Source organism: Streptomyces olivaceoviridis (assembly GCF_014650115.1).
In the GTDB taxonomy this organism is placed as follows: domain Bacteria; phylum Actinomycetota; class Actinomycetes; order Streptomycetales; family Streptomycetaceae; genus Streptomyces; species Streptomyces olivaceoviridis.
Window position 1 is genome coordinate 171,427 of the sequence record NZ_BMUI01000011.1, and the last position, 107,227, is coordinate 278,653.

At 71.7% G+C, this 107,227-nt stretch carries 96 protein-coding genes, 1 tRNA gene and 3 pseudogenes (1 of these 100 cut by a window edge); 34 read left to right on the forward strand and 66 right to left on the reverse strand.

Annotation, left to right across the window (positions count from 1 at the left end; translation table 11 throughout):
* On the forward strand, nucleotides 1-1,337 hold the 3' portion of the coding sequence (locus tag IE273_RS22025) for an ATP-binding protein (RefSeq protein WP_189816892.1). 1,900 nt of this gene lie to the left of the window's left edge; only the last 1,337 of its 3,237 coding nucleotides appear in the window; its start codon lies beyond the left edge, outside the window; its stop codon occupies nucleotides 1,335-1,337.
* 37 nt (nucleotides 1,338-1,374) lie between these two features.
* Here the strand turns inward: IE273_RS22025 and IE273_RS22030 are convergent, their stop codons facing one another.
* A complete protein-coding gene (locus tag IE273_RS22030) occupies nucleotides 1,375-2,169 on the reverse strand; it encodes an ABC transporter permease (protein WP_189816893.1) in 795 nt (264 codons plus the stop codon).
* A complete protein-coding gene (locus IE273_RS22035; protein WP_189816894.1) occupies nucleotides 2,166-3,140 on the reverse strand; it encodes an ATP-binding cassette domain-containing protein in 975 nt (324 codons plus the stop codon). The genes IE273_RS22030 and IE273_RS22035 overlap by 4 nt, the downstream gene beginning before the upstream one ends.
* Nucleotides 3,141-3,626: 486 nt before the next feature.
* Between IE273_RS22035 and IE273_RS22040 the strand changes: the two genes are divergently transcribed.
* Nucleotides 3,627-5,693, forward strand: a complete 2,067-nt coding sequence (locus IE273_RS22040; RefSeq protein ID WP_189816895.1) for an NAD(+) synthase — start codon at nucleotides 3,627-3,629, stop codon at nucleotides 5,691-5,693.
* Between the two features lie 30 nt (nucleotides 5,694-5,723).
* Here IE273_RS22040 and IE273_RS22045 read toward each other — a convergent pair.
* A pseudogene (locus IE273_RS22045) lies at nucleotides 5,724-6,013 on the reverse strand (TIGR03943 family putative permease subunit); the annotation flags it as partial.
* A 116-nt stretch (nucleotides 6,014-6,129) separates the two neighbouring features.
* Here IE273_RS22045 and IE273_RS22050 point away from each other — a divergent pair.
* Complete coding sequence (locus tag IE273_RS22050) at nucleotides 6,130-7,965, forward strand: NAD(P)-binding protein (protein WP_189816896.1); 1,836 nt, start codon at nucleotides 6,130-6,132, stop codon at nucleotides 7,963-7,965.
* 18 nt (nucleotides 7,966-7,983) lie between these two features.
* Here the strand turns inward: IE273_RS22050 and IE273_RS22055 are convergent, their stop codons facing one another.
* Nucleotides 7,984-9,798, reverse strand: coding sequence for a S9 family peptidase (locus IE273_RS22055; protein WP_229887343.1), 1,815 nt, complete (start codon nucleotides 9,796-9,798; stop codon nucleotides 7,984-7,986).
* A 194-nt stretch (nucleotides 9,799-9,992) separates the two neighbouring features.
* Here IE273_RS22055 and IE273_RS22060 point away from each other — a divergent pair, with 194 nt between their 5' ends.
* Nucleotides 9,993-10,772, forward strand: coding sequence for a class I SAM-dependent methyltransferase (locus tag IE273_RS22060; protein WP_189816975.1), 780 nt, complete (start codon nucleotides 9,993-9,995; stop codon nucleotides 10,770-10,772).
* 43 nt (nucleotides 10,773-10,815) lie between these two features.
* On the forward strand, nucleotides 10,816-11,607 hold the full coding sequence (locus IE273_RS22065; protein ID WP_189816897.1) for an SURF1 family protein: 792 nt from the start codon (nucleotides 10,816-10,818) through the stop codon (nucleotides 11,605-11,607).
* A gap of 135 nt (nucleotides 11,608-11,742) precedes the next feature.
* Here the strand turns inward: IE273_RS22065 and IE273_RS22070 are convergent, their stop codons facing one another.
* The 9 genes from IE273_RS22070 to IE273_RS22110 all read right to left on the reverse strand — a co-directional run bounded on the left by IE273_RS22070 (nucleotide 11,743) and on the right by IE273_RS22110 (nucleotide 21,049).
* A complete protein-coding gene (locus tag IE273_RS22070; RefSeq protein WP_189816976.1) occupies nucleotides 11,743-12,816 on the reverse strand; it encodes a hypothetical protein in 1,074 nt (357 codons plus the stop codon).
* A gap of 128 nt (nucleotides 12,817-12,944) precedes the next feature.
* Nucleotides 12,945-13,625, reverse strand: a complete 681-nt coding sequence (locus tag IE273_RS22075; protein WP_078629588.1) for a SigE family RNA polymerase sigma factor — start codon at nucleotides 13,623-13,625, stop codon at nucleotides 12,945-12,947.
* 327 nt (nucleotides 13,626-13,952) lie between these two features.
* Nucleotides 13,953-15,014 (reverse strand): aspartate-semialdehyde dehydrogenase, encoded by a 1,062-nt coding sequence (locus tag IE273_RS22080; RefSeq protein ID WP_189816898.1) that lies wholly within the window; start codon nucleotides 15,012-15,014, stop codon nucleotides 13,953-13,955.
* Between the two features lie 16 nt (nucleotides 15,015-15,030).
* Nucleotides 15,031-16,302 carry an aspartate kinase gene (locus IE273_RS22085; RefSeq protein WP_014673991.1) on the reverse strand — a complete coding sequence of 424 codons (1,272 nt, stop codon included), beginning with the start codon at nucleotides 16,300-16,302 and terminating at the stop codon, nucleotides 15,031-15,033.
* A gap of 211 nt (nucleotides 16,303-16,513) precedes the next feature.
* Nucleotides 16,514-16,939: a hypothetical protein gene (locus IE273_RS22090; protein ID WP_189816899.1), complete on the reverse strand. Its 426-nt coding sequence runs from the start codon at nucleotides 16,937-16,939 to the stop codon at nucleotides 16,514-16,516.
* 59 nt (nucleotides 16,940-16,998) lie between these two features.
* Nucleotides 16,999-19,275: a tetratricopeptide repeat protein gene (locus IE273_RS22095; protein ID WP_189816900.1), complete on the reverse strand. Its 2,277-nt coding sequence runs from the start codon at nucleotides 19,273-19,275 to the stop codon at nucleotides 16,999-17,001.
* Nucleotides 19,276-19,376: 101 nt separating this feature from the next.
* Nucleotides 19,377-20,039, reverse strand: a complete 663-nt coding sequence (locus IE273_RS22100) for a DUF5063 domain-containing protein (RefSeq protein WP_189816901.1) — start codon at nucleotides 20,037-20,039, stop codon at nucleotides 19,377-19,379.
* On the reverse strand, nucleotides 20,032-20,631 hold the full coding sequence (recR, locus tag IE273_RS22105; protein ID WP_103814721.1) for a recombination mediator RecR: 600 nt from the start codon (nucleotides 20,629-20,631) through the stop codon (nucleotides 20,032-20,034). Before recR ends, IE273_RS22100 begins: the two co-directional genes overlap by 8 nt.
* A 73-nt stretch (nucleotides 20,632-20,704) precedes the next feature.
* Nucleotides 20,705-21,049, reverse strand: coding sequence for a YbaB/EbfC family nucleoid-associated protein (locus IE273_RS22110; RefSeq protein ID WP_014673986.1), 345 nt, complete (start codon nucleotides 21,047-21,049; stop codon nucleotides 20,705-20,707).
* Nucleotides 21,050-21,297: 248 nt separating this feature from the next.
* On the opposite strand from IE273_RS22110, the gene IE273_RS22115 reads away from it, so the two are divergent.
* Complete coding sequence (locus tag IE273_RS22115; RefSeq protein WP_189816902.1) at nucleotides 21,298-22,047, forward strand: SLATT domain-containing protein; 750 nt, start codon at nucleotides 21,298-21,300, stop codon at nucleotides 22,045-22,047.
* 54 nt (nucleotides 22,048-22,101) lie between these two features.
* On the opposite strand, the gene IE273_RS22120 is transcribed toward IE273_RS22115, so the two are convergent.
* Both IE273_RS22120 and IE273_RS22125 read right to left on the reverse strand, forming a co-directional pair.
* Complete coding sequence (locus IE273_RS22120) at nucleotides 22,102-23,631, reverse strand: substrate-binding domain-containing protein (protein ID WP_189816903.1); 1,530 nt, start codon at nucleotides 23,629-23,631, stop codon at nucleotides 22,102-22,104.
* A gap of 142 nt (nucleotides 23,632-23,773) precedes the next feature.
* Nucleotides 23,774-25,615, reverse strand: coding sequence for a serine/threonine-protein kinase (locus tag IE273_RS22125; protein ID WP_189816904.1), 1,842 nt, complete (start codon nucleotides 25,613-25,615; stop codon nucleotides 23,774-23,776).
* A gap of 202 nt (nucleotides 25,616-25,817) precedes the next feature.
* On the opposite strand from IE273_RS22125, the gene IE273_RS22130 reads away from it, so the two are divergent.
* The 6 genes from IE273_RS22130 to IE273_RS22155 all read left to right on the forward strand — a co-directional run bounded on the left by IE273_RS22130 (nucleotide 25,818) and on the right by IE273_RS22155 (nucleotide 30,724).
* Complete coding sequence (locus IE273_RS22130; RefSeq protein WP_189816905.1) at nucleotides 25,818-27,173, forward strand: aspartate aminotransferase family protein; 1,356 nt, start codon at nucleotides 25,818-25,820, stop codon at nucleotides 27,171-27,173.
* A 126-nt stretch (nucleotides 27,174-27,299) separates the two neighbouring features.
* Entirely contained in the window at nucleotides 27,300-27,995 is a 696-nt protein-coding gene (locus tag IE273_RS22135; RefSeq protein WP_189816906.1) for a GntR family transcriptional regulator, read from the forward strand.
* Between the two features lie 121 nt (nucleotides 27,996-28,116).
* Nucleotides 28,117-28,767, forward strand: a complete 651-nt coding sequence (locus IE273_RS22140; protein ID WP_189816907.1) for a putative DNA-mimic protein — start codon at nucleotides 28,117-28,119, stop codon at nucleotides 28,765-28,767.
* A gap of 120 nt (nucleotides 28,768-28,887) precedes the next feature.
* Entirely contained in the window at nucleotides 28,888-29,229 is a 342-nt protein-coding gene (locus IE273_RS22145; RefSeq protein WP_189816908.1) for a WXG100 family type VII secretion target, read from the forward strand.
* Nucleotides 29,226-30,491, forward strand: a complete 1,266-nt coding sequence (locus IE273_RS22150) for a WXG100-like domain-containing protein (RefSeq protein ID WP_189816909.1) — start codon at nucleotides 29,226-29,228, stop codon at nucleotides 30,489-30,491. The genes IE273_RS22145 and IE273_RS22150 overlap by 4 nt, the downstream gene beginning before the upstream one ends.
* Nucleotides 30,491-30,724, forward strand: coding sequence for a hypothetical protein (locus tag IE273_RS22155; protein ID WP_189816910.1), 234 nt, complete (start codon nucleotides 30,491-30,493; stop codon nucleotides 30,722-30,724). Before IE273_RS22150 ends, IE273_RS22155 begins: the two co-directional genes overlap by 1 nt.
* Here the strand turns inward: IE273_RS22155 and IE273_RS43630 are convergent.
* Both IE273_RS43630 and IE273_RS22165 read right to left on the reverse strand, forming a co-directional pair.
* The gene (locus tag IE273_RS43630; protein ID WP_308437054.1) at nucleotides 30,666-31,340 is read right to left on the reverse strand and encodes a YgjP-like metallopeptidase domain-containing protein; all 675 of its coding nucleotides are present in this window, start codon (nucleotides 31,338-31,340) and stop codon (nucleotides 30,666-30,668) included. The genes IE273_RS22155 and IE273_RS43630 overlap by 59 nt on opposite strands.
* Nucleotides 31,341-31,369: 29 nt before the next feature.
* Complete coding sequence (locus tag IE273_RS22165) at nucleotides 31,370-32,653, reverse strand: adenylosuccinate synthase (RefSeq protein WP_189816911.1); 1,284 nt, start codon at nucleotides 32,651-32,653, stop codon at nucleotides 31,370-31,372.
* 197 nt (nucleotides 32,654-32,850) lie between these two features.
* On the opposite strand from IE273_RS22165, the gene IE273_RS22170 reads away from it, so the two are divergent.
* Complete coding sequence (locus tag IE273_RS22170) at nucleotides 32,851-33,735, forward strand: diacylglycerol kinase family protein (protein WP_189816912.1); 885 nt, start codon at nucleotides 32,851-32,853, stop codon at nucleotides 33,733-33,735.
* On the opposite strand, the gene IE273_RS22175 is transcribed toward IE273_RS22170, so the two are convergent.
* Nucleotides 33,662-34,156 carry a GbsR/MarR family transcriptional regulator gene (locus IE273_RS22175; protein WP_189816913.1) on the reverse strand — a complete coding sequence of 165 codons (495 nt, stop codon included), beginning with the start codon at nucleotides 34,154-34,156 and terminating at the stop codon, nucleotides 33,662-33,664. The two genes, IE273_RS22170 and IE273_RS22175, sit on opposite strands and share 74 nt — an antisense overlap.
* 74 nt (nucleotides 34,157-34,230) lie before the next feature.
* Between IE273_RS22175 and IE273_RS22180 the strand changes: the two genes are divergently transcribed.
* Complete coding sequence (locus IE273_RS22180; RefSeq protein WP_189816914.1) at nucleotides 34,231-35,136, forward strand: ABC transporter ATP-binding protein; 906 nt, start codon at nucleotides 34,231-34,233, stop codon at nucleotides 35,134-35,136.
* Nucleotides 35,133-36,701 carry an ABC transporter permease gene (locus IE273_RS22185; RefSeq protein WP_189816915.1) on the forward strand — a complete coding sequence of 523 codons (1,569 nt, stop codon included), beginning with the start codon at nucleotides 35,133-35,135 and terminating at the stop codon, nucleotides 36,699-36,701. The genes IE273_RS22180 and IE273_RS22185 overlap by 4 nt, the downstream gene beginning before the upstream one ends.
* 18 nt (nucleotides 36,702-36,719) lie before the next feature.
* Here the strand turns inward: IE273_RS22185 and IE273_RS22190 are convergent, their stop codons facing one another.
* The 16 genes from IE273_RS22190 to IE273_RS22265 form a co-directional block, all read right to left on the reverse strand.
* Nucleotides 36,720-37,940, reverse strand: coding sequence for a cytochrome P450 (locus IE273_RS22190; RefSeq protein WP_189816916.1), 1,221 nt, complete (start codon nucleotides 37,938-37,940; stop codon nucleotides 36,720-36,722).
* 127 nt (nucleotides 37,941-38,067) lie between these two features.
* Nucleotides 38,068-38,733: a response regulator gene (locus tag IE273_RS22195; RefSeq protein WP_014673975.1), complete on the reverse strand. Its 666-nt coding sequence runs from the start codon at nucleotides 38,731-38,733 to the stop codon at nucleotides 38,068-38,070.
* Nucleotides 38,730-40,079, reverse strand: coding sequence for a sensor histidine kinase (locus IE273_RS22200; RefSeq protein WP_189816917.1), 1,350 nt, complete (start codon nucleotides 40,077-40,079; stop codon nucleotides 38,730-38,732). Before IE273_RS22200 ends, IE273_RS22195 begins: the two co-directional genes overlap by 4 nt.
* A 103-nt stretch (nucleotides 40,080-40,182) precedes the next feature.
* A complete protein-coding gene (locus tag IE273_RS22205) occupies nucleotides 40,183-41,082 on the reverse strand; it encodes an alpha/beta hydrolase (RefSeq protein WP_189816918.1) in 900 nt (299 codons plus the stop codon).
* A 556-nt stretch (nucleotides 41,083-41,638) separates the two neighbouring features.
* Entirely contained in the window at nucleotides 41,639-42,838 is a 1,200-nt protein-coding gene (gene kynU / locus IE273_RS22210; protein ID WP_189816919.1) for a kynureninase, read from the reverse strand.
* Complete coding sequence (locus IE273_RS22215) at nucleotides 42,831-43,679, reverse strand: tryptophan 2,3-dioxygenase family protein (protein ID WP_189816920.1); 849 nt, start codon at nucleotides 43,677-43,679, stop codon at nucleotides 42,831-42,833. Before IE273_RS22215 ends, kynU begins: the two co-directional genes overlap by 8 nt.
* A 112-nt stretch (nucleotides 43,680-43,791) precedes the next feature.
* On the reverse strand, nucleotides 43,792-45,006 hold the full coding sequence (locus tag IE273_RS22220) for an MFS transporter (protein ID WP_189816921.1): 1,215 nt from the start codon (nucleotides 45,004-45,006) through the stop codon (nucleotides 43,792-43,794).
* Between the two features lie 73 nt (nucleotides 45,007-45,079).
* Complete coding sequence (locus IE273_RS22225; protein ID WP_189816922.1) at nucleotides 45,080-45,493, reverse strand: DUF3151 domain-containing protein; 414 nt, start codon at nucleotides 45,491-45,493, stop codon at nucleotides 45,080-45,082.
* Nucleotides 45,494-45,864: 371 nt separating this feature from the next.
* Nucleotides 45,865-47,319 carry an MFS transporter gene (locus IE273_RS22230; RefSeq protein WP_189816923.1) on the reverse strand — a complete coding sequence of 485 codons (1,455 nt, stop codon included), beginning with the start codon at nucleotides 47,317-47,319 and terminating at the stop codon, nucleotides 45,865-45,867.
* Nucleotides 47,320-47,384: 65 nt separating this feature from the next.
* Nucleotides 47,385-48,416 (reverse strand): class II fructose-bisphosphate aldolase, encoded by a 1,032-nt coding sequence (gene fbaA / locus IE273_RS22235; RefSeq protein ID WP_189816924.1) that lies wholly within the window; start codon nucleotides 48,414-48,416, stop codon nucleotides 47,385-47,387.
* A 144-nt stretch (nucleotides 48,417-48,560) separates the two neighbouring features.
* Nucleotides 48,561-49,109, reverse strand: coding sequence for an orotate phosphoribosyltransferase (gene pyrE / locus IE273_RS22240; protein WP_189816925.1), 549 nt, complete (start codon nucleotides 49,107-49,109; stop codon nucleotides 48,561-48,563).
* Between the two features lie 10 nt (nucleotides 49,110-49,119).
* Nucleotides 49,120-49,908, reverse strand: coding sequence for an aldose epimerase family protein (locus IE273_RS22245; RefSeq protein ID WP_189816926.1), 789 nt, complete (start codon nucleotides 49,906-49,908; stop codon nucleotides 49,120-49,122).
* A 58-nt stretch (nucleotides 49,909-49,966) separates the two neighbouring features.
* Nucleotides 49,967-50,830, reverse strand: coding sequence for an SRPBCC family protein (locus IE273_RS22250; protein WP_189816927.1), 864 nt, complete (start codon nucleotides 50,828-50,830; stop codon nucleotides 49,967-49,969).
* Nucleotides 50,831-50,882: 52 nt separating this feature from the next.
* On the reverse strand, nucleotides 50,883-52,517 hold the full coding sequence (locus IE273_RS22255) for a polyamine aminopropyltransferase (protein WP_189816928.1): 1,635 nt from the start codon (nucleotides 52,515-52,517) through the stop codon (nucleotides 50,883-50,885).
* Nucleotides 52,518-52,596: 79 nt separating this feature from the next.
* Nucleotides 52,597-53,133, reverse strand: a complete 537-nt coding sequence (locus IE273_RS22260; RefSeq protein WP_189816929.1) for a DUF2617 family protein — start codon at nucleotides 53,131-53,133, stop codon at nucleotides 52,597-52,599.
* A 333-nt stretch (nucleotides 53,134-53,466) separates the two neighbouring features.
* Nucleotides 53,467-53,829: a hypothetical protein gene (locus IE273_RS22265; protein WP_189816930.1), complete on the reverse strand. Its 363-nt coding sequence runs from the start codon at nucleotides 53,827-53,829 to the stop codon at nucleotides 53,467-53,469.
* Between the two features lie 141 nt (nucleotides 53,830-53,970).
* On the opposite strand from IE273_RS22265, the gene IE273_RS22270 reads away from it, so the two are divergent.
* Complete coding sequence (locus tag IE273_RS22270; RefSeq protein WP_189816931.1) at nucleotides 53,971-55,155, forward strand: pyridoxal phosphate-dependent aminotransferase; 1,185 nt, start codon at nucleotides 53,971-53,973, stop codon at nucleotides 55,153-55,155.
* A 55-nt stretch (nucleotides 55,156-55,210) separates the two neighbouring features.
* On the opposite strand, the gene IE273_RS22275 is transcribed toward IE273_RS22270, so the two are convergent.
* The gene (locus tag IE273_RS22275) at nucleotides 55,211-55,741 is read right to left on the reverse strand and encodes a type III secretion system chaperone family protein (protein ID WP_015493304.1); all 531 of its coding nucleotides are present in this window, start codon (nucleotides 55,739-55,741) and stop codon (nucleotides 55,211-55,213) included.
* 306 nt (nucleotides 55,742-56,047) lie between these two features.
* On the reverse strand, nucleotides 56,048-58,645 hold the full coding sequence (gene clpB, locus IE273_RS22280) for an ATP-dependent chaperone ClpB (RefSeq protein ID WP_189816932.1): 2,598 nt from the start codon (nucleotides 58,643-58,645) through the stop codon (nucleotides 56,048-56,050).
* A 117-nt stretch (nucleotides 58,646-58,762) separates the two neighbouring features.
* On the opposite strand from clpB, the gene IE273_RS22285 reads away from it, so the two are divergent.
* Nucleotides 58,763-59,176, forward strand: coding sequence for a pyridoxamine 5'-phosphate oxidase family protein (locus IE273_RS22285; protein ID WP_189816933.1), 414 nt, complete (start codon nucleotides 58,763-58,765; stop codon nucleotides 59,174-59,176).
* 154 nt (nucleotides 59,177-59,330) lie between these two features.
* Here IE273_RS22285 and IE273_RS22290 read toward each other — a convergent pair whose 3' ends face one another.
* Together IE273_RS22290 and IE273_RS22295 are read right to left on the reverse strand one after the other, a co-directional pair.
* Complete coding sequence (locus IE273_RS22290; protein ID WP_030648261.1) at nucleotides 59,331-59,666, reverse strand: Rieske (2Fe-2S) protein; 336 nt, start codon at nucleotides 59,664-59,666, stop codon at nucleotides 59,331-59,333.
* A 3-nt stretch (nucleotides 59,667-59,669) separates the two neighbouring features.
* A complete protein-coding gene (locus IE273_RS22295; protein WP_041665386.1) occupies nucleotides 59,670-59,873 on the reverse strand; it encodes a hypothetical protein in 204 nt (67 codons plus the stop codon).
* Between the two features lie 170 nt (nucleotides 59,874-60,043).
* Here IE273_RS22295 and IE273_RS22300 point away from each other — a divergent pair, with 170 nt between their 5' ends.
* Entirely contained in the window at nucleotides 60,044-60,988 is a 945-nt protein-coding gene (locus tag IE273_RS22300; protein WP_373309382.1) for a helix-turn-helix domain-containing protein, read from the forward strand.
* A gap of 19 nt (nucleotides 60,989-61,007) precedes the next feature.
* Here IE273_RS22300 and IE273_RS22305 read toward each other — a convergent pair whose 3' ends face one another.
* From IE273_RS22305 to IE273_RS22335, 7 genes are all read right to left on the reverse strand, one after another.
* On the reverse strand, nucleotides 61,008-62,051 hold the full coding sequence (locus IE273_RS22305) for a helix-turn-helix transcriptional regulator (RefSeq protein ID WP_189816935.1): 1,044 nt from the start codon (nucleotides 62,049-62,051) through the stop codon (nucleotides 61,008-61,010).
* 174 nt (nucleotides 62,052-62,225) lie between these two features.
* A complete protein-coding gene (locus IE273_RS22310; protein ID WP_189816936.1) occupies nucleotides 62,226-63,332 on the reverse strand; it encodes a sugar ABC transporter substrate-binding protein in 1,107 nt (368 codons plus the stop codon).
* A 307-nt stretch (nucleotides 63,333-63,639) separates the two neighbouring features.
* Nucleotides 63,640-64,104 carry a heat shock protein transcriptional repressor HspR gene (locus tag IE273_RS22315; RefSeq protein WP_189816937.1) on the reverse strand — a complete coding sequence of 155 codons (465 nt, stop codon included), beginning with the start codon at nucleotides 64,102-64,104 and terminating at the stop codon, nucleotides 63,640-63,642.
* A gap of 5 nt (nucleotides 64,105-64,109) precedes the next feature.
* A complete protein-coding gene (gene dnaJ / locus IE273_RS22320; protein ID WP_189816938.1) occupies nucleotides 64,110-65,276 on the reverse strand; it encodes a molecular chaperone DnaJ in 1,167 nt (388 codons plus the stop codon).
* Nucleotides 65,277-65,309: 33 nt separating this feature from the next.
* The gene (gene grpE / locus IE273_RS22325; RefSeq protein WP_189816939.1) at nucleotides 65,310-65,966 is read right to left on the reverse strand and encodes a nucleotide exchange factor GrpE; all 657 of its coding nucleotides are present in this window, start codon (nucleotides 65,964-65,966) and stop codon (nucleotides 65,310-65,312) included.
* The gene (gene dnaK / locus IE273_RS22330; protein WP_189816940.1) at nucleotides 65,966-67,816 is read right to left on the reverse strand and encodes a molecular chaperone DnaK; all 1,851 of its coding nucleotides are present in this window, start codon (nucleotides 67,814-67,816) and stop codon (nucleotides 65,966-65,968) included. Before dnaK ends, grpE begins: the two co-directional genes overlap by 1 nt.
* 94 nt (nucleotides 67,817-67,910) lie before the next feature.
* Nucleotides 67,911-68,930: an MraY family glycosyltransferase gene (locus tag IE273_RS22335; RefSeq protein WP_189816941.1), complete on the reverse strand. Its 1,020-nt coding sequence runs from the start codon at nucleotides 68,928-68,930 to the stop codon at nucleotides 67,911-67,913.
* A 200-nt stretch (nucleotides 68,931-69,130) separates the two neighbouring features.
* On the opposite strand from IE273_RS22335, the gene IE273_RS22340 reads away from it, so the two are divergent.
* On the forward strand, nucleotides 69,131-71,437 hold the full coding sequence (locus IE273_RS22340; RefSeq protein WP_189816942.1) for a (Fe-S)-binding protein: 2,307 nt from the start codon (nucleotides 69,131-69,133) through the stop codon (nucleotides 71,435-71,437).
* 59 nt (nucleotides 71,438-71,496) lie between these two features.
* On the opposite strand, the gene IE273_RS22345 is transcribed toward IE273_RS22340, so the two are convergent.
* Nucleotides 71,497-71,823 carry an antibiotic biosynthesis monooxygenase family protein gene (locus IE273_RS22345; protein WP_014673947.1) on the reverse strand — a complete coding sequence of 109 codons (327 nt, stop codon included), beginning with the start codon at nucleotides 71,821-71,823 and terminating at the stop codon, nucleotides 71,497-71,499.
* 452 nt (nucleotides 71,824-72,275) lie between these two features.
* On the opposite strand from IE273_RS22345, the gene IE273_RS22350 reads away from it, so the two are divergent.
* From IE273_RS22350 to IE273_RS22365, 4 genes are all read left to right on the forward strand, one after another.
* Nucleotides 72,276-73,757: an FG-GAP and VCBS repeat-containing protein gene (locus IE273_RS22350; RefSeq protein ID WP_189816943.1), complete on the forward strand. Its 1,482-nt coding sequence runs from the start codon at nucleotides 72,276-72,278 to the stop codon at nucleotides 73,755-73,757.
* A gap of 75 nt (nucleotides 73,758-73,832) precedes the next feature.
* The gene (locus tag IE273_RS22355) at nucleotides 73,833-75,245 is read left to right on the forward strand and encodes an FG-GAP-like repeat-containing protein (RefSeq protein WP_189816944.1); all 1,413 of its coding nucleotides are present in this window, start codon (nucleotides 73,833-73,835) and stop codon (nucleotides 75,243-75,245) included.
* The gene (locus tag IE273_RS22360) at nucleotides 75,227-76,720 is read left to right on the forward strand and encodes an FG-GAP-like repeat-containing protein (RefSeq protein ID WP_229887323.1); all 1,494 of its coding nucleotides are present in this window, start codon (nucleotides 75,227-75,229) and stop codon (nucleotides 76,718-76,720) included. The genes IE273_RS22355 and IE273_RS22360 overlap by 19 nt, the downstream gene beginning before the upstream one ends.
* Before the next feature lie 80 nt (nucleotides 76,721-76,800).
* The gene (locus tag IE273_RS22365) at nucleotides 76,801-77,856 is read left to right on the forward strand and encodes a Yip1 family protein (protein ID WP_189816945.1); all 1,056 of its coding nucleotides are present in this window, start codon (nucleotides 76,801-76,803) and stop codon (nucleotides 77,854-77,856) included.
* A gap of 67 nt (nucleotides 77,857-77,923) precedes the next feature.
* Here the strand turns inward: IE273_RS22365 and IE273_RS22370 are convergent, their stop codons facing one another.
* Together IE273_RS22370 and dcd are read right to left on the reverse strand one after the other, a co-directional pair.
* Nucleotides 77,924-78,427 (reverse strand): phosphoribosyltransferase, encoded by a 504-nt coding sequence (locus tag IE273_RS22370; protein ID WP_189816946.1) that lies wholly within the window; start codon nucleotides 78,425-78,427, stop codon nucleotides 77,924-77,926.
* 13 nt (nucleotides 78,428-78,440) lie between these two features.
* Entirely contained in the window at nucleotides 78,441-79,016 is a 576-nt protein-coding gene (gene dcd / locus IE273_RS22375; protein WP_014673940.1) for a dCTP deaminase, read from the reverse strand.
* Between the two features lie 529 nt (nucleotides 79,017-79,545).
* Here dcd and IE273_RS22380 point away from each other — a divergent pair.
* Nucleotides 79,546-79,619: transfer RNA gene (locus tag IE273_RS22380), tRNA-Gly, on the forward strand.
* Nucleotides 79,620-79,720: 101 nt separating this feature from the next.
* On the opposite strand, the gene IE273_RS22385 is transcribed toward IE273_RS22380, so the two are convergent.
* From IE273_RS22385 to IE273_RS43635, 3 genes are all read right to left on the reverse strand, one after another.
* Nucleotides 79,721-80,017 (reverse strand): hypothetical protein, encoded by a 297-nt coding sequence (locus IE273_RS22385; RefSeq protein ID WP_189816947.1) that lies wholly within the window; start codon nucleotides 80,015-80,017, stop codon nucleotides 79,721-79,723.
* A complete protein-coding gene (locus IE273_RS22390; protein WP_189816948.1) occupies nucleotides 80,014-82,353 on the reverse strand; it encodes an N-6 DNA methylase in 2,340 nt (779 codons plus the stop codon). Before IE273_RS22390 ends, IE273_RS22385 begins: the two co-directional genes overlap by 4 nt.
* Before the next feature lie 161 nt (nucleotides 82,354-82,514).
* Entirely contained in the window at nucleotides 82,515-82,793 is a 279-nt protein-coding gene (locus IE273_RS43635; protein WP_229887324.1) for a hypothetical protein, read from the reverse strand.
* 44 nt (nucleotides 82,794-82,837) lie between these two features.
* On the opposite strand from IE273_RS43635, the gene IE273_RS43640 reads away from it, so the two are divergent.
* Nucleotides 82,838-83,260 (forward strand): SDR family NAD(P)-dependent oxidoreductase, encoded by a 423-nt coding sequence (locus IE273_RS43640; RefSeq protein ID WP_229887325.1) that lies wholly within the window; start codon nucleotides 82,838-82,840, stop codon nucleotides 83,258-83,260.
* A gap of 115 nt (nucleotides 83,261-83,375) precedes the next feature.
* A complete protein-coding gene (locus IE273_RS22400; protein ID WP_268257512.1) occupies nucleotides 83,376-83,756 on the forward strand; it encodes a nuclear transport factor 2 family protein in 381 nt (126 codons plus the stop codon).
* Between the two features lie 59 nt (nucleotides 83,757-83,815).
* Here the strand turns inward: IE273_RS22400 and IE273_RS22405 are convergent, their stop codons facing one another.
* The 10 genes and pseudogenes from IE273_RS22405 to IE273_RS22450 all read right to left on the reverse strand — a co-directional run bounded on the left by IE273_RS22405 (nucleotide 83,816) and on the right by IE273_RS22450 (nucleotide 93,768).
* The gene (locus IE273_RS22405; RefSeq protein WP_189816949.1) at nucleotides 83,816-84,226 is read right to left on the reverse strand and encodes a PIN domain-containing protein; all 411 of its coding nucleotides are present in this window, start codon (nucleotides 84,224-84,226) and stop codon (nucleotides 83,816-83,818) included.
* Complete coding sequence (locus IE273_RS22410; protein ID WP_180989643.1) at nucleotides 84,223-84,444, reverse strand: type II toxin-antitoxin system VapB family antitoxin; 222 nt, start codon at nucleotides 84,442-84,444, stop codon at nucleotides 84,223-84,225. The genes IE273_RS22405 and IE273_RS22410 overlap by 4 nt, the downstream gene beginning before the upstream one ends.
* Nucleotides 84,445-84,844: 400 nt before the next feature.
* Nucleotides 84,845-85,224 (reverse strand): annotated as a pseudogene (locus tag IE273_RS22415) (tyrosine-type recombinase/integrase); the annotation flags it as partial.
* 208 nt (nucleotides 85,225-85,432) lie between these two features.
* Complete coding sequence (locus IE273_RS22420) at nucleotides 85,433-86,719, reverse strand: hypothetical protein (protein WP_229887327.1); 1,287 nt, start codon at nucleotides 86,717-86,719, stop codon at nucleotides 85,433-85,435.
* A 506-nt stretch (nucleotides 86,720-87,225) separates the two neighbouring features.
* Nucleotides 87,226-87,951 carry a hypothetical protein gene (locus IE273_RS22425; RefSeq protein ID WP_229887328.1) on the reverse strand — a complete coding sequence of 242 codons (726 nt, stop codon included), beginning with the start codon at nucleotides 87,949-87,951 and terminating at the stop codon, nucleotides 87,226-87,228.
* Nucleotides 87,952-88,036: 85 nt separating this feature from the next.
* A complete protein-coding gene (locus IE273_RS22430) occupies nucleotides 88,037-88,507 on the reverse strand; it encodes a hypothetical protein (RefSeq protein WP_189816951.1) in 471 nt (156 codons plus the stop codon).
* 122 nt (nucleotides 88,508-88,629) lie between these two features.
* On the reverse strand, nucleotides 88,630-89,322 hold the full coding sequence (locus IE273_RS22435) for a hypothetical protein (protein ID WP_189816952.1): 693 nt from the start codon (nucleotides 89,320-89,322) through the stop codon (nucleotides 88,630-88,632).
* Entirely contained in the window at nucleotides 89,319-90,971 is a 1,653-nt protein-coding gene (locus IE273_RS22440; RefSeq protein WP_229887330.1) for a polyprenyl synthetase family protein, read from the reverse strand. The genes IE273_RS22435 and IE273_RS22440 overlap by 4 nt, the downstream gene beginning before the upstream one ends.
* Nucleotides 90,964-92,043 (reverse strand): hypothetical protein, encoded by a 1,080-nt coding sequence (locus IE273_RS22445; RefSeq protein WP_229887331.1) that lies wholly within the window; start codon nucleotides 92,041-92,043, stop codon nucleotides 90,964-90,966. Before IE273_RS22445 ends, IE273_RS22440 begins: the two co-directional genes overlap by 8 nt.
* Before the next feature lie 174 nt (nucleotides 92,044-92,217).
* Nucleotides 92,218-93,768, reverse strand: a complete 1,551-nt coding sequence (locus IE273_RS22450) for an NHL domain-containing protein (protein ID WP_229887333.1) — start codon at nucleotides 93,766-93,768, stop codon at nucleotides 92,218-92,220.
* A gap of 695 nt (nucleotides 93,769-94,463) precedes the next feature.
* Here IE273_RS22450 and IE273_RS22455 point away from each other — a divergent pair.
* Together IE273_RS22455 and IE273_RS22460 are read left to right on the forward strand one after the other, a co-directional pair.
* Entirely contained in the window at nucleotides 94,464-95,075 is a 612-nt protein-coding gene (locus IE273_RS22455) for a hypothetical protein (RefSeq protein ID WP_189816955.1), read from the forward strand.
* Between the two features lie 19 nt (nucleotides 95,076-95,094).
* Nucleotides 95,095-95,961 carry a lamin tail domain-containing protein gene (locus IE273_RS22460; protein WP_189816956.1) on the forward strand — a complete coding sequence of 289 codons (867 nt, stop codon included), beginning with the start codon at nucleotides 95,095-95,097 and terminating at the stop codon, nucleotides 95,959-95,961.
* A gap of 96 nt (nucleotides 95,962-96,057) precedes the next feature.
* Here IE273_RS22460 and IE273_RS22465 read toward each other — a convergent pair whose 3' ends face one another.
* Together IE273_RS22465 and IE273_RS22470 are read right to left on the reverse strand one after the other, a co-directional pair.
* A complete protein-coding gene (locus tag IE273_RS22465) occupies nucleotides 96,058-96,420 on the reverse strand; it encodes a DUF1304 domain-containing protein (protein ID WP_189816957.1) in 363 nt (120 codons plus the stop codon).
* Between the two features lie 68 nt (nucleotides 96,421-96,488).
* Entirely contained in the window at nucleotides 96,489-97,775 is a 1,287-nt protein-coding gene (locus tag IE273_RS22470) for a serine/threonine-protein kinase (RefSeq protein WP_229887335.1), read from the reverse strand.
* A 381-nt stretch (nucleotides 97,776-98,156) separates the two neighbouring features.
* Between IE273_RS22470 and IE273_RS22475 the strand changes: the two genes are divergently transcribed.
* From IE273_RS22475 to IE273_RS22485, 3 genes are all read left to right on the forward strand, one after another.
* Nucleotides 98,157-99,014, forward strand: coding sequence for an SCO2400 family protein (locus IE273_RS22475; protein ID WP_189816959.1), 858 nt, complete (start codon nucleotides 98,157-98,159; stop codon nucleotides 99,012-99,014).
* 564 nt (nucleotides 99,015-99,578) lie between these two features.
* Nucleotides 99,579-101,162 (forward strand): metallophosphoesterase family protein, encoded by a 1,584-nt coding sequence (locus IE273_RS22480; protein WP_229887336.1) that lies wholly within the window; start codon nucleotides 99,579-99,581, stop codon nucleotides 101,160-101,162.
* Between the two features lie 270 nt (nucleotides 101,163-101,432).
* Nucleotides 101,433-102,059, forward strand: coding sequence for an SUKH-4 family immunity protein (locus tag IE273_RS22485; RefSeq protein ID WP_189816960.1), 627 nt, complete (start codon nucleotides 101,433-101,435; stop codon nucleotides 102,057-102,059).
* A gap of 22 nt (nucleotides 102,060-102,081) precedes the next feature.
* Here IE273_RS22485 and IE273_RS22490 read toward each other — a convergent pair whose 3' ends face one another.
* On the reverse strand, nucleotides 102,082-103,077 hold the full coding sequence (locus tag IE273_RS22490; protein ID WP_189816982.1) for a helix-turn-helix domain-containing protein: 996 nt from the start codon (nucleotides 103,075-103,077) through the stop codon (nucleotides 102,082-102,084).
* 158 nt (nucleotides 103,078-103,235) lie between these two features.
* On the opposite strand from IE273_RS22490, the gene IE273_RS22495 reads away from it, so the two are divergent.
* The 3 genes from IE273_RS22495 to IE273_RS22505 all read left to right on the forward strand — a co-directional run bounded on the left by IE273_RS22495 (nucleotide 103,236) and on the right by IE273_RS22505 (nucleotide 105,213).
* On the forward strand, nucleotides 103,236-103,544 hold the full coding sequence (locus IE273_RS22495) for a hypothetical protein (protein WP_189816961.1): 309 nt from the start codon (nucleotides 103,236-103,238) through the stop codon (nucleotides 103,542-103,544).
* Between the two features lie 181 nt (nucleotides 103,545-103,725).
* A complete protein-coding gene (locus IE273_RS22500) occupies nucleotides 103,726-103,923 on the forward strand; it encodes a hypothetical protein (protein WP_189816962.1) in 198 nt (65 codons plus the stop codon).
* Between the two features lie 102 nt (nucleotides 103,924-104,025).
* Nucleotides 104,026-105,213, forward strand: coding sequence for an aggregation-promoting factor C-terminal-like domain-containing protein (locus tag IE273_RS22505; protein WP_189816963.1), 1,188 nt, complete (start codon nucleotides 104,026-104,028; stop codon nucleotides 105,211-105,213).
* Nucleotides 105,214-105,278: 65 nt separating this feature from the next.
* On the opposite strand, the gene IE273_RS22510 is transcribed toward IE273_RS22505, so the two are convergent.
* Both IE273_RS22510 and IE273_RS22515 read right to left on the reverse strand, forming a co-directional pair.
* On the reverse strand, nucleotides 105,279-106,568 hold the full coding sequence (locus IE273_RS22510; protein ID WP_189816964.1) for a tachylectin-related carbohydrate-binding protein: 1,290 nt from the start codon (nucleotides 106,566-106,568) through the stop codon (nucleotides 105,279-105,281).
* A gap of 311 nt (nucleotides 106,569-106,879) precedes the next feature.
* Nucleotides 106,880-107,092, reverse strand: a pseudogene (locus IE273_RS22515) (calcium-binding protein); the annotation flags it as partial.
* Between the last annotated feature and the right edge of the window lie 135 nt (nucleotides 107,093-107,227).

Below are 107,227 nucleotides of genomic sequence, written 5' to 3' on the forward strand. Positions count from 1 at the left end.
CCGTACTGGCCTCGCTGTGGGCCACCGACTCCCACTTCACCCGGCTCGCCGCCCTCATCGCCGACACCGGCGGGCCGCTGTCCCACTTCCGCCCCGGCCCCGAGGACGTGGAGCCGGCCCGCACCGCGGCGGCCGTGTGCACGGCCAGCCTCTTCATGGCCCACGGCCCGCACGCCGTACGGCAGTTGGTGACGCTGCGCCGGCTGCCGCCCGCTCCGCCGGACACGCTGCTGCGGGCGCTGGCCGTCGTGCTGTGCGCCGTACCGGACATCCACCCGCCGGAGTACGCGCTGCTGCGGGAGCTGTGCGACGCGGACGAACCCCTGCTGGCGGGTGTGGCGGCGTGCTTCGCCAGCTACGTGTGGGACGCGGCGCACGAGACGGAGCGCGCGCTGGAGTACGCCCGCCGGATGCTCGACGCGCTGGAGCCGCTCGCCAATCCCGCCATGCAGCTGCTCTGTCACGGACGGATCAGCGAGCTGTGCCTCCAGTCCGAGCGGGGCGCGGAGGCGTACGACCATCTGCGCGCCGCGCTCGCCGCTCTCGACCGGTTCGGCGACTGGTCGGACTCGGTCGGCGTGCGCTGGGGGCTGGTGCTGGCCTGTCTTCAGCGTGGGGAGGTCGACGAGGCGGAGTACTGGCTGGGGCTCGCGGCCCTGGAGCAGCCGCCGGACTCACCGCAGATCTACACCCCCGATCTCCTGGCCCGGGCGGAGATCGCGCTGGCCCGGGGGCTGACGGAGGTCGGGCTCGGGCTGTGGCGCCGGGCGGTGGAGCGGGTGCGGGAGGACAGCCTGCTGTATGCCGGTGATCCGTTCGTGCATCCCTGGTCGCTCCAGGTGCAGTCGGCCGCGCTGGCGGCGCACGCGCAGCACGGCCGGCTGGAGCCGGTGGCGGGGCTGGCCGGGCAACTGCGGGAGCGGCTCCTCGGGATGCTGTCCGGCTCGGCCGGTGCCGGGGGTTCGTCCGGCACCGCGGGTTCGTCCACCTCCGACTCGTCCGGCTCCCCCAGCACCCCGAAGTCCCCTGACTCCCCCGGCACCTCCGACTCCCCCGGCTCCCCCGGCTCCCCCGTGGAACTGCCGGTCTACGGGACGGTGTTGCTGGCGCTCGGTCTCGCCGGGCTGGCCCGGGGCGATACGGCGGCCGTACGGCTGGTGGCGCTGGCGGAGCGGATGCCGGTGGTGCGGGACTTCCCGACCCTGTCCTCGGCCCGGTCCCGGCAGGCGGCCGAGAACGCCGACAGGGCGGCGTACGCCGACGCGAGGTCGAGGTACGCCGCCCTGGGGCGGGAGGAACTGCGGGCGGTGGCACTGCGGGAGCTGAGCGCCGGGTGATCCGCGAGAGGCCGGCCGCCGGCTGAGCCCGCCGGGGTCAACGCCGGGGCTCCCGGTTGAACTGCGCCTTGGACCACAGGTAACCCAGCACGGTCAGCACCAGGCACCAGGCGACGGCGAGCACCGCGTTCTTCGTGCCGATCCCGCTGCCGAGCAGCAGCCCGCGCAGGGTCTCGATGGCGGGCGAGAACGGCTGGTACTCGGCGAACCAGCGGAACCAGCCCGGCATGGCGTCCACCGGCACGAAGGCGCTGGACAGGAACGGCAGCATCACCAGGGGCGTCCCGGTGTTGCTGGCCCCCTCGGGGTTGGGGCTCACCAGGCCGATGCCGACCGCGAGCCAGGTCAGCGCCAGGCTGACCAGCGCCATCAGCCCGGCCGCCGCGATCCACTCCAGCGGCGTCGCGTCGGGCCGGAAGCCGATGGCCAGGCCGATGCCCAGCAGCAGCACCAGGGCCATCAGCGTCTGGATGACGCTGCCGAACACGTGGCCGATCAGCACGGAGGCGCGGGAGATGGCCATGGTCCGGAACCGGGCCATGATGCCCTCGGTCATGTCGGTGGCCACCGACACGGCGGTGCCGAGCGAGGTCATGCTCACGGTCAGCAGCAGGATGCCGGGGACCAGGTAGGCGACGTAGTCGGCGCGGTCCGCGTGTCCGCCGTTGATGCCGGCGCTCATCACGTCGCCGAAGACGTAGACGAAGAGCAGCAGCAGGATGACCGGGGTGAGCAGGAGGTTCAGGGTGAGGGAGGGGTAGCGGCGGGCGTGCAGCAGGTTGCGCCGCAGCATGGTGAGGTTGTCGCGGAAGGGCTGGCCGGCGGCGCTCATCGGGCGGTCTCCTTGTCGGTGGACTGGGAAGGTACGGGGCTCGCGGTGAGGGCGAAGAACACGTCGTCCAGGTCGGGGGTGTGGACGGACAGCTCGTCGGCCTCGATGCCGGCGGCGTCGAGCCAGTCGAGGACGGCGCGCAGTTCGCGCTGGCTTCCGTCGCTGGGGATCTGGAGGGTGAGCGCCTCGTCGTTCCGGGTGGCCTCGCGCAGCGCGATGGCCGCCCCTTCGTACGCCACCGGGTCGGCGAAGCGCAGCCGCACGTGCCCGCCGGGGACGAGCCGCTTGAGCTGCTCGGCGCTGCCGTCGGCGACGATCTTTCCTCCGTTGAGCACCGCGATGCGGTCGGCCAGCTGGTCGGCCTCCTCCAGGTACTGGGTGGTGAGGAAGACGGTCGTACCGCCGGAGACCAGTTCGCGGATGATCTGCCACATGGTGTGGCGGGAGCGCGGGTCGAGGCCGGTGGTCGGCTCGTCCAGGAAGATGATCCGCGGGCTGCCGACCAGGGTCATGGCGATGTCCAGGCGGCGCTTCATGCCGCCGGAGTAGGTGGAGGCGGGCTTCTTCGCGGCCTCGGTGAGGTCGAACCGTGCCAGCAGCTCGGCGGTGACGCGCCGTCCCTCGTGCTTGGAGAGGTGGTGCAGGTCCGCCATCAGGAGCATGTTCTCCTCGCCGGTGATCAGCCCGTCCACGGCGGAGAACTGACCGGTGACCCCGATGGCGGCCCGCACCGCCTGCGCCTCGGCGGCGAGATCGTGCCCGGCGATCCGCGCCTGCCCGCCGTCGGGGGAGATCAGCGTGGACAGGATGCTGACCGCGGTGGTCTTGCCGGCACCGTTGGGTCCGAGGAGGGAGAAGACGGTGCCGGCGGGCACGTGGATGTCGATGCCGTCGAGGACGGTCTTGTCCCCGTAGGACTTGCGCAGCCCGGTGGCCGCGATGGCGAGTTCGTCTGCGTCCGTTGTCGTCATGCCGCAGAGCGTGCGGCCCGGGCGGTTCAGCGTGACTTCAACGCGGTTTCAGCCGGCCGGGGACGGCACCGGGGCGGTGAAACCCGCAGGTCGTTCGGCGGTCCGGGGCCATCGGACGGGCCCATCAGACCGGGGCCATCACACCCGGCCCATCGGACCGGAGCCATCAGACCGAGGCCACCGGACCGGGCCCTTCGGTCCAGGGCCATCACGCCGAGGCCACCGGACCGGGCCCTTCGGTCCAGGGCCATCACGCCGAGGCCATCGGCCGGGGGGCGTCCGGAGCCGCCGCCGCCGTCAGCTCTTCGCCATCGGCTCCGCGCAACCCGAGTACCCCGCGGGCCGTTCTCCGTTCCCCGAGTACCCCGCGGACCGTGCCCCGGGCACCCCGACGGACCGGTGGACCAGTGGACCGGTGGGCCGGTGCGGCCGGTGCGGCCGGTGCGGCCGAGTAGCCCGGCGCGGCCGGGATCTAGGCTTCCAGACATGAAGGAAGCCCCGTTGAACTTCTGGTCGCTCTACAGCCACGGCTTCGCGCGGATCGCCGCGTGCACCGGCCACACCGTCATCGCCGACCCGCAGGCCAACGCCGAGTCGGTCCTGCGCCTGGCGCGCCGATGCGCGGACGAGGGCGTCGCCGTCGCCGTCTTCCCCGAGCTGGGCCTGACCGGCTACTCGATCGAGGACCTGCTGCTCCAGGACGCGCTGCTCGACCAGGTCGAGGCGGCGCTGCGGACCATCGTGGCCGGGTCGGCGGAGCTGCTGCCGGTGCTGGTCGTCGGCGCCCCGCTGCGCCACCGCCACCGGATCTACAACTGCGCGGTGCTCGTGCACCGCGGCCGGATCCTCGGTGTCGTACCGAAGTCGTACCCGCCGAACTACCGCGAGTTCTACGAGCGCCGGCAGATCGCCGACGGGCACGACGAGCGGGGCGGGACCATCCGGGTCGCGGGTGCCGAGGCGCCGTTCGGGGTGGACCTGCTGTTCGCGGCCGAGGACGTGCCGGGGCTCGTGCTGCACACCGAGATCTGCGAGGACATGTGGGTGCCGGTGCCGCCGAGCGCGGAGGCCGCCCTCGCCGGGGCGACCGTGCTGGTGAACCTCTCGGGCAGCCCGATCACGGTCGGCCGGGCCGAGGACCGCAAGCTGCTGTGCCGCTCGGCGTCCTCCCGCTGCCTCGCCGCGTACGTCTACGCGGCGGCGGGCCTCGGCGAGTCGACCACCGACCTGTCCTGGGACGGGCAGACCATGATCTACGAGAACGGGGTGCTGCTCGCCGAGACCGACCGCTTCCCGCTCGGCGACCAGTACGCGGTCGCCGACGTGGACCTCGACCTGCTGCGGCAGGAGCGGCACCGGATGGGCACCTTCGACGACAACCGCCGGGCCCACGCCGCCCGGACCGGTGACTTCCGGACCGTCTCCTTCGACCTGGACCCGCCGCTCACCGACCTCGGGCTGCGCCGGCGCGTGGAGCGGTTCCCGTTCGTGCCCGCCGACCCCGAACGGCTCGCCCTGGACTGCTACGAGGCCTACAACATCCAGGTCGCCGGGCTCCAGCAGCGGCTCGCGGCGATCGGCGGCCCGAAGGTCGTCATCGGCGTGTCCGGCGGTCTGGACTCCACGCACGCGCTGATCGTCGCCGCCCGGGCGATGGACCGCGCGGGCCGGCCGCGCGGCGACATCCTGGCCTTCACCCTGCCGGGCTTCGCCACCAGCGACCACACCAAGGACAACGCGCACAAGCTGATGCGGGCGCTCGGCGTCACCGCGGCCGAGCTGGACATCACGCCGACCGCGCGGCTGATGCTGAAGGAGATCGGCCACCCGTTCGCCTCCGGGGAGCCGGTGTACGACGTCACCTTCGAGAACGTGCAGGCCGGCCTGCGCACCGACTACCTGTTCCGGCTGGCCAACCAGCGCGGCGGCATCGTCCTCGGCACCGGGGACCTCTCCGAGCTGGCGCTCGGCTGGTCCACGTACGGCGTCGGCGACCAGATGAGCCACTACAACGTCAACTCGGGGGTGCCGAAGACCTTCATCCAGCACCTGATCCGCTGGGTGATCAACAGCGGCCAGTTCGACGAGGAGACCGGCGGGATCCTGGCCGCGATCCTGGACACCGAGATCAGCCCGGAGCTGGTGCCGGGCGAGGAGATGCAGTCCACCGAGTCGAAGATCGGCCCGTACGCGCTGCACGACTTCACCCTCTTCCAGGTGCTGCGCTACGGCTTCCGGCCCTCCAAGATCGCCTTCCTGGCCTGGCACGCCTGGCACGACGCGAAGTCCGGCGCCTGGCCGCCGAACTTCCCCGAGGCCAAGCGGGTGGCGTACGACCTGCCGGAGATCCGGCACTGGCTGGAGGTGTTCTGCCGCCGCTTCTTCGCGTTCTCGCAGTTCAAGCGCTCGGCCATGCCGAACGGCCCGAAGGTGTCGGCGGGCGGCTCCCTCTCCCCGCGCGGCGACTGGCGGGCCCCCTCGGACGGCAACGCGGAGGTGTGGCTCAGGGACCTCGCCCGCTTCGACTTCGACACCGCGGCGGCCGACCGGTAGCCGGGGCCGGTGCCGGTGGCCGGTACCGGCTCAGGTGTTCCAGGTCTCGTCGTAGGGGTCGCGCGGTGCCGGGACCGGACGGCTGGAGGTGACCCTCAGGTAGGGGATGGGGCCGTCGTTGACCGGGTCGTGGGTGAGCCCGGGGGCGTACGCGCCGTCACCTCCAGCCAGGCGTCCGGGCGGAGGACCGGCGGCAGCGCGCCGGTCAGCGCGATCTTCACCGGCTGGGCGTCCGCGGCACAGCAGTTGAGGGCCATGCGGACCAGGTAGGGCCGGCCCGCGTGGTCCAGGGCCAGGAAGCCGGTGACCCGGACGGCACGGCGGTTCCGGCGCGGGCGTTCAGACCGTTGCTGGAACCACTCGACTCCTTGGTGCACTCTTTTCCCTCGTGGCGAGCGTTCCGTATCAAGGGGGGCCGGCGTCTCCGCCGGCGCACATGGTGGTGTGCGGTGACGACGGGCTCGCGCACCGGCTGGCCGCCGAGTTGCGCGGGGTCTACGGCGAACAGGTCACCCTCGTCGTGCCACCGAACGAGCGCACCGTCCGGCCCCCGGTGGTCGGCCGTGCCCGGTCCGCGTCGGCGGCGCTGTTCGACCGCGTGGTCAGCGCCGCCGTGGGCACCGTCGGCCGCTCCGGCACGGGCGGGCAGCCCGCCGGCGCCACGGCCGGCCAACACCCGGACGGGGAAGGGGTGCTGGAGGCCGCCGAGCTGACCGAGGCGGTGCTCGCCGAGGCCGGGGTGGCCCGGGCCGCCGCGCTGGCCCTGGTGTACGACGACGACGAGACCAACATCCGGGCCGCCCTGACCGCCCGCCGGCTCAACCCCCGGCTGCGGCTCGTCCTGCGGCTCTACAACCGGCGGCTGGGCCAGCACATCGAGGAACTCCTCGACCAGGCCGCCTCGTTGGCCGCGGGGGACGACGACGGTCCCGGCACCGCCGCCGAGGCCTCCACCACCGTGCTGTCCGACGCCGACACCGCCGCACCCGCGCTGGCCGCCACCGCCGTCGCCGGCACGAGCAGGGTCGTCCAGACCGAGGGCCTGCTGCTGCGGGCCGTGGAACGGCCGCTGCCCGGGGACGGCCCCGGCACCGGGCTGTACACGCTCGCCCTGCTCTCGGGCGGCGACCCGGCCGGCACCGACGGCCCCTACGGCGCCGGGGAACAGCAGCCCCGGCTGCTCCCCGACGACGAGGAGGTCCGGCAGGCCGCCGGGCGGCAGGCCGTGGTGCTGGAACACGTCTCCGCCCCGGCCGGTGGCGAGTCCGCCGCGCCCGCCCGTCGCGCGATGACCGGCGTACCACCGCTCGGCTCCCTGTTCTCCCGGCGGCTGCGCTGGTCCCTGGCCGTGCTCGCCGGCTGCGTGGTGGGCCTCGCGGTCGCCCTGTGGCTGGTCACCGGCATCCATCCGCTGCGCGCCTTCTACATCACCCTCCTCGACCTGTTCGCGATCGACGATCCGGCCCTCAGGGAACCCCTGGGCCGCCAGCTCCTCCAACTCCTCTCCGCGCTCGTCGGGTTGCTGCTGCTGCCGTTGCTGCTGGCCGCCGCGCTGGAGGCGTTCGGCACCTTCCGCACCGCCTCCGCCCTGCGCAAGCCGCCGCGCGGCCTGAGCGGCCATGTCGTCCTGCTCGGGCTCGGCAAGATCGGTACGCGGGTGCTGACCCGGCTGCGGGAACTGAACATCCCGGTGGTGTGCGTCGAGTCCGACCCGGAGGCGCGCGGGCTCGCCACCGCCCGCCGGCTGCGGGTGCCGGTGGTGCTCGGGGACGTCACCCAGGAAGGCGTCCTGGAGGCCGCCCAGATCCAACGGGCCCAGGCCCTGCTCGCGGTGACCAGCTCCGACACCACCAACCTGGAGGCCGTGCTCTACGCGCGGACCGTACGGCCCGATCTGCGGGTGGTGCTACGGCTGTACGACGACGACTTCGCCACCGCCGTCTACCGCACCCTCCGCACCGCCTACCCGCAGGCGCTGACCCGGAGCCGGAGCGTCACCCACCTGGCCGCCCCGGCGTTCGCCGGGGCCATGCTGGGGCGACAGGTGCTCGGGGCCGTCGCCGTGGAGCGGAGGGTGCTGCTGTTCGCCGCGGTGGACGTGGACGGGCATCCCCAGCTGGAGGGCCGCACCGTGCGGGAGGCCTTCCGGGCCGGGTCCTGGCGGGTACTGGCGCTGCTGGGCCGCGCCGACACCTCTTCCTCCCATGTGCTGGCGAAGGGCGACCGGGTGGTCGTCGCCGCCACCCGGAGAGGCCTCGCGGAGCTGCGCTGACGCTGGGGCCTGCCTGTCCTAGGCCGGCAGGTGCCGTGCCGCGAATTCCAGTTCCAGTCTCACCTGCTTGATCCGCTCGTCCACCACCAGTGAGCCGTGGCCCGCGTCGTACCGGTACACCTCGTGGACCGCGCCCCGGGTCTCCAGTCTCTTGACGTAGTTGTCGATCTGGCGGATCGGGCAGCGCGGGTCGTTGACGCCCGCCGAGATGTGGACGGGAGCCTTGACCTGGTCGACGTACGTCAGCGGGGAGGACGCCTCGAAGCGCTCCGGGACCTCCTCCGGGGTGCCGCCCAGCAGGGTGCGGTCCATGGCCTTCAGGGACTCCATCTCGTCGTGGTACGCGGTGACGTAGTCCGCGACGGGCACCACCGCGATGCCCAGCGCCCAGGCCTCCGGCTGGGTGCCGACGCCGAGCAGGGTCAGATAGCCGCCCCAGGAGGCGCCGGTCAGGATCAGGCGGGCGGGGTCGGCGAGACCGGAGGAGACCGCCCAGTCGCGCACCGCCGCCACGTCCTCCAGCTCGATCAGGCCGACCCGGTGCTTGAGGGCGTCCGTCCAGGCGCGGCCGTAGCCGGTGGAGCCGCGGTAGTTGATGCGGACGACCGCGTAGCCGTGGTCCACCCAGGCGGCCGGGCCGGCGGCGAAGGAGTCGCTGTCGTGCCAGGTCGGGCCGCCGTGCAGGTCGAAGACGGTGGGGAGGGGACCGGTGGCGCCCGCCGGCTTCTGGATCAGGGCGTGGATCCGGCCGCCGGGGCCCTCCACCCACACGTCCTCCACCGGCACCGACGCCGGGCACGCCATGCCCGGCGGGTCCAGCACCACACCGCCGGCCGTGGAGCGGACCGCCGGGGGCTCGGCGGCCGACGACCACAGGTACTCCACGCTGCCGTCGGGGCGGGCGGTCGCGCCGGAGACCGTGCCGGGCGGGGTGGGGATGCGGGTCAGCTCGCGGGCCGCCACGTCGTAGCGGAACAGCTCGCTGCGGGCCTCGAAGCCGTGGACGATGAGCAGGGCCGAACCGTCCGGGTACCACTCGGCGCTGACGTCACCGGGCAGGTCAAGGGCCAGGTCGGTCTCCGCCCCCGTGGCCACGTCCCACACCAGCGGCTCCCAGCGGCCCCGGCGCTGGTGGCCGATGAGCAGCCGGGTGTCGCCGTCGACCGGGGCGAAGCCCAGCACCTCCAGGCCCAGCTCCTCGGTGCCGCCCTTGGTGTCGTCCAGCTCGGCGACCGTCGTGCCGTCCGGGCGGAGCACCCGCAGGGCCGCGTGCATGGCGTCGCCGTGCTCGGTGTGCTCCACGGCGATCAGGGAGCCGTCGTGCGAGAGGTCGCCGACGCCCGCCGACTCGCGGTGGCGGTAGATCTCCGCCGGGTCCGCGCCCTCGCGGGCCAGGTGGATCGTCGTGCCCTCCTCGTCCGTGGAGCGGCCGACGACCGCCGTGCGGCCGTCGCGGGACAGGGCGAGGCCGGCCGGGTAGGACGGGTCGAGACCGGGCACGGCCGGCTCGTCCGGGCCGCCCGTGAAGGGCTGGCGGCGCCAGATGCCGAACTCGTCGCCGTCCTTGTCGTCGAACCACCAGATCCACGCGCCGTCCGGGGAGAGCACGCCGTCCGTCGTGCCGTTCGGCCGGGCCGTCGCCTGCCGCTGCTCGCCCGTCGCCCGGTCCCAGGCGTACAGCTCGTACGTCCCCGTCGCGTTCGACACGAACAGGGAGTGGTCCGGCGCGTCCTCCGCCCAGTCGGGCAGCGACACCCGCGGCGCCCGGAAGCGCTTCTCCCAGTCCGGCATGTCCGGTGTGTGCTGCGTGCTCGGCGTACTGCTCTCGTTCATGGCCCCAGTCATGCGCCCATAGTGCCTGGCCGCGCCGACAATTGGGTGGCGGGTGCGCACAGCCTGTGGATAACTTCCGCGGCATGAGCGTCTCCGCCACTTCTCCGTCCACACCCGAGGGACCGTCGTTCCCGTCGGCGCCCGAGCACTCGTCCCCGTCCGTCCCCGAAGGCTGGCGCGAGGACAACAAGGCCATGTGGGACGAGAGGGTGCCCCTCCACGTCGCCGGACCCTTCTACGACCTCGAAGGCTTCCGCACCCGCCGGGACGACCTGCGGGACTTCGAGCGGGCGGAGGTCGGGGACGTCAGCGGGAAGTCGCTGCTGCACCTCCAGTGCCACATCGGCACCGACACCCTCTCCTGGCTCCACCGCGGCGCCGCACGCGTCGTCGGCCTGGACTTCTCCGCACCCGCGGTGGAGGCGGCCCGCACGCTCGCCGCCGACCTCGGGTACGGCCCCGACCGGGCCGCCTTCGTCACCAGTGACGTGTACGACGCGGCCGGGGCCGTGCCCGAGCCGTCGTACGACATCGTCTACACCGGGCTGGGCGCCCTGTGCTGGCTGCCGGACCTCGGGCGCTGGGCACGGACGGCCGCCTCCCTCGTCGCGCCCGGCGGCTTCCTCTACCTCGCCGAGTTCCATCCGATCACCGAGACCCTGGACGACGAGACCGGCACCCGGATCGTGCGCGACTACTTCACCCGGGACGCGCAGGTGTGGAACGAACCGGGCACCTACGCCGACCTGGACGCCGTCACCGTCCACAACCGCAGCGTGGAGTGGCAGCACTCGCTCGGGGACGTGGTCTCCGCGCTCGCCGCGGCCGGGCTGCGCATCGAGTTCCTGCACGAGCACGACGTGTCGCTCTTCCCGCGCTTCGGGAACTTCGAGGTGCGCGACGGCTACCACAGGTTCCCGGCGGGCCATCCGCGCATCCCGCTGCTCTACTCCCTGAGGGCGAGCAAGGGCTGACCCAAGGCATGGACGCCGGGGTGGGCGCCGTACCGTGGAGGGCGTGTACCGGTTTCTGCTGACACCCCGCTGGTGGGGCATCAACGTCTTCTTGCTGCTCGCCGTCCCGTTCTGCGTCTTCATGGGGTCGTGGCAGCTGAGCCGGTTCGAGGGGCGGGTGCAGGACCACCGCGCCGCGACCGAACAGGCCGCCTCCGACCGGGGCGAGGCCGCGCGCCCGCTGGACTCGATGCTGCCCGTCGACAAGAGCACGGCGGGGCGGCGGGTCACGGCGAGCGGGCGGTACGGGGAGCAGTTGCTGGTGCCCGCGCGGGAGCTGGACGGCAAGCGCGGCTTCTACGTCCTGACGCTGCTGCGCACCGGTTCCGGCAGGGCGCTGCCGGTGGTGCGGGGGTGGCTGCCGGGTACGGCGGACACGGCGAAGGCGCCCGCGCCGCCCCGGGGTGAGGTCACCGTCACCGGTGCGTTGCAGGCGCCCGAGACCCCCGGGGACAACGGGGTCAGCGCGCAGGGCGGGCTCCCCGCCGGGCAGACCTCGGCGATCAGCCCGGCGTCGCTGGTGAACCTGGTGCCGTACCGGCTGTACGACGCCTGGGTGACCCTGGACGAGGGGGACGCCGGGATGAAGGCCGTGCCCGCGAGCGCGCCGAGTGGCACGGGGCTGGACCTCAAGGCGTTCCAGAACCTCGGTTACACCGGCGAGTGGTTCGTGTTCGCGGGCTTCGTGGTCTTCATGTGGTTCCGCTTGCTGCGTCGCGAGCTGGAGTTCCAGCGGGACGCCGCGCTCGGGCTCGTGCCGGAGGAGTCGGAGCAGTCCCCGGTGCCGACCGGCTGACCCGCGCCCCGGAAGGGGCGCGGGGAACCACGCGACCAGCCACGACGGGCCCGCGACCGCGCAGCCCCCCGGACGGACGGCGTCGGTGCACCCCGCTCTCGGGGAGCGCCAGGCGCCCCCTCTCTCAGTGGAGCGTCAGGCGCCCGCGAGCACCCCGGTGTAGTAGACCGTCCCCGCGCACGCCCCGGGCACCATGGCCGTCGCCGTCGGCGAGCCCCCCTGTGCCGTGTGGGTCACCGTGACGCTGCCGTCGGCCGTGCCGTCCTCGGTGGCGAGTTGCGGGGTCGCGCCCTCCGAGCCGGTGCTGTCGGTCGTGGCGCCGACGGCGCTCTGGGTGGGCGACGGATCGGGCGACGGGCCGGTCGGGCCGGGGTCGCCGGGACTGCTGTCGCCGCCGGTGGTGGGGCAGGTCTCCGAGGGGACGAAGGCGAACTTCTCCTCGTAGGCCGCGCCCGGCTGGAGGACCAGCCCGGTGACCTCCTGGGACGGGTCGGGCAGGGCGGTCGCCGCGTCGCCGGCCACGTGCCGGGCGGTGAGGATCTTGGCCGGGTCGGCGGCACCCTGGGCCATGGGCGTGATGCCGCCGGCGCCGGCGACCGTGCAGGCGGTGCCGGAGATGTTGGTGACGCGGAAGGTGCCGTAGACGATCCCCGCGGTGTCGGGCGCGTTCGCGCTGCCGGTGGCGGAGCCCAGCTGGGTCGCCGTACAGAGCGGGACGCCCGAGGCCGGCGTGGCGGTGGGGTCGGCGGCGCCGGTGGAGCCGCCGCTGCCGCCGGGCTTCGTGTCCTTGTCGTCGGGCGGCCCGGACTCCTTGCCGGGCTTGACCGTCGTACCGCCGGCGTCCTTCGGGTCGCCCTTGCCGGTGTCCTTGTCCTTGCCCTGCCCGGTACCGCCCTGGGCCTGGGAGGACTGGCCGGCCATCGCGGTGTTGGGGTCGGAGCCGCCGGCCTGGGAGACGTGCACGAGGGCGGGGATCGCGGTGCCGATGAAGAGGGCCGCCGCGGCCATGCCGACCACTGCCTGGCGCTTGCGGGCGCGGCGGGCGGGGACGGCCCGGCGCAGGTGGTCCAGGGTGCCGGTGCGGGGTTCGATGTCGTCGACCGCCGAGTGCAGCAGTCGGCGCAGGGCCAGTTCGTCGGAGTCGGACCCGTCCGGGCTGTGGACTCCGTCGAGCCTCTCCGGGCCCTTGTCGTCGGGGCCGTGGTTCACAGTTCCGTTCCCAGCGTGCGATGGCGTGTGCTGTTGCCCGTCGCCCTCCGTCGGCTCGTGCCAGGCGTAGGGCTCGTGGCGTTCATGGGAGTGGCGCTCATGGGAGGCGCCCTCGTCGGCGTGGTCGCTCATGCCGGTGTCCCCATGGCGACCCGCAGAGCGGCGATGCCCCGCGAACCGTACGCCTTGACGGAGCCCAGGGATATGCCGAGCGTCTCGGCGACCTGGGCCTCGGTCATGTCCGCGAAGTAGCGCAGCACGAGCACCTCGCGCTGGCGGCGCTGGAGCCCCTTCATCGCCTTGATGAGGTCGCGGCGCTCCAGCTGGTCGTAGGCGCCCTCTTCCGCGCTCGCCATGTCGGGCATCGGCTTGGAGAGCAGCTTCAGGCCGAGGATGCGCCGGCGCAGCGTGGAGCGGGAGAGGTTGACGACCGTCTGCCGCAGGTAGGCGAGGGTCTTCTCGGGGTCGCGGACGCGCTTACGGGCCGAGTGGACGCGGATGAAGGCCTCCTGGACGACGTCCTCGCAGGAGGCGGTGTCGTCGAGGAGGAGTGCGGCCAGGCCGAGCAGCGAGCGGTAGTGCGCCCGGTAGGTCTCGGTGAGGTGGTCCACGGTCGTGCCGGCGGCCTCGGTCGCCACGGCACCCGCGGATTCCTCGGCGCCGTCACGCTGACTGGGTATGCGGGCGGGCCGCGCTGCGGGCATGGGCGCGATCACCGGCATGCCGCCGGGCGGGCGGGGCCGGAGCGCCGCGCGGGGCCGCAGGGCCGTACCGCCGCGGGCCACACTGAGTTCGAGTACCTCTGCCACGCCTGTTGGACACGCTTCCCCCCTCGGGGGTTGTACGTGCCGGGCGTCACATGTGCGACAACCGGCGGTGCCTCAAGTGCCGTCATGCGTCCCGCTCTTCCCTTATGTCCCATATGCACGGGCGCCCCCACGCCCCGACCACGGCGTCCCCACGCCAGGATCATCACGTCCCCAGGTCCCGCAAGGGTGACCGCAAAGACGCTCCCCGCCTCCGCGCGGTTGCGGAAGGCGGGGAGGGAAATCCTCTGTCGTCGGCGGGAGTGGTTCAAGGGATTTGGACCATGCTCCCAGCCACAGTCTTTACGGAGATCCTACAAAGTTCAACAGCTACGTGGGGGCGGACAGCTCCGCCGCGATCAGCTCCGCGATCTGCGCGCAGTTCAGCGCCGCGCCCTTGCGCAGGTTGTCGCCGCACACGAAGAGCTCCAGCGCGGTGGGGTCGTCCAGGGCCCGGCGCACCCGGCCCACCCAGGTCGGGTCGGTGCCCACCACGTCGGCGGGGGTGGGGAACTCGCCGGCGGCCGGGTCGTCGCACAGCACCACGCCCGGTGCGGTCGCGAGGATCTCGCGGGCCCCGTCGACGCCGACCTCCCGCTGGAAGCGGGCGTGGACGGTCAGCGAGTGCGTGGTGACCACCGGCACCCGGACGCAGGTCACGGCGACCGGCAGCGCCGGCAGGCCGAGGATCTTCCGGGACTCGTCGCGGACCTTCATCTCCTCCGAGGACCAGCCGTCCTCCCGCAGCGACCCGGCCCACGGTACGACGTTCAGCGCGACCGGCTCGGGGAACGGCCCGGTGTCGTCCCCGACGGCCCGCCGCACGTCCCCGGGCTTGGTGCCCAGCTCGGTCCCGGCCACCAGGGACAGCTGGGCCCGCAGCGTCTCCACGCCGGCCCGCCCGGCCCCGCTCACCGCCTGGTACGACGACACCACGAGCTCCCGCAGCCCGAACTCGGCGTGCAGCGCGCCCAGGGCGACGATCATCGTCAGGGTCGTGCAGTTGGGGTTGGCGACGATCCCGCGCGGCCGGGACCGTACGGCGTGCGCGTTGATCTCGGGCACGACGAGCGGCACGTCCGGGTCCATACGGAAGGCGCCGGAGTTGTCGACGACGACCGCGCCGCGCGCGGCGGCGACCGGCGCCCACTCGGCGGCGACCTCGTCCGGGACGTCGAACAGCGCGATGTCGACCCCGGCGAAGGCGTCCTCCGTCAGGGCCACCACCTCGACCTCCTCGCCGCGCACGGCCAGCTTGCGGCCGGCCGAGCGCGGGGAGGCGATCAGGCGGATCTCGCCCCAGACGTCCGCGCGCTGGGACAGGATCTGGAGCATGACCGTGCCGACGGCTCCGGTCGCTCCCACGACCGCGAGCGTCGGCCTGCCGGTCATCGGACGGTGTCCCGGCTCATCGGCCGGTGCCGCCGTAGACGACGGCCTCGTCACTGTCGGAGTCCAGACCGAAGGCGGTGTGGACGGCGCGGACGGCCTCCGGCACGTCGTCGGCGCGGGTGACCACCGAGATGCGGATCTCGGAGGTCGAGATCAGCTCGATGTTCACACCGGCGTCGCTGAGCGCCTCGAAGAACCCGGCGGTGACGCCCGGGTTGGTCTTCATACCGGCGCCGACCAGGGAGATCTTGCCGATCTGGTCGTCGTAGCGCAGCGAGTCGAAGCCGATGCCGGAGCGGTTCTTCTCCAGCGCGTCGATGGCCTTGCGGCCCTCGGTCTTCGGCAGCGTGAAAGAGATGTCCGTCAGGCCCGTGGAGGCGGCGGACACGTTCTGCACGACCATGTCGATGTTGATCTCGGCATCGGCGATGGTCCGGAAGATCGCGGCGGCCTCACCCGGCTTGTCCGGCACGCCGACGACCGTGATCTTGGCCTCGGAGGTGTCGTGCGCGACACCGGAGATGATGGCCTGCTCCACCTTCTTGTCCCCAATCGGCTCACTGCTGACCCACGTGCCCTGGAGTCCGCTGAAGGACGACCGGACGTGGATCGGGATGTTGTAGCGGCGGGCGTACTCCACACAGCGGTGGAGGAGCACCTTGGAACCGGAGGCCGCGAGCTCCAGCATGTCCTCGAAGGAGATCCAGTCGATCTTCTTCGCCTTCTTCACCACGCGCGGGTCGGCGGTGAACACGCCGTCGACGTCGGTGTAGATCTCGCAGACCTCGGCGTCGAGCGCGGCGGCGAGCGCCACGGCGGTGGTGTCGGACCCGCCGCGGCCCAGCGTGGTGATGTCCTTCTTGTCGGCGCTCACGCCCTGGAACCCGGCGACGATGGCGATGTTGCCCTCGTCGAGAGCCGTCCTGATCCGCCCCGGCGTGACGTCGATGATCCGGGCTTTGTTGTGGACCGAGTCGGTGATGACGCCTGCCTGGCTGCCGGTGAAGGACTGGGCCTCGTGGCCCAGGTTTTTGATCGCCATCGCCAGCAGGGCCATGGAGATCCGCTCTCCGGCGGTCAGCAGCATGTCGAATTCCCGCCCGGCAGGCATGGGAGAGACCTGCTCGGCGAGATCGATCAGCTCGTCCGTCGTGTCGCCCATCGCGGAAACGACGACGACAACCTGGTTGCCGTTCTTCTTCGCTTCCACGATCCGCTTGGCGACGCGCTTGATGCCTTCGGCATCGGCTACGGAGGAGCCTCCGTACTTCTGCACGACAAGGCCCACGTGCGCTCCTCGCTCGGTTCGTTTGTGTCGGCTCAGTCTATCGAGCGTCCGAATTCCACCACCCTGCTCCCGCATGGTGAGACATCCGCCCGCTCGGTCTCGACCCCTGCCCAGCGATCGCCGCACCACTCGGAAAGTGCCCTGGCTCACAGTGTGCGCCGGCGGACCGGACCCGGCAGCGTGGCGCGCAGCCCCCGGAGCGCGTCCGGGCTCAGGCTCCCGGCTGACCCGCGCTTCCGGTGGACGCCGAGCCGATGTCCCCGCCGGCCGCGATGGAGCGGGCGCCCGAGGCGCGCACATCGCCGGTACCCGACGCGCCCGGCGCGGTCGGCGCGGGCGGGGTCGGAGAAGGCGGCGTGGCCGCGCCGCCCGTGGAAGCGAAACCGATGCTGCCGCCCGCCGCGACGGCGCCCTCGCCGGACGCCTCCACCCCGCGCGCCGGAGCCGGGGGCGCCGGCGTCGAGCCGCCGAACTGCGTGATCGCCGCCAGCACCAGACCGACCACGCCGACCGCTCCACCGGCCACGCTCGCGACCTGGTCCGCCGCTCCCAGATCGACGAAGGCGAGAGCGACCAGCGTGCCGACACCCACGGCGCAGATGCCCAGTCCGGCCCATGCCCACGGCTTCAACGTCATGGGGGCATCATGCCTGCGCCACCGCCGCGGCAAACCGGCCGGCGGCCGGTCCGGCGGCTTCAGGAGCCCTCGGGCCCAGCGGTCTCGCCCAGGACGGAACCGAACGCCTCCATCACCCGCAGCAGCGGCGTCATGACGGAAGGGTTCTCGCTCAGCTGGGAGAACAGCTCCCGCAGGAGGGCGGTCGCCGCTTCCTCGTACCGCTCGTCCCGGGTCGTCCCGTACACCAGGAACAACGCCAGCTGGGCCTCCAGAACGCCGGTGCTCGCGTCCCCCAGCACACGCCGGGACGTCTCCAGGTCCCGCTCCGCCTTCCGCACGTCCTCCTCCGTGGCACGGGGCAGGAACTCGTCGAGGGGACCGAGGGCCATCACCTGGTCCATCAGGACGCGCACCAGACCGAGCAGGTCCTCCCGGTCCCCTTCCTCGGCGACGGAGAAGAGTCCCGCGACCGTCTGGTTCACATCCGGGTGGAAGACCGGGCGGCGCGCCAGCACGGTGTCCAGACTCCTGACGGAGAGGGTCACGGGATGCTCCTCGCCCAGGGCACGGCGGCAGTCCTTGAGCAGTTCCGCGCGCATGTCCCGGGTACCGGCCGCCCCCACGGTGTCGTCAAGCGTCATGACGAGGTCGTGGCGGGCCCTGAGGGTGTCGGGGTGGTCCGGCCCCCGCAGCCGGACCAGGCCCGCGAGGCACTCCTCGGCCAGCCGCACGGCTCGGTCGGCATCCCCCTTCAGCCAGACGATCCGGCGCAGGTTCGAGAGGGCGTCCAGGGTCACGAGGTGGTCCGCGCCCAGGATCCGCGTGCAGTCCGCCACCACCTCCTCGGCCGGCGGAGCCGACTCCGCGAGAGGGCGCAGCATCCGCGTCACCCGCGCGAGCGCGACCCGCACCTCCAGGGTCTGCTCGGCCTCCGCGCCGTGCAGGCGCAGGCTTCCCGCCTCGGCCCGGCGCAGCAGCTCCATTCCCCGTGCGGCGGCCTTCCCCCCGGAGTCGAGAAGGTAGTCCCCGGTGCGTGCCAGCAGCCGGACCATCGCCGCGGTGTCGTCCTCGCACCGGACGTGCCCGGCCAGCGCCTCGGCATGCGGAAGCAGGGAACGCATCACCGGCCAGGCGGACGGCTCGTCCATGTCCTCGGGCAGGGACACCGCCAGCGCGTCCACCGCCGCGCCGCGCGCCGCCTCGACCGCCTCCTGGCCACGATGCCGGTCGCCGGCGCTGTGGGTACGGGACACCGCCTGCACCAGTCGGTGCACGGACACCGTGTCACCGGAGAGCGTGATCATGCTGTGGGCGGCCAGTCGGCCGAACGCCCGGCGCACGGCGAGGGACCTGTCCAGCGAGGCGAACAGGTCGCGCGGGATGCCCTCGGACGCGTACCAGGCCAGCATCAGCAGGATCCGGACGGCCAAGGGGTCGTCCGCGAGGCGGTCCAGCGTGACGTGCCAGACACGCGCCACGGTGCGTTCGTGGTCGCCGCCCTCCGTGGTCTCCGCGTACATGTCGGCGGGCGACTTCGCCAGGTCCTCCAGGTACGCCGAGACCGTGCAGTGCGTCATCCGGCAGTAGGCCGCCGCCTGGGTGACCGCCAGCGGGAGATGGCCCAGTTCCTCGCAGAGCCGGGCGGCATCCGGGTCCGCGCCGCGTATCTCCGTGAAGAGGCGCACCGCGTCCTGCGGGGAGAGCACGCTCAACGGCACCTCTTCCGCGATGCCCTGCCATCCCGCCGTCAGCCGGCTGGTGATCAGGAAGCGACCCGAGGTCACCCTGGCCAGCAGGGGCACGACATCCGCCGGGTGCGCCACGTCGTCCAGGACCACGAGCCAGCCGGTGTGAGCCGTGAGCCAGCGCAGGGCCCACTCGCCCAGCTGCTCCCGGGGAAGCACGGTGACGAGGGAAGGCTGGAGGACGGCCGCGAGGTGGGCGAGTCCCGCGTCGATCGCGGCGCGGCTGTCGGCCTTGATCCACCACACCGGTCCCGCCCCGGTGTGTTCGGAGGCCATGCGTGCGACGAGCGTCGACTTACCGATGCCACCGAGCCCGTGCACCACATGGACCAGGGGCCGGCCGGACGTGCCCTGCGCGTCGTGCAGCAGCGCGAGCTGAGTGTCCCGCCCCAGGCAGAGGTCGGCCCGGAAGGGCAGGTTGGTGAGCCGGGCCGGGGCCCGCACCGACTCGGCCGGCGGACACGCGTCCGGCAGCAGCGCGGCGACGTTCTCGATGTGCAGACCGACCGCACCCGGACCGGTGACCGCCTGACCGATGCTCCCACCGGCGGCGACGGCACTCGAACCGGAGGCATCGGCGGTCGGCCGACGGTCGAACAGGGCACTCATGTGCCCATGATGACCGCCGGACGCGGGAACCGTCAGGCGGTCAGCGGGAGTTGGGCGCGGCCACCCGCCCGGAGAGCCGGGCGCCGGCCACCGGAAAGCGGCTACCGCCCGGGGCGGATCCCCAGGGGCCCGCCGATCTCCTCGGCCATGACGCGGCCCGCCTCGAACTCCAGGGTCTCGTCGCCCATGGCGGCCTGGTCGGTGTCGAGGCCGTCCAGTTCCTCCAGGGGCTGGTTGAGGCGGACGTGGATGAGGACGGACTGGAGGGCGCGCAGCACCGCGGAGGCCGTCGGTCCCCAGTTGGAGAAGTAGGAGAACTGCCACCACCACAGGGCCTCGGTGGTGCGGCCCGCGCGGTAGTGGACCATGCCGTGGCGGAGGTCGGTGATGATGTCGGCGAGGTCGTCGGAGAGCCGGGCCGGCACCGGCGCCTTGCGGGGCTCGTACGGGTCGAAGACCTCGGAGTAGACGTCGATCGGGTCCAGGAGCCGGGCGTAGTTCTCGCGCAGCTCGTCCACGTCCGGCTCGGGGCCCGGGTCGGGCTCGTAGCGCTCCTCGGGGACGATGTCCTCGTGGGCGCCCAGCCGGCCGCCGGCCAGCAGGAGCTGGGAGACCTCAAGGAGGAGGAAGGGGACCGCCGATTCGGGCTCGTCGCCCTTCGACACCTCCGTGACGGCCACCAGGAAGCTCTCGACCTGGTCCGCGATCTGGACCACGAAGTCGTCCGGGTTCTGCGTCGAGGCGTGCAGCGTGGCGTCAGACATCTAGGAGTCGTCTCCCCTCGAAGGCGCGGCCCAGGGTCACCTCGTCCGCGTATTCCAGGTCACCACCCACCGGGAGGCCGCTGGCCAGGCGGGTGACCTTCAGGCCCATGGGCTTGATCATGCGGGCGAGGTACGTCGCCGTCGCCTCGCCCTCCAGATTCGGGTCCGTGGCCAGGATCAGTTCCGTGACCGTCCCGTCGGCCAACCGCGCGAGAAGTTCTCGTATACGCAGGTCGTCGGGTCCCACGCCCTCGATCGGGCTGATCGCGCCGCCGAGCACGTGGTACCGGCCCCGGAACTCGCGGGTGCGCTCGATCGCGACGACGTCCTTCGGTTCCTCCACCACACAGATGACGGAGGGGTCGCGGCGCGGGTCGCGGCAGATGCCGCACAGCTCCTCCTGCGCCACGTTGCCGCAGGTCGCGCAGAAGCGGACCCTCGCCTTCACCTCCAGGAGCGCCTGCGCGAGCCGCTTCACGTCCGTCGGCTCGGCTTGCAGGATGTGGAAGGCGATCCGCTGCGCGCTCTTGGGACCGACGCCGGGCAGCCGCCCCAACTCGTCGATGAGGTCCTGGACCACGCCTTCGTACAACGGACTGCCCTTCCTGGAGACCTTTCGGTACGTACGGTAGTTGCCTTGTGCCTCTGCCCGGAAGGCGGAGGCGTCAGAACGGCAGGCCCGGGATGCCGCTGCCGCCGCCCAGCCCCTGCGCCAGCGGGCCGAGCTTCTGCTGCTGGAGCGCCTGCGCGTTCTCGTTGGCCGCCTGGACGGCCGCCACGATCAGGTCGGCGAGGGTCTCGGTGTCCTCCGGGTCCACCGCCTTCGGGTCGATCTTCAGCGCCCGCAGCTCACCGGCGCCGGTGACGGTGGCCTTCACCAGACCGCCGCCCGCCTGCCCGTCGACCTCCGTGTTCGCCAGTTCCTCCTGCGCCCGTTGCAGGTCCTGCTGCATCTTCTGGGCCTGCTGGAGCAACTGCTGCATGTTGGGCTGGCCACCACCGGGGATCACGATCAGCTCCTCGCCGTCTTCTGACGTTTTTCTCCGTCGTGAATGAGCCTACGTGGTCCACGCGGCCACTGCTCCGCCACTCTTTCGAGTGAGAACAACGTGAGTCCTATACCTGATCAAGGCCCTCTTACGAGCGGAAAAGTCGGGAAAGCTCCCTCTGCGCCACCCGTTGGGCGGTAGGAAGGTGGCCGCACGTCGGCAGGGAATGTCACGCTATGTGACCGGTCGTGATCAGTAGGGAGTGCCGGGTGGGTCAGCCGGAGATGCAGCCCGAGGGTCCGCCTCAGGACGGGCGGGGCGAGGGTGCGGCCGGGCTGCGGCCGGGCGATCTGACCGGGCGGGCCTTCCCGCTCGGGGACTGGGGCGAACCCGCCGAGCGGCTGGACGAGCTGTACCGGTGGGCGGAGCGGCGGGCACTGGAGACGGCCGCCTGGTACCTGCGGGACCGGGTGTGGAAGCGGCGCGGGGCGCGCGTGCTGCGGATCGGGGCGGCGGCCGGGGCCGTGGCCGGGGCGGCGCTGCCGCTGCTGGAGCTGACCGGGGCGGTCGGCGGGGTGGCGCCCTGGGGCTGCCTGGCACTGCTGCTCGCCGTGTCCTGCGCCGGCATCGACCGGTTCTTCGGGGTCACGTCGGGCTGGATAAGGGACGTGGCCACGGCCCAGGCGGTGCACCGGCGGCTCCAGGTGTTGCAGTTCGACTGGGCGTCGGAGTGCGTGCGGGAGGTGCTGGGGCCGGCGGAGGGTACGGCGAGCGAGGCGGCCGAGCGGTGCCTGTCGGTGCTGCGGCGGTTCTCGGAGGACGTCACGGAGCTGGTGCGCACGGAGACGACCGACTGGATGGTGGAGTTCCGCACGGGTGCGGCGCCGCTGGGCATCCAGACGGCGGTGGCGACGGTGCCGCGCCAGGAGGCCGGGGGCCCGGGTGCCCGCTTCCCCCTGCCACCGGCGAACGGCAGCCGCCCGAACATGCCACGGCAAAGGCCCCCGGAGCCGCGGTAGACACTGCCAACGGGTTCCGCCCGCCCGCGGCTGCGGCGCCCCCGCTGCCACGGCCTACGCGCACAGCCTCATCCCCTCCGGTGTCCAGCACGGCACGTGTCCATGGGTGCGGATGACGGACTGGCCGTTGCCCCGGGACAGGTACGTCAGGAAGCTGGAGGCGAGGGAGTCGGCGGGCGGGCTGCCGTAGGTGTAGGCGTACTCGATCTCCCGGTACGGATACGCACTGCGCCCGTGCTCGATCGCGTCGACGGAGGGCGCGTCGCCGTCGAGGCCCAGCACCCGCACCCCCTTCGCCCGCAGCGCCAGGTTCAGCTCGCTGTAGCCGACGGCACCGGGCAGTTCGGCCACCTTCGCCAGCACCTGGTCGGTGGAGTCCAGCTCGCAGCGGGTCACCGGCGCCGACGGATAGTCCTTGTGGACGCAGTCGACGGACGAGTTCGCCATCTCGCCCCGCCCCAGCACCCGCCGCTGGAAGACCTGCCGGGTGCCGGAGTTGGCGTCCCGGCTGACCAGGTGCACCGGCAGCTTCCGCCCGCCGAGCCGGGCCCAGTCGCCGATCTCCCCCTGGTACAGCCGCCGCACGTCCGCGCTGGACAGGTTCCGTACGCCCACGTCGTCGTTGACCACGAGCGCGAACACGGACAACGCGACCCGAGTCTCCCGCAGTTCGGGTATGTCGCCGGGCTTGGGCCCGTCCGAGAAGGCGACGACCGCCGGCGCCCCCTTCCCCTTCGCGGCCGACCCGGCCGCCGCCAGCTCCCGGATGCCCTCGGTGGATCCGTGCACGTCGACGGCGATGTCCGCGCCCTCGCAGTCACCCTCGTACTCCTTCGCCACCTCCCGCAGCGCCGGCGCGAAGGCCGTCGAGCCGGTCACGGTGAGCGTGCCCTGCTCGCAGCCGACCGGCGGCGGGCTGTCGTCGCGGGCCACGACGATGCCGGCGAGGGTCATCACGCACACCGTGAGCATGATGGTGATGAGCCGGGAGGCGCGGCTGAACAGGGGCGGCTTGTCGTCCGGGGTGGCGCTGCGGTTGGGGTGGACCTCGCCCTCCCGGATGCCGCCGATCAACCGGATCCCCCGGCCGACGTCCCCGCCGGACAGCAGCACCAGCAGCTTGAAGTGGTCGCCCCTGTTGAGCGGGACGCGCGGGATGCGCAGGGTGTTGCCCTCGTAGCCGAAGCCGCGCTCGGCGGTGAAGTGGTCCATCAGGTGGTCGGTGTCGGTGGGCTGGGTCACCGACACGCCCCGGATGGTCCGGTCGGTGAAGACCGCGGTGAGCCCGTGCCGTTCGGGGCTGGTGTAGTCGTCGCGGTCGATGCCCTGCGAACCGTCGTTCTCGATGCGCAGCAGGACGAGCGTGGCGTCCTCCATGCCGGGCGCTTCGAGGAAGAGCCCGAGCCGCCGGTTGACCCGCCCGGACCTGACGTCGTCGCCTATCGGGTTGTCCATCTGCACGCGGTAACCGACCCGCTTGCGGCGGGGCACCCGGCGCTCGTACCAGACCATGCCCGCGGACGCGGCGATGCCCAGCACCGCGGTCCCGACGGCGACGACGTTCTCCGCGCTCAGCCACTCCATGTGGGTGCCCCCGCCACTCCCCGGAGCCGGATGATGGTGGAGTCACGGTACGCGCGCGGACGGGCCCCGGCGGGACCCGTCCCCGAACGTTCGCCCGACGTTCAACCGCCCGCCGGACAGCCCCCGTTGCCGGTCGCCCGGGTCACTCCTTGCTGTACGTCAGGCTCTCCCCGCCGCTCGCCTTCGCCCGCTTCAGCCGCCCGTCCGGCAGCAGGGTGACCTCGGTGGCCTCGCCCGCGGTGCAGGAGGAGGCGGGCTCGCCGGTGGTCACGGTGGACGGGCCGATCTCCAACGGGCCCTCGCCACCGGGCTGTTCGGCCAGCTCCGCCTCGAAGACGCAGTGGTACGACCCACCGCCCTCGGTCGGCCCGTCCGCGACCAGCGTCAGCACGGGGTCGCCCACCTCGCCCTGCCGGATGGTCAGTTCGCGGGTGTTGGAGCCGTCCGCGTTGTCGATGGCCGTCCGCCAGGTGCCCAGATAGGCGTCCGGTACCGCGCCGGCCGTGGAGGCGGAGGGGGACGGCTCCTCCGTCGCGGACGGGGAGGGCGTACCGGAGCCGTCCGGCGAGCCGGAGGTGACGGTGGGCGCCGGGACGACCGTGCCGCCGCCCTTGTCGTCGGCCGCGCCGCCGTTGCTCATCAGCGCGTACACCGAACCGCCCGCGCCCAGCGCGACGATCAGCGCGATCACGACGAGCAGCGCGGTGGACCGCCCGTTGCGCCGCTCGGGGTCCACCGGGACGCCGACGGTGGCCGGCCCGTACGGCGGGGTGGACCCGGACGGCGGATACCCGTAGCCGACGGGCTGGGGGTGCGGCGGATGCGGCTGTGCGTACGGCTGCTGCGGATACGGCTGCTGCTGGGGGTACGGCGGCTGCTGCTGGGGCACCCCGTACGCCGGTCCGAACCCGGCGGACGCGGGCGGCGCACCGGGCGTCGGCGGAGCCTGGGCGGTGACCACGACGGGCTGGTGATCGACGCTCCCGGCGTCCCCGCCGTCGGAGACAGCGGCGTGCTCGGGCTCCCCGCCCGGACCGGACGCAGGACCCGCGTCCCGCTCCGGGTGCTCGGCCTCCAGCAACCGCACCGCGTGCCTGCCGAGCTGCGCGACCAGCGAACTCGGCAGCCAGGGGTCCCGCGACCGCCCCTCGGCCACGGTGTCCTCCACCCCCGTCCGCTCCAGGATCGCGTCCAGCGAGGGCCGCGCCCCCGGCTCCTTGCGCAGGCAGTCCCGGACGAGGTCGGCGATCCCCTCCGGCACCCCGGTGAGATCCGGCTCCTCCTGGGCGATCCGGAACATCAGCGCGTGCGCGCCGCTGTCGGCGTTGCCGAAGGGCAGGGTCCCGGTCGCCGCGTACGCCAGCACGGACCCGAGGCAGAACACGTCGCACGCCGGCGTGATCCGGTCCCCGCGGACCTGCTCGGGCGCCATGAACCCCGGCGACCCGACGAGCGCCCCGGCCCGGGTGAGCCCCTCCCCGCCGGCGGTCGCCGTCTCCCGCGCCCGCGCGATCCCGAAGTCGATCACGCGGGGCCCGTCGATGGTCACCAGGACGTTGGACGGCTTGAGGTCCCGGTGCACGATCACGGCCGCGTGGATGTCCTTCAGCGCGTGCGCGAGCCCCGCCGCCAGGATGCGTACCGACCGCTCCGGCAGTGCCCCGTGGTCGTGTCCGACGACCCGCTGGAGGCTCGGCCCGGCCACGTACCCGGTCGCCACCCACGGCACGGCCGCCTCGGTGTCCGCGTCCAGCACGGGCGCGGTCCAGTACCCGCCGACCCGCCGCGCGGCCCGCACCTCCTGCCGGAACCGCGCCCGGAACTCCTCCTGCGCGGCCAGTTCCTCCCGGACGAGCTTCACCGCCACGGTCCGCCCCCGGTCCGACCGCGCCAGATACACGTGCCCCATGCCGCCCGCGCCGAGCCGCGCCAGCAGCCGGTACGCACCGATCTCCTGCGGATCCCCCGGCCCCAGCTTCTCCATCCGCGTCCGCCTTCCCCCCATAGGTCTGCGACGACCGAGAATAGTGGCGGCGGTACGACAGGGGCCCCCTCCCCCGGCGATCCCCGGCCGGTCCCGGCCACTCCCGGCCGGTCTTCCGTCGACAACCTGTCGCGCTTTCCCCCCGCCCACGGAACAGGACGCCGATAGGACTTCCGCATCGCGGACATCTACGCTCGGCGGCATGACCCCTCAGCCCAGCCCCGAAACCGGCGCCGCGGTGAAGGCCGCGGACCGTGCGCACGTCTTCCACTCCTGGTCGGCCCAGGACCTCATCGACCCGCTCGCCGTCGCCGGCGCCGAGGGGTCGTACTTCTGGGACTACGACGGCACGCGGTACCTGGACTTCACCAGCGGACTCGTCTTCACCAACATCGGCTACCAGCACCCGAAGGTCGTCGCGGCGATCCAGGAGCAGGCCGCGAAGCTGACGACCTTCGCGCCCGCGTTCGCCGTCGAGGCCCGCTCGGAGGCGGCCCGGCTGATCGCCGAGCGGACCCCCGGCGACCTGGACAAGATCTTCTTCACCAACGGCGGCGCGGACGCCGTCGAGCACGCGGTCCGCATGGCCCGGCTGCACACGGGCCGCCCGAAGGTGCTCTCGGCCTACCGCTCGTACCACGGCGGCACCCAGCAGGCCATCAACATCACCGGTGACCCGCGCCGCTGGGCCTCCGACGGCGCAGCCGCCGGTGTCGTCCACTTCTGGGCGCCGTTCCCCTACCGCTCCCGCTTCTACGCCGAGACCGAGGAGCAGGAGTGCGCCCGGGCGCTGGAGCACCTGGAGACGACGATCGCCTTCGAGGGCCCGGCGACCATCGCGGCGATCATCCTGGAGACCATCCCGGGCACCGCCGGGATCATGGTGCCGCCGCCCGGCTACCTGGCCGGGGTGCGCGAGCTGTGCGACAAGTACGGGATCGTCTTCATCCTGGACGAGGTCATGGCCGGCTTCGGCCGGACCGGTGAGTGGTTCGCGGCCGACCTGTTCGGTGTCACCCCGGACCTGATGACCTTCGCCAAGGGCGTGAACTCCGGTTACGTCCCGCTCGGCGGTGTCGCCATCTCGCAGAGGATCGCGGAGACGTTCGGCAAGCGCCCCTACCCCGGTGGCCTCACCTACTCCGGCCACCCGCTGGCCTGCGCCGCCGCCGTCGCCACGATCAACGTGATGGCGGAGGAGGGCGTGGTGGAGAACGCCAGGCGGCTCGGCGAGAGCGTCGTCGGTCCGGGCCTCGCCGAGCTGGCCGCGCGGCACCCGAGCGTCGGCGAGGTGCGCGGTGTCGGCATGTTCTGGGCGCTGGAGCTGGTGAAGAACCGGGAGACCCGCGAGCCGCTGGTGCCGTACAACGCGGCCGGCGAGGCGGGCGCCCCGATGGCCGCGTTCACGGCCGCCGCCAAGCGGAACGGCCTGTGGCCGTTCGTGAACATGAACCGCACCCACGTGGTCCCGCCGTGCAACGCGAGCGAGGCCGAGCTGAAGGAGGGTCTGGCCGCGCTCGACGCCGCGTTGAGCGTCGCCGACGAACACACGGTGTGACCGTACCGCGCCTGCCGCCGGGCGGGTTCGAACGCGTAAGGTGACGTGCTCGTAAGCAACAGCGACTCGCGTAGATCGCGAGTCCGTACGAGTACGTCACCCGGACGTGTGAGGAGAGGCACGGACATGCCCGGCAACGGCACCGTGACGCGCAGCACCCTGCGCCAGCAGATCGCGGACGCGCTCCGTGACGAGGTGCTGGCGGGCCGGCTGCGCCCGGGCCGGGCGTTCACCGTGAAGGAGATAGCCGACCAGTACGGCGTCTCCGCCACCCCCGTCCGCGAGGCGCTGGTCGACCTGTCCGCGCAGGGCATCCTGGAGGCCGACCAGCACCGCGGCTTCCGGGTGCCCGAGTACTCGGTCACCGACTACCGGAACATGATCGAGGCGCGCAGCCTGGTCACCGACGGCATGTTCCAGGTCCTCACCGCCGGCCACCCCGCCTTCCGCACCCCGCCCGAGGACCCGCGCACGGCCGCCGACCTGGCCACCGTGCGCCGCCGCGGCGAGGAGGCCCAGCGGGCCGCGACCGCCGGCGACCTCACGGTCCTCATCGGCTACGACCTCCGCTTCTGGCGCGAGCTGAGCGCCCTCTTCGGCAACCCCTACCTCGGCGACTTCCTGCACCGTCTGCGCGTGCGGTCCTGGGTCTGCGTGGTGCAGCACCTGCTGCGCCTGCCCGACCTGCGCGGCCGGCTCTGGTCCGGGCACACCGAGCTGGTCGACGCGCTCGCCCGGCGCGAGGCCGACACCGCCCGCGCGATCGTCGCCGCCTCCAACGCCGACTCGCTGGCGCTGCTGGAACACCTGACCAACGGGTAAGTGACCGGTACGGCCCATCCGGTCCGTACGGGAGGAGCCGCCCCGGGGCCGTACCGACTACCCTTCCCTGACCACCTGCTGCCGTGCGTGACCGCGCGCCTGCCGACGTAGGAGCCCTCTTTTGGCCTGTGACCTGTGGCTGGTACCGCTCGTGGACGTGTTGTGCCACACCCCGGACAACCCCTTCGCCGAGGAACTCGCGCAGTACGACAAGGCTCTCGCCGAGGCGGGTCTGCCGCCGGTGCCGGTGTACCAGTACATGCCGGGCCTGTCCGGTGACGTCGCCCCGGTCGCCGGTTTCGACTACGACGCCCTGCACTTCCTGCGCCGGGCCCACCTGCTCCAGGTCTGCGGCCTGCCGGTGACCCCGGTGGACGAACTGGGCGGCGACTACGAGCAGTTGCTGGAGATGTTCGAGTCGACCGCCCAGCAGTCCCACCTGGTCTGGCACTACGACCACGCGGGCGCGTACGTCCCGGTGGACTTCCCGCACCCGCTGTCGAACGACGAACTCCTCGCGGGCGGCGGCCCGTTGGGCTCGTCACAGGCGCTGCTGCGCGAGCTCCAGCAGGTCGCCCCGGCCATCGGCATCGACCCGGCGAACCCCCCGACGCCCCCCGCCCCGCCCACGGCCCCCACGGAGCTGGAGGAACCGGCCGTCCCCGCCCCGTACGACCCCAGCCCCTTCGCCCGCGAACGGCACGTCTGGCTGGGCCTGCACGCGGCGGCGACCCGCTCACTGGCACAGGGCTCGATGATCGTGTTCAGCTGACGCCGACGCGTTCCTTGGTCAGAGCATTACTCACTCTTGGGCTTCCGGCCCGATCGGACGATCTTGACCGGAATAGGGTCTACGGATCGGCACGCCAACGGAGGCGACAGGGACGGGGCCATGAGCGACGAGATACTCCACATCAAGATCGCCGATCTCAAGGCGACCGCGCCGCACTTCCATACCCACAGCTCCGACCTGGCCAAGGCGCTCGCACGACTCAAGTCCGGTCTCACGGCCGCCGGTTCCCCCTGGGGCGACGACGACCAGGGCGCCGAGTTCCACGAGCACTACGGCCCGCTGGTGACGAGGATGGAAAACGCCGCCGGCATCCTCTCCCAGGGGCTGCAAAGCATCCACGACGCCATGAGTGACATGGCCGACGGCCACATCGACAACGAGTACCTCGTGCGCTCGATGTTCTCGCGGATCACCGTCGAGGGCGGTGACTCCGCCAAGTGAGTGCCGCGGACAAGGCGAAGGAGATCGTCCAGGACGTCACCGGCATGTGGTGGCCCGCCGCCGACGAGGACGGGCTACGGGACGCGGCCAAGGCATGGCGGGACTTCGCCGATGACGTCGAGGACGTACTGGTCGCGGCCAACAAGTCGGCGCGCGGCATCATCGAACACAACAAGGGCGAGGCGATCAGCGCCTTCGACGACCCGTTCTGGCGGCGCTACTACCACGATGGCCACGGCTGGCTCAAAGACCTGGCCGACAGCGCCCGGGACATGGCCAAGGCGCTCGACACATATGCCGATGCCGTCCACGCCGCCGTCAAGCGGCTGGAGCACGAGCTCGAAATCGTCGGCGCGACCATCGTCGCCGGTACCGCGCTGGCCATCTTCACCGCCGGTATCTCGGAAGCCGCCGCGGCGGCGGCTACCGCGGGAATCGTCGACCTCGCGGCCACTCTCGGTGTCACGGTCTCGACGGAGATCGCCACCATCGCGGGCACCACGCTCGCCACGGCTTCCATCGCGGGCGTCGAGTCGGTCACCGTCGACCTGGCCGTCGCACAGCCGATGAAGATCGCCGCCGGCATGCAGGGCGGATTCAGCCTGGACGAGGCGAGCGACTCCGCGCTCACCGGCATGGCGTTCGGCGGTGTCCTGGGCGCCGGCGCCGAAGGCGTGCAGGCCGCCGTCGGCGCCGGCGGAGTCCGGAACTTGTTCCTGGGCGTGGGTACGGACCTGGACGGTCTGGCCACGGTGCCGGCCCCCCGCTTCAACGACGAATGGCTCACCGGGGCCCGCCGCCGCCCGAGGGACATCCTCGACGACCCGGCCCAGACTCGCTGGGCGGAAGCCGCCTACGACGACTTCCTGAAGAACCCGCGTGACATCCAGGCCATCAGTCGCAACACCCAGGGGGTGCCGCGCGCGAACGGTTCGACGGGGTTCTCGGAGGAGGAGATCGGCGCGATCAAGAAGCACGTCTTCGACACCGAGCACCCGATTGAGGACTACGAGACGGGCGAGGTCGTCGTCCGGAAGTTCGACGCGGACGCCGAGATCGCGGACGCCTGGATCCGTCTCCGCTCCGGCAACGCGCTGCCCGAGGACCACGTGCTGCTGGAACACGAGCTGACCGAGCTCGGCTATCTGCGCGACCACCCGGGAGCCACCTACCAGGAAGCTCATCGCGTGGCGAACGAAACCTACAATTGGCAGAGCAAGGTGCCGCTGAACAAGCGGGAAGACTTCGAAGGTGAGTGGTGATGGCGTCCCTCGTCTACTTCAAGAAGGAGTCCGAGGACGGGGCGGTCATCCGCTACTCCTTCGGTGAGGACCCCGCGACGATGACGCGGCTCCTGACCATGAACACGTACACACGGACGGCCCAGCCGGACGACGGCGACCTCGACTACACCTTCCTCAAGGCGTCCCGGAAGATCAACGCCGTGTACGACGAGCGGGCACAGTGGCCGGAACGAGGGATGAGCGCGAGCTGAGCCGGAACGGCGGAAAGCCCTGGGGCACTCCGTCCTCCGAGGGTCCCCACCACTCTGGGCAGCAGCGTGCGACTGTGAAGGCCGACCGGTGAACGCAGAGGCTCATCGAAGAGGCCGTCATTCGCGACGGGTACGGCCCACGCCTAAGGGTCGCCCATCCAGACGCGCCGCCCCAACTCGTCCAGCTCTGCCTTGACTTGTCGGCACTCGGGCAACGCCCGGTGTGGGGCAACTGGAAGGTGGCCCAGTGCAGAGACACGACACCGTTTCCAGGTCCGGCACGGTAGCTCCCCCACCGGTAGCCGAGATCGCGCACGCGGACCTCTGGCTCGGGGACGTCCATCCGCGCCGCCCACGGCTGAAGGCGTCCTCGTGTCCATCGCCGCCCGGCCCGGGTGTACCAGTCCGCGAGAGCCGCACGGATGAGTCCAGGGTCCCCGGCGACCCGGCCGTCGACGAGCAACCGACCCGCGACCAGACGCACGGGGGCCGCTTCGACCCGGGATCTCAGCAGCATCCCGCTGCCTTCACGACGGACGCAGTGGGCGCCTCCCAGCCCGGTCGGCACCGCGGAGGGCGGGACGGCCGGGCGGGTTCTCCGCACCGGCCATCCCATCAGATCCCCCGGCTCCGGGAAAGGGACGCTCAGAGGAACGAGTTGATCTCGATCGTCTCGTCGCGGCCCGGGCCCACGCCGATCGCGGAGATCGGTGCGCCGGACATCTCCTCCAGCGCCTTGACGTAGTTCTGGGCGTTCTTCGGGAGGTCGGCGAAGGACTTCGCCTTGCTGATGTCCTCGCTCCAGCCCGGCAGCATCTCGTAGACCGGCTTCGCGTGGTGGAAGTCGGTCTGGGAGTACGGCAGTTCCTCGACGCGCTTGCCGTCGATCTCGTAGGCCACGCAGACCGGGATCTGCTCCCAGCCGGTGAGGACGTCCAGCTTGGTGAGGAAGAAGTCGGTCAGGCCGTTGACGCGGGTCGCGTAGCGGGCGATGACCGCGTCGAACCAGCCGCAGCGGCGGTCACGGCCGGTGGTGACACCGCGCTCGCCGCCGATGCGGCGCAGGGCCTCGCCGTCCTCGTCGAGCAGCTCGGTCGGGAACGGGCCCGCGCCGACGCGGGTCGTGTATGCCTTGAGGATGCCGATGACCCGGCTGATCTTCGTGGGGCCCACGCCGGCACCGGTGCAGGCGCCGCCGGCCGTCGGGTTCGACGACGTCACGAAGGGGTAGGTGCCGTGGTCGATGTCCAGCAGCGTGCCCTGGCCGCCCTCGAAGAGGACCACCTTGTCGTCCTCCAGGGCCTGGTTGAGGACCAGGACCGTGTCGGCGACGTACGGCTTGATCTGCTCGGCGTAGCCCAGCAGCTCCTCCACCACCTGGCCCACGGCGATCGCGCGCCGGTTGTACAGCTTGGTGAGGATCTGGTTCTTGGCGTCGAGGGCCGCTTCGACCTTCTGGGTCAGGATCGACTCGTCGTAGAGGTCCTGGACCCGGATGCCCACGCGGTTGATCTTGTCGGCGTAGGTCGGGCCGATGCCGCGCCCGGTCGTGCCGATCTTGCGCTTGCCGAGGAAGCGTTCCGTCACCTTGTCGACGGTCACGTTGTACGGCGTGATGATGTGCGCGTTACCGCTGATCAGGAGCTTTGACGTGTCGACGCCACGCTCGTTCAGACCGCTCAGCTCGGAGAGCAGGACCGACGGGTCGACGACGACACCGTTACCGATGACCGGCGTACAGCCGGGCGACAGGATTCCGGAAGGGAGGAGGTGAAGCGCGTACTTCTGGTCGCCCACGACGACCGTGTGGCCGGCGTTGTTGCCGCCCTGGTAACGCACCACATAGTCGACGGAGCCACCGAGCAGGTCCGTCGCCTTTCCCTTGCCTTCGTCACCCCACTGAGCACCGAGCAGCACAAGTGCGGGCACGCGCGTACACCCCTTCCGGGCGGGGCATGTCCAAGGTCGGGGGCTTGGGCGTAAGGTTCACCGCCGCGTACCACTGCGACCGCCGTTGGTCGCACAACCGTCGGACCGGATGCCCCGGAATAGACGAAGCCCCTGGCGCAATAGCGCAAGGGGCTCTTGCACAAAGATGCTACCCGAGGAAGCGAGGCAGGACCGAGGTGGCGACTTTCGCGACGTCCGATCAGCTGCTGGTGATCATCGATCCATCGGCACGGCAGGCGGACGGAGAGTCCGTACGGATCGCGAAAGACGTGCTCAGCGCGGGTGCGGCGGCGAAGGTGTGTCTGCCGGACGGGCCGGAGGAATTCGCCCGCGCGCTCGGCCGAAGGGGGTCCCGGCGGCCGGTGGTGATCGGCGACGACCGGGCGCTGGTGCGGGCCGTCACCCTGCTGCACCGGCAGCGGGAGCTGGCCGGATGTGCGCTGTCGGTGGTGCCGGTGGGGAACGCGGCGCTCGCCGAGTCGCTCGGGGTGCCCGGCGGCACGGTGGCGGCGGCGCGGGCGGTCCTGGACGGCGCCGAGCGGCGGCTGGACCTGCTGGTGGACGACAGCGACGGGGTCGTGCTCGGCACGCTGGGCATCCCGCCGACGCGGCCGGTCCCCGCCGAGCCGGTCCCGCTCGCCCCGGAGCGGCCCTGGTACCGCTCCCTGGCCCGCACCCTCGCCCCCCGGCCCGCCCGCCTGTCCGCCGTACCGTCCCCGCGCGTGACCCGGCTGCGGGTGGAGGTGGACGGGGAGACGGTGGTCGACCTGGACCAGCCGGTGGAGGCGGTGGCGGTGACACCGGGCCGGACCGGGACGGCCTCGGTGGAGGTACGTCCCCTGTCGGTGGGCGCGGAGGCGACCCCGCTCCTGGCCGCCGGCCACACGGTGACGGTCACGGGAGCGGACTTCCGCTACCGGGCGGACGCGGCGGTCTCGGGCCCGGTACGGCGCCGGACGTGGCGCGTACTGGAGGGGGCGTGGGCGCTCACGCTCCCCCGTACTTCTGCTCCCGGTACGTCCGCCAGCGTCCCATCATCCCCGCCACGTCCTGCTCGATGAACTCGAAGAAGTCCAGCGTCTCGGCGAGCCGGCGCCCTGCCGGGGTGTCGGCGCCGAGGCTGGTGACACCCTCGCGCAGGGCGTCCTCCCAGCGCTTGATGATCGCCTCGCGGTTGGTCAGCGCCTCGTACCACTGGTCGCTGTGCACCCGGTACCGCTCCCTGCGCGAGCCGGGCTCCCGCTCCCGCGACACCAGGTGGACCTGGGCCAGGTAACGGACGGCACCGGACACGGCCGCCGGGCTGATCCTGAGCTGTTCGCCCAGTTCGGCGGAGGTCAGGGTGCCCGTGTCCGAGGCGAGCAGCGCGGCGAAGACGCGGGCCGGCATGCGCGGCACACCCGCCTCGACGAGCTGGGCCGCGAAGTGCTCCACGAACCGCGAGACCGTCTCCGGGTCCCGGCGCGTTGTCGGCTCCGTCATGCCACTCAGCCTATCCGGCGTTCATCCGATTCCTTAACTTCACAAATTTCTGAAGGAAGCGTACGTTCGGCAGCATGACCAAGGCAATCACGGTCTCCGGGCTGTACAAGTCCTTCGGCCGTACGCATGCGCTGGACGGCCTCGACCTGGACGTCGAGGCGGGCGAGGTCCACGGCTTCCTCGGCCCCAACGGCGCCGGCAAGTCCACCACGATCCGCGTGCTGCTCGGCCTGCTGCGCGCCGACACGGGCGCCGCGCAGGTGCTGGGCCGCGACCCCTGGCGGGACGCGGTGGAGGTGCACCGCCGGATCGCCTACGTCCCCGGCGACGTCACCCTGTGGCGCAACCTCTCCGGCGGCGAGGTCATCGACCTCTACGGCCGGCTGCGCGGAGGACTCGACCCGCGCCGGCGCGCCGAACTGCTCGACCGGTTCGAGCTGGACCCGGCGAAGAAGGGCCGGACGTACTCCAAGGGCAACCGGCAGAAAGTGGCCCTCGTCGCCGCCTTCGCCTCCGACGTCGACCTGCTGATCCTGGACGAGCCGACCTCGGGACTGGACCCGCTGATGGAGGAGGTGTTCCGGCGCTGCGTCGAGGAGGAGCGCGAGCGGGGCCGCACCGTCCTGCTCTCCTCCCACATCCTCGGCGAGGTGGAGCGGCTGTGCGACCGGGTCAGCATCATCCGCAAGGGCCGCACGGTGGAGAGCGGCACGCTGGCCGACCTGCGCCATCTGACCCGGACCAGCGTGACCGCCGAACTCGCCGGGCCGCCGGACGGTTTGGCGCGGCTGCCCGGCGTCCACGACCTCGACGTCCAGGGCCGGCGCGTGCGCCTCCAGGTCGACACCGGCCGGCTGGACGCCGTCCTGCGGCAACTGACCGAGGCCGGCGTACGGTCCCTGACCTCGACACCGCCCACCCTGGAGGAACTGTTCCTGCGGCACTACCAGGACGCCGGGACGGACGGGGTGCCGGCATGACCGCGCTCGTCGGCACCGGCACGCTGCTGCGCTTCTCGCTGCGCCGCGACCGCGCCCTGCTCCCCGCCTGGATCGGGGTGATCGCTTTGATGGTCCTGTCCATGCCGAAGTCGCTGGACAGCCTGTACGGCACCGAGGGTCAACGCGCCGACCTGCTGCGGCAGATGAGCGCCAACAGCTCGCTGCGCGCGCTCGTCGGACCCGTCTTCGGCGACTCGCTCGGCGCTCTGACCGCCTGGCGCGTCGGCGTCTACGCGGGCGCGCTCGCGGCCGTGATGAGCCTGCTCGTCGTCGTTCGTCACACCCGGGACGAGGAGGAGACCGGCCGCCAGGAGCTGGTGTCCTCGGGGGCGGTGGGCCGCCGGGCCCCGCTGGCCGCCGCCCTGCTGACGGCGGCCACCGCGAACGCGCTGCTGGCCCTGCTGATCACCGCCGGGCTGTCCGCGCAGGGTGCCGCGGGCGCGCCGGCCTTCGGGCTCGGCGTGGCGGGCGTCGGCCTGCTGTTCGCGACGACGGCGGCGATCGTCGCCCAGCTCACGGAGAGCGCCCGCCTGGCCCGGGGTCTGACGGCGGCGGTGCTCGGGGCGGCGTTCGTCCTGCGGGCGGCGGGCGACTCGGTGTCGGACGACGGTTCGTCGGCGCTGACGTGGCTGTCCCCGCTGGGCTGGCTGGAGAACGTGCGCCCCTTCGCGGACGAACGCTGGTGGGTGCTGGGCCTGTTCGCGGTGGCCGTCGTCGTCCAGGGCACGCTGGCCCACGTCCTCACCGGGCGCCGGGACCTCGGCATGAGCTTCCTGCCGACCCGGCCGGGACCGGCCACCGGCCGCCTCGGCACGGCGGGCGCGCTGGCCTGGCGCCTGCAACGCGGCGGCGTGCTCGGCTGGTCGGCCGGCTTCTTCCTCGCCGGGGTCGTCTACGGCGGTCTGACGGACGGTGCGGCCGATCTGGTCCGTGACAACGCGGGCGCGCGGCGGATCTTCGAGCGGATGGGCGGTCACAGCGGGATCACGGACGCGTTCCTCGCCTCGATGACCGGCATGCTCGGCCTGGTCGCGGCGCTGTACATCGTGGCCTCCGTGCTGCGCCTGCACGGCGAGGAGACCTCGGGCCGCGCGGAACCGGTGCTGGCGTGCGCGGTGGGCCGCCTGCGCTGGGCCGCGAGCCATCTGACGATCGCCTTCGTCGGCTCGGCCCTGCTCATGCTCCTGGCCGCCCTGGGCCTCACCGTCGGCTACGGCAAGCAGCCTGCGGCCCTCCTGGCGGCCTGTCTGGTCCAGCTCCCCGCGATCTGGCTGACCGGCGCGGTGGCCCTCCTCCTCTACGCCCTCACCCCCCGCCTGGCCCCGGCCGCCTGGGGCGTGGCCGGGGCACTCCTGCTGCTCGGCTGGGTGGGCCCGGCCCTGAACGCCCCCCGGTCCCTCCTCGACCTGTCCCCCTTCACCCACCTCCCGAAGCTGCCGGGCGGTCAGATGGAGTGGGCCCCGGTCCTGACCCTGCTGGGCCTGGCCGCGCTGCTGACGGCGGCGGGACTGGCGGGGCTGCGACGGAGGGACATGACGGCCTGAGGCAGGGAGAACTCCTGCTCACCGCACCTCCACGCCCAGTCCCTCCAGGCCCCGGATCACGAAGTTGGGCTTCCGGGTCGGTTCCTCGGCCGGGGTCAGGGTGGGGGCCTGCCGGAGGAGGGCCGTCATGGAGGCCGTCAGTTCCAGGCGGGCCAGCGGGGCGCCGATGCAGTAGTGGATGCCCGCGCTGAAGGAGATGTGCGGGTTGTCCTTCCGGCCGAGGTCCAGGCGGGCGGGGTCGGTGAAGACCGCCGGGTCGTGGTTGGCGGAGCCGAAGAGCATGGCGATCTCCGAGCCCATCGGGATCGTCGTGCCGTCGATCTCGATGTCGTCCAGGACCCAGCGTTCGAAGAGCTGGAGCGGGGTGTCGTAGCGCATCAGCTCCTCGATCGCGGAGGGGATCAGGGAGTGGTCCGCGCGGAGGGCCGCGAGCTGGTCCGGGTTGCGGAACAGCGCCCACCAGCCGTTCACGGTGGCGTTGACCGTCGCCTCGTGACCCGCGTTGAGGAGCAGCACCGCCGTGGAGATCATCTCCTGCTCCGTGAGGCGGTCGCCCTCGTCGTGGGCCGCGATCAGGCCCGAGATCAGGTCGTCCCCGGGTTCCTCGCGACGGGCCGCGATCAGCTCCCGCAGACAGTCCGAGAACTCCACCGACGCCCGCACCGCCCGCGCCGCCGTCTCCTCGGACGGGTTCAGCTCGTACATGCCGCAGATGTCCGCCGACCAGGGGCGCAGCTGCCCCCGGTCCGCCTCCGGGATGCCCAGCATCTCGGCGATCACGGCCACCGGCAGCGGCTCCGCCACGTCCGTGAGCAGATCACCGCCGCCGTTGTCGACCAGCGCGGCCACCAGGTCGTTCGCGAGCCCCTCGACGTACGGCCGCAGCCGCTCCACCGTGCGCGGCGTGAACGCCTTCGACACCAGGCGCCGGATCCGGGTGTGGTCCGGCGGCTCCAGGTCGAGCATGCCGTGGTCGTTGAGGGTGTGGAACGGCTCGTGCTCCGGCGGCGGCGGGGTACGGCCGAACTCCTCGTGGCCGAACCGGTGCTGGTACGTCCGGCCCAGCCGGCGGTCGCGCAGCAGCGCCGAGACGTCCGCGTGGTGCGGGACCAGCCACTGGTCGGTCGGCTCGTACCGGATCACCCGGCCGCGCGCGCGCAGCTCCGCGTAGACCGGATACGGGTCGGCGACGAACGCCGGGTCCCAGGGATCGAACACGAGGTCATTGGGGCCTTCCATGCGGGGACGCTAGCGCGCCGGACGCCATCTGACCAGGGCGTAGTCGTAGGACAGGGGGTCCGGGGGGCGTCGGGACCCAGGTCGGACGTGCGGGCGGATCTCGACATCCATGGGCGCTTCTTCCCCGTCAGCCGGGCGTCACCAGGCGGGCCTCGTACGCGAACACCGCCGCCTGGGTGCGGTCGCGCAGGCCCAGCTTCACCAGGATCCGGCTCACATGGGTCTTGATCGTCGACTCCGCCACCACCAGGCGCCCGGCGATCTCCGCGTTCGACAGGCCCTGGGCGATCAGGACCAGTACCTCCGTCTCGCGTTCCGTCAGTTCCCCGTACGCCGCCTGGGCCGCCGGCATCAGCCGGGGGGTGTCCGCCAGGCGGGAGAACTCCGTGATCAGGCGCCGGGTGACCGAGGGGGCCAGCAGGGCCTCGCCCGCCGCCACCACCCGCACCCCGTCGGCCAGCTGGCGCGCCGAGGCGTCCTTGAGGAGGAAGCCGGAGGCCCCCGCGCGCAGCGCCTGGTACACGTACTCGTCCAGGTCGAACGTGGTCAGCACCAGCACCTTCGCCGTCTCGTCGGCCGCGACGATCTCCCGGGTCGCCTCGATGCCGTTCAGCTCCGGCATGCGGATGTCCATCAGGACGACGTCCGGGGACAGTTCACGGACCCGGTCCACCGCCTCCCGGCCGTTGACCGCCTCCCCGACGACCTCGATGCCCGGCATCGCGTTCAGCAGCACCGAGAATCCCTCGCGGACCATCATCTGGTCGTCCGCGATCAGTACCCGGATCGTCATGCCGCACCCTCGATCGCGGGGGCCGCCGCCGGCACCGGCAGGAACACCGTCACCTCGTAGCCCCCCTCGTCCGTGGCAGCCGCCGTCATCTCGCCGTTCAGCATCGAGACCCGCTCCCGCATGCCCGTGATGCCGTGCCCGGCCCCGGGCGAGGGCTTCACCAGGTTCGGCGCCGGGGCCGGACCGTTCACCATCCGCAGGCCCAGGCCGCCCAGGACGTAGCCGATCTCGACGCGGGCGACCGCGCCGGGCGCGTGCCGCAGGGTGTTGCTCAGCGCCTCCTGCACGATGCGGTACGCCGACAGCTCCACCCCCTGCGGCAGTTCCCGCACCGCTCCGGTCACCACCTTCTCCACCTCCAGACCGGCCTCCCGCACGTTCGCGAGCAGCCCGTCCAGGTCGGCCAGGGTGGGCTGCGGGGCGTCCGGGACCTCGTAGTCCTCGGCGCGGACCACCCCGAGGACCCGGCGCAGCTCGGTCAGCGCCGCCACCGCGTTCTCCCGGATGGTGGCGAACGCCTTCTCCAGCTCCGGCGGCGGGTTCTCCACCCGGTACGGCGCGGCCTCCGCCTGGATGGCGACCACCGACATGTGGTGGGCGACCACGTCGTGCAGCTCCCGGGCGATCGTCGTGCGCTCCTCCAGCAGGGTGCGCCGCGAGCGCTCGTGCTCGGTCACCGACTGCTGGGCGGTCACCTCCTGCTCGGCCTCCCGGCGCACGTGCCGGACCGTGACGACCAGCAGGGCCAGCGCGGACAGCACCAGCATGGGGGTGGTTACGGTGGCGTAGTCGTACCCGAGGACGGCCTCGGCCCAGAAGCCGTACAGCGCGGTCAGCAGCCACATCCAGGCCGCCGCGCGCGGGCGGGTGCGCACCGCCACGACCGTGAGCACCAGCAGATGCGCGACGAAGCCGCCCGGCGGCCAGGGCCGGCTGCCCCAGCCGCCGCTGAGGACCGAGGCGACCGTCGTCGCCGCGAACGACAGCCAGAACGCGCCGACCGGACGCACCAGGGTCAGCAGCACCGGGGCCAGGGCGAGCAGCCCGCACAGCAGCGCCGGCGCGCCGACGTCCGCGCCCACCATGCCGGCGAACAACGCCACGAGGCCGCCGGCCACCACCACCGCGTGCGGGGTCCAGGCCGCGCGGGCCCGCATCCCGTCGGACAGGTGGCGGGTGAAGCGGCCGTCCACCGCCATGCGGGGCAGCGGCCGGTAGGCGAAGGCCTCGTGGATCAGGTCCTGCCGCAGCCCGCGCAAGGCGTCCACGGCCAGCCGGAACTCGGGGCTGCGCGGCCGGCCGGCCGCGCCCGGCGGTGTCGTCTGCGTGTGCGTCGTCTCGGTCACGTGCCACACGGTAGGCGCGAACCGGACCCCCGGTCGTCCCCTTGGAGGGGGGTCCTCGGGGGTCCGTCTCAAGTACTACGGAGCCCGTGGGGGACCACGGCTGTCACCAGGCGAGCTGGGCGATCTCCTCCGCCACCACCGCGCAGGCGTCCGCCGCCGGGTCGATCAGCGGGAAGTGGCCGACGTCCGCCAGCAGGGTCAGGCCCACCATCTCGCCCGCCTTCGCCGCGGCGTCCGCGTAGGACTCGGCCACCGGCTCCGGGACGACCAGGTCGGCGCGGCCCTGGACGAGGGTCGTGGCGATGCCCGTCGGCAGGAGCAGTGCGGGGTCGGCGTACGGGCGGCGGGTGGCGAAGGCGTCGGGGCCGCCGAGGAGTTGCAGGGACGCGTGCGCGCAGACGTCCAGTTTCTCCGCCACCTCGAAGTCCGCGATGGGGGCGAGCGCGACGACGCCACGGAGATCGGCGGGGCCGTCGGTGCGCCACGGGGCGTCCGGGGGGAGGACATGGCGGGCCGCCGCCCACAGCGCCAGGTGCCCGCCCGCCGAGTGGCCGGTCAGGACCGTGCGGCGCGGGTCCGCCTGCGGCAGTGCCTCGTGGACCAGGGCGGGCAGGGCGTCCAGGGCCGCCGCGACGTCGTCGAAAGTGTCGGGCCAGCGGCCGGCCGGCGGTGTGCCGTCGTCCGGGGCACCGGCTGAGCCCTCGCCGCCCCGTCTGTACTCGACGTTGGCCACCGCGAAGCCCCTGCGGGCCAGGTAGTCCGCGAAGGGGGTGATGTGGCGGCGGTCGTAGCGGGCGCGCCAGGCGCCGCCGTGCAGGACGACGACCAGCGGGGCGAGGGCGCCTGGAGCGGCGGAGTCCGGTCCCGGGCGGGGAGCGTAGAAGTCGATCACCTGGTCGGGGTGGTCACCGTAGGCGGCGGTGACCTCGGGGTCGACCGGGGAGTGCGAGAAGGCCGACTCCTCTTCGGCGGCGGCGCGGGCTGCGGCGGCGTCGTCCGGCATGCTCCAACCTCTCAGCGACGATGGGGTACCTCCCGGGCTTTTCGGCACCGGGGGAGGGTTTGGCGGACCAGGTGGGAAATCGGCCGTTGGCGGGGACGGTATCAGGCAGGTGACATGCGGGGACACGGGGATGTCACGCACGGTGAAGGCCACCCGGCCCTCCGGGCCGCGGGAGGCGCGACGCGGGGCCCGTCGAGGCCCAACGCAGGGACCGGACAGGCCGGTTGAGGAAGCCACCGGAGGTCCCGCGCGTAGCCAGGGGAGGCGTAGTGCGGGAGCCACCGGAGGCCCCGTACAGGAGCCACGGAAGGCAGGGCGCGCGAGCCACCGAAGGCTCCGCACAGGAGCCAGGGGAGACGTGGTGCGCGAGCCACCGAAGGCCCCGCACAGGAGCCACGGAAGGCAGGGCGCGCGAACCGCCGGAGGCCCCGCACAGGAGCCACGGAAGGCGGGGTGCGGGAGCCGGGCGAGGCCCGGTGGGGGCGGGGTGACCGGAACTGATGCCCCGGTGCCCTGCCCCAAGCGCCCCGGCCCGGCCCGCCCCGCACCCGCCCTCCTACGCCAGCTCCTCCCCCAGGATCCGTGCCGCCCGTTCCGCGTCCCGGAAGCTCACGTACAGCGGGGTGAAGCCGAAGCGGAGGATGTCGGGGTGGCGGAAGTCGCCCACCACGCCCCGTGCGATCAGGCGCTTCATCACCTCGCCCGCGTCCGGGCAGCGCAGGGCGATCTGGCTGCCGCGCTCCGTGTGCGGCCCGGGGGTCACGCACTCCACCCGGCCCGGCTCGGTGTACTCGTCCACGCACCGCAGGAAGAAGTCCGTCAGCGCCAGGGACTTGGCGCGGACGGCGTCGACGGACACCCCGTCCCAGACGTCGAGGGCGGCCTCCAGCGCCAGCAGGGAGAGGATGTCCGGGGTGCCGACCCGGCCGCGCACCGCGCCCGCCGCCGGAGCGTACGACGGGCTCATGCCGAACGGCTCGGCGTGGGAGTTCCAGCCGGGCAGCGGGGAGTCGAAGCGGTCCTGGAGTTCCCGCCGCACGTACAGGTACGCCGGTGCACCCGGGCCGCCGTTCAGGTACTTGTAGGTGCAGCCGACCGCGAGGTCCACGCCGTGCTCGTCCAGGCCCACCGGCAGCGCGCCCGCGCTGTGGCACAGGTCCCAGACCGCGAGGGCCCCGCAGGCGTGCACCGCGGCGGTGAGCGCCGGCAGGTCGTGCAGCCGGCCGGTGCGGTAGTCGACGTGGTTGAGCAGCACGGCGGCCGTGCGGTGGCCCAGCGCCGCCGGCACCTCGGCCGGGGTCACCGCGCGCAGGGTGCGGCCGGTGAGCCGGGCCGCCGACTCGGCGATGTAGCCGTCGGTGGGGAAGGTCGTGGCGTCCACCAGGATCTCGTCGCGGCCGGCGTCCGCCATGCGGACCGCGGCGACCAGTGCCTTGAAGACGTTGACGCTGGTCGAGTCGCCGACGACGATCTGGCCGGGCGCCGCGCCGACCAGCGGGGCGATCCGGTCGCCGATCCGCTCGGGCGCCGTCCACCAGCCGCTCTCCTCCCAGGAGCGGATGCGCAGTTCGCCCCACTGCCGGCGGACGACGTCCGCGACCCGGTCGGGGACGTGCGCGGGCAGGGCGCCGAGGGAGTTGCCGTCCAGGTAGACCCCCGCGTCGTCGGACGCGGTGCCGAGGACGAAACGGTCGCGCAGGGGCGCCAGTTCGTCGGCCTGGTCCAGTTCCTTCGCGAGCAGGGGCAGCTCAGACATGGGACCTCGCCGTCCACAGCTCGGGGAACACGTTCTTGCGGGCGCGCTTCTCCAGCCAGGCCACACCGGCGGAGCCGCCCGTGCCGGCCTTGGCGCCCATCGCGCGCCGGGTGGCGACCAGGTGGTCGTTGCGCCAGCGCCAGACCAGTTCGGCCACGTCGCTCAACGCCTCGCCGAGGCGGGCGAGTTCGGCGTTCTGGTCGCCGGAGTAGATCTCCGTCCAGGCCGCCTCGACGGCGTCGGAGGGCTCGTAGCGCCGGGAGACGTCGCGGTGCAGCACGGAGTCGGGGATCGCGTGGCCGCGGCGCGCGAGGAGCCGTACCACCTCGTCGTACAGGCTCGGCTCGTGCAGCGCCTTCTCCAGTTCCGCGTGGACGCGCGGGGCGCCGCGGTGCGGGACGAGCATGGACGCGGACTTCTCGCCGAGCAGGAACTCCAGGCGCCGGTACATCGCCGACTGGAAGCCGGAGCCCTCGCCGAGCGCGCTGCGGTAGGAGTTGAACTGCGCCGGGGTCAGCTGTCCGAGCGGCTTCCAGGAGGCGTTCAGGGCCTCCAGCTCGCGCACGGAACGTTTCAGCGCGGCGAGCGCGGTCGGCACGTCGTCCGCGCGCAGCGCCCGCGCGGCCGTCTCCCACTCGTGCACGATGACCGTGAACCACAGCTCCATGACCTGGGTGGTCACCAGGAAGACCATCTCTCCGGGGTCGTCCGAGAGGGTGTGCTGGAGATGGGTGAGGACGTCCGCCTTGACGTAGTCCTCGTACGGCGTCGTCCCCGCGAAATCGAGATTCGGGGTCTCGGGCTCAGCGGCCTCGTAAGGGGGGTGAGCCTGTTGGGACATCGCTGTCTCCTGTTGTCACTCCGGGTAGCGGTCCGCCCCTGCCGATGCCGGCACGGGGGCCCCGGTCCCCATACGGAATCCTCCGCAATCACCCCCGATACGGCAAGGCCGATCATGCCTCCTGCCGGGCGCCGCCGCCGAGGGGAGCGCGTCCGGTGGCGACCAGCAGGGCGGCCAGAGCGAGCAGGAGGGCCGCCGCCGCCAGGGCCGCGCGCAGACCGAGGGCGGAGGCCAGCGCGCCGCCGAGGAGTCCGCCGACCGGCATGCTGCCCCAGGCGAGGACCCGGTACGCGGCGGTCACCCGGCCGGTGAGCGCGTCCGGGATGCGGGCCTGCCGTTCGGAGACGGTGACCACGTTCCACACCATTACCATCAGCCCGTTCACGGCCAGCAGGGCCGCGGCGAGCGCGGCCGGGCGGGCGAGGGTGAGCAGGCCGAAGGCCGCCGCCGAACCGGCGGCGGAACCGGCCAGCAGCGGCCGGTGGGAGAGCCGCCGGGCCAGCGGGGCGGCGACCAGGGAGCCGGCGACGCTGCCCACGGCGCTCGCCGTCAGGAGCAGTCCGTAGCCCGTGCCGCCGAGGTGCCACTGGTGCCGGGCGAACAGGACCATGACACCCCAGGCGGCGGCGCTGCCCATGCCCAGCAGGACCGTCGCCAGGGCGAGCACCCGGACCACCCGGTCGTCGCGCAGCCAGCGCAGCCCCTCGGCGACGCTGTGCCGCAAGGACGCGGTCCCCTCCGGCGTGGAGGTCCGCGCCGGGCGGAAGCGGCCCCGGACGCCCGCCACCAGGGCCACCCCCAGCAGGTAACTGACCGCGTCGATACCGGCCGGCAGCCAGCGTGCGACCGCGAACAGGGCGGCACCCGCGGCCGGCCCCGCGAACTGGACGAGCACGGTCGCGCTGCCGTGGAGGAGGCTGTTGGCCCGGACCAGCGAGCCGGTCCCGGCCACGGCGGGGATCACCGCCTGCACGGAGGTGTCGAAGAAGATCTGCGCCGACCCCAGGGCGAACAGCACGACCAACAGCAGCCAGATGTTCCCCGCGTCGCACGCCACGGCCGCCGCCAGGGCCGCCACGAGCAGCGCGCGGCAGCCGTCGGCGATCAGCAGCACCTTCCTGCGGTCCCAGCGGTCGACCAGTCCGCCCACCAGCAGCCCGAGGAACAGCCAGGGTGCCTGTGTGGCGGCGGCGGCTGCGGAGACGAGCACCGGGTCACGGGTCCAGTGCGTGGCCAGCAGGGGGAAGGCGCTCAGCTCCAGCCCGTCACCGAGCCCGGAGACCGCCGCCGCGGTCCACACCAGCCAGAAGTCCCGCGACAGCCCCATGGGCCCCGGCCTCCGCACCCCGGCAGAGCCGTCACGGCGCGGGGCCAGGGCGGACTCCTGCGTCACCCTCGGGTCAGCCCAGGGTCTGGGCCGCCGTCGGCGAGGAGTCCTTCAGGAACTGCGAGCAGCGCTCGTACTCCTCCTGCTCGCCGATCGCCTGCGCGGCGCGGGCGAGGGCGTGCAGGGCGCGCAGGAAGCCGCGGTTCGGCTCGTGCTCCCACGGCACCGGGCCGTGGCCCTTCCAGCCGCTGCGGCGCAGGGCGTCGAGGCCCCGGTGGTAGCCCGTACGGGCGTAGGCGTACGACTCCACGACCGAGCCCCGCTCGAACGCCTCGTCGGCAAGCTGCGCCCACGCGAGGGAGGAGGCGGGGTACTTGGCGGCGACGTCCGCCGGCGCGGCGCCGTTCGCCAGGGCCTCGCGGGGCTCCGGGTCGTCGGGGAGGTGGGTGGGGGGCGGGCCGCCGAGCAGGTTCTCGTGAATCGTCATGGCTTCAGTCTGACGCACGGGTACGGCGGCCTGCTTGAGCGCCCCGAAGGGGCGCCGGGAACCGCGCCGCGTGAGCACCCTGAAGGGCCGCGGGCAACCGCGCCGCGTAAGCACCCCGAAGGGCCGCGGGCAACCGCGCTACATGAGCGCCCCGAAGGGGCGCGGGGAACTGCGCGACCAGCCCCCACCGGCCCGCGGCCGAACGACCAGGAACGTCGGCAACCCACGCGACCGCCCCCCACCGGACCACAGCCGAAGGGGCGCGGGGAACTGCGCGACCACCCCCCACCGGCCCGCGGCCGAACGACCAGGGCCGCCCGGAACCCACGCGCCCCCACCCCCACCGGACCACAGCCGAAGGGAACCGCCGCTCACCCCGCCCTGTCGGCTTCCAGCGGCGGAGCCGTCACGTTGCCGTGGGTCCGGCACTCCGGTCGCCGGCACCCCGGTGCCGGCCGGCGGACCAGGGCGAACGCGAGCGCCGAACCCAGGACCAGCACCCCCGCGCAGATCGGCATCGCCCGGTCGAACGCCGCGTCGAACGCCGTGGGCGACCGGTACGCCTCCGGCCCCATCCCCGCCAGCAGCGGCAGCGCCGCCACCGCCACCAGCCCCGCCGCCCGCGCCGCCGCGTTGTTGATGCCGCTGGCCAGACCCGCCCGGGCGGTGTCGACGGAGGCGAGGACCGTGGCCGTCAGGGGCGCGACCAGGGTGACCATGCCGGCGCCCATCACCAGGAGGGCCGGGAGCACGTCGGTCAGGTAGTCCGCGCCCTTCCCCACCCGCAGCATCAGCAGCATCGCCACCGCGCACAGCAGCGGGCCCACCGTCAGCGGCAGCCGCGGCCCGGTGCGGTCGGCGAGCGCGCCCGAGCCGGAGGAGAACAGCAGCATCAGGGCCGTGGTGGGCAGCAGGGCCGTACCGGCGGCGAGCGGCGAGTAGCCGGCCACCACCTGGAGCTGGAGCGCGGTGAGGAAGAAGAAGCCGCCGAAGGCCGCGTACACGCACAGGGTGACGAGATTGACCGCCGTGAACTGGCGCGAGGCGAAGATGTCCGGCGGGAGCATCGGGTCGGGCCGGTGCCGCTCGACGTGCACGAAGGCCACCGCCGCCGCGAGGCCCGCCGCCCCGGTCAGGGCGACCGCCAGGGAGCCGCCCCGGGCCTCGATCAGCGCGTACGTCAGGAGGGCGAGGGACAGCGCCCCGAGGGCCGCGCCCAGGACGTCGAAGCGGCCGTGGTCGCGCTGGTCGGCGGATTCCGGTACGTGCCGCAGCGCGATCGGCGCGCACAGCAGCGCCACGGGCACGTTGAGGAGGAACACCCAGCGCCAGCCGGGTCCGGTCACCAGCCAGCCGCCGAGGAAGGGGCCGACTGCGGCGCCGATCCCGCCGAAGCCGGACCACAGGCCGACCGCCCGGCTGCGGTCGTCGGGGTGGAAGGACGCCTGGATGAGGGCGAGCGAGCCGGGCGTGAGCAGGGCCCCGCCGATGCCCTGGAGGGCGCGGGCGGCGATGAGGATCCCGGAGGTGGGGGCCAGGCCGCACAGCAGGGAGGCCGCCGCGAACCAGACGACCCCGAGGACGAAGATCTTCCGGCGGCCGTAGCGGTCGCCCAGCGAGCCGCCCAGCAGGATCAGGCCGGCCAGCGTGACCATGTACGCGTTGACCGTCCACTGGAGGGCGGCGAGGCTCGCGTCCAGGTCCTGGCCGATGCGCGGCAGGGCGACGTTGACGACGGTGGAGTCCAGCATGGCCATGCTGGAGCCGAGGACGGTGGTCAGCAGGATCCACTTACCCTGGGGCGAGGCGAGCCGGACGTCGGGCATGTCCCCAGGTATACACGGGCCCGGCGGCATGGACAGCCGCCGGGACCGCTGGAACGCCGTAGCGCTTACTTGATCTTGTTGCCCGCCGAGCGCAGGTTCTGCGTGGCCTCGACGACGCGCGCGGCCATGCCCGCCTCGGCCAGCTTGCCCCAGGTGCGCGGGTCGTAGGCCTTCTTGTTGCCGACCTCGCCGTCGACCTTCAGGACGCCGTCGTAGTTCTGGAACATGTGGCCGGCGACCGGCCGGGTGAAGGCGTACTGGGTGTCCGTGTCGAGGTTCATCTTCACCACGCCGTTCTCCAGCGCGGTCTGGATCTCCTGCTCGGTGGAGCCGGAGCCGCCGTGGAAGACGAAGTCGAAGGGGCCAGGAGAAGCGGGCTTGCCGAACCTGGCGGCGACGCCCTCGCTCAGCTCCTTCAGCAGCTCCGGGCGCAGCACGACGTTGCCCGGCTTGTACACGCCGTGCACGTTGCCGAAGGAGGCGGCCAGCAGGTAGCGGCCCTTCTCGCCCAGGCCCAGGGCCTCGGCGGTGCGGATCGCGTCGTCGACGGTGGTGTACAGCTCGTCGTTGATCTCGTGGGAGACGCCGTCCTCCTCGCCGCCGGTCGGGGTGATCTCCACCTCCAGGATGATCTTGGCGGCGTGGGCGCGCTCCAGCAGCTCCTGGGCGATGGAGAGGTTGTCGGCGAGGGTCTCTGCGGAGCCGTCCCACATGTGCGACTGGAACAGCGGGTTGCGGCCGGCCTTGACGCGCTCCTCGGAGATCGCGATCAGCGGACGCACGTACCCGTCGAGCTTGTCCTTCGGGCAGTGGTCGGTGTGCAGCGCGATGTTGACCGGGTACTTCTCGGCGAGGACGTGCGCGTACTCGGCGAGGGCCACGGCACCGGTGACCATGTCCTTGCTGTACTGCCCGCCGAGGAACTCGGCCCCACCGGTCGAGATCTGGACGATGCCGTCGCTCTCCGCCTCCGCGAAGCCGCGCAGGGCCGCGTTCAGGGTCTGCGAGGAAGTCACGTTGATGGCCGGGTAGGCGAACTTGCCTGCCTTCGCCCGGTCGAGCATCTCGTTGTAGACCTCGGGGGTTGCGATGGGCATCCTGTCCGCTCCTTGTGTTGCGGGTTGGCGTTCTGCGTTACGGCCCTGACCTAGACCTGGGGTGCGACGTCATCGTCGGCCCCATCTTTCCAGACATGGGGTGCTGGGTCGGCGCCCCGGTCAAGTGCAGGTCAAACCGCCCGGTCAGTCCAGACCCAGTTCATCCTTCGAGAAGGCGAACCGGTACGGAACGCCCGCTCCGGCCTCGATCTTCTCGGCGGCGCCGGTCGCCCGGTCCACGATGGTCGCGACGGCGACGACCTCGGCACCGGCCTCGCGGACGGCCTCGACGGCGGTCAGCGGGGAACCGCCGGTGGTGGAGGTGTCCTCCACCACCAGGACCCGGCGGCCCGCGATGTCCGGGCCCTCGACGCGCCGCTGGAGCCCGTGCGCCTTGGCGGCCTTGCGGACGACGAACGCGTCGACCTTGCGCCCGCGCGCGGCGGCGGCGTGCAGCATGGCGGCGGCGACCGGGTCGGCGCCCATGGTGAGCCCGCCGACCGCGTCGAACTCAAGGTCCGCGGTCAGGTCCAGCAGGACCTGACCGACCAGCGGGGCGGCCTCGCCGTCGAGGGTGACGCGGCGCAGGTCGACGTAGTAGTCGGCCTCCAGACCGGAGGAGAGGGTCACCTTGCCGTGCACCACGGCCTTGTCCTTGATCTGTTGCAGCAGCGCGCCACGTACGTCCGTCATGCCGACCAGCTTAGAGCCGCCGCCAGCTCCAGGTCGTCCCGGCTTCCAGCGGGTCCAGCGGGGTGACCAGGCGCGGGAGGGTGTTCAGCCCGTTGGGCGGTCCGGTCTGCGGCTCCACGCAGACGGCTTCGGCCTGCTCGTCGTAGACCACCACCCAGTCCTCCCGGCTCGCCACCTTCAGCTCCAGCTGGCCGGGCCAGGTGAGGGTGACGTCGACGCCGCCGGGCATGCCGAAGCAGTCGTCCCAGGGGCCCGGCCGCGGGTCGACGCGGTTGCCGGTGGGCAGGTGGTCGGCGCCGCGCTCCTCCTGCCAGGCGGGCTCGAAGTCCAGCCGGACGTCCTCGCCGCCGAGGTTGCGGTGGAACCACGGGTGCCAGCCGAGCTGCGCCGGGAAGGAGTCGTCGTACGTCTCCACGGACATCGTCAGCGTCAGGCCGTCCTCGGCGAGCGTGACGATCTGGGTGACGCGGCCGGGGTGCGGCCAGGGGTCGGTCAGCTCATACGTGATCACCGCCTCGTTCTCCGAGACGCGCGCGGTGCGCCAGGCGCCGTCGCGGGCGGTGCCGTGGATGGCGTGCGGCGGGGAGTTGAGCGGCATCTGGCGGACGGTGCCGCCGTCCAGGAAGCGGCCGTCCCGGATCCGGCCGCACCAGGGCACCATCGGGAAGCAGCCGTAGCGGTCCCCCTGCCTCAGCAGTTCCAAGGAGCCGATCTTGAGGCTGCTGATACGGCCGCCGTTGGCCGGGCTGACGCGTGCTTCCGCTTCGCCTGCGGTCAGCGTGATGTCTTCGTTACTCACGGGACGACAGTACTTGGGTGAGAACGGTGCCGACCGCGCCCTTGGGAGGCGCGTCCGCTCAGCGGCGTTTCCGCAGTGCCTTGCTCACGACGATCGCCGACGCCACGACCAGTGCCGCCGCCGGTGCCGCCCAGCGCAGTGCCGAGGTCGCCGTGACCGTCTGCGGCGCCGGGACGGGGGCGTAGCGACCGCGCGGCGGGGCGTGGTCGACCTCCTCGGCGCTGCGGCCGATCATCGTGCGGCGGGCGTGCGCGGCCTCGGCGGGGGGTTCACCGGTCTCGGTGAAGTCGCCGGAGGGGCGGTCGGTGGAGGCGGTGACGATCCCGGTGTCGGCGTCCGCGTCCGTGCCGGTGTCCGTCTCCCGGCCCGTGCCGGTGTCCGCGTCGAGGTCTTCGTCCGCGTCCGGGGCCAGCGCGGACGGGGGGACCTCGGTGTCGAAGACGGAGGTGCGGGTGGCACCGGCGGGGGGCTCCGGCTGAGCGCCCGCGTCGGCATCCGCACCGGCACCGGCGGCCAGCGACTCCAGGAAACGGCCCAGCAGCCGGGTCGCCGCCGCGGTCACCGTCTCCGCCGGCAGTTCCGAGATCCGGCCGGTCGCGTCCGCCGTGCCCTCGGCCGTGACCGTGCAGCCGCCCTCGGTGTCCGCGAGGCGCAGGGTCAGGGCGAGCTTGACCGCGCCGGTGCCGCGCGCCTCGGTGGCGTCGCCCACGACGGCGTACGTGCCGTCCTCGCGGGCGGTCACCCGGGCCGTGCCGCGGTAGGTGACGGAGTGTCCGCCGACCCGCAGCTTGAGCCGGCCGGTGATCGGTTCGGCACCGGCGTCCTGTTGCAGGCCGGGAACGGCCCGGGCCACGCGTGTCTGGTCGGCCAGTGCCGCGCCGATCCGCTCGGCGGGGGCCGGGACGAAGACCTGGTGCTCCATGTCCGTGGAGCCTACCCAGTTGTCGCCGGAACTCACCCGGCCGTGCAGCCGCTCAGTACCTCGGATGCACCAGTGTCGACACCGGTACCCCGGACACCCGCGTCCGTTCCGCCGCCCGCGCGTCCGCCGTCAGCCCGGTCTGCGTCAAGGTCCCCGCGCGCCCGCGGCCCACGCGCAGGGCGGGCGCGGCGTCCCCGCGCGCCGCCAGCAGGAACCCCCAGTCGCGTGGCGCCCGGGGAGCCCCCGTGGAGCGGTCGGGGCCGGCCGCGCAGGCGGAGCCGTGGCCGGACACCCGGTAGGGCGAGACGGCGAAACCGGCGGCGCGCAGGGTGGCGGCGACGGTCCAGAAGGCGCGGGGCCGGGCGGCGACGGGCCCGGCGTGCACCACCAGGCGGCCGTCCGGGGCCAGGACGCGGCGGGCCAGGCCGTAGAACTCCTGGGAGTACAGCTTGGCGCCGGCGGTGATCCCGGGGTCGGGCAGGTCGCTGATCACGACGTCGTACGCCGGTCCGCTCGTCTCCCGCAGCCAGGTGAGCGCGTCGGCCGTGGTGACCCGCACGCGCGGGTCGGCGAGCGCGTGCCCGTTGAGGGCGGACAGGCCGGGGTCGCGGCGGGCCAGCCGGACCAGGCCGGGGTCGAGTTCGACGATGTCCACGCGGCGCACCCCGGGGTGGCGCAGCACCTCGCGGGCGGCCAGGCCGTCGCCGCCGCCGAGGATCAGCACGCGCGTGCGCGGGCCGGTCAGGGCCGGCCGGACCAGGGCCTCGTGGTAGCGGTGCTCGTCCCGGCCGCCGGCCCGGAGGCGGCCGTCGAGGAAGAGGTCGAGGGGTTCGCCGTGGGTGCCGCCGGCGAGGACGACCTCCTGGACGCCGGTCTGCACGGCCACCCGGACGTCCGTGCCGTAGACGGCGCGCCGGGCGGCCCGTTCGAAGTCGCCGGCGAGGGCGGCGGCGGAGGCGAGGACGCCGAGGACGGTGAGCCCGGCGAGGAGCAGGGTCCAGCGGGCGCGGCGGGTGAGGTCGCGGCGGAAGAGGCCGAGGACCAGGGCGCCGCCCGCGACGACGTTGACCGTCCCCGTCAGCAGGGCGCCCGTCAACTGGCCGAGGAACGGCAGCAGGAGGAACGGGAAGGCGAGTCCGCCGACCAGCGCGCCCACGTAGTCCGCGGCGAACAGGTCGGCCACCGCGCCGCCGGCGTCCTGCCGGCGGATGCGCTGGATCAGCTCCATCAGCAGCGGGACCTCGGCGCCGATGAGCAGGCCGATGGCGAGGGAGAAGGCGACCAGGAGGCAGCGCGGCCCGTCGGCCCACATCCCGCCCCAGCCGGCGGTCCAGGCGAAGACGGCGTACAGGGCCATGGCGCTGCACCCGCCGATCAGCGCGAGGGCCGACTCGACCGCGCCGAATCCGGCCGCCGCGTGGCAGCGCAGCCGTTTGGCGCCGAGCGAGCCGATGCCCATCGCGAACACCATCACGGAGAGCACCACGGAGGCCTGGGTGACCGGGTCGCCCATCAAGTACGAGGCGAACGCGACGAGTTCGAGTTCGTACACGAGTCCGCAGGCCGCGCAGACGAAGACGCACACGAGGACCAGGAACCGCCCGGTGCCGGGCCGGACGGGCAGCCGGGCGGGGCCTGTCCAGGAAGGCGGGGCGCCCGGGGGCGCGGGGGCGTGCGGTTCGATCACCCTGCGACGTTACGTCACTCGCCGGGCACGCTTCGTCACCCACACGTGTGGATCTGGGGGCGGTTGACGCGGTGCGGGTTTATGTCGCCGCGGAGTGCCGGGCCGCCGTCCGCTTCCGTGCCCCGACCCGGGTCCGGGTGGCCACCAGCTGGCCGTCCTGCGGGTAGGCGTGCCAGGTGCGCCAGTACACCTGGCCCTCCAGGTGCTGGGCCAGCATCGCGGTGAAGGCGTGCGGGCTGCCCGGGAAGACTCCGGCGAGGCCGTGCGGGTGGTCGGAGACGAGGGCCAGCAGTTCCTGGGCGCGGCCCGCGAACGAGCCGGGCGTGAGCACCTCCACGCGGGCGGCGAACTCGTACTCCCAGTCGCCGACGCGCTTGGCGACGCCCAGCGGCAGCGGGGTGCTGGAGCCGGGGATGCAGGCGACCGTCTCCGAACAGCGGCCTCGCTCTTCCTCCAGGAGCACCTGGTGGGATGCGCCGAGCAGCCTCAACTGTAGTTTTGCGCCGGTGAGTTCGAGATCGAGGGTGGCCAGGGCGGGCAGCGGCTCGCGTCCCAGGGCCCAGGCGAGATCCGCAGCGCGCGTATCGGTGTAGGTGGTGTTCAGGGTCGTGAGCATGGATCGGCTCCGCTAACACGCAAGGAGGGGGAGATCGGCCATGTCAGCCCAGCCGGGCCCGGCCGGGGTGGGGAGCCTGGGGGACGTCCGAGGGGCTGCGTTGGCGATTTAGAGGGAATCATGAACAGTGGCGCCGCCACAGCGTTTTTACCCAACTTCGTGGGCTTTCCATCCCTCAGAGGGCTCCACAGCTCAACTGTTCAACCCCGGCGTACGCCGGGCGCGGGGAACGGGAGCGGCCGGGCGCCCGCCGGGAGGTCTCCCCCGAAGGCCGCCCGGCCGTGTGCGACCCGGATGCGGATCCCCCCGTTCCGGAAGCTCGGCTGCCCCGTGTCAGCCGCCTCCGCCGCATCCGCCCCCGCCGCCGCACGACGAACCCCCGCCGCAGGACGAGCCGCCCCCGCAGGACGAGCTCCCGCCGCAGGAAGAATGGCCACCGCAGGAGTGACCCCCGTGCCCGCCGTGGTGCCCCCCGTGCCCGCCCGACGAGCCGGAGTCGCCGCCGCCGGCCCACCAGCTGTTGTCGCCCCCGCTGCCCGCGTAGGCCGCCGACGACGACGCCGAACCGCGGCACGCGCGGTTCCGCCGGCCGCCCTTGCCGAGCGGCACTCCGACGCGCCGGTTGCGGCGGTTACGGCCCGCCGCCGCCGCGATGACCAGAACCACGGCCACCGCCAGGATGATGCCGACGGTCATGGCGCCACCGTCCTTCCGTTCCCCCGAAGCGGCCCCCCGTGGGCGCCTCGCCGTTGCCGCGTCCTACCGCGGTGACCGGGGGATGCCCGGCCGCGCCGGAGCGCAAAGCAGAGTTGAGGAACTCCAGAGCTTGAGCGCAGGATGACCGGCATGACCTCCAGCGCACGCCCCCACCTGAACCGCCGGCTCGCCGCTTTCGGGACGACGATCTTCGCCGAGATGTCGGCGCTCGCCGTGGCGACCGGGTCGATCAACCTGGGCCAGGGCTTCCCCGACACCGACGGCCCCGAGGAGATCCGGGAGGCCGCCGTGCGCGCGCTGCGCGACGGCCGCGGCAACCAGTACCCGCCCGGCCCCGGCGTCCCCGAGCTGCGTACCGCGATCGCCGCGCACCAGTCGCGCCGCTACGGCCTGTCCTACGACCCCGACACCGAGGTACTGGTCACGGCGGGCGCGACCGAGGCCATCGCCGCCGCGCTGCTGGCGCTGGTCGAGCCGGGGGACGAGGTGGTGGCGCTGGAGCCGTACTACGACTCGTACGCGGCGAGCATCGCGATGGCGGGCGGCACCCGGGTGCCGGTCACCCTGCGCCCGCACGAGGGAAGCTTCCGGCTGGACCTGGACGAGCTGCGCGCGGCGGTCACCGACCGCACCCGGCTGCTGCTGATCAACACCCCGCACAACCCCACCGGCACCGTCCTCACGCGCGCGGAACTGGCCGCCGTCGCCGAGCTGGCGGTGGAACGGGATCTGCTGGTGGTGACCGACGAGGTCTACGAGCACCTGGTCTTCGACGGCGCCGAACACCTGCCGCTGGCCGGGTTCCCCGGGATGCGGGAGCGGACGGTGAGCATCGGTTCGGCCGGCAAGACCTTCTCGTTCACCGGCTGGAAGGTCGGCTGGGTGACGGCCGCGCCGGAGCTGGTCGGCGCGGTCCGCGCGGTGAAGCAGTTCCTGACGTACGTCTCCTCGGGCCCCTTCCAGTACGCGGTGGCCGAGGCCCTCGCCCTGCCCGACACCTACTTCGAGGAGTTCCGCCGGGGCATGCTGGCGCGCCGGGAGATCCTGGCGGAGGGGCTGACGGCGGCGGGCTTCGAGGTGTTCCGGCCGGCCGGGACGTACTTCATCACCACCGACATCCGGCCCCTGGGCGAGAAGGACGGCTTCGCCTTCTGCCGCGCGCTGCCGGAGCGGGCGGGCGTGGTGGCCATCCCGAACGCGGTCTTCTACGACGACCGGGAGGCCGGGGCGCCGTTCGTGCGGTTCGCCTTCTGCAAGCGGGAGGACGTCCTGCGCGAGGCGGCGGAGCGGCTGCGGCGCATGTGAGCGCGCGGACTTGCGGTCCGGGGGCGCGAAGGCCCCCGGACCGGCCGGGTCCGGGTTACTCCCCGTCGTCCTCGGGCTGCTCGGAGTCGTTGACCTCCTGCTCCAGGCCGAGCTGCTCGACCAGCCACTTGTCGAACTCGATCGCGGCCCGCACCCAGCTGACCGTGGAGGAGACGAAGTGGTTGATGTCGACGCCCGTGCCGATCAGCATCTGGGCCTCGCCGATCAGACGGACCGTGCCGTCGTCGTGGGTGTGGGTGTACACCTTGGGCCACAGGGTGCGGCGGTTCCAGTCGTCGATGGACTCCAGCAGCTGCGGCTTCTCGTCGATCTTGTGGGGGCGGTCGTAGAAGGTCCGCACCGAGAAGATCGCCTGTTCGGCCTCTCCCCGGAACATGAAGTAAGTGCGGAACTGCTCCCACGGCGCGGCGAGGTCACCCTCCTCGTCGACGACGTACTTCAGCTCCATCTGGTCGAGAAGCTGCTTCACCAGGTCCTGATCCGGGAGGACGGGGCCCGCCGGTCCTTGGGGCTGCGGTTCGGGCTGGCCCCCGAAGTTCGGAATCGAGGACGGGTCGATGCTCACCGTGATTTTCCCTTCATGCGGATGCCGCCATCCTCCCCCAGGAGGGGCGGGGGATGGCAACCCCGTGCCGCCTGTCAGCCGAGGGCGGAAAGGGAGCCGGCGGGGCCGGGGCCGGGTGATGATGCGGTCATGCGCATACCCGGAGCGGTGCGAGGGGCCCTGTGGTGGGGCTGCCTGGCCTTCTCGGTGTGGTTCTTCTGGTCCCTGTACGACGCCATGAGCGGCGTCTGAGCGGCCCGCACGGCACGACGGCCCCTTGCCCCGGCACAGGGCCGGGACAAGGGGCCGTGGTGTGCCCACGTGCGGCTACAGGGTCTTCTCCGTCGCGGGGCCGACCAGCAGGCCCTCGCCGAAGCGGTCCACGCGGACCGTGTCGCCGTCCTTGACCTCGCCGGACAGGATCTCCTTGGCGAGCCGGTCGCCGATGGCGCTCTGCACCAGCCGGCGCAGCGGCCGGGCGCCGTAGGCCGGGTCCAGGCCCTCCTCCGCCAGCCAGGCCAGCGCCTGCGGGGTGACGTCCAGGCTGAGCTGCCGCTCGGCCAGCCGCTGGGCCAGCCGGTCGATCTGGAGCGCCGCGATCCGCTCCAGCTCGGGCTTGGTGAGCGCCGAGAAGACCACGAGGTCGTCCAGCCGGTTGAGGAACTCCGGCTTGAAGGAGGCCCGGACGGTCTCCAGCACCTGCTCCTTCTTCTGCTCCTCGGTGGTCAGCGGGTCCATCAGGAAGTGGCTGCCCAGGTTGGAGGTGAGGACCAGGATGGTGTTGCGGAAGTCGACCGTACGGCCCTGACCGTCCGTCAGCCGGCCGTCGTCCAGCACCTGGAGCAGGATGTCGAAGACCTCCGGGTGGGCCTTCTCCACCTCGTCCAGCAGGATCACGCTGTACGGGCGCCGGCGCACGGCCTCGGTGAGCTGGCCGCCCTCCTCGTAGCCGACGTACCCGGGGGGCGCGCCGACCAGCCGGGCCACGCTGTGCTTCTCGCCGTACTCCGACATGTCGATGCGGATCATGGCCCGCTCGTCGTCGAAGAGGAAGTCCGCGAGCGCCTTGGCCAGTTCGGTCTTGCCGACACCGGTCGGGCCGAGGAAGAGGAAGGACCCGGTGGGCCGGTCGGGGTCGGCGATACCGGCCCGCGAGCGGCGTACGGCGTCCGACACGGCCCGTACGGCCTCGCCCTGGCCGATGAGCCGCTTGCCGATCTCCTCCTCCATGCGCAGCAGCTTCTGCGTCTCGCCCTCCAGCAGGCGCCCGGCGGGGATGCCGGTCCAGGCGGCGACGACGTCGGCGATGTCGTCGGAGCCGACCTCCTCCTTGACCATGGTGTCCTTGGCGACCTCCTCCTCGGCGGCGGAGGCGGCCTCCAGCTCCTTCTCCAACTGCGGGATCTCGCCGTACAGCAGCTTGGCCGCGGTGTCGAAGTCGCCGTCGCGCTGGGCCCGTTCGGCCTGTCCGCGCAGGTCGTCCAGGCGCTCCTTGAGCTCACCGACCCGGTTGAGGGACTGCTTCTCCTTCTCCCAGCGGGCGGTCAGGCCGCGCAGCTCCTCCTCCTTGTCGGCGAGGTCGCGGCGCAGCTTCTCCAGGCGGGCGACGGAGGCCGGGTCGGTCTCCTTGCTGAGGGCCAGCTCCTCCATCCGCAGCCGGTCGACGGAGCGCTGGAGCTCGTCGATCTCCACGGGCGAGGAGTCGATCTCCATGCGCAGCCGGGAGGCCGCCTCGTCGACGAGGTCGATGGCCTTGTCCGGCAGGAAGCGGGAGGTGATGTACCGGTCGGACAGGGTCGCGGCGGCCACCAGCGCGGAGTCGTTGATCTGCACCTTGTGGTGGGCCTCGTAGCGCCCCTTGAGCCCGCGCAGGATCGCGATGGTGTCCTCGACGCTCGGCTCGCCGACGAAGACCTGCTGGAAGCGGCGCTCCAGCGCCGGGTCCTTCTCGATCCGCTCCCGGTACTCGTCCAGCGTGGTCGCGCCGATCATGCGCAGTTCACCGCGGGCGAGCATCGGCTTCAGCATGTTGCCCGCGTCCATGGCGGAGTCCCCGCCGGCACCGGCGCCCACGACGGTGTGCAGCTCGTCGATGAAGGTGATGATCTGCCCGTCGGACTCCTTGATCTCCGACAGGACGGCCTTGAGGCGCTCCTCGAACTCACCGCGGTACTTGGCGCCGGCCACCATCGCGCCGAGGTCGAGCGCGACCAGCCGCTTGTCCTTCAGCGACTCGGGCACGTCGCCCTTGACGATCCGCTGGGCGAGCCCCTCGACCACGGCGGTCTTGCCGACGCCCGGCTCACCGATGAGGACGGGGTTGTTCTTCGTACGACGGCTCAGCACCTGCACGACCCGCCGGATCTCCTGGTCCCGCCCGATGACCGGGTCGAGCCGGCCCTCGCGGGCGGCGGCGGTGAAGTCGGTGCCGAACTTCTCCAGGGCCTTGTACTGGCCCTCCGGGTCGGCGGTGGTCACGCGGCGTCCTCCCCTGGCCTTCTGGAAGGCCTCCTGAAGTTTCTTCGCATCGGCGCCCTGCTCCTTGAGCGCGTCCCCGGTGGGACCGCCCTTCGCGGCGATGCCGATGAGCATGTGCTCGGTGGACAGGTACTCGTCGCCGAGCGCCTTGGCGCGCTCGGTGGCGTCCGCGATCACGGCGAGCAGCTCGCGGTTCGGCTGCGGAGGCGCGACGGTGGACCCGGTCACGCTGGGCAGACCGGCCAGGATGCGCTCCGCGCCGGAGCGTACGGCGACCTGGTCGGCCTCGACGGCCGCGAGCAGGTCGGTGATGTTCTCGTTGTCCTGCCCCTGGAGCAGAGCCAGCAGCAGGTGAGCGGGGGTGAGATCCGGGTGCCCCTCGGTGAGGGCACGATTGCTCGCCGCGTTGATCGCGTCCCGGCTCCTGTTGGTCAGCTCGGCGTCCACGTGTGCGTTCTCCTCCTACCCGACGGTCCTGCCTCAAGCAACGTACACAAACTTGAGTCTATTCCACTCAAGGCAGGCCGCGCACGGGTCCCGGCGGTGTCGGTTAGGTTGCACGGCATGGCCTCGTACTCCCAGGATCCGGCTGCCCCGGACGAGCCGTACCTCGCCTTCTGGCGCGAACGGCATCTGTGCACCCTGACGACCCTCCGCCCCGACGGCAGCCCGCACGTGGTGCCGGTGGGGGTGACCTACGACGCCCCGGCACGGCTGGCCCGGGTGATCACCAACAGGACCAGCACGAAGGTGGCCCATGTGCGCGCGGCCGGGGCCGAGGGGGCCCGGGTGGCGGTGTGCCAGGTGGACGGCCGGCGCTGGGCGACGCTGGAGGGGCGGGCGCGGGTGCGCGCCGAGCCGGAGCGGGTCGCGGAGGCGGAGCGGCGGTACGCGGAGCGGTACGAGCGGACGCCCTCGCCGAACCCGTCCCGGGTGGTGATCGAGATCGAGGTGGAGCGGGCGCTGGGGCGCGGCTGAGCACGGTCGGCGCCCGGCGGTTTCCGGCCACCGTGGAGTAGGCCCATACCCCGAAATGTCGCCACAAACTGCAGCGGCGTCACCGTGTTCAGGTCACGGTGACGCCGCTGCGGGGGGAAGCACCTGAGCGATCTGTTACGACGGGGGAATCGCGTCAGGCACTGCGGGGGGTGGCCGAGATGGTTCGTACGTCGGACGGCGCCGGCTCGGACAGCCGGTGGTCCCGCTGGTCCAGGTTCACAAAGATCATTCCGTACCGGATGGCACAGCGCACCGGCTGCGGCGCGCCACGCGGCTTGCGCAGGCACCGGTACGCCCGCACATCCCCGTCCTCGTCCCGCGTGACGACGACCGGCTCACCGAACACGGTGACCATCAGTGAGTCACCACTGTGCGGGATGGCCGTGACCAGGTCGATGAAGTGCCAGCCGGAGCGGTAGGCGGTGGCCATCTCGCGACGGAAGGACCGGTCGTCGGGTGGAGTAGTCATCAGTCAGCCCCAGGTGGTGTCGTCCACACCATCGGAATGAGCCGTCCCGGTGCTGCCGTCACTCATGGCGACTGTCCGGGGAGCCACTCCCCAGGTCGTATCGCCCGCGGCGTCACGCTTCGCACCGGAGAGGCCACTCAGCGCGCCAATGGCCACAACGGTGGAGAAGGCGACGGCAAGCATCGACCGAAGCAATTTGTTGCGCATATTCGGCTTCGTCCTCACTTGAAGGTCCCCTCTTCCCCCGTCGAACAAGACGATGTCTCATTTGGGCACGTCATGGCCACACGATCGGTGCATCATGTTCCTGCATGTTCAGGACCCTGGGGGGTGGAGATTTGCCAACAAATCGGACCAAAGCGTCACATCCCCATGCCATGACCGAACTCTGCGAGGAGGGTAGCGGCCTTTACGCCAAGGCGCTGCGCGTGGGGCGGATAGCCCGCGCGGACGCGGAAGCCGCCCCCTGCCTCATGGAGTTCGCCCTCCTGCAACCGGATCCGGACGACGCGAACTGGCTGCGCCCCACCCCGCCGTCCGTCGCCCTGGCCCAGCGGCTCAATCCGATAGAGCGCGAGATCTCCGACCGCAGGCGGCTGTCGATCGAACTGGCCGAGGTCTTCGAACCGTTCATGGCGCTCAGCGCCCAGGACACCACCTCCACCCACGCCATCTCGGTGCTGGAGGGCCTGGACCGCATCAACGCCGCCCTCGACATAGCGACGGCCGAGTGCCGCTCCGAGGTGCTGACCGTGCAGCCGACCAGCCGCCGACTGGAACACACCCTCCTCCAGGGCCTGGAACGCGACCGCCCCCTCCTCGAACGCGGCGTGCGCATCCGGACCCTGTACCAGCACACCGCCCGCTACAGCCCCGAGACCCTCGGGTACGTGGCCCAGTTCTCCGTCGGGAAGGTGGAGTACCGCACCATCGACGAACTGGTGGAGCGGCTCATCATCTGCGACGAGACCGTCGCCTTCATCCCCGTGCGCGACGACCGCCAGGTCGCCCTGGAACTCCGCCACCCCGGCCTGGTGCGCTACCTGATCAAGGTGTTCGAGTTCATGTGGGCCCGCGCCGTGCCGCTGAGCACCGGCGCCCCCTACGAGACGGCCCCGGACGGCATCACGGACATCCAGCACTCCATCGCCAAGCTCCTGGTCGAGGGCCACGTCGACGAGGCCATCGCCCGCCGTCTCGGCATGAACGTGCGCACCTGCCGGGCCCACATCGCCAAGCTGGCCCAGGCCCTCGGCAGCGGCAGCCGCGCGCAACTGGGCTACCTCATCGCCCAGTCCGGCATCCTCGACCGGGAGCACTGAGGCGCGGTCCCGCCACGGCTCAGCGCACGGCCGGGGGTTCCTGCTCCGGACCGGCGAGGGCGGTGGTCGGCAGGGGCGGGCGGTGCCCGTCCAGGCCGACCTGGGCGATGCGGACGCCGAGTTGGGTACGGCTGGCCGCGCCCAGGGTCTCCGACAGACGGGCGATGTGGGCCCGGCAGGTGCGCACGCTGATGCCCAGGCGTTCGGCGATGACCGCGTCCTGGTGGCCCTCGGCGAGCAGCGCGGCGATGGACTGCTCGCGGTGCGAGATGCCCTCGATGCCGGTGTCGGGGAGCGGGGCCGTGAGCGGGATCGCCAGGCGCCACAGCCGTTCGAAGATCGTCACCAGATAGGCGATGAGGGCCGGGTGGCGCAGCTCCAGGGCCATCGTGCGGTCGGTGTTGGCGGGGATGAACGCCACCGTGCGGTCGAAGAGGATGAGCCGGTCGATGACCTCGTCCAGGGTGCGCGCCTCCACCGCGTCGCCCATCAGCTCAAGGTAGTTCAGCAGGCCCTGGCCGTGCCGGGCCACATGCGTGTACAGGTCCCGCATCCGCACGCCCCGGCCGCGCAGCGCCAGCGCCCGGTGCAGGCCCTCGGAGAGCTCCGCCTCCCGCCGGATGCCGCCGGGCTGCACGGTGAGCACCTCGGTGGTGCACGCCTCGGTCGCCTCGTCCATCGCGGCCTGGATGCGGGAGAGCCCGTCCAGGACCCGGATGGCGCTGCCCTCGGCCGGCGCCGCCAGCGCGTTCAGCTGCCTTCCCAGGCCCGCGTACCACTCGAACGCGGCCACCGCCGAGCCCATCCGCCGCTGGCTCGCGCTGACCTCGTCGTAGACCCCGCGCAGCAGCCGGGTCATGACCTCCTGCGGGGAGGTCGGCACCAGCCAGTCCATGTCGTCCGGGTCGGGGTGCAGCAGGGCGAGCTCCAGCAGGCAGGGCACCGGTTCGGCGTCCGTGCGCGGCACCCGTCCCCGGCGCACGGCACGGGAGTACACCCGGTCCCCGGCTGCGCACAGCCGGTCGGCACCGTGAGGATGCTCCTCCGCCCCGTGCCCGGCCATCGCCCATTCCACCCCCGGTGTGCTGCCACTTCCGTGGCGCAACTATGCGCGGCGCCGAACCGGGTCCGCAACACGGCTCCCTCCACGGCGGCCACCGGAAAATACCGCTGTGTCCGGGTTTCGGCACCGGTCCGCGCCGCGTACCGCGGCCGGCCGGGGGTGGAACGCGGCGCCCTACTTCAGACCGACCGCCGCGCAGGCCGCCTTGTACCTGGCGGTGCAGATCTGGTCGACGGTGTAGATGCCGTCCGCGACGACCGTGTCCTTGATGGTGCGCTTGGTCAGCGCGGTCACCTGAACCAGCTTGGCCGGGATGTCCTTGGTGGTGGGGCTGTCCACCCGGTCCTGGGTGAGGGCGTCGAACTGGATGTCCTTGCCCTGGAGCTTGGTGACGGCCATCTGCGCGGCGGCCTCGGCCTCGTCCGGGTAGGACTTGAAGACGCTCATGTACTGCTCGTCCGTCAGTACCCGCTGCACGGCGTCCAGTTCGGCGTCCTGACCGGTGATCGGGGGCAGGTCGGTGACACCGGCCGCCTTCAGGGCCTTGATGATGCCGCCCGCCATGCCGTCGTTGGCGGAGTAGACACCGGCGATGTTGTCCTTGCCGATCTTCGCGATGGCCTTGGCCATGTTGGCCTCGGCGTTCTCCGGCTTCCACTTGACGGTGTCGTAGCTGTCCGCGATGTCCACCTTGCCGTTCAGCTCGGAGAGCGCGCCCTCCTTGAACTGCTTGGCGTTCGGGTCGGTGGGCGACCCGTTCATCATGACGATCTTGTCGGAGGTGCCGGCGTCCGGGCCCAGGGCCTCCAGCAGGGTGCGGCCCTGCACCTCGCCGACGAGTTCGTTGTCGAAGGAGATGTAGGCGTCGATCGGGCCCTCGGCGAGACGGTCGTAGGCGATGACCGGAATGCCCGCGTCCTTGGCCTTCTTCACCTCGCCGGCGATGGCGTGCGCGTCCACGGCGTCGATGAGGATGACGTCGACCTTGCCGTCGATCATGTTCTGCATCTGCTCGGACTGCCGGGCGGCGCTCGCGTCGGCGTTGGCGTACTCCACCTTGCCCTGCTTCTTGGTGAGTTCGGCCACCTTGTCCCGGATGATGGGGTAGTCGAACTTGTCGTAGCGGGTGTTCGCCTTCTCCGGCAGCAGCAGGCCCACCGTGATGTCGTTGCCCTTGGTCGGGCTCGCACTCGCGCCGTCCCCCGTCACGTTCAGCACGCCACAGCCGGCGAGCGAGAGGGTCATCGTGGACACGGCCACGGATATGGCGATACGGCGCATGCGAGGGCTCACTTCAGGTGCGTTCCGGACGTGGGCGTTGCTATACGGCCCAGGTGTCTGAAAAGACAACGCGCAGGCCACACCTGGCGTCAAGAAGAATCACTTAACGAGTGCGCAACAGCACGCTCCGCTGCATCTGTGGAGGTCACGCGAAACCCCCTTCAAATTCCCTTTACGGACCGTCCACGTCAAGGGAGTTCACGGGAACGGCAAAGACCCGTACAACCAGGGCGGTTCCGCACGGGTCGTGAGGAGACACGAAGAGGGGCCCGGAATCCGGGCCCCTCTTCGTGTGCGCCTGTGCGCGTCAGTCCTGCTGCTGCCGCTTCGGCCGCCACACCACCAACGCGCTGGTCTGCTGGACCTCCTGGTACGGGACCAGGTCGCGCCGGTAGGAGGCGTGCACGGCCGCCTCGCGCTGCTGCATCGCCGCCGCCGCGCCGTCCAGGGCCGCCTCCAGCTCCGCCACGCGGGACTGGAGCGCGGCGACCTGGTTCTCCAGTTCGATGATCCGCTTGATTCCGGCCAGGTTGATGCCCTCGTCCTGCGACAACTGCTGCACCTGGCGGAGCAGTTCGATGTCACGGGCCGAGTAGCGGCGGCCCCGGCCGGCGGTGCGGTCGGGCGAGACCAGGCCCAGGCGGTCGTACTGGCGCAGCGTCTGCGGGTGGAGTCCGGAGAGCTGGGCCGCCACCGAGATGACGTAGACCGGGGTCTCCTCGGTCAGTTCATACGGCCCACGAAAATTGTCAACGCGCCGACGGCCGTCCATCACTCTCAAGCTCCCTTCGCGGCCTCGAACAGCTCCGCCCGCGGGTCCTCGCCCGCGGTCGCCTCGCGATACGCCTCCAGTGCGTCACGAGCCTTCCCCGACAGGTCCGTGGGAACACGCACCTCGACGGTGACCAGGAGGTCGCCGCGGGTGCCGTCCTTGCGGACCGCGCCCTTGCCCCGGGCGCGCATGGTGCGGCCGTTGGGCGTGCCGGGCGGCAGTTTCAGGGTGACGGGCGGGCCGCCGAGCGTCGGCACCCGCACCTCGCCGCCGAGAGCCGCCTCGGGATACGTCACCGGCACGGTGACGGTGAGGTTGTCGCCCTTGCGTCCGAAGACCGGGTGCTCGCCGACGTGGACGACCACGTACAGGTCGCCGGCCGGGCCGCCCCGCTCGCCGGGCGCGCCCTTGCCGCGCAGCCGGATCCGCTGCCCGTCGGTGACGCCCGCCGGGATGCGGACCTGCATCGTGCGGGACGACTTGGCGCGCCCGCTGCCCTTGCACTCCGGGCAGGGGTGCTCGGCCGTCAGGCCGCGGCCCTTGCAGTCGGGGCAGGGGTCGGTGAGCGAGAAGCCGCCACCGGAACCCCGGGCGACCTGACCGGTGCCGACACAGGTCGGGCACACGCGCGGTGTGCCGTTCTTGTCGCCGGTGCCCGAACATGCCTTGCAGGGCGCCTGGGAGGACATCCTCAGGGGCACCGTGGCCCCCTCGATGGCCTCCGTGAAGCTCAGCGTGACCTCGGACTCGATGTCCTGGCCGCGCCGGGGCTGGGTGCGCGTGCCCGCGGCACCGCCGCGGTTGAACAGGCCCCCGAAGACGTCACCGAGTCCGCCACCGAAGCCTCCGCCCTGGGCGGCGCCTCCGAAGAGGTCGCCCAGGTCGAAGTTGAAGGAGCCGCCGGCCGCGCCCGGCCCGGGGCGGAAGCCGCCGTTGCCGAACAGCGCGCGCGCCTCGTCGTACTCCTTGCGCTTCTTGGGGTCACCGAGGACGTCGTTCGCCTCGGAGATCTCCTTGAAGCGCTCCTCCGCCTTGGCGTTGCCCTTGTTGGCGTCCGGGTGGAACTCGCGGGCGAGCTTCCGGTACGCCTTCTTGATCTCGGCCTCGGTGGCGTCCTTCGGGACGCCGAGGACCTTGTAGTAGTCCTTCTCGATGAAGTCCTTGGTGCTCATCCTCGACGCCCCTCCTTCCCGTCAGTGTTCACGTCAGCCCTCGTCCGGGCCACCGTTCTCCTTGTCGTCGGCCGCCGGCGTCTCCTCGGCGCCCTCGGCCTTGACGGTCTGCGCGCCGGGCTGCGGCTCGGCGACGGCCACCCGCGCGGGGCGGATGGTGCGCTCGCCGATGCGGTACCCGGGTTGCAGGATGGCCACGCAGGTCGTCTCGGTGACGTCCGGCGCGTAACTGTGCATCAGGGCCTCGTGGATCGTCGGGTCGAAGGGCTCGCCCTCCTTGCCGAACTGCTGGAGGCCCATCTTGGCCGCGACGGTCTCCAGCGACTCGGCCACCGACTTGAAGCCGCCGACCAGCTCGCCGTGTTCCCGCGCGCGGCCGATGTCGTCGAGCACGGGCAGGAGCTCGGTCAGGAGGTTCGCGATGGCGATCTCCTTGACCGCGATCCGGTCGCGCTCGACCCGGCGGCGGTAGTTCTGGTACTCGGCCTGGAGCCGCTGGAGGTCCGCCGTGCGCTCGTTCAGCGCCGTGCGCACCTGGTCCAGCTGGGCGACCAGACCGGCGTTCCCTGCGTGTCCGTCCCCGGCCGGGGCCGCCCCCTCCTCGGGGGCGGCCTTCGGCTCGGCGTCGTCGGAGGTGGCGCCGGAGGGGACGTCGGGCTTCTCCTCGAAGCCCGGGGTCTCCTCCGTCATTACGCGGCCCCGTCCTTGCGCTCGTCGTCCACGATCTCGGCGTCCACCACGTCGTCGTCGGCGGCCTTGGCGCCACCGGCGGTCGCTCCCTCGGGGCCGCCCGCGGCCTGCGCGCCCTGGGCGTCGGCGTACAGCGCCTGGCCCAGCTTCTGCGAGACGGCGGCGACCTTCTCGGTGGCGGAGCGGATCTCGGCGCTGTCCTCGCCCTTGAGGGCTTCCTTCAGCTCGCCGACCGCGGCCTCGACCTCGGTCTTGATCTCGCCGGGGACCTTGTCCTCGTTGTCCTTGAGGAACTTCTCGGTCTGGTAGACCAGCTGCTCGCCCTGGTTGCGGGCCTCGGCGGCCTCGCGGCGCTTGTGGTCCTCCTCCGCGTAGCGCTCGGCCTCCTCGCGCATGCGGTCGACCTCGTCCTTCGGGAGCGAGGAGCCGCCGGTGACGGTCATCTTCTGCTCCTTGCCGGTGCCGAGGTCCTTCGCCGTGACGTGCATGATGCCGTTGGCGTCGATGTCGAAGGAGACCTCGATCTGCGGGACGCCACGCGGCGCCGGCGGCAGACCGGTCAGCTCGAACATGCCGAGCTTCTTGTTGTAGGCCGCGATCTCGCGCTCACCCTGGTAGACCTGGATCTGCACGGACGGCTGGTTGTCCTCGGCCGTGGTGAAGATCTCGGACCGCTTGGTCGGGATCGTGGTGTTGCGCTCGATGAGCTTGGTCATGATGCCGCCCTTGGTCTCGATACCGAGGGACAGCGGGGTGACGTCGAGGAGCAGGACGTCCTTGACCTCGCCCTTGAGGACACCGGCCTGGAGCGAGGCGCCGATGGCGACGACCTCGTCCGGGTTCACACCCTTGTTGGCCTCCTTGCCGCCGGTCAGCTCCTTGACGAGCTCGGCGACGGCGGGCATACGGGTGGAGCCACCGACGAGCACGACGTGGTCGATCTCGTTGATGGAGATGCCGGCGTCCTTGATGACGTTGTGGAACGGCGTCTTGCAGCGCTCCAGCAGGTCGGCCGTCAGCTGCTGGAACTGGGCTCGGGTGAGCTTCTCGTCCAGGTGCAGCGGGCCCTCGGCGGACGCGGTGATGTACGGCAGGTTGATCGAGGTCTCGGTCGAGGAGGACAGCTCGATCTTGGCCTTCTCGGCGGCCTCACGCAGGCGCTGGAGGGCCATCTTGTCCTTGGACAGGTCCACGCCGTGACCGGACTGGAACTGCTTGACCAGGTAGTCGACGACGCGCTGGTCCCAGTCGTCACCACCGAGGTGGTTGTCACCGTTGGTGGCCTTCACCTCGACGACGCCGTCGCCGATCTCCAGGAGGGACACGTCGAAGGTGCCGCCACCGAGGTCGAAGACGAGGATCGTCTGGTCGTCCTTGTCGAGGCCGTAGGCGAGCGCAGCCGCGGTGGGCTCGTTGACGATGCGCAGGACGTTCAGACCGGCGATCTCACCGGCCTCCTTCGTGGCCTGGCGCTCGGAGTCGTTGAAGTAGGCCGGGACGGTGATGACCGCGTCCGTGACCTTCTCGCCCAGGTAGGCCTCGGCGTCCCGCTTCAGCTTCTGAAGGATGAACGCGGAGATCTGCTGCGGGTTGAAGTCCTTGCCGTCGAGCTGGATCTTCCAGTCGGTGCCCATGTGGCGCTTCACCGAGCGGATGGTCCGGTCCACGTTCGTGACCGCCTGGCGCTTGGCCACCTCGCCGACGAGCACCTCGCCGTTCTTGGCGAAGGCGACGACGGACGGCGTGGTCCGGGCACCCTCGGCGTTGGTGATGACGGTGGGCTCGCCGCCCTCCAGAACGCTGACGACGGAGTTAGTCGTGCCCAGGTCGATGCCGACCGCACGTGCCATGGTTGATTCCTCCAGCTGACTTGAGTGGAACAGGCTCAAGTGTGCACGAGGAGAGGCGCTGGGTCAACAGACCTGAGCCAGTCAGACTCAACTCTTATCCGTTCCTTACACGCAAGTGGCCGCTGACCTGCGTCGATGGCGGGCGGCGGCCCTGCGGAGCGGGAATCAAAAGGAGGACGAGAACGGCGAACGCGACCCCGCCGGCCACCCAGAGCACGGCCGAGTCCCCCGTCCACCCGGTGTGCACGAGCACGCCCACGAGCACGGCGGAGAAGGAGCCGGCCCCCAGCAGCACGACCGCCCCCTGCGGGGCGAGCCCTAGCCGCCGCAGCCGGTGCGCGAGGTGGTCGGGACCGCGCCGCAGCAGCGGGCGCCGGGCCACCCCCCGGGCGAGGACCACGAGCAGGGCGTCGGCGACGGCCACGGCACCGAGGCAGAACACCACCGCCGTGCTCGGCCCGATGTCGTACCCCGCGCGCGTGAAGACCACCGCCGACGACAGCACGAACCCGGTGAACAGCGAGCCGCAGGCGCCGAGCCCGACCCGCGCGGGATACCAGTTGTGCATGAGGAAGCCGGTGAGCGCGGCGGCGACCACGCTCAGCAGCACGGCCAGCCCGTCCATCACCTCGGCGGCGGCACAGGCCCCGGCGCCGAAGGCGGTGACCACCCCGACCGTCCCGGCCAGCCCGTCGGCGTGGTCCAGCCCCTTGAAGGCGAGGGTGGCGAGGACGATCCAGCCGATGGCCAGCAGCCCGCCCGGCCCGCCCGTCTCGTCGTACGGCACCACGCAGACCGCCGCCACGGCCGTCCCGGTGACGAGCACGCGCGCGCGCAGCCGCCACACGTCGGCCACCAGGCCCAGCCCGGCGACGGCGGCGGCGGCCATGAGCAGTCGTCCGACCCCGTCCCCGAGCGGGGCGACCCGGGTCCACTCCCCCGTCCCGGCGACCAGGCAGGTGACGATCACGACCGCGAGACCGCCGAGGAGGGGCAGGGGCCGCTGCCGGCGCCGGTCCAGGATCCCGGCCCTCCGGGCGGGCAGCCGGAACGCCGCCGCGAGCACGGCGGTGAGGAGAAGGGCTGCGGTGGCGGCGGCGATCCCGTAGAGCACGGCTCTAAGGTAGGGGCGAAAGTATCAATTCGGTACGAATAACACGATCCGATTGACTGGCGGCGACCCAGATCACCCCGCGCTCTGCTGCATCCCGGCGGAAGATGGGGGTAGTCTCAGACGGACTACATAAGTTACCGCTTAGTAATGTCGATCAGCTCAGACAGCTCGTGTCGACCGAGGCCGCCTCAGGAGCCCCAATGCAACTCGCCGCGATCATCGTGTCGCTGGTCCTGATCGTGGTCGGCGTGGCACTGTTCGGCCGCGCCCTCCTACAGATCTACAACTTCATGCGGCTGGGCCAGCCGGTGCCGGCCGGCACGCGGACCAACGATCCCACACAGCGCACCCTCACCGTGGTCAAGGAGTTCCTCGGCCACACGCGGATGAACCGCTGGGGCATCGTCGGCGTGGCGCACTGGTTCGTGGCGGTGGGCTTCTTCACCCTGCTGCTGACGATCGTCAACGCGTTCGGGCAGCTGTTCAAGGCGGACTGGCTGCTGCCGGTCCTCGGCGACTGGGCGCCGTACAACGTCTACGTCGAGTTCATCGGCACCATGACGGTGATCGGCATCCTCGCCCTGATCGTCATCCGCCAGCTGAGCCACCCGCGCAAGCCGGGCCGCAAGTCCCGCTTCGCCGGCTCCAACTTCGGCCAGGCGTACTTCGTCGAGGCCGTCATCCTCATCGTCGGCGTCTGCATCTTCATGCTGCACGCCCTCGAAGGCGCCCAGCACCACGTGGACGGCTACGATGCCTCGTTCTTCATCTCGTACCCGGTCGTCTCCTGGCTGGAGCACCTGGACGTCTCCACGCTCCAGAACCTCACCTACTTCTTCGCCGGCCTGAAGATCGCGACCTCCTTCATCTGGATGATCACGGTCGCCCTGAAGACCGACATGGGCGTGGCCTGGCACCGCTTCCTGGCGTTCCCGAACATCTGGTTCAAGCGCAACGCCACCGGCGAGACCTCGCTCGGCGCCCTGCTGCCGATGACGTCCGGCGGCAAGCCGATCGACTTCACCGACCCCGGCGACGACGACGTCTTCGGCGTCTCCCAGGTCGAGCAGTTCTCCTGGAAGGGCCTGCTGGACTTCTCCACCTGCACCGAGTGCGGACGCTGCCAGTCGCAGTGCCCGGCCTGGAACACGGGCAAGCCGCTCTCCCCGAAGCTGCTGATCATGTCCCTGCGGGACCACGCGCACGCCAAGGCGCCGTACCTGCTGGCCGGCGGCGGCAAGACGATGGAGGGCGAGGAGAAGGCCTCCGAGGAGCAGCTCAAGGACGTCCCCGCCGCCGCCCTGGCGGAGGCCGAGCGCCCGCTGATCGGCACCGCCGAGCCGGTATCCGACAGTGGCTTCGCCACGGGCGGCGTCATCGACCCGGACGTCCTGTGGTCCTGCACCACCTGCGGCGCCTGCGTCGAGCAGTGCCCGGTCGACATCGAGCACGTCGACCACATCGTGGACATGCGCCGCTACCAGGTCATGATCGAGAGCGCCTTCCCGTCCGAGGCGGGCACGATGCTCAAGAACCTGGAGAAGAAGGGCAACCCCTGGGGCCTGGCCAAGAAGCAGCGCCTGGAGTGGACCAAGGAGGTCGACTTCGAGGTCCCGGTCGTCGGCAAGGACATCGAGGACCTCACCGAGGTCGAGTACCTGTACTGGGTCGGCTGCGCCGGCGCCCTGGAGGACCGCGCCAAGAAGACCACCAAGGCCTTCGCCGAGCTGCTGCACATCGCGGGCGTGAAGTTCGCGATCATGGGCGGCGACGAGAAGTGCACCGGTGACTCCGCCCGCCGCCTGGGCAACGAGCCCCTGTTCCAGGAGCTCGGCATGGAGAACGTGATGGCCCTGAACACGGCGTTCGGCGAGGAGCTGGACGACGACGGCAAGGTCGTCCCCGAGTCCGCGAAGCCCCGGTCGGCGAAGAAGATCGTCGCCACCTGCCCGCACTGCCTCAACACGATCGGCAACGAGTACCCGCAGCTCGGCGGCGACTACGAGGTCATCCACCACACCCAGCTGCTCCAGCACCTGGTGGACGAGGGCAAGCTGGTCCCGGTCACCCCGGTCGAGGGCATCATCACGTACCACGACCCGTGCTACCTGGGCCGCCACAACAAGATCTACACGCCCCCGCGCGAGATCATCGGCAAGGTCCCGGGCCTGCGCAACGAGGAGATGCACCGCCACAAGGAGCGCGGTTTCTGCTGCGGCGCCGGCGGTGCGCGGATGTGGATGGAGGAGCGGATCGGCAAGCGCATCAACAACGAGCGCGTCGACGAAGCCCTCTCCCTGAACCCCGACATCGTCTCCACCGCCTGCCCGTTCTGCCTCGTCATGCTGACCGACTCGGTCAACGGCAAGAAGAACGACGGCAAGGCGAAGGAGTCCATCCAGGTCGTGGACGTCGCCCAGCTGCTGCTCGACTCCGTCAAGACGCCGGTCGACCCGGCGGGCGAGGCCGAGACGGAGAGCGAGCCGGAGCCGGAGCCGGTGAAGTAGCTCCCCGCCAACGTACGGCGCCCCCTGACCCGCACAGGCAGGGGGCGCCGTCGTATCCGCTACGCGCTCTTGGGCGCGGCCTGCTGCACCACCTCGAAGGACCACAGGGTCGAACCGGAGGCCGCCGGCTTCGGGCGCTCGCCGCCCTCGCCGCCGCCCTGGTGCGCGGACTTCATCGGCCCCTCCATCCACGCCTGGAAGGACTCCTCGTCACGCCAGCGCGTGTACACGAGGTACTGGTCGGTGCCCTCGACGGGCCGCAGCAGCTCGAACCACTCGAAGCCGTCGGAGTTCTCCACGGCGTGGGCCCGCGAGGCGAACCGCTTCTCCAGAACCTCCCGCTGCTCGGCGGGAACGGTCAGCACGTTGATCTTCACTACGCTCATGGCACCATCCTGGCCCACAACACACCCGGGGCACGGCTGCCGCCGCCAGGCGAACGCGTCATCATCACCGGGGTCGCCGACGGGGCCGGTGCGGCCGTGGGTGCCGCGACCTCGACGGCGACGGCGGAGCGACCCGGCGCCGCACGCGTCCGGCGGCGGACCGCCGTACCCGCGCGGCCCGTTCACGCCGGGCGGCACAGAAGCCGGACGGCGTCGAACCGGTAGCCGCCTTCTCCGCTCGGTCCTCCCGGAGCCGTAGTCACGCACCGGCGGTCACAGGAGCCTCGGAAAGAATCACCGAACTCATGTGCAACCTTTACGACCCGGCGCGGGTCTCCTGATCGCCGGCCTCCTGTGAACCGCGGGACAACTCGCGTCGAACACGGGAAGACCGCACCCCATCGACTGCGGATGCCCGCCAGGCATCCCCCGCATGCCGCAGGAGAAACCGCATGCACAAGCACCGCCGACTCGCCCTCGCGACGGCCACCGCGGCCGCGCTGACGGGGGGTCTGCTCACCTTCGCCGCCTCGCCCGCGACCGCCGCGGACTCCGTCAAGGTCGCGAAGGCCGACTTCAACGGCGACGGCATCGGCGACGTCGCCACCTCGGCGGCCGGCGCCTACGTCAGCGGCCACAAGGACGCCGGCCAGATCGTCGTGCTGTACGGCACGGCCACCGGCGTCTCCTCCGCCAAGCGCACCGTCATCAGCCAGGACACCACCGGCGTCCCCGGCACCGCCGAGGCCGGCGACGGCTTCGGCCGGGAGACGGCCTACGGCGACTTCAACAACGACGGCTACGACGACCTCGCCGTCAGCTCCCCCTACGAGAAGGTCGGCACCGACACCAACGGCGGCGACCTCGTCATCCTCTACGGCTCCAAGAGCGGCCTGACCGGCAAGTCCGCCCACCTGGTCGACCCGGCCGCCTCCGCGCACGACTACTGGGGCAAGGACCTCGCCGCCGGCGACTTCGACGGCGACGGCAAGACGGACCTGGTCGTCGGCAGCTCCGCCGCCACCCTGTACCTCTACAAGGGCGGCATCAGCAGCTCCGGCACCGCGGGCAGCGTCACCACCGTCAAGCCGCCCATCCTGTCCGGCAGCAACGACTACCCGTTCGGCCCGATGAGCCTGACCGCCGGTGACGTCAACGGCGACGGCCGCACCGACCTCGTGGTCGACGGCTACGAGACCTCCACTCAGTACGGCTGGAACACCAACTACTGGCTGCCCGGCACCACGAGCGGTCTGAGCGGCTCCTCCGCCAAGGCCCTCAAGCCCGGCATCATCACGGCGATCGGCGACATCAACGGCGACGGCTTCGGCGACATCGTCAGCGGCGCCGGCTGGGACGCCACCACCGAGGACGGCACCCCCGTCCCGGACGCCTCCAACGGCGGCCGGGTGAACGTCACCTACGGCTCCGCCTCCGGCCCGGCCGGCACCACCGGCATCAACCAGGACACCGGCAGCGTCCCCGGCACCTCGGAGAAGGGCGACTCCTTCGGCTGGGACCTCGACCTCGGCGACGTCAACGGCGACGGCTACCAGGACCTCGTGGTCAGCGCCCCGCTGGAGGACATCGAGGGCGTCGCCGACACCGGCGCGGTCACCGTCCTGTACGGCTCGGCCTCCGGCGTGAACACCGCCTCCGGCACCCAGTCCTTCAACCAGAACACCACCGGTGTCCCCGGCGGCAACGAGAAGAACGACCTCTTCGGCGTCGACGTCAAGCTCGACGACGTCACCGGCGACGGCAAGGCCGACCTGGTGATCGGCGCCAACGAGGACGGCGGCGACGGCGCCCTCACCTACCTGCCGTCCAACGGCACGAAGATCACCACCTCCGGCAGCCGCTTCATCGGTGCCGGCACCGCCGGCGTCTCCACCTCGGGCACCCCGCAGTTCGGCTCCCTCTTCGCCGACTGACCAGCCCTCGTCCCGTTCACCCCTGGCCGGGTCCGCGCGTCGCGGGCCCGGCCTCCTTCCTCCCGGAGCCCCGCCTTGCGCAAGCGCGTCCTCCTGCTGACCGCCACCCTGACCACCGGCCTGCTCACCGCCCTGCCCATCACCCCCGCCGCCGCCGCGCCCTCCCGTCTGACCGGCGACTTCAACGGCGACGGCTACCTGGACATCGCCCTGAGCGCCGCCGGCCACCAGGTCGGCACGGCACAGCAGGCCGGTGCGGTCGTCGTGCTCTACGGCTCGTCCTCGGGCGTCTCGGCCGCCAAGCGCACCCTGATCACGCAGAACTCCGCCGGTGTGCCGGGCACCGCCGAGGCGGGGGACCTCTTCGGCGAGAGCCTGGCCGCCGGCGACCTCGACGGCGACGGCTACTCCGACCTCGTCGTGGGCGCGCCGAACGAGACCATCGGCGACCGGGACGCCGTGGGCAGCGCCACCGTCCTGTGGGGCGGCTCGTCCGGCCTGTCCGGCGGCGCCCTGGTGCCCCAGCCGTCCACCCTGGAGGAGTGGAACAACTTCGCCACCGGGATCGCGGTCGCCGACTTCGACGGGGACGGGAAGAACGACGTCACCCTGACCGGGCGGACCGAAACCCGCGTCTACAAGGGCCCCTTCACCCGCACGGGCACCCCGGTGAGCAACCTCCGCGTCGGTGAACTGGGCACCACCACCAACGTGTTCGCGGGCGACCTGAACGGCGACCGCGCCGCCGAGCGCGTCTACCCGTTCCTCGTCGACGGCGACGAGGGCGGCGACATCAGGTACTTCACCTGGAACGGCTCCAAGCACGTCATGAAGGACCTGCCGAACGCCGACGGACTGCCCGGCTCGATCGGTGACATCAACGGCGACGGCTACGGCGACGTGGTCCTCGGCGACCCCACGGACCCCGACACGAACAAGAAGACCGGCCACAAGGGCGGCCAGATCTCCGTCTGGTACGGCGGCCCGAACGGTCCCGACCCCGCCCAGACGCCGACCGTGATCCACCAGGACACCGCGGGGGTGCCCGGCGCCGGCGAGGCCGAGGACCTGTTCGGCTCGTCGGTCAGCACCGGCGACATCAACGGCGACGGCTACGCCGACGTCGCGGTCGGCGCGCCCGGCGAGGACGTGGGCACGGTCCGCGAGGCCGGCGCGGTGACGGTCCTGTTCGGCTCCGCGTCGGGCCTGACCACCAAGGGCGCGAAGACCTGGACGCAGGACACGGAGGGCGTACCCGGCGGCTCCGAGACCGGGGACCAGTTCGGCCAGTCCGTGCGGCTGACCGACATCAACAAGAACGGCAAGGCCGACCTGGTCACCGGTGCGGGCGGCGAGAACGGCTACGGCGCCGTCACGGTCCTGCGCGGCACCGCCTCCGGCCTGACCACCGACTACGCCAAGTTCATCGGCGCCCGCGACGTCTCCGTGCAGGGCTTCGGGAACTTCGCGTGGGCGATCGCCCAGTGACGGACCCCCGCCCCAGGCCGTCCCGCGGGACCACCCCGCGTACCCACGTCCTCGCCGTCGCCGTCGCCGTCGCCGTCGCCGGCGCGCTGGCCCCGCTCGCCCTGACCGTGCCCGCCGCCCACGCGGCCACGGCCGCCGCCCCGTACGACTTCAACGGCGACGGCCGCGCCGACCTCGCGATCGGCGCCCCCGACGCGACGGTCGGCGGCCGGTCCAAGGCGGGCGCCGTCTCGGTCGTCTACGGCGGCTCCGCCGGGCTGAAGACGGCCACCCGCACCCTGATCACCCAGAACACGCCCGGTGTGCCCGGCACCGCCGAGGCGGGCGACGCGTTCGGCAGCGCCGTCGCCTCCGCCGACCTGAACAAGGACGGCTACGCCGACCTCCTGGTCGGCGCGCCCGGCGAAGACGTCGACGGCGACACCGACGGCGGCACGGTGGTCGTCGTCTGGGGCGCCCGGTCCGGTCTCTCCGGCTCCCGCACGGTCGTCAACTACTGGAAGGAGGGGACGGACCGGTACGGGCAGGCCCTGGCCGTCGGCGACCTCGACGGTGACGGTGACCTCGATGTCGTCATCGGTTCCACCGGCTCCGGCGCCCTGAACCTCGTCAACGGCCCCGTCACCCGGTCCGGCTCCTTCCAGGGAGGCTCGGGCGCGGGCTTCCCCGCTCCCTACTCACCGTCGTACGGCGTCACCTCCGTGTCCGCCGGGCGGATCTCCCCCGCCTGGCCCACCAGCCTGGTGGTGCACGGCCGGCAGCCCCGCACCGGCGCCGCCGTCACCCGCCTGGTCACCGACCCGTCCCTCGGCAACTACACCGACTGGTGGCAGGAGCTGCCCGCCGGCACGGTCTCGGCGATCGGCGACATCGACAAGGACGGGTACGCCGACATCGCCGTCGGCGCTCCGGCCGAGCCCTCCGCCGACCCGGCGGGGGCCAAGGGCGGCAAGGTCACCGTGGTCTACGGCGGACCGGGCGGCGCGGACACCTCCCGCGCCCCGCTGGTACTCGGCCAGGACACGCCGGGCGTGCCGGGCGCGGCCGAGACCGGCGACGCGTTCGGCAGCAGCGTCTTCCTGGGCGACGTGGACGGGGACGGGTTCGAGGACCTCGCGACCGGTGCGCCCGGCGAGGACTCCGGCGCCGGGTCGGTCACCCTCCTGCGGGGCACCGCCTCCGGGCTGACGACCAGGGGCGCGGTGTCGTACACCCAGAACACCGCGGGCGTCCCCGGCGCGGCCGAGAAGGGCGACCGCTTCGGCGCCCGGGTCCTGCTCGCCGACCACTCCGGCGACCGGCGCGCCGAGCTGACCGTGGCGGGCCCGGGCGAGAACGCGGGGGACGGCGCGGTCTGGTCGCTGCGCGGCGCCTCCGCCGGACCGACGACGACGGGGGCGCTCTCCTTCGGCCCGTCGGCCACCGGGGTCTCCACGGCGGGCACCCCCCGGTACGGCTCGGTCCTCAACAACTGACGCTTCCCGGCACCACCGGAGCGATACCCGGGGGGAACCCGGGCCGGACCCTGAACCGCCCCCTGACGCTCCCTTAGGGGATGTCACAGGTCGGCCGCAAAGCCGGGCCCGGACCACCGGGCCCGGCACATCGGCCCCCAGGACCAGGTACGTTCGTTGACGTGGCTGGATTCAGGATCGGACGCGGGGACCGGGACAACCGCACCCCCCAAGGACAGCAGGCGCCGCAGGGGCCGTCGTACGGGCACGGACACGGGCGCGGGCACGGCCCGGCACAGCCCGGGGGACCGTCGTACGGTCAGCCGCCCCACGGCAGGCCGGGCCCGTCCGGCCCCTCGTACGGCTACCCGTCGGCGCCGCAGCCGCCGTACCAGCGGCAGGGGCAGTCGTACGGGTACCCGGGGCCGGCCGACGACGGGCCGGAGTACTTCGGCGACGGCGGCCACCACCCGGGCCCCGGCCCCGGCGCGCACGACCCCTACGCGGCCGACAACCCGGGCCACACCCAGGCATTCTCGGTCGACGAGGCCGCCGGCTACACCCAGGGCGCGACCTACCAGGCGGGCTCCGCCGCCGCGCCCGCCGCGCCGCTCGGCCCGCCCCTGCACTGGAAGGAACTGCTGAAGGGGATCATCCTGTCCCCGAACGACACCTTCCTGCGCATGCGGGACTACACGATGTGGGCGCCCGCCCTCGTCGTGACCTTCCTCTACGGCCTGCTCGCGGTCTTCGGCTTCGACGGCGCCCGCCAGGACGCGATCAGCGCGACCCTCTCCAACGCGGTGCCGATCGTGCTGATCACGGCCGTCGTGATGGTGCTCGGCCTGTTCGTCCTGGGCGTGGTCACCCACACCCTGGCCCGCCAGCTCGGCGGCGACGGCGCCTGGCAGCCCACGGTGGGCCTGTCCATGCTGATCACGGCCCTCACGGACGCGCCGCGCCTGATCGTCGCCATGTTCTTCGGCGGCGACGCCGGCTTCGTCCAACTCCTCGGCTGGGCCACCTGGGTCGGCGCGGGTGCCCTGCTGACCCTGATGGTGTCCCGCTCCCACGACCTGCCGTGGCCGAGGGCGCTGGGGGCGTCGGCGATCCAGCTGATCGCGTTGCTGTCGATCGTGAAGCTGGGCACGTTCTGAGTCCTGACGCGCGAGAAGGGCCCCCGGCGGGAAAGCCGGGGGCCCTTCTCGGTGTCCGTACTCGGGATCAGGCGTCCAGAACCTGCCCCGCCCGCTTCACCACGGGCGGCTCCACACTCCACGGGAAGTTGATCCAGTCGTCGGTCCGCTTCCACACGTACTCGCACTTCACGAGGGAGTGGGACTTCTCGTAGATCACGGCGGAGCGCACCTCGGCGACGGTGTCGAGGCAGAAGTCGCGGACCAGCTTCAGGGTCTTGCCGGTGTCGGCCACGTCATCGGTGATCAGGACCTTCTTGTCGGAGAAGTCGATCACGTTGGGCACGGGCGCGAGCATGACCGGCATTTCGAGGGTCGTCCCCACACCGGTGTAGAACTCCACGTTCACGAGGTGGATGTTCTTGCAGTCGAGGGCGTAGGCGAGCCCGCCCGCCACGAAGACACCCCCGCGCGCGATGCTGAGCACGACGTCGGGCTCGTACCCGTCGTCGGCGATGGTCTGCGCCAGCTCGCGGATGGCGGCCCCGAACCGCTCGTAGGTCAGGTTCTCCCGCACGTCTGCGCTGCTCATGCTGTCGTCGCCCTCACACCTGGGTCCGATGGAAATTGAGGTAGGACCGCGAGGCGGTCGGCCCGCGCTGCCCCTGGTACCGGGAGCCGTAGCGCTCACTGCCGTACGGCGACTCGGCGGGCGAGGTCAGCCGGAACATGCAGAGCTGCCCGATCTTCATCCCCGGCCACAGCTTGATGGGGAGCGTGGCGAGGTTGGACAGCTCCAGGGTGACGTGCCCGCTGAACCCGGGGTCGATGAACCCCGCGGTGGAGTGCGTGACCAGGCCCAGCCGCCCGAGCGAGCTCTTCCCCTCCAGCCGGGAGGCGAGGTCGTCGGGAAGCGTGATCACCTCGTACGTGGAGGCGAGCACGAACTCCCCGGGGTGCAGGATGAACGGCTCATCGCCCTCCGGCTCCACCAGCCGGGTCAGGTCGGCCTGCTCGACGGAGGGGTCGATGTGGGGGTACCGGTGGTTCTCGAACACCCGGAAGTACCGGTCCAGCCGGACGTCGATGCTCGACGGCTGCACCATCGTTTCGTCATAGGGATCGATCCGTACCCGCCCGGCGTCGATCTCGGCCCGGATGTCCTTGTCTGAGAGAAGCACGTAGCGAGGATACGCAAGGCGCGCGGACCCGTCGCAATCGCGACGGGTCCGCGCGCCCGCTGTCACACGCCGACTACAGCCGGTCCTCGCCCGCGGCCCTCACCTCTTCTGGAGGACGACGGGGACCGCGCTGCGGAGCCGGGCACACCGCGGACACCGCACGAGCCGGCCGGGGCCGAGCCGCTCGGCCTTCTGCATCGGGAACGAAGCGGTGCTGAAGACGTGCCCGTCCGCGCATCGGACGACGGTGCGTTCCATCAAGTCCCTCAAGTCCCTTCCCCAGGAGCCTCGTCCGGCGTTGCTGCCCGGACGACAAAGGCACATTACGGGATCAAAGAGACGACTCTCCAGGCGGCACTCCGGCCCCACCGGGTGGCTCCACGGTACGCCCCAACTCCGGCCGCCCGCAGCCGGATACCCCGCTGAAACCGACCCAACCCCCGGGGTCCGGACACCGGGGGCCGACGATGATGTAGAGTGAGCAAGCGTCCGGACAGCGGACCCTCCGGGGCCGGTCCGTCCGTATTACGCGGGTGTAGTTTAATGGTAGAACATCAGCTTCCCAAGCTGAGAGCGCGAGTTCGATTCTCGTCACCCGCTCCAGAGAGAAACCCCAGGTCAGTGGCCTGGGGTTGTTTGTTGTGAAGAGCGGGTTGAGTGCCGCTCTTCATCATCCATGGGCGAGACACCGGCCCAGCCCACCATCAGCCAGAACCAGTAGGCCGGTTCGTGTCGGCCGATGCACACGGCAGGTTCCGGTGGTCGTCCGTCGTGGTCCAGTTCCGTAGCGTCGTAACTGCTCCCACCGCGGCGAAGCACAGCCCTGCCGTCGTACCGAATGCGCCCCCCGCGTAAAGGATCAAGTCAGCGATGCCCGCGCCGGTCGCGTACTTCAGGGCGGCAACACACACGGCGACCAGCATGGAGAAGAGCACGATAACCAGAAGCCAGAGCGCCCAGGCGACGGACCGGGACAGGCGCGTGGGGTTGGTGGTGGTCATGATCGGGGTTTCCTTTCGCTGTCTCGCGAGGAGGGCGAGGCGCTCGTCAGCTGGTCGAGAAGCAGCCCTCGTGCGTGGGTGATGGCTGCCGCCAGTTCCCGGTGGGCGTCGGACCGCTCCCCGAGGAGCATCAGCAGTTCGGCGATCTCCTGCTGCACGTCGAGGGGAGGAAGCAGGACTTCCTGGCGTCCCAGTGCGTCCTTGGTGATGAACGGAGCCGCAGTGGCGGCCGCTCGATCCCTGACCCAGTCCACGGCGTCCGGACGGCTCAGCACGGCGAGCAGGTAGTGGGGCAGGACCCCGGCGTCCTGGCGGCAGCGGAGCCTGATCACGTTGGAGCTCATGAGCCACCCCGCCTGGTCCCCCCGCACCATGGCCGGCGGCCCCATGGCGCCCGAGCGGACACAGACGATGTCACCTGGCGCGAGTCGGTAGCGCGCCAGCCGGTCTGCGAGCTCCGGCGAGACGCGATCGTCGACGCTGTCGGTCACCCGCCCGTCCCGCAGGTGCTTGGGGAAGACGACCGGCACCACGCCGTAAGGAGTCCGGTCCTGCGGCGCCAGCAGCGCGTGCGACGGACCGGTCTGGATCTCGCACAACGCCGCGAGCGTGGCCCTGCGCCGAGGCGCCTGACGCACTCGGTCGGTCTCCAGCTCGGCGCGCAGGCCGACGGTGCGCTCGTCCAGGTCGGCGCATCTCTCCCTCAGCCACGACACCTCGGCCCACGCTTCCGCCTCCGCGGTACCGGCCGCACCAGAGTCCGGGGCCGACGACCGGCCGATGTGGTCGATGGGATTGAGCGAGTAGTCGTTGCGGCGCAGCGCCTCCCTGTCGACACGCGCGCTCGGTACGGTCGCCGAAGGGGGGGCGTCCGGTCGGGCGGGTCCTTCCCACGGGCTGAGAGCCAGGTACGAGTCGAGGACGGCTTGGACGTCGTCGTAGGCGAGCACCCTCCGCCCGCCGCGCCGCATGACGCCCAGGTCACGCGCGTCCAGGAACAGGACATGGTTCCCGGCGTCGGCCGGGTGCCGCAGCAGCCACACGCACACGGGTACCGAGGTTCCGGAGAAGAGTCTGTCGGGCAGCGCCACAACGCACTCCACGACACCCTGCTCCACCAGTGCCCGACGGATCGCCCGCTCCGCCGCGTTCCCGGAGTTGCCCGCCTTGTTCGGCATGACCACCGCCGCGCGCCCGCCCTCGGCCAGGACGGACAAGGCGTACTGGGGGTAGGCAAGGTTGTCGTTGCCCACCGGAGGGGGCCCATAGGGCCAGTGCCCGGTGCGCGTGGTCTCCTGCGAGGTGTCCTTCATATTGAAGGGCGGGTTGGTGAGCACCAGATCGACCGGGTCCTGGGGCCACTTCTCCTCCCAAGGCCGCCCGCGGGTCTTCAGCTGGAGGGCGAACGGGACTCCCCGCAACGCCAGGCCCATACTGGCCAGCGACAACGTCACCCGCTTCGGCGTCTGTCCCAGCAGCCTGGGCAACGGAGCATCGGCGGCGCCGGGCCTGCGTCTTGCCCACATGGCGGTGTCGGCTGCCGCGCCGAGGAGTTCCCCACCACGGAAGTACGGGTCGTACACGCTGCTCGGTGAGCTCTTCCTGGCCGCCCATCCCAACGCCGCCATCAGGCGCGCCACCGGGAGCGGTGTGAAGAACTCCCGGCTGCGCAGCTGCGCGCGCTCCTCGTAGTCCTCGATGAGCAGCTGGAAGGCATGAGGGCCGAGCGCACCAACCAGTCGGACAACCTGCGCGAGGTCCTGGAACCGCCGGGGCTCCAGGCGAGCGAGTGCATCCTGCATGTCCGGCAGCGCTCCCATGCCGCGCAGCACCGCGTCCGTTTCCGAGCCGACAAACTTGAGCAGGGCAATGCTGGACCGCGGCTCGGCACCGGTCATGACGTACTCCTGCACCTTCTGCCAGCAGCCCGGCCTCGTATCCCGCAGGAAGAGCAACGCGGCCAGCAGGCTCAGATAGGCGACCGCCTGGTCCGCACCTCCCACCCGCTCGGCCAGGGGCCCCATGAGCTTGCGGACGATCTCGACATCCCGTGGATCCGGCCTTTCCCTGGGACCCAGCGTGAGCTCGGCGTACCGTCGGACTACCCCCTCTTGTGCGACGGAGGTACCCGGCCGGTGCCGCCGCGCCCGGTCTCCGTAGGTGGTGTGCTCACCCTCCCCCAGTGCCCGGCGGTGCGACGGTACCCGTCTTTCGTCGAGCCAGCCGAGGACCTCGGACTCGTTGAAGTAGTCCTCGCCAGCGGTACGCCGGGGGGTGGGGAAGTCCGCCGCCCTCCGCTCCCATGTGGTGACCGCCGCGCGTGTCACGCCTGCCATGGCCGCGATCTCCGTACGCGTCAGAAGGCGATCGCCGTCAGACATGCCCGTGCTGTTCTTCATGGCGCGTCGTGTCCCTTCGAAGTAGCCCTGGAGGGGCGTTCTTTGGGCATGAGCCTAGAGCGGTCGCCGCGCTGGTGTCTCATGAGTACTTCAAGTACTCAGATGACTGCACTTGGCGCGCTGAGGAGCGAGCCAAAAGAAAGATGCCATGATTGTGCATATTTGCCGTTCTCTACCCTCGCCGCCGACACCGGTTTGCGGCCCGAGGATGCATGAGGGTTAACACTTCGAGGTGTGCAGCGGCAGCTTTCCGTTTTGATCACCGGGCGCACCTGATCGTCGCCGGGCGGCGCAAGGAACTGCTGGACCGGATCACGGCCGAGCACCCGGGTATCGAAGCGATCGTTCTGGACGTCACCGGCCCGGGCGTCGATCACGCGGGCCGCCGAGGCGGTTCGGGCCGGCCATCCGGAGCTGATACGTGCTGGTCATCAACGCGGGCATCATGCTGCCGGAGAACCTCCTCGACGCGGCCTCCCTGCCGGTCGCCGAGGACCACGTCACCGTCAACCTGCTGGGCACGATCCGTATGACGTACGCCTTCCTGCCGCTGCTGGTCGGCAAGGCGGACGCGGTGGTCATGAAAGTCTCCTCGGCGCTGGCGTTCGTGCCCCTGCCGGCCACCCCGACGTACTCGGCGACCAAGGCCGCGGTGCACTCCTTCAGTCACAGCCTGCGCGGGCATCTCGCCGGCTCGGGCGTGCGGGCGATCGAAGTGGCCCCGCCGGGCGTGCGCACGACTCTGTTCGACCAGCAGGACAGCGCCATGCCGCTGGAGGAGTTCCTCGACGAAACCCTGGCTCTCCTGCCCGCGGACCCCGATGGCAAGGAACTCGTCGTGTAGCGAGCGAAGTTCGTCCGCGACGCGGCGGCAAGCGGCACCTACGACGAGGTTCTGGCCCTGCTCGGCGGCGTCTGAGCGACACCGCCCCCAGCCGCTCCTGACCATGTAAGGACCAATGGTGAAACCCACGTTCAAAGACACGGTCGAGATAGCGAGGGTCCTGGCTCTGTGGGGCCACATCGTGGACGACCACGAGCTGAGCCGCGTCGGCGAGGTTCTCACCGAAGACGCCGTATTGGACGCAGGCACCTTCGGCTTCGACCCGGTCGTCGGGCTGGACGCGATCGCCTCCGTTCTGAGCGCCGACGGGCACGCGCGAGCTCACCACACGACGAACGTCGTCGTGTCGGAGGGTCCGGGCGACAAGGTCCGTGTCCGATCCAAGGGCTTGGGCGTCGTGGACGGCGGCGCCGTCATCAGCGCCGTCTACGAGGACGAACTGCGGCGCACCGATGACGGCTGGCGCATTGCCAGGCACGCCATACACGTCAAGTGACGCTTCAGGCCCCGATGGCCGACCTTCGCAAGTTCCCGTCCACAACCTGTGGGAAAACCTCAGGTGATGTCGTGGACATTGTGCTCGAGCAGATCGGTTGCGTGCCGGGCGATGGCCCGGTAGTCGGCATCGTCGTGGAGGACAGCCAGGCTGTGGTGGGCGGCGGTGGCGGCGATGACGAGGTCCACCGCCGAGGCGCTGCGATGCTCCCCGGCCTGAGCCATACGGTGTTGCACCGCGCTGATCCAACGCCCCGCGTTCTTCGGCACCGACACGTCGGGATAGAGGTCGGTGAACATCTCCGCGATCTCGTCGTACTCACGGCCGTTCCGGGCGCTGTACAGGAACTCGGTTCGCTGCGCGTAGCAGGATGCGATGGCACCGGCGTCGATCGCGTCGTACCAGGCCGACTGCAGTTTTGGTTCGCGGAGCAGCCGGACCAGGCCGGAGGTGTCGAGCAAGTAGATCACCGGCTGTGCTTCTCTGCCCGGTGCAGGCGCTCGGCGTCCTCGACGGCACCCCACTCGCGCGCACGCTCGAAGTGACGGCTGATGCGCGCCGCACGCTCCTGCTGTTCGGCGTAGAAGTGCAGAGCCAGGTTGACCGCCTCCTTCTTGGTCCTGACCTTGGCCAGAGCCATGGCACGCTCCAAGGCGTCATCATCGATGTCGATCTGGGTCACAGACATACGAGCACCTCCTACGCAATGTTGGTGATGTACATAGAAGGGTATGTCACCAACATTGACGACGCCACATCCGAACGTCGATGTGCAGTCGCGACGGAACTCCAGATCAGCCCGGCACGCGATGCCCGCCGGTCGGCGCGAAGCGCCACGCGCCCTATAGCTCGACAGATGGTGGCCCCCGTGCCCAGAGCGTGCCCGCAGGAACGGACAACCACGGTCAGCAGCGGTGCGAACAAGCCCGCGCAGCGGTGCCGACACGACGAATCCGCGCAGGTCAGCGGCCATTCGCCCACCCAAGCGCCGTCGCTTCCCAAGCTGAGAGCGCGAGTTCGATTCTCGTCACCCGCTCCATGGAGAAGGCCCAGGTCAGAGACCTGGGCCTTTGTGCTGTGTGCGTTGATCACTCGCCGCGTGCCGGATGCGTGCCAGAAGACTTCTCGGCCGCCTTCCTGGCTGCTTCAGCCCGAGCCTTCCGAACGGTGGCGTCGAGGCCGGCGGCGACCTCTTCCTGTCGTTCGTCGTCGGAGTGCTGGTGGATCAGCGCGGCTTTCTCGGAGGACTGCCCGGCGCGGACCATCGTGTCCTTGAGGGTGGCGCCGGACCGCGTGGAGAGCGTGTGCCCGGTGTGGCGAAGGTCGTAGAACCGGAAGCCCTCCGGCATGCCGACGACCTCCCGCGCCTTACGCCACTTCCGTCCGAAGGTGCTGCGGCGGAAGAGCGCGCGCCTTTCTTCCCCACGGAGATCAGCCCGTCCGGCCCCGGTTCGGCGTACTTGTCCAGTCCAATATGGGGGCGGCTTGCCCTCTGCGTGCCTGGAGCAGCGCGCAGGATGGTGGAGTCAGCCGGCGCCGTCGAGTCGACGGCGCCGGCCCCACCCACGTTCGAAGGTGCCGTCGGCCTACCAACCGAGGGGACCAGGTAGCCGGTAGCTGATCGGGACGTGTCCCCGGACTATGACTCGCCGACCAAGTTCATCTGACGCCAGGCCCTAGGCGGACGCCGGTACGAAGACCGTCTGCGAGGTGGCCGACTGGAAGCTGGCGTCAGCGTCGAACACAGCCCGGTAGTAGCCGGCACCGCTCTGGTTGAGGTCCGCGGCGAAATCGTTGCCGCTGCCGCCCCAGGAAGCCTCGACCGTGGTGAGCGTCGACCAGTTCACGCCGTCGGGCGAGTACTGGATATGGACGTGGATCCAAGCAGGCGTCCACCCGTCGGGGAAGTCGATGAGCCCCTCGGTGTGAACCTGTTCCGTGTCGGAGCGGGCGGCCGTGAAGGCCGTGAACTTCGAAGCCCGGTGCACGTGTACGACGTCGCTCGTACCGGTGCCGGCCTGGAGGAACGGGTCGTCCGAGGTGTCCAGGGCAAGCTGGAAGCAGCCGCCCCGCCACGGCGTGTAGTCCATGGTGAATGTGCCGTCGTCAGCGGTGGTGAAGCGGCCCACGAGGTCAGTCTGCGCATCGTCGGGGCCGAAAAGGACGCCTCCGGAGCGACCGGCCAGCGGCACCCAGCCGTCCGCCGTCTTCTGTTCCACCTTGACGCTCAGCGTGACCGGTTGACCGAAGTCGACGTCGGTCGCACTCACCGTAGACGTGAAACGGGTGGGAATCTGATCGACACCGATCTGAACCGTCTCCGACTCCCCGTACAGCACTGTCGGCGTGCCACCGTCCATCCTGAACACGGCCTGGATGGGCGCGGCGGCGTCGAGCCGCACCGAGGCGGTGAAGTGACCCTGGGCATCGGTGGTCACAGTGGTCTGCGTCCAGTAGTCGACATCGATGTCGACGCGGCGTGCCGCAAGAGGCTTCACCTGACGGGTCGGCCACCGCCCGTACAGCGTCCCCTCGACCTGAACGTCACGGTGGTCCCGGTCGATGTTCGTGCGGTCGACGGTGAGCGCGCCGAACTGCGCCACGACGTAGTAGGCGAAGTCCCCTGCGGACTGACGCAGCACGTGGCCGCCATCGGCGTCCGTCACGTCCACGTCGATGCGGTACTGGCCGAACTTCGGCAGCTTCAACGGTTCCTTGGTACGCCAGATGCCGTCCTGACGAGTGCCGGAGAAGAGCCGGAAGTCCTCGGTCCCTACCTTGGCGACCTCGGTCTGCGAGGTGTACGAGACCAGGTGGGCCGTGATGCTCCTGATGTCGGCCCCGGACCGGGCATTGATCTGCAGGATCCCGAGGTCGTCCGACACGCTCCCCGCATAGGTGACCTCCGGCTGGTCCGCGGCCTGCGCGGCTGTCACACCTCCCATGCCGAACGCGGCGGCCACGACGGCCACGGTGACCCATCTGAATATTCTCCGCAACAACACTCTCGATCCCCACCCCAGACGCTTCGAGACGGCGGGGACCTCTACGGAACGCCCGCCCGGCCGTCCATCTTTGTATCCGCCACTCAGCACGAACGCAGCGCGATTAGAAGTGTGCGCGGAACTTCGAGGGACCCAAGTGCACCTGAACAGTGACGACTTGTCCCTCCTCGTCGTCGGGCCGGTCCGGACACGGGTGTCCGTCCGCGGGCTGTCCCCAGATCCCACGGTCAACAGTGGTGCAAACCGAGCTGCACGACCACGCCAAGGCATAGGTATTTCGTAGGGCAGAACGGGACCCGGAACGCCGCCACTTCGAACGGTGTGGAGTGCGTCGGCGGTACCGGTCTGCTGGTGGTCGTCGCGAGCCCGGCCGCCCACGAGGACCGAGTTCGTGGGCGGCTCGGGGGCGGTGGCGAGGGACGGCGTGCGCGTTGTGCCGGCCGGCCCGTCGCCTCATCGTCCGGTCAGCCGAGGATCGAGGACGAATCGCAGCCGAGGCTGGCGCGGCTGGCGACGGTGAAGGAGATGCTTCCGGTGTTCTCCCAGATGTTGTTGATGTTGGTGAACAGCCACCTCGTGGTCAGGCTGTGGTCGGCCGACGAGAGGGTGGCCGTCCGGCCCTCCGTCCCGGGCCTGATCCGGAACGTCACCACGGTGTCCCAGAGCTTCTGGGGCGGTGTCTCCTGGGCGCTCAGCGTCGTCCCGGAGAAGCTGCCCGGCCCCGTCACCGACACCACGTCGGCCACCGCCATGACCGAGGCCAGATTGACCCGGTGGATGTGGTACTGCGCTCCCACGGGATTGCGTGTGGTGTCCGGGCGCCACCTGAACGTGAACGTCGACCCCGGCGCGATCCGGCCGCCGAACGGGTTGGGCGACGCCGATTCGTTGATCACACCCTCGCCCAGCCGGGCGCCGAAGACGTTGCGCCAGTAGAAGCGGGGGTCGAGCCGCGCGTTCCCCGGCTGAATGCACTCCGGGTCCCGCGCTGCCATGGTCTGCGCCGCCGCGGCAGGCCGTGCCGGCCGCGGCTGCGCCGTGGCGGCGTTCGCGGGCAGTGACGACGCCAGCAGCATCGCTGCGGCCAGCGTCCCCACGGCCCATGTGGCCCGCTCTCCCCGCCGCAGCCGCAGCACCGACGAGGCAGCGCGCCCGATACGGCCCGGCAGACGGTTTCCTGCTCCGTACATCCTCCAGCCTTTCTCTTCCGCGTAACCCGTCGGTGGCTCCGGGTCGAGCCGGCGGAACCACCGACGGGCCGGTTCGTCGGGGGGCTCAGTCCTCGTCGGGGTCGAGGACGCGGCCCTTGAGCTTGATCGGGCTGGCGGAGCCCACCTTGAGCTGGCCGTCGGTGTAGCGGCCCGGCGTCGCACCGTCAACGGCGGTCACCTGGGCGCCGTAGCCGAGGCACTCCTGGTTGGTGGACAGGTACGGGTTGTGCGTGAAGGTCAGGGTGCGGCCCCCGTCGCCGAGGGTGCCCTGGGTGGTCTCCAGGTTGCCCTTCGCCTGGAGCGTGTTGACATCGTGGTAGGCCCAGGAGAGCCAGCCGGTGAACACGAAGCCGGTGGGCGCCTTCAGGGTGAAGGTGATGTCTCCGGGGTTCACCGGGTCGGGGACGGTGCTGAGGATGCCGAAGCTGAGGTGGGCGGGGACGCCGCCCGGCGCGTCCTCGACGATGCCCTGCTGGAGGATGTAGAGCTTGTTCTCGGAACCGGACTGGACGGGGGCCTGGGTCTGCGTGGCCATGCGTGTCCCTTCTGTGGATGGGTGCGTCCGCGTGAGCGGATCCGCCGGTGGCGGGCTTGGGGGCCGGGCCTGCTCATGGACCGTCGGGAGGGACCGCCGGGGTCGGGTACGGGTGTCATGAGCTAGGCGGGTGGCGCGGGGTCGGTCGGTGCGTGGTCGGCCAGGAGCGGGCCGAGGACGGACAGGGCGCCGAGGGCGATGTCCTCGTAGAGGTAGAAGCCGGCCTCCAGCGGCGGCAGTTCGGCGCCGGTGTCGTCGGTGAGGGGGTCCGGGTCGGTGGCGTAGCCGGCGTCGTCGTCGGGGTCGGGGGCGGCGCCCGGCCCGAGCAGGTCGGTGAGGTCCTGCGCGGCACTCAGGAGGGTGCTGCGGGCGGTGGTGGTCAGCAGGCGCAGTGGGAGGTCGAGCGCGGCGGTCGTGCGCTGGCCGGGAACCAGCTTCGTCACCACCGGTGCCTCCTCGGTGGCCGCGGCGATCAGCCGCACGGGGAGCGTGCAGGCGGCGACGATCCGCTCGGTGGACATCACGGGCGGGGGGTCGCCGTCGACCATGAGGTCCTCCCACTCCATCAGGTCGAAGAGGAACTGACCGCCCTTGTACAGGGGCCAGGGCCGTACGGTGTCGAGCAGGAGGCGGGCGCGTTCGGGGGCGTCGCGGCGCACGGCCACGCCGTGCCTGGCCAGGGTGCACAGGCACTGGCGCAGGCTGCTGTTGACGTGACCGAGGAAGGCGAAGGCCCGGTGGTCGGTGGGGGTCAGCGGGCCGGTGGCGGTGGGATCGGCCGGCGGGGACGGGGGCGGGGGCGGGGTGGTGGTCACAGTGGCCTTGAGGTGACGTAGTGGGCGATCTGCCGCAGGACGGCTTTGCCTTCGTTCTCGGGGATGAACCGGAGGTCTTCCTCGAAGCGGGCGATGCCTTCGGCGGCGAGCCGGTCGGCGAGGTCGGTGGCGTACTCGATGGAGCCGTGCCGGCGCATGGCGGCGAGGAGTTCCTCGGCGTGCTGCTGGGTCTTGTCGGTACGGCGCTGCCGCAGGACGTCCAGGAGGCGGGGGCGCTCGTGGGCGTACGCGGTGCGGAAGAGGTGGATCAGCATCACCGTGCGCTTGCCTTCGAGCAGGTCGCCCAGGGGCTCCTTGCCGTAGAGGGCTTCCTCGCCGACCAGGTTCAGGATGTCGTCCTGGATCTGGAAGGCGATGCCGATCAGGCGGAACGCCTCGTCGAACCGGCTCAGCACGGCGGGGTCGGTGACGCCGGCACAGACGGCGCCGATGCGGCACGGGCTGATGCAGGTGTACCAGCCGGTCTTCTTGGTGCTCATCGTGAAGTAGGCGTCGTCGGTTCCGGGGACGACCTCGTGGCGGATCCAGCCCAGCTCCATGGCCTGCCCCTCGATGGACTCCCGGCACATGTGCACCGCCTCGTGGATGAGGCCGAGGGTGCGGACGAGGCCGAGGGTTTCGAGGTTGGACAGGAAGGCGTCGACGGCGAGCAGGTTCATCCCGTCGCCGACGTTGACGGCCAGGCCCAGGCCGTGTTCCTCGTGCAGGGTGGGCAGACCGCGCCGGTGGGTGGACTCGTCGGCGATGTCGTCGTGGACGAGGAAGCCGTTGTGGAACAGTTCCAGCGCGGCGGCGGCGCGTACGGCGTCGTCGGGGCGCCCGCCGAAAGCGGCGCAGGCGGCGATGGTCAGGGTGGGACGCAGGCCCTTGCCCTGGCGGGCGGGGTAGGAGCGCATGAGGTCGTACAGTTCGGCACGCGGTTCGCGGTCCGGCAGCAGCCGTTCGATCTCCTCGTTGGTACGGGCCCGGCACCGGAGCATGGTCTCCATCAGGTCCGCGTCCTGGACGGTGTCCTCCAGCGACCAGTCGGTGCTGGTGCGACCGTCCCACAGCAGGCGCGGCGCGGTGACGGTGGTGTCGCCGATCAGCGCGGGCGGTGCGGGCGCGTCCTCGGGGGAGCGTCGGGCGAGGAAGTCCAGCGCCGTCCAGTCGACCGGGTCGGCGGCCGGTCCCCGGGCGGCGGGTGTCGCGCTGCCCCACAGTTGGGGGGCCTGTTCGCGGTAGGCCCCCCACAGTTCCTGCATGCTGCGCAGGCCCGCCGCGCGCTGGGACAGCAGGGTGAAGGCCCGCCAGACGGCGAGGGTGTCGTCGCGGGAGCCGCGGACGTCGAGGCTGTCGGGCAGGACCTGGTCGGCGGGCGGGCGCTGGAGGTCGAACAGCAGGTTCATGGCCCGGTTGTCGAAGGCGACCTCGACGTCGGGGTCCGGGCAGCGGTCCCGGTCCACCACGATGCGGCTGTGCCGTGCGGTGAGTGTGGCGTGGCTGCCGTCGTTGAAGTGCAGGCCCAGCCGGATGCCGCGCAGTTGGTCGGCCGCGGCTGCGAGGATCGCCGGCGCCCGGTCGGACAGGGCGGTGACGGTCTCGTCCAGCAGCCGTGCACCGGTGAACGCGGGGACGGTCTCAGTCACGGGCACCCCCGGCGAACTCCACGATGCCCCCGGTACGGAAGCCGATACGGCGTCCGCCGACCCGGCCATCCACGGTGCACGGGCCGAGGGTCTCGTGCACGCTGAACGGGTGGAGGCTGGTCTCGGACGGGTTGATGATCCGGCCCGCCGTGTGCGAGCGGAAGTCGAGGACGAGACGGTCGTCGCCGAGCCGAGCGGTGATCAGCAGCCGGCCGGGCACCGCGGCCATCGGCGGGGTGCCCAGCAGGCCCGCCAGCGGCGGCACCATCGCCACCCGGTCACGGTCCAGGCTGCCGCTCACGGCGACCCGCAGATTGCGCCGCGGGAAGTGGCGGATCATGCGCCCGTCGCGCCACAGCATCACCGATCCGTTGGCCGCGTCCGCGGGATACGCGGGCTGGATCAGGGTGAAGACGACCGCCGAGGGCGGGGCCTGGTCGACCGGGCCTGAGGGGTCGTTGACGAATCCGAAGACCCAGCCGCCGAGTGTGGGCCAGGACCACCGGCCGCGTACCCGCTCGTGGTAGCCGAGCAGGCCCGTCTCCGTCGCCGTACCGTCGCCGTGCCGCAGGGTTCCGGTGCCCAGGACGCCGGGCTCCGACTGCCACCGCAGATGCTCGTCGTCGCCGAACGGCGCGCACTGCGAGGTGCACGGCCTGCTGGTCCGGGTCAGCCGTACGTCCGCCGCCGGCGCCGCCGAGCGGGCCGCCACCCGGAAGGCGCCGGGTTCACCGTGCGGGTGCGGCAACCGGAAGGCCGACCACGGCAGTTCCGGCTGCTCGGCGTTGAACTGCGTCGCGCTCCAGCCGTGTCCCTCCCCGTAGAGGAGCAGGATCGCCATGTGCTGCCCCTCGGCCGCCGTGCCGGTGCCGCTGCGACGCCCGGTGGCGGGGGCGCCCGGGTGCGCGAAGACCGAGCCGGTGGAGGAGCCCAGGACGGAGAGGTTCGCGATGAGTGCCTGCTGCCCGCACCGGGACAGGAACGCGTAGTGCAGCCATTTGCGGTCGAGCGGGTGGGCGAGCGGGGCATGCGGGAAGGGGCCCCGCGGACCGAGCCTCAAAAGGGCGGGCATGGACACATTTCGAACACTAACTCAAGGTAGCCGATCACTTGCAATTGGTGACCATCACGAGGGTGACCTGGGAGCACAGAAACGATTACCTCCGCATTCAAGGTTTGAGAACGCAAAGAGCCGCCCATGGCGGGTGGTCCGCCACGGACGGCTTCGGATGCGTGCGTGCCCTCGTCAGTCCTCGTCATCTCCGAGAACGCTCGCCCTCAGGCGCACTTCCGGCTGGCCCGCGATCACCGCCCGCCCGTCGGTGTACCGGCCCGGCTCGGCGTCGTTCAGGGCACGGATGCCGAGCGTGTAGACCAGGGCCGCCGCCGGATGGCCGACAGCGTTCAGGCGGGGCTCGTCCGTGACGACCAACGATCGGCCTCCGTCCCCGACCGTCCCCGTCGGGTTCCCGCCGGGGATGACCGTGCGATCCGCGCGGTAATACGCGCAGGTGACCCGGCCGTCGAAGACGAACCCCGTCGGAGCGGTGAAGTGGTGCGCCACCCGTCCCGGGGCCCAGGGGTCGGTGGAGGAGACCCGTACGTGGATCAACTCGCTCTGCCCTCGCTGGATCTCCAGACCGACCTCCTGCCGGACCAGCAGCCGGGCGGGTTCCCGCTCCGGCTGCCGCTCGCGCTCGGGTTCCCGCTCGCGCTCGGGTTCTCGCTGCGGCTCCCGTTCCGGTTCCACGACCGGCGTCGGCTCCTCGTCCCGTACCGGCTCCGTGTCCTCGGAGGGTGCGGTGGTGAGGGGTACGGCCGCGATCCGGTGGTGGAAGTTGTCCGCCACGAGCAGGCGCCCCGCCGGATCCACGGCGAGACCACACGGGTAGGCCAGCTCGGTGTGTACGACGGCGTCGGCCGGGTCGCCGGACCCGGTGCTCTCGCAGGCAGCCGGATCCGGCTGCCCCGCGACGACACGTGCCGCTCCCTCGGCCAACCGCCACACGCGGTGTCCGGTCAGGTCGGCCACGTAGAGCACGCCCTCACCGTCGACCGCCACCGCGCACGGTGCGCCCCAGCCGACCGCCGTGCCGTCGGCGCCCCCGTCCGGCGGACCCGCCAGCACCCGGAGCACCCCGTCCGAGCCGAGCAGCAGTACCCGCCGGCCCTCCGGGTCGGCGATGTACAGCCGGCCGGCCGCGTCGACCGCCAGGCCGGCGGGGAGGAACGCCTCGCCCGCGTCGGCCGCACCGGAGCCACTGGACCGCCCGGATGCCGCGACGACCGTGCTGATGACACCGTCGCCGTCGATCCTGCGCACTCGGGGGGTGCCCGCTTCCCCGACGTACAGCCGGCCGGCCGCGTCGACGGCCACGGCGCACGGGGCGTCCAACCGGGCGCGGTCGGCCGGGCCGCCGTCGCCGTCACCCTCGCCTTCACCGCGCGAGCCGTCTCCCGCGACGGTGCCGATGACACCCGAGGGATCGACCCGGCGGATCCGGTGGTTCATCTCGTCGGCGACGAACAGGGCGCCGTCCGGGGCGACCACGAGCGCGGACGGGAAGCCGAGGCGGGCGCGCACCGCGTCGGCGCCGTCCCCGGCGAAGCCCCGCAGCCCGTCCCCGGCGATCGTCGTCAGGGTGCCGGTGCCGTCGATCCGGCGGATCCGGTGGTTCGCGTGGTCGGCGACGAAGACCGCCCCGCCTCCCACGGCCACGTCCGCGGGAAAGGCCAGCTGTCCGTCCGACGCGGGGCCGCCGTCTCCGGAGAAGCCGGCCGCCCCGTTGCCCGCCACGGTGCCCGGCAGGCCACCTCCGTCCGGCGCATCCGGCGACCGCCACCGCGCCGCGGCCCTGGCCGTCACGCCGCCACCCCCCGGCACGAGCACGGTCGGGCCTTGATGCCGCCCGCCACCTCACACGTCCACGGCCTCGTCTCCCGCATCTCCCTCTCCTTCCGCACCACCGTTGGCATTTCCTCTGCATACCGGTCGGACGGGCACCGCAGGAGCAGCCACCGCGTCAGCCACCCGCACGGGGGAGCCGCCGGGCGAGACGGACGGTGACGGGATCCGTACGGGAGGGAGGCGGCGGTCGCCGACGGCTTCGGCAGGACGCGCGTTGACGCGCTCCGCTCCGCCCCTGTGCGCCGTACCGATCCTCAACTGCACTCGAACAAGTGACGCGGAATCGATTCGGCATTCCAAACGGGGGAACGGCGGCATACCACCGGCGGATCCGGGCTAACGATGGACCCGGATGAGAGTCCGCTGCGCGCCGCGATGACCACGCGACCGCCCCGCCCGAAGCCACGGGCGGCGTCCTGCGTTCCGTCTTCGGGCGCAGCCTTCATGACGACCGCGTTCGCGTTCGGTGAACCGCGCGGCATGCGGTGCTGAGCCCTGGCCGCCTCCCGCGGGCCGGGCGACCCGCACCAGGACGCCTCTCTTTTCCGTCGCACGCTTCGATCACAGCCCAGGAGGACTCGGAGATGAGCACCGACGTGCAGACCAAGAAGGAAGCCTACAAACGGGGTGAGGAACGGGGACGCGCCGATGCGCTCGCCGGAAAGCCCTACGCCGACCCGCCGCGCGACGGCACGCGCGGTGAGCAGGACCAGTACGCGAACGGCTACGACTGGGGCTACGAACAGGGCCGTGCCCAGAAACTCGACCTCGTGGTGTGGCAGGAGGGCGGGGTCGAGGACGCTCCGGGCGGGCTCGGCACCACCATCAACATCTGTGTGCGCACACCGAACTGGAGCGAGACGGTCGACGCCGGCGAGCGCGAGCACGTCTTCACGGCCCCCACCGGGTTCCGCTGGAACGGCACGGTGGGCGCACAGTACAAGCGCATCAACCAGACCACGGGCGGCAACCTGCCCCCCGTCCAGGCCACCGTCAGCGACGACGGGCGCACCCTGACCTTCAGCTACCACGTGCACCTGAACACCGGCAGCGAGGACAAGGACTGCATCGTCTACACCTGCGGCCTCGAAGCCGTCGACGGAGCCAAGACCGGCCGCCACACCGACGGCATCGCCCAGATCGGTACCGCACCGCCGGCCAAGCTCAAGGCCGAGGTCATCGAGGACGAGGACTGAGGGAGCGGGATCCAGAATCATGACCACCGTCGTCACCTCCGGCGTCTTCTCGTCCACCAACCCCGCCATCTCACCGGTCAACGGCGTGGGCACCGACTACATCCAGTGGGGCAGCGCCGGCAGCCAGAGCGGGTACCAGTTCCGCGGTGAGGCCGCGGACGTCCAGCTCGACGGCACCGAGTTCGTCGTCGGCACCTTCGTGCACCGCAACAAGCCCACGAGTGTCAGCCCGAGCCAGTTCGACGTCCAGCTGACCATCAACGTCATGTTCGAGGACGGCAGCACGACCGACCTCAACTTCAGCTTCCACCACAACGAGACACCCAACAGCACCGGTACCAGTCCCGCGGACGACGACCTGGTCGACCTGCAGACCTTCATCCACCCCCAGCCCGTCACGATCGACGGCAAGCAGTACCGGGCGGTGCTGAGCGGGTTCAAGCGCAACGGCCAGATCGTCCAGCAGTTCCGCAGCCCGGAAGGCGGCATCAACTTCGCCGACGTGGTGTGCATGTTCACGCTCGACGAGCCCGACGTGATCATCTCGGGCCTGCGCTACCAGGGCACGGGCACCGGCCAGGCGGACGAATACGTCGAGATCCTCAACAAGGGCGGCGGGCCCCAGGACCTGACCGGCTGGAAGGTGGAGGCCAAGCCCACCGGCTACTCGTTCGCCTTCCCCCCGGGAACGGTCATCCAGCCCGGTCAGCGCTACCGCGTCTACACCAACGAGAACCACCCGGAGTACGGCGGCTTCTCCTTCAGCTCCGGCGGCGAGGTCTGGCGTGACCAGGGCGGTATCGCCCGCCTGGTCGCGGACGACGGCTTCGTCGTCGACCAGTCCCCCTACCTGGACAAGGGGTTCAGCAAGACCGGCAGGCCATGAGCCGGATCCGTCGGCCCTTCGATGACAGGTGAGGGGGAGGTACGCCTCACCTGTCATTGCCGATGCCGGTACGAAGGCGAATGCGGTGTGCTTGGTTCAGTGGGCCAGGAACACGAGCGCCAGACCTATGAGTGCCGGGACGGTCTGGACGAAGAGGATCTTCCGGCTGGCGGTCGCGGCTCCGTACAGGCCCGCCACCGCGACGCACACCAGGAAGAACGTCTTCGCCTGGAATCCCACCGGGTCGGGCGCCACCGCACCCCACACCAGACCGGCGGCGAGGAAGCCGTTGTACAAACCCTGGTTGGCCGCGAGCGCCTTCGTCTCGGCGGCGAACTCAGCACTGGTCCCGAAGGCGGCCCGAGCCCTCGGGCCGGTCCACAGGAACATCTCCAGTACCAGGATGTAGACGTGCAGGCATGCGATGGCCCACACCACAGCGGTTGCGATGATCGACATGCTGACAATGATCCAGGTCTCCATGGGGCGTTGAAACCGCCCGGTGCCTCCACGCGCCGCGGGGGCGGTCAGTCGTCGGAACCGTGGCCCTTGCCCTTGCCCTTGCCCTTGCCGTGCTTGTCCTTGGGTCCCTCCTCCTGGTCACCGTCCTGTTCCTGTGCCTGCCGCGGTGCGGGTGACGTGGCGGACGCCGAGGCCGGTGAGGCGGTCCCTGTCGCCGGTTCCGAGGTGGCGACCGTGCCGGGAGCGGAGGCGGGCGGGGACGAAGGGGTGTCTTCGCCGGAGTTCAGCGACGCTCCGAGGGCCGCCGCCGCGGCGAAGAGAGCGAGGCCGGCACCGCCGACCGCTGCCCTGGCTGTCAGTTTCCGGCGGGTCCGCGGACGGGAATGCGTCACGGTGCGGGACACGCGGGTTCGCGGGACGGGTGCCGGAGCGGTGGGCATGGCAGGGGCCGGAGCTGTGGGCATGACGGGGGCCGGAGCGGTGGCCGCCGCCGACGGAAGAGCGGTGCCGTTCGGTTCGGGGGCGTGGGAGACCCGGCCGTACGACGCGAGCCAGTCGGCCGCCTGGTCCGCGGTGGGACGGTGTGCCGGTTCCTTGGCGAGCAGGAACAGTATGTAGTCGGAGAGCTCCTGGGGGATGCCGGGGCGCAGCCGGGCCGGCGGCGCGGGCGGGGCGTCGACATGCTGCTGCACCACGGCCAACGGGGTCCCCCCGCGGAACGGGGGCCGTCCGGTGAGGAGTTCGTAGAGCACGCAGCCGAGGGAGTAGACGTCGGACGCGGGCTGGGCGGGACGGCCGAGGGCCCGTTCGGGGGCGAGGTAGTCGGCGGTACCGACGATCTTGCCGGTGGCCGTCAGACCGGCCGCCGCTTCGTCGGCGAAGCGTGCGATGCCGAAGTCCGCGATCTTCGCCGTACGGTCGGCGCTCAGCATCACGTTGGCGGGCTTGACGTCCCGGTGGATCACCCCCTGCCGGTGCGCGGCGGCCAAACCGGAGGCCACCTGGGCCCCGAGGGCCGCCGCCTCCTGCGGATCGAGGGCGCCGCGCAGGGAGCGCTCCTGGGCCAGACTCCAGCCGTCGACGAGTTCCATGACCAGGTAGAGCCGGCCGTGGTGCGACCCGAAGTCGTACATGCCGACGACGTTGGGATGGTTGAGCCGGCCCGCGGTCTGGGCCTCCAGCCGGAAGCGCTCCGCGTCGGCGGCCTCATCGGTCCGCAGCAGCTTGACCGCCACGGGTCGGCCGAGGAGGCGGTCGTCGGCCCGCCACACCTCGCCCATCGCGCCGCTCCCCAGCCGGTCCTGTAGCTGGTAACGGTCGGCCAGCAACCCCTGCACACCCACCCCGATCACCACGACACCGTATGTCCCCGCACACCCACGGTCCGCCCGGAAGAGGACGAGCGAGCACCACGGGACCCTTGGTCATGGGTCCGCCTGGACGCGGGTCCACTACAAGGAGCGCGAGGATGCCGAAGGGTGCTACGCATGATCATTCCAGGTGCGGGGGCAGTCCCGTCACGCGGGAAACCGGCACGCTGGAGACCCACGGTCGGTTTCGGGAGCTTCGCGGCCGCTACCGGGTTTCGGAATCTGCGCAGGAGCACCACACGGGCTGCACACGGCCTTTCAAAGGGGTCGTTAGCGTTGCTGACCGCTCGACTCCCTGTACGAGCGTGACCAGGCCGTGGCCCGGGCGGGCCGACGGCGCAGTCAAACCCAGGAAGACCGCAGATGGACTACTGCTCCACGTGTCGTCGGCATCTCAATGGCGCCCTGGTCTGCCCCGGGTGCGGTGCGTACGCCCCGGACATCGCGCCTCCGGTCCTCACCGATCGCGTCGGCCCCGACCGGTCTGCCGGGTCGACCGTCACGGGTGCGTCCGCCGCCACGCCGCCCGGGACCCGCAGCGACGGATTCCCCTGGGACAGTGAGCCCCAGCCGGAGCAGGACACGGGGTCCGCCACCGGGCCGTCCGCCGACACCGCGGGCATATCACCCGCGCGGCCGGGCAGGGCGGCACGCCGCCGCCAGCTCGCCCGTCTGAAGAAACACCAGCGGCGGGCCATGGTCGCCACCGCCTTCGCACTCGTCGGCGGCGGCCTGTCGCTCGCCACACTGGACCGGCACACCACCAGCCAGGCCCAGGCCGCCGCCGCGCCGGAGGACCGGAGCATGGGCGCCGCGAGGGAGCGGGTGGAGACGGAACCCACTCGGCCGGCCCCGCGGGCTCCCGAGCATCACGCGCCCCGCACCACGCCCGGGACACACGCACCGGTCAGCGCCGCCCCTCGGCACCAGAGCCTTCCTGCCGCGCCCAGCACGGCGGCCCCGGTGACCCGGCCGGACCCCGTGCCCTCTCACCGCCCGGCTGTCGCGTCGCCCCCGCAGCAGCAGTCCGCCGGGTCCGCGTCCTCCGGCGGCACGGCGAACACGAACGGGCCGGCCCCGGACCACACCGACACGCCGACCCCACCGGCCCCTGCCCCGACGACCGGCGGCACGGCACCGGACACCCCCGGGACCGCCCCCGCCCCGGCGACGACGCCACCCCCCGCCCAGCTCTGTCTGCTGGGCCTCTGCCTCGGCTGACATGCCGGCACCACTCCGTCGGCGCGGAGAGATGCACCATGGTCGGCGGAGTGCGGTGAAGGCCGCCTCCGGTGTCGGAAGACGTACCGGAGGCGGAGTCTCAGGGTGCCGAGGCCACGGGTGGCCAGTGCTGCCGGGGTGCCGTGCCGTCTTCGCACCAGGGGTCCGTGGTGGCGTACACGGGTGTCGCGGAGATCGCGGCCGACGCGGGAGCCCGAGCTGACGTACCGCCCACGAGGGAGACCTCAGCACCGCTCCGGCGGCTGCCCCGACCTGTCCTGGCCCGGGTGAAGATGCCGTACCAGCGAAGCCGGCGGAGCCAGGTCCGGGCCGCTTTCCCGAAGGCGCCGGCCGGCTGACGGGGCACTGCGCCACTGCTGATCTCAAGCACCGGCTCCCCGGGGGGAGACGCCGCCGGCACGGAGGTCCACGCGTGGCTCCGGGCGTATGGGCCATTCGGCTCCGGGGTGGTGTACGGAGCGAGTGCGTCCGGAACGCTCCGGAGTGGTGGCACTCGGCGGCGATCCGCGGGCGCTCCTCCGGCACAGCGACGAAGGAACCGGCATGAGACATCGCATGGTCGTGCTCGCCATGGTGAGCGCGCTGGCCACGGCCGCGTCGGTCACGGCGGCCTCCTCCAGCCCGGCCCCCGCACAGGCCACGTCCCACAGCACGGGGCCACGGCCTCCCGAGCCCACACGTCCCCCCGGACCGACTCCTCCGCCGGGCACGGCGGGCGGCGAGGCCTGGGCGTGGACGCAGCTCACCAGCCGCGGGACCCAGATCCGCTACGTGTCCACCGACACCAGTCGGCAATGCCCCTCGGTGCGCTACACCCTGGGGACGACCAGGGACACGCACCAGATGCACCAGGTGAGCACCCCCATGGGGGCGCAGTTCCCCACCACCGTCTGCGAGCTGGGTGTGCCCCTCACGGCGTCCGGCGCGCGGCTGGAACAGGTCCCGGCGGCCGTGCTGCACCCCGGCGACCGCCGGCTCCCCCTGCCCAACTGGACGTCGACGACACGCCCCCAGAGGATCGCCGTCATCGGCGACACCGGCTGCTCGGTCCCGAAGGCCGGTACGGTCCAGAACTGCGCGAACCACCAGACCGGCTGGCCCTTCCCGACGATCGCGAACAGCGCCGCCACCGTGACGCGCCCCGATCTCGTCCTCCACGTCGGTGACTACCTCTACCGCGAGGACCCGGACAGGGAGAACGACAAGCAGCGGAATCCGGGCTGCACGACGACCGCCGACGCGGCGAGCTGGGACTGTGTCGTCGCCGACTTCTTCAGACCCGCACAGACACTGCTCGCCGGCGCGCCGGTCGCGTTGACACGGGGCAATCACGAGGACTGCAACCAGAACTTCAAAGGCGGTGCGGGCGGCGCCTGGTTCCGCTACCTCGCCGACGACCTGCGCGGCGACGGGACGTGCGACCGGTACACCGATCCCGTGACCATCCGCGCCGGCCTGCTGAACCTCGTCTCCCTGGACTCCTCGTTCGCCGACCCCATGGACAACGGAAGCACGGCGGCCAAGGCCGTCTTCACCAGGCAGCTCGACCAGGTGAACCAGTACGCTCAACGGCGTCCCGGTGAAGACTACTTCCTGTTCACGCACAAGCCGCTGTGGATGGTGAAATCGGCGGGGCACACGACCGGCGACGTGACATGGCTGACCAGGGTCCTCGGCGACGCGGTCGCCGACACCGCACTGCACCGGCTGGCGCGCAACGTACGACTGGTGCTCTCGGGGCACGTGCACCTCTACCAGATGATCGATTTCAACACGGTCCGCCCACCGCAGCTGACCGTGGGCTCCTCGGGCGGGCCACTGGACAGCGGCCCGGACGACCTCCTGGTCCTCGGCCAGCCGGTCGGCACCCCGCCGCAGCCCGTCCACCAGTCGATCACCCAGACGGTGGGCCCCATGGGGGGCACGGGCGTCTTCGGGTACGCGGACCTCGGCTACAGCTCCGCCGGAAACACCTGGGTCCTCACCTTCCGCAACACGAACGGTCGCGTCCTCGGCCCCACCTGCCGGCTCGACACGAGCCTGGCCGACAAGTCGTTCCTGTGTGCCCCGGGCACCTCGACCGGACCGGGAACCAACCGGCCCGGCGCACCCGTGGCGGCTCGATGAGCCGCCGGTCTCGACGCGCCGGACACCGCGGACACCGCGCGCGGCCGGTGGCACGACCACGGGCACGGGGCCTCCGGGGGGCGCACGATGCCGGTCGGCGTGGACGAGCGTGATCCCGGGGACGGGAACCCCGTGGTCGTCCACGTCCGTCGTCGCTGACCCGGGTGGAGTCGCCGGGGGCGTTTCGATGCGCGATGCTGTGGGCGCGACGGTTCCGTCCACTGACCTTCCCACGGCGCCCGTGTCGCCGCCGAGTCCGGAGATCCCGCAGTGCTTTTCGACGTCACGCGCAGTGAACTCGTCCGCCTCTTCGGCGAGGACCGGCTCGTGGTGCTGCCCGCCACCGCCTTCCCGCCCGCCACCGCGGACAGCGAGGGCGCCCGTCTTCTGCAGACCGTCGGCGTCCCCACCGGGACGCTCTGGCCGCGTGTGCCCGACGAGGACGACGGTCTGCTGCCCCTCGTCCAGGACGTCGTCGACGTCGAGGATGTCGAGGGCGTCGAGGACGCCGGGGAGGGTGCGGGCGGATGGCCCGTCATCGGGTGGCTGCTCAACGCCCACCTCGCCCTCGACCCCGCTTCCGGCAAGGTGCACGCCTTCGACGCCGACGAGGAGACCGTGCGGGAACTCCACACGGACGTCTCCTCCCTGCTCCAGGTCACCCTCCGGTTCCAGCGCCTGCTCGACGAGTTCACCTTCAGCGGCGACGACGGCGACGAGGAAGCCGACTTCGAGCGCCTGGAGCGCGAGGTCGAACGCATCCGTCAGGAGACGCACAGCAGCGACCCGCTCCCCTTCCAGGACGACGAGACCGTCTGGTCGGTGGTCGGCGAGGAGATCGCCGCGGGCCAGCGCTTCAGGGGCGACAGCCCGGGAGCCCGCTCGCTCCACGGGTGATCACCGCCCGTCCCTCCACTCTTCAGGGGCGGGCCGGGAGCCAGCGTTGCTGGACGGCGCGCACGCCGGCCTCGAAGCGGCTGCGGGCGCCGAGGCGGTCCATCAGTTCGGAGGCTATGCGACGGGCGGTGCGAGGGGACACCCCGAGGCGCTTGGCGATGGCCTCGTCGGTGTGGCCCTCGGCCAGCAGGCGCAGGGCGGTGGCCTGCTGGCCGGTGAGGCCGTGCGCGTCGGTGGGGACGACCTGGCCGAGGGGCTGGGCGGCCTCCCAGGTCGTCTCGAAGAGCGCGCACAGAGCGGTGAGCGTGCCCTGTCCGGTCAGCAGCACCGCGCCGGCGGCGGTGTCGTCACTGCTGACGGAGATCATGGCGGTCCGCCGGTCCATGAGGATCATCCGTGTCGGGAGCGACGGCACCGTGCGGACCTGACCGCCCAGCCGGGCCAGCCAGTCGGCGTGCTCGACAGTAGGGCGGTTGGTGCGCACGCTGTCCAGGTAGATCGTGCGCATCCGCACCCCGCGGCCGAGCAGGTCCTCGTTGAGCGGCCGGGACGCGGCCATGTTCTCCGCGGTCTGCGGCCCGCCCGGCGCGAACGTCAGGAACTCCTCGCGTACCTCGCGGGTGAGGACGGCCAGCCGGTCGCGGATCTGGTCGAGCCCCACCAGTTGCTCCACGCTGGGGTGGCTGGTGGCCGGCCGTAGTTCGGCGTACTCCGAGATGAGCTGGGCCGCGGCTGCCCGTGAGGCCTCCAGGCGCTGCTGCTGCGCCGCGAGCCGGGCCTGCTGCCGGGCCATCAGGATCTCCATGCCGATGTCCGGTGACACCGCCCGCAGCCGCCCCGCGTCCCCGGCGGCGGGACGCACCAGCGCCAGCTCGCTCAGGGTGTCGAGGGCGTCGCGCACCTCCTCCTCCGACAGCCCCGCGGTGTCGCCCAGGTCCGCGACACCGGCGGCCGGGTGTCTGAGCATGGTGCGGTACACCGTCTCCGCGACGGAATCGAGCCCGAGTCCGGTCAGCACGTGGGTCCCCCGTTTCTGCACCCGACATCCCCTGTTCGGCGTCGATCCTCGCAGAACGGCAATGTTTCGTCACAGGGTCAGGCCGGAACGGGCCAGGGACACAACCGACCACCCGGGAAGCCGACTTGGCGGCTGCCTTCGTTGAGACGCTGGAGCGCATGTACCTCGTCCACGCGCATCTGGAACTCCCTTCCGGCAGCCAGCTGCCGCCGGACGTCCGCGAGTTGCTGCGCTCGTCCCTCGTCCCCGGCGACCGCGTCGAGCACGTCTCCGTCCACGTCCGCTCCCCCGCCCGGCTCACCCTCGGCCTCTATACGCTGGCCGACGGGCTGGAGGAGGCCGAGGAACGGGCCGTCCGCGTCTGCGGCCGACTGCTCCGGGAGGTACCGCAGTTGGCGGCGGCGCGACTCACGGGAGCCGGGGTGCCGCTGATCCCCCTGGCGTTCGAGGCACAGCCCGCCGACTGACGTACAGGGCGTCACCGACCCCCGTGGACGTATCGGTCCAAGGCCCTTTCCGTCCACCGGGGACCCCTTCTCACGGGCTCGGCCGGCGACGAACCTGGTGATCACCGGCCAGGGCGCGCGTCACCGCGGGACGCGACGGCGGGCCGGACCCCGCACCTCGTCCCGGAAGGAACGGTCAGCCATGCCTCGCACCCGTATCGCCAGGGCCGCCGCGGTCGCCTCCCTCGTCGTCGCCGCGGCCCTCGCCGCCCCGGTCGTCGCCTCGGCACCCGGGACGGACGCCGAGTCCTCCACCGTCCTCGCCGGTGACGCCGGCTGGCAGGTCCCGCCGGTGGACGCCGGCCGACAGGCCGCCGTGGCCGACGCCGGCTGGCAGTAGGCCGCCCGCCGTCTCTGACGGCGGCTCCCGCGCGTCCCACCCGCCGGTCCACGAACCGCGCCCGCCCTGCTCCACCTCAACCGCTCCCGGGGGGAACCAGAAGTGAACAACGTCCGCACCGACCGCCGTAGAGCCGCGGGCCTGCTGGCCGCCGCCGCCCTGAGCACCGGACTCCTCACGGTGACCGCTCCCACCGCCGACGCGGCCACCACCTGCTCGGGCAGCGTCAACATCTACGGCGTACTCTCCGACGGCCGCCTCACGTTCAGCCAGATCAACCCGGCCACCGGCGACCTTGCCAAGGTGCTCGTCGGACCGGACCTCGGCTTCGAGCCGCAGGCCATGGCGACCCTCAACTTCAACACCGTCCTGGTGACGTCGACCACCGGTGCCCTCTACCGCATCGACATCAAGACGAACAACACCAGCCTCGCCCTGCTGAACCCGCCGGTGAGGATCGCCGACAGCGGCTGGACCCACGACAAGCTGACCTACGACGGTCACGGGCACCTCTACGGCACGACGACCTCCGGGCTGCTGCTGCGCTACAACGTCACCGAGGACAAGCCGGCCGGCTCCCAGCACATCGGCGTCCGCACCGAGATCGACACCGGGTTCGTCCTGAAGACCCTCACCGCCACCGGTGACGACCGGCTCGGTGCCACGACCGAGGACGGACGGCTGCTCGACTACACGGTCGCCGGTGCCGGTTCCTGGAAGAGCAACGCCCTGAAGTCCTCCGGCTGGTCGGGCTTCAACCAGCTCGTCTCCCCCGGCGGCGGGCTCTACTACGGGCGGCTCTCCACCGGTGCCATGTACTGGTACAAGGACGCCAACCCGACGGACGGCTCCGGCGCGGACATCACGTACCACCTCGACGACCCGGTCAACACCAGTGGCTGGACGCAGAAGCTGCTGTCCGCGCAGCCGGGCACCTACACCTGCACGACCTCCGTGGACACCGTCGACCGCAGCGACATCACCGAGGTCAAGGCCGCCGGGCGGCAGCTGATGAACGACAGGGACGCGGCCTGGGCCAACACCACCCAGTGGGCATGCCTGGAAGCCCTCTGGGACCACGAGAGCGGCTGGCGCTGGAACGCCACGAACCCGTCCTCCGGCGCGTACGGCATCCCGCAGGCGCTGCCCGCCTCCAAGATGGACGTCGCGGGTGACGACTGGCACGAGAACCCGCTGACCCAGATCAGATGGGGCCTGAGCTACATCGACGGCCGCTACGGCTCCCCGTGCAACGCGTGGAACTTCTGGCAGGCGAACAACTGGTACTAGACCTGACGGATGCGGCACGACGGCGGCGCCCCCCGGGAGAAGGGGGCGCCGCCGTCGTGCGCCGGTCAGGCGATCCTGTCGTAGCGCAGGGCGATGTAGGACGAGGCCGGGTGGCTGTCGATGGTGCCGCTGTAGGCGTTCGCGGACGAGTAGTTCATGTCCGAGCTCGGGCTGCCCTCGGAGTAGTAGTAGAAGGTGCCCGCGTCCTGGTCCTTCCAGCCCGCGAAGAGGACCGCGTGCCCCTCGCCGCTGGAGTTCAGCGCGTCACCGGGCCTGAGGTCGGCCTTGGAGATCTGCGTGCCCGCGCTGGGGAGGGTCTGCGTCGTCAGCGAGGAGGTGAGGTGCCAGGCCATGGAGACGAATCCGGAGCAGTCGGTGCGGTAGGAGTCGTCGCCCTCGATGTCGGTGGCGTAGGCGCTCTGGCTGTACTGGACGTTGCGGTTGTACCAGTCCCTGGCGCGGGTCATGACCTCGCTGCGGTAGATCGTGCCGCCCTGCACGGAGTGCGGCGGGGCCGACGGCACGTAGGCGCAGTTGTTCGCGTAGGCCGACAGCAGGGTCTGCGTCCAGCCGGAGGCGTCCACCGGGTCGTTCGGGTGGTAGGCGATGTCGGAGCCGTCCGCGTCGGTCGGGTCGGCGTCGTGGTACCAGTACATGCCGCCGTTGGTACGGCCGTAGTAGAGGCCCCCGCCGGGGGAGGACAGCGAGTCGACCGCCGACCAGCCGCTCGTCTTCAGCACCGCGCGGTCCCAGTCGTTCACGCCGTTGATCTTGTAGCTGAGCAGGCGTCCGTCCGAGGTGGAGGCGATGATGCGGTCGTCGCCCGCGGCGGCCAGCGTCTTGAGGACGAAGCCCGTGTCGATCACGACGTGCTGGCCTATGTGGGCCGACCCGGAGGGCTTGTCCTGGGACACCAGGTACTGGTGGAGCTGCCCGTCGACCGTGCCGTAGAGGTGGCCGGCGCCGTCGTAGACCATCTTGTCGAAGGTCCAGCCGCCGTCCCAGATCTTGACGACCCCGGCGAGGCCCAGGGACGTGTTGTTGGTCTGGACGTCGACGCGGTAGAGGTCACCGGTGGTCGACGTGACCAGAACGGTGTTGAAGTTGAGCGTCGCCATCGCCTTCGGCGTGAAGCCGAGGTTCGGGCCGATGAGCGTCTTGACGCGGTCGCCGGTGTTCGGCTCGATCTGCGTGTACGTCAGTCTGCCGTCCGACAGCGTTCCGTAGACCGACACGTCACCGGTGCAGGAGGCGACGGCCTGTGCGGCCCCGCCGGCGACGGTGACCAGACCCAGGGACATCGCGCCGACGGCGAGGGCGGCGGACGTACGGCGAACGGCATGGCTCAGCTTCATGGTCTCTCCTGCGGCACGGAAGTCGAGCGGGCGCGCGCACGTCCCCGGCCCGGACAACTGCGTGGCAGGTACGGCTGCGTGGGTTGTTCGCGGGTGTGGCGCCCGGTGGCAGGAACTACTCTCGCCACAGGTCAGGGCCGCTGGAAGAGAGAGACGGTGGCCGCAAAGGTCCCTGGCCGCTTGCGTCCTGACGGGGCGTTCGTCGCGGGACGGCGGCGGGCGGGGGTGCTTGTGGCAGGGGGCGTACGGCGTCACGAGCACCGGCGGGGCCCGGACGCCGTGGGCTCGTCCGGGCATCGACGGCGTCCGGGTTACTGCACGTCCACGTAATCGGCGGTCGACTTGGCGGCCGGGGTCGTGGAGGTGCCCGCGAAGTTCCAGCGCCAGTAGCCGTCCTCGGACGCGGGGACGGTGGTCGTCAGGGTGCCGGTGCTGGAGGTGTACACGGTCTTGACGGTGGTGTACGTCGTGGTGCCGGCCTTGCAGAACTGGAGCCTGACCGGCTGGTCGGTGTAGCCGCCGTAATCGAGGATGCCCCTATGTTGCGTCAAGCGGAAGAAGACGAGGCAGCAAGGGCCGACGGCAGCTGGATCTGACGGTAGATCTCGCGAGCGACGTAGCGTTTGAGGCAGCGGATGATCTCGCGTTTCGACATGCCC

Coding starts and splice junctions, on each gene's coding strand:
- IE273_RS22370 (WP_189816946.1), bottom strand. CDS start 78,427: ATGAGCAGCGCAGACGTGCGGGAGAACCTGACCTACGAGCGGTTCGGG.
- IE273_RS22145 (WP_189816908.1), top strand. CDS start 28,888: ATGAGCGACGAGATACTCCACATCAAGATCGCCGATCTCAAGGCGACC.
- IE273_RS22260 (WP_189816929.1), bottom strand. CDS start 53,133: ATGCTCACGACCCTGAACACCACCTACACCGATACGCGCGCTGCGGAT.
- IE273_RS22030 (WP_189816893.1), bottom strand. CDS start 2,169: ATGAGCGCCGCCGGCCAGCCCTTCCGCGACAACCTCACCATGCTGCGG.
- IE273_RS22510 (WP_189816964.1), bottom strand. CDS start 106,568: ATGAAGCTGAGCCATGCCGTTCGCCGTACGTCCGCCGCCCTCGCCGTC.
- IE273_RS22195 (WP_014673975.1), bottom strand. CDS start 38,733: ATGACGATCCGGGTACTGATCGCGGACGACCAGATGATGGTCCGCGAG.
- pyrE (WP_189816925.1), bottom strand. CDS start 49,109: ATGACGGACGTACGTGGCGCGCTGCTGCAACAGATCAAGGACAAGGCC.
- IE273_RS22090 (WP_189816899.1), bottom strand. CDS start 16,939: ATGACGTTGAAGCCGTGGGCATGGGCCGGACTGGGCATCTGCGCCGTG.
- IE273_RS22290 (WP_030648261.1), bottom strand. CDS start 59,666: ATGACTACTCCACCCGACGACCGGTCCTTCCGTCGCGAGATGGCCACC.
- IE273_RS22475 (WP_189816959.1), top strand. CDS start 98,157: ATGGACTACTGCTCCACGTGTCGTCGGCATCTCAATGGCGCCCTGGTC.
- IE273_RS22480 (WP_229887336.1), top strand. CDS start 99,579: ATGAGACATCGCATGGTCGTGCTCGCCATGGTGAGCGCGCTGGCCACG.
- IE273_RS22430 (WP_189816951.1), bottom strand. CDS start 88,507: ATGGCCACGCAGACCCAGGCCCCCGTCCAGTCCGGTTCCGAGAACAAG.
- IE273_RS22215 (WP_189816920.1), bottom strand. CDS start 43,679: ATGTCCCAACAGGCTCACCCCCCTTACGAGGCCGCTGAGCCCGAGACC.
- IE273_RS22050 (WP_189816896.1), top strand. CDS start 6,130: ATGGTGGTGTGCGGTGACGACGGGCTCGCGCACCGGCTGGCCGCCGAG.
- IE273_RS22135 (WP_189816906.1), top strand. CDS start 27,300: ATGCCCGGCAACGGCACCGTGACGCGCAGCACCCTGCGCCAGCAGATC.
- IE273_RS22340 (WP_189816942.1), top strand. CDS start 69,131: ATGCAACTCGCCGCGATCATCGTGTCGCTGGTCCTGATCGTGGTCGGC.
- IE273_RS22365 (WP_189816945.1), top strand. CDS start 76,801: ATGTCACAGGTCGGCCGCAAAGCCGGGCCCGGACCACCGGGCCCGGCA.
- IE273_RS22455 (WP_189816955.1), top strand. CDS start 94,464: ATGAGCACCGACGTGCAGACCAAGAAGGAAGCCTACAAACGGGGTGAG.
- IE273_RS22040 (WP_189816895.1), top strand. CDS start 3,627: ATGAAGGAAGCCCCGTTGAACTTCTGGTCGCTCTACAGCCACGGCTTC.
- IE273_RS22220 (WP_189816921.1), bottom strand. CDS start 45,006: ATGGGGCTGTCGCGGGACTTCTGGCTGGTGTGGACCGCGGCGGCGGTC.
- IE273_RS22495 (WP_189816961.1), top strand. CDS start 103,236: ATGTACCTCGTCCACGCGCATCTGGAACTCCCTTCCGGCAGCCAGCTG.
- IE273_RS22400 (WP_268257512.1), top strand. CDS start 83,376: ATGGTGAAACCCACGTTCAAAGACACGGTCGAGATAGCGAGGGTCCTG.
- IE273_RS22310 (WP_189816936.1), bottom strand. CDS start 63,332: ATGCGCCGTATCGCCATATCCGTGGCCGTGTCCACGATGACCCTCTCG.
- IE273_RS22410 (WP_180989643.1), bottom strand. CDS start 84,444: ATGTCTGTGACCCAGATCGACATCGATGATGACGCCTTGGAGCGTGCC.
- IE273_RS22055 (WP_229887343.1), bottom strand. CDS start 9,798: ATGAACGAGAGCAGTACGCCGAGCACGCAGCACACACCGGACATGCCG.
- IE273_RS22095 (WP_189816900.1), bottom strand. CDS start 19,275: ATGAGTGCCCTGTTCGACCGTCGGCCGACCGCCGATGCCTCCGGTTCG.
- IE273_RS22445 (WP_229887331.1), bottom strand. CDS start 92,043: ATGCCCGCCCTTTTGAGGCTCGGTCCGCGGGGCCCCTTCCCGCATGCC.
- IE273_RS22265 (WP_189816930.1), bottom strand. CDS start 53,829: ATGACCGTCGGCATCATCCTGGCGGTGGCCGTGGTTCTGGTCATCGCG.
- IE273_RS22080 (WP_189816898.1), bottom strand. CDS start 15,014: ATGACCGGCAGGCCGACGCTCGCGGTCGTGGGAGCGACCGGAGCCGTC.
- IE273_RS22035 (WP_189816894.1), bottom strand. CDS start 3,140: ATGACGACAACGGACGCAGACGAACTCGCCATCGCGGCCACCGGGCTG.
- IE273_RS43630 (WP_308437054.1), bottom strand. CDS start 31,340: ATGGGATGGCCGGTGCGGAGAACCCGCCCGGCCGTCCCGCCCTCCGCG.
- IE273_RS22460 (WP_189816956.1), top strand. CDS start 95,095: ATGACCACCGTCGTCACCTCCGGCGTCTTCTCGTCCACCAACCCCGCC.
- IE273_RS22180 (WP_189816914.1), top strand. CDS start 34,231: ATGACCAAGGCAATCACGGTCTCCGGGCTGTACAAGTCCTTCGGCCGT.
- dnaJ (WP_189816938.1), bottom strand. CDS start 65,276: ATGAGCACCAAGGACTTCATCGAGAAGGACTACTACAAGGTCCTCGGC.
- IE273_RS22500 (WP_189816962.1), top strand. CDS start 103,726: ATGCCTCGCACCCGTATCGCCAGGGCCGCCGCGGTCGCCTCCCTCGTC.
- IE273_RS22225 (WP_189816922.1), bottom strand. CDS start 45,493: ATGACGATTCACGAGAACCTGCTCGGCGGCCCGCCCCCCACCCACCTC.
- IE273_RS22205 (WP_189816918.1), bottom strand. CDS start 41,082: ATGCCGGACGACGCCGCCGCAGCCCGCGCCGCCGCCGAAGAGGAGTCG.
- IE273_RS22315 (WP_189816937.1), bottom strand. CDS start 64,104: ATGGACGGCCGTCGGCGCGTTGACAATTTTCGTGGGCCGTATGAACTG.
- IE273_RS22295 (WP_041665386.1), bottom strand. CDS start 59,873: ATGCGCAACAAATTGCTTCGGTCGATGCTTGCCGTCGCCTTCTCCACC.
- IE273_RS22125 (WP_189816904.1), bottom strand. CDS start 25,615: ATGGAGAAGCTGGGGCCGGGGGATCCGCAGGAGATCGGTGCGTACCGG.
- IE273_RS22285 (WP_189816933.1), top strand. CDS start 58,763: ATGGCCTCGTACTCCCAGGATCCGGCTGCCCCGGACGAGCCGTACCTC.
- IE273_RS22100 (WP_189816901.1), bottom strand. CDS start 20,039: ATGTCTGACGCCACGCTGCACGCCTCGACGCAGAACCCGGACGACTTC.
- IE273_RS22390 (WP_189816948.1), bottom strand. CDS start 82,353: ATGGCAGGCGTGACACGCGCGGCGGTCACCACATGGGAGCGGAGGGCG.
- IE273_RS22250 (WP_189816927.1), bottom strand. CDS start 50,830: ATGGAGCACCAGGTCTTCGTCCCGGCCCCCGCCGAGCGGATCGGCGCG.
- IE273_RS22175 (WP_189816913.1), bottom strand. CDS start 34,156: ATGACGGAGCCGACAACGCGCCGGGACCCGGAGACGGTCTCGCGGTTC.
- dnaK (WP_189816940.1), bottom strand. CDS start 67,816: ATGGCACGTGCGGTCGGCATCGACCTGGGCACGACTAACTCCGTCGTC.
- IE273_RS22060 (WP_189816975.1), top strand. CDS start 9,993: ATGTGGGACGAGAGGGTGCCCCTCCACGTCGCCGGACCCTTCTACGAC.
- IE273_RS22155 (WP_189816910.1), top strand. CDS start 30,491: ATGGCGTCCCTCGTCTACTTCAAGAAGGAGTCCGAGGACGGGGCGGTC.
- IE273_RS22305 (WP_189816935.1), bottom strand. CDS start 62,051: ATGGCCGGGCACGGGGCGGAGGAGCATCCTCACGGTGCCGACCGGCTG.
- IE273_RS22345 (WP_014673947.1), bottom strand. CDS start 71,823: ATGAGCGTAGTGAAGATCAACGTGCTGACCGTTCCCGCCGAGCAGCGG.
- IE273_RS22230 (WP_189816923.1), bottom strand. CDS start 47,319: ATGCCCGACGTCCGGCTCGCCTCGCCCCAGGGTAAGTGGATCCTGCTG.
- IE273_RS22300 (WP_373309382.1), top strand. CDS start 60,044: ATGACCGAACTCTGCGAGGAGGGTAGCGGCCTTTACGCCAAGGCGCTG.
- IE273_RS22270 (WP_189816931.1), top strand. CDS start 53,971: ATGACCGGCATGACCTCCAGCGCACGCCCCCACCTGAACCGCCGGCTC.
- IE273_RS22385 (WP_189816947.1), bottom strand. CDS start 80,017: ATGACCACCACCAACCCCACGCGCCTGTCCCGGTCCGTCGCCTGGGCG.
- fbaA (WP_189816924.1), bottom strand. CDS start 48,416: ATGCCCATCGCAACCCCCGAGGTCTACAACGAGATGCTCGACCGGGCG.
- kynU (WP_189816919.1), bottom strand. CDS start 42,838: ATGTCTGAGCTGCCCCTGCTCGCGAAGGAACTGGACCAGGCCGACGAA.
- IE273_RS22465 (WP_189816957.1), bottom strand. CDS start 96,420: ATGTCGATCATCGCAACCGCTGTGGTGTGGGCCATCGCATGCCTGCAC.
- IE273_RS22425 (WP_229887328.1), bottom strand. CDS start 87,951: ATGTACGGAGCAGGAAACCGTCTGCCGGGCCGTATCGGGCGCGCTGCC.
- IE273_RS22350 (WP_189816943.1), top strand. CDS start 72,276: ATGCACAAGCACCGCCGACTCGCCCTCGCGACGGCCACCGCGGCCGCG.
- IE273_RS22120 (WP_189816903.1), bottom strand. CDS start 23,631: ATGGAGTGGCTGAGCGCGGAGAACGTCGTCGCCGTCGGGACCGCGGTG.
- IE273_RS22130 (WP_189816905.1), top strand. CDS start 25,818: ATGACCCCTCAGCCCAGCCCCGAAACCGGCGCCGCGGTGAAGGCCGCG.
- IE273_RS22185 (WP_189816915.1), top strand. CDS start 35,133: ATGACCGCGCTCGTCGGCACCGGCACGCTGCTGCGCTTCTCGCTGCGC.
- IE273_RS22190 (WP_189816916.1), bottom strand. CDS start 37,940: ATGGAAGGCCCCAATGACCTCGTGTTCGATCCCTGGGACCCGGCGTTC.
- grpE (WP_189816939.1), bottom strand. CDS start 65,966: ATGACGGAGGAGACCCCGGGCTTCGAGGAGAAGCCCGACGTCCCCTCC.